This window comes from Bradyrhizobium sp. HKCCYLR20261 (assembly GCF_051168435.1).
GTDB lineage: Bacteria > Pseudomonadota > Alphaproteobacteria > Rhizobiales > Xanthobacteraceae > Bradyrhizobium.
This window is the reverse complement of the sequence record NZ_JBNPUZ010000018.1, coordinates 1-114,160: the sequence shown is the minus strand read 5'-3', so window position 1 is coordinate 114,160 and position 114,160 is coordinate 1. Positions and strand designations below refer to the sequence as shown.

The window sequence follows — 114,160 nt, the reverse complement described above, 5'->3', positions numbered from 1 at the left end:
GACATCGGCGATCTCGCGGGACTGAAGCTCGCGATCGAGAGCGGCACGCTGGCCGACGCGATCCTGATGACGTTCGACAAGGGCCGCCTGATCGACGATATCACGCACTTGATCCCGACGCGGGATGATCTCCTGGGCGCGCTCGAGCAGGGCAAGTTCGAGGCGACACTGCTCGACGGCAGACGCTTCGATGCCTATCGGGCCGCTCATCCGGACAGCAAGCTCGTGGCCTCCGGCTACAGCTATCCGATCGGCGCCAACCGAGGCTATGTCGCTTTGTCCAGCGCGACAGAGCTGCTCGCTTCGGTCAACAAGATCCTCGCGGAGCTCGAGTCGTCCGGCGATCTCGCCAGGTTCGCCGCGACAGCCGGCCTGACCTATCTGCCGCCGCGCGAGCCGATCATCCTCGGCGATGCATTCCAGAAGATCATCCGGAGCGGCGCGCGCTAGCGCCGCTTCCATTTAGTCAGCGCGGGCTGCCGTCTTGTGAACCGACGACGGCACGACGCCGAAATACTTCCGGAACACGCGGCTGAAGTGCGACGAGCTCGAAAAGCCCCACGAGAACGCGACGTCAGTAATCGTCTTGCCGCTCTGAGTCTCCAACTCCTGACGGCAATGCTGCAACCGGGCGCGCCAGATGTAGTCGCTGACGGTCATGCCGCGATCGCTGAACACCATGTGAAGGTAGCGCTTCGTACAACCTAAGGCTGCCGATATCTGATCGATGCAGAGATCAGGGTCGCGCAGATGTTCGCGGATGAAGGCCTGCGCGCGGATATAGACCGCCTCGGGTCCGGCACGATCGAGCATCCTGTCGGCTTCCCGCAAGGGCAACAGCAACAGATCGATCAGCGACTCGGCAACGCTTGCTGCCGAGTTCGCCGACAGCCGCGTCGCCTCGTCGAATGCCGCATGCGTCACATCGTGCGCGATCCGCCCGGTTCCACTCCGTGCCGAGAGCTTGTAGGCCGGCATCTTCTCGGCGCGGAAGCCGCGTTCCTGCAACAATTCCTTCGGCACGATCACCACGTCATGGCGTGTGAGCGCTGGGCTGATGATGGTGTGCGGCGATGACACGTCATAGGCCAGGCAATCCCCCGGGCCGATCTCGATCTGCCGTCCATCCTGCTCGAAATAGGACGTTCCGTAGGTCTGGAACAGGATCTTGATATAGGGATGCGCCACCTTCTGCGCCCGCGCATAGGTGTGGGCGATGCGATGCTGGCTCGCCTCGATCTGGCAGAGCTTCAGGCGAGACACGGTCGTGAAATTGATCCGCCCCTCGAAAGACGCGCCCTCCAGCGGGTCGACATCGAAACGTCCGCAGAGATCAGTCAGTGCATCTGACCAACGTTGGATCTGGCTCTTCGGCGAGAACCCTGACGTACTAAGCGAACGGATCGTATCGGACATCTTCATCCACCGATTCATGATCGAAGCGCAACGGGTCCGCCGCAGGACGGCGGACGAGAGTTCAGCCAAAATGCTCCCATTTTAAGGCCGCCCAGAGTCGTCGCGGCGCACGAGTTCCACATTCGTCCCCGTTTGATCCTCCGCCTTCGCCCCTATCACGTCAAGGGAAACATCAACCTTCGGTGGAACCGGCACGCTGCAAATTGATGCTGCGCAGCAAGAACGCGTCTCATGTTGCGGACCAGCAAAGCAAAATCTCCTCCAAAAACTTCTCATCGCTTCACTCTTGAGCAAGCGCTTTTCTCTTTTGGGCAAGTTTCCCGTTTGGGAAGTGGATAATCAATGATGCCGAAAACGAATACTGGGCCGCGTGCTGCGGAACCTCAGTTGAACCCGGGAGGAAAGACGATGCGAAGAGTTCTGCTCGCAACATGTCTGACGTCAGTCGCGGCACTTGCCGCGGGTGGCGCATTTGCCAGCGAAGAGCTGGTCAAGATGTCGGCCAACCCGAAGGACTGGGTGATGCCGGCCGGCGACTACGCCAACACGCGCTACTCCAAGCTCAACCAGATCAACGCCCAGAACGTCGGCAAACTGCAGGTCGCGTGGACCTTCTCCACCGGCGTGCTGCGCGGCCACGAAGGCGGGCCGCTGATCGTCGGCAACATGATGTATGTGCATACGCCGTTCCCGAACAAGGTGTACGCGATCAATCTGGCCGACGACAACAAGATCGTCTGGAAATACGAACCCAAGCAGGATCCGAACGTCATTCCGGTGATGTGCTGCGACACGGTCAATCGCGGTGTCGCCTATGGCGACGGCAAGATCTTCCTGCACCAGGCCGACGACAAGCTGGTGGCGATCGACGCCAAGTCCGGCCAGCAGGTCTGGACCGCCGTCAACGGCGATCCGAGTAAGGGCCAGACCGGCACCTCCGCTCCGCTGGTCGTGAAGGACAAGGTCCTGGTCGGCACATCGGGCGGCGAGTTCGGCGTCCAGTGCAGCATGACCGCCTACGACATCAAGAGCGGCAAGCAGGTCTGGAAGGCCTATTCGGAAGGGCCGGACGATCAGATCCTGTTCGACGCCAACACCACCGCGCTCGGCAAGCCGGTCGGCAAGGATTCGAGCCTGAAGACCTGGCAAGGCGACCAGTGGAAGACTGGCGGCGGCTGCACCTGGGGCTGGATCTCCTACGATCCGCAACTCGACATGGTCTATTACGGCTCGGGCAACCCCTCGACCTGGAATCCGAAGCAGCGTCCGGGCGACAACAAGTGGTCGATGACGATCTTCGCGCGCGCTGCCGACACCGGCGTCGCGAAGTGGGTCTATCAGATGACGCCTCACGACGAGTGGGACTATGACGGCGTCAACGAGATGATCCTGTCGGACCAGTCGATCAACGGCCAGCCGCGCAAGCTGCTGACGCATTTCGATCGTAACGGCCTCGCCTATACGCTCGATCGCGCTAATGGAGAGCTGCTCGTCGCCGAGAAGTTCGATCCGAAGGTGAATTGGACCACCGGCGTCGACATGGACAAGAACTCGGCGACCTATGGCCGTCCGAAGGTTGTCGACCAGTACTCGACCGACAAGCAGGGCGAGGACGTCAACACCAAGGGCATCTGCCCGGCCGCGCTCGGCACCAAGGACGAACAGCCGGCCGCCTACTCGCCGGACACGCAGCTGTTCTACGTGCCGACCAACCACGTCTGCATGGACTACGAGCCCTTCAAGGTGAGCTACACCGCAGGTCAGCCCTATGTCGGCGCGACGCTGTCGATGTATCCGCCGGCGGGTGAGACCCATATGGGCAACTTCATTGCCTGGGACGGCAAGACCGGCAAGATCGCCTGGTCGAACAAGGAGCCGTTCTCGGTGTGGTCGGGTGCGCTCGCGACCGCTGGTGGCGTGGTGTTCTACGGCACGCTGGAAGGCTACCTGAAGGCTGTCGATGCCAAGACGGGCAAGGAGCTGTACAAGTTCAAGACCCCATCCGGCATCATCGGCAACGTCACGACCTATGAGAACGGCGGCAAGCAGTATGTCGCGGTGCTCTCGGGTGTGGGTGGCTGGGCCGGCATCGGCCTCGCGGCCGGCCTGACCGATCCGACCGCCGGTCTCGGCGCCGTCGGCGGCTATGCGGCGCTGAGCAACTACACCGCGCTCGGCGGCACGCTCACCGTGTTCTCGCTGCCGCAGCAGTGAGCTAGCCTCTCTGCCTCCGGCGCATGGATCTCTCCATGCGCCGGTTCGCCTACCCCAGAAAATTAAGGGAAAACGCCCTTGCGTAAGATCTGCTTTGCGGTGGTCACGGCCGTAGGCCTGGCAGCCGGCGGGATGACTGTTGCCGAAAACGCCTGGGCTGAAGGCCCTGGAGATCCGACGGCCGTCAAGTCCGAAGACGGGAAGTATCTCGATAAGGAAGGCAACCCAACCTACAAGGTGGGCGCCGACGGCACGGTCGACTGGTACACCTATTCCGGCTACCGCCGCTATCACTCCGAATGCCATGTCTGCCATGGCCCGGACGGCATGGGGTCGACCTATGCGCCCGCGTTGAAGGACTCGGTCAAGAACATGAGCTATGGCGACTTCCTCGGCGTCGTCGCCAGCGGCCGCAAGAACATCAGCACGGCGCAGGAGAACGTCATGCCGGCCTTCGGCGACAATCCGAATGTGGCCTGCTACATGGACGATCTGTATATCTATCTCCGCGCCCGCTCGACCGATGCCGTGGGGCGCGTTCGCCCGGCCAAGCATGAGGGTAAACCGCCAGCCTATACGGAAGCGGAGAACTCCTGCATGGGCAAGAAATGACTGACGAAGGCCGCGCCCTGGGCAGGACCGCGGCCTCGAGAGAATGAAACAGGAGTTTGAGACATGAAGACGCGCGCCGCGGTCGCTTTCGAAGCCAAGAAACCGCTGGAGATCGTCGAGGTCGACCTCGAAGGGCCGAAGGCCGGCGAGGTGCTGGTCGAGATCAAGGCCACCGGCATCTGCCACACCGATGCCTATACGCTCGACGGCTTCGACAGCGAAGGCATCTTCCCTTCGATCCTCGGCCATGAGGGCGCCGGCATCGTGCGTGAGGTCGGGCCTGGCGTCACCTCGGTCAAGCCCGGCGACCACGTCATTCCGCTGTACACACCGGAATGCCGCCAGTGCAAGAGCTGCCTCAGCCGCAAGACCAATCTCTGCACCGCGATCAGAGCCACGCAAGGCAAGGGCTTGATGCCCGACGGCACCTCGCGCTTCAGCTACAAGGGCCAGACCATCTACCACTATATGGGCTGCTCGACGTTCTCCAACCACACCGTGTTGCCCGAGATCGCGGTCGCCAAGATCCGCGAGGACGCCCCCTTCGACAAGAGCTGCTACATCGGCTGCGGCGTCACCACCGGCGTCGGCGCCGTTGTCAACACGGCGAAGGTCGAGCCCGGCGCGAATGTCGTCATCTTCGGCCTCGGCGGTATCGGCCTGAACGTCATCCAGGGCGCGAAGATGGCCGGCGCCGACAAGATCATCGGCGTCGATATCAACGACAGCAAGGAGGAATGGGGCCGCCGCTTCGGCATGACCCATTTCGTCAACCCGAAGAAGGTCACCGGCGACATCGTCCAGCACCTCGTCGCGCTCACCGACGGCGGCGCCGACTACACCTTCGACTGCACCGGCAACACCACCGTCATGCGCCAGGCTCTCGAAGCCTGCCATCGCGGCTGGGGCGAATCGATCATCATCGGCGTCGCCGAGGCCGGCAAGGAGATCGCGACCCGTCCGTTCCAGCTCGTCACCGGGCGCGTCTGGAAGGGCACCGCGTTCGGCGGCGCGCGCGGGCGCACCGACGTCCCCAAGATCGTCGACTGGTACATGAACGGGAAGATCGAAATCGACCCGATGATCACCCACACGCTGACGCTCGAAGAGATCAACAAGGGCTTCGACCTGATGCATGAGGGCAAATCGATCCGTTCCGTCGTCGTGTTCTGACCCGAGCCACGCAAAACTGAGGAGGATTGCGCCATGACTGTCCACATTCACCCGTCCGTTGACAACGGCGTCAAACAGGGAAGCGGCCACTTCGCGGGCGGCACCCTGGTCTGCAAGTGCCACGACCGGCCGGTGAAGGTCGGCATTCAGGGCGACGTCGCGCACAACCACGCGTGCGGCTGCACCAAGTGCTGGAAGCCGTCGGGCGCAACCTTCTCGGTCGTGGCGGTGGTGCCGCGGCAGAACGTAACCGTGCTGGAGAATGGCGACAAGCTGAAGATCGTCGATCCCTCGGCGGTCATCCAGCGCTACGCCTGCACCGGCTGCGGCACGCACATGTACGGTCGGATCGAGAATACGGGCCATCCGTTCTACGGCCTCGACTTCATCCATCCCGAGCTGTTCCAGGAACAGGGCTCGGCGGCTCCGGGCTTTGCTGCCTTCGTCTCCTCGGTGATCGAGTCGGGCGTGAAGCCGGAGCAGATGGGCGAGATCAGGGCGCGGCTGAAGGAACTGGGGCTCGAGCCCTATGACTGCCTGTCGCCGGCGCTGATGGATGCGATTGCCACCCACGTGGCGAAAGCAAAGGCGGCCTGACGGCCGCGCAGTACCAAGCGTAACAACTGAAGCGTTCCTTCCTGAAGACTTGGTGCCTCGCCTGCCCCACGCTGGCGAGGCATTCTTTTTTGGCCGCGGCATCCGCCTCGCGACCACGATCATCTGCGCATCGTGCGATGTTCCGCGTTCGCATCGCAGCGGGCTGCGCACGCAGCGCACGCGCGTCCTGACAACACACGCGCCTGTGTAGACCGATGCTGTTCGCGGTCTGCTATCATGAGTCGCTTTCCGACAACTCTCAATCGATCCGGCGCGTGCACCAGGGACATATGGTTCCGCGCGCGTCCACCAACGATCAGAACCAGCGACCATTGGTCCGACAAAGCGAGGGCGAACATGATCAAGGTGAAAATCAACGGGCAGGAGCAGAGCTGGGATGGCGATCCGAGCCTGCCGCTGTTGTGGTATCTGCGCGATGAGCTGGGGCTCACCGGCTCGAAATATGGCTGCGGCCAGGCGCTGTGCGGCGCCTGCACGGTGATGGTCGACAAGGAGGCCGCGCGTTCCTGCATCACGGCGATCTCGGATGTCGCGGGCCGCGAAGTGACGACGATCGAGGGCCTGCATCCGACCGGCGACCATCCGGTGCAGAAGGCGTGGCGGCAGGTCAATGTGCCGCAATGCGGCTTCTGCCAGGCCGGGCAGATCATGCAGGCGGCGGCGCTGCTCAACCAGAATCCGAAGCCCTCGCACGACCAGATCCGGGACGCGATGTCCGGGAACATCTGCCGCTGCGGCTGCTATCAGCGCATCGAGAATGCGGTCCATCTGGCCTCGACGGGGGTGTGATCATGAACATCATCGCAAATCCCAAGACGGCGACCACCTCGCGCCGTGGCTTCGAGCAGCATCTCAAGGTCGAGAACGTCTCGCGGCGCGCCATCCTGCAAACGCTGGGCCTCGCCGGCGGCTTCGTCCTCGCAGCGCCGCTGCTGTCGCGCCCCGCTTTCGCCGCCTATGAAACTGGCGCCGGCAAGATGCCGCATGGCACCGTGGTCGATCCCAAGATCTTCGTGTCGATCGCGCCTGATGGCATCGTTTCCATCCTCGCGCATCGCTCCGAGATGGGCACGGGCGTCCGCACCAGCCTGCCGTTGATCGTGGCAGAGGAGATGGAAGCCGACTGGTCGAAGGTCCGCGTCGTGCAGGCGCCCGGCGACGAAGTGAAGTTCGGCAACCAGGACACCGACGGCTCGCGCAGCACGCGGCACTATCTGCTGCCCATGCGCCAGATCGGCGCCATGGCGCGCGCCATGCTGGAAGCCGCCGCCGCCAAGAAGCTCGGCGTGCCCGCCAGCGAGGTGAAGGTGGTCAACCACGAGGTCGTGCACAGCGCCAGCGGCAAGCGCCTCGGCTTTGGCGAGCTCGCGGCCGACGCCGCCAATCAGCCGGTGCCCGCGGTCGACACCATCAAGCTGAAGTCGCCGAAGGACTTCCGCTATCTCGGCAAGGGCCAGGTCAGCATCGTCGACCTGCACGACATCACCGTTGGCAAGGCGCATTACGGCGCCGATATCCGCCTGCCCGGCATGAAGTACGCGGTGATCGCCCGGCCGCCGGTGACGGGCGGCAAGGTGAAGTCGTTCGATCCCGCTGAGGCGCTGAAGGTGTCCGGCGTCGAGAAGGTGCTCGAGGTCAAGGGCTGGCCGTGGCCGTCGAAGTTCCAGCCGCTCGGCGGCGTCGCCGTGATCGCGCGCAACACGGGTGCCGCGATCAAGGGCCGTGATGCCCTGAAAGTCGAATGGGACGACGGTCCTAACGCCGCCTACGACTCCGTCGCCTATCGCGCCGAGCTCGAAGCCGCCGCGCGGCAGCCCGGTCTCGTCGTGCGCCAGGAGGGTGATGCCGACGCCGCGCTGAAGTCGGCCGACAAGGTGATCACCGGAGAGTACTACCTTCCGCACTTCGCCCATGCCAGCATGGAGCCGCCGGTCGCGGTGGCCGACGTCAAGGGTGACAAGGCGGAGATCTGGGCGCCGGTGCAGAGTCCCGGAGGCACCCGCGAGGATGTCGCCAAAACGCTGCAGATCCCGATCGAGAACGTGACCGTCAACGTCACCCTGCTCGGCGGCGGCTTTGGCCGCAAATCGAAGTGCGACTTCGCGCTCGAAGCCGCCCTGCTCTCCAAGGACCTGGGCGCGCCGGTGAAGGTGCAGTGGACGCGTGACGACGACATCCAGCACGACTTCCTGCACACCGTCTCGGTTGAGCGCATCGAGGCCGGCCTCGACAAGAGCGGCAAGGTGGTCGCCTGGCGTCACCGCAGCGTCGCGCCGACCATCCTCTCCACCTTCGCGGCCGGCGCCGATCATGCGGCGCCGTTCGAGCTCGGCATGGGCCTCGTCGACATGCCGTTCGAGATCGCCAACATCCAGTGCGAGAACCCCGCCGCCAAGGCGATGACGCGCATCGGCTGGTTCCGCTCGGTCTCGAACATTCCGCGCGCCTTCGCCGTGCAGTCGATGGTCGGCGAGATCGCCGCCGCCACCGGCCGCGACCAGAAGGAGATGCTGCTCGAGCTGATCGGCAGTCCGCGCGTCGTCAAGCTCGCCTCGGTGAAGGATCTCTGGAACTACGGCGAGCCCTATGAGAGCTACCCGATCGATACCGGGCGGCTGCGCCGCGTCGTCGAGTTCGTCGCCGAGAAGGGCAATTGGGGCCGCAGCGTTCCCAAGGGCCACGGCCTCGGCATCGCCGCGCATCGTAGCTTCGTCAGCTACATCGCCACCATCGTGGAGGTGTCGGTCGACGACAAGGGCAAGCTGACGGTGCATCAGGTCGACAGCGCGATCGACTGCGGTACGTTCGTCAACCCGGAGCGTATCGCCTCGCAGCTCGAAGGCGCCGCGATCATGGGGTTGAGCCTCGCCAAATATGGCGAGGTCAGCTTCAAGAACGGCCGGGTGCAGCAGCATAACTTCGACGACCATCAGGTGGTCCGGATCGACGAGGCGCCGCTGATCACCAACGTGCACATCGTGCCCGTCGATGCAGACACGCCGCCGAGCGGCGTCGGCGAGCCGGGCGTGCCGCCGTTCGCGCCGGCGCTCGCCAACGCGATCTTTGCCGCCACCGGGAAGCGCCTGCGCGCGTTGCCGATCGGCAATCAGCTCGCGATCTGAGCGCGGCCATCCGACGACGTCATCGGCCGGAGCGATCCGGCCGATGATCGTTTCAGCAGAGTCATGATGAGCTAGCGCCCGTAGCGCACCGAGGCATAGCGGCCGATCACAGCGCCGCGGGCCTGCCCCGGCGCTCCGGCGACGCCATGGGGCGTGCTGCCGCAGTCCTGGCGTAGCGGCGCAGGCGCCGCCTTGGTCGCGGCGGTCACAGGCGGCTGGCCCTCGACGAGCTTGGTCACCAGCGAGCGCAGCCGCTGGTTCTCGATTTCCAGCTCCTTCAGATGACGCAGAGCAGGACTGGTGAGGCCCCCATAGCGCTGGCGCCAGCGATAAAACGTGCGCAGCGACACACCGGCCGTGCTGCAAATTTCGGCAATCGGAACCCCCGACTCCGCCTCGCAAAGCAAAACCAAAATCTCGTGCTCGGTGTGCAGGGAACGTCGCATGATCACAGACCCCTACGCGGCCAACAGGTGTATTCTCGCATGATTTCCATGGGCTTGGTAGTACCCCCGCGCATGGCCCTCGTGACCGCGCGTCGCGTATGCGCGCTGCGGCGTTGCTCGATCGCGACGATGCGGGATCGTCCGGGCTCGCCGGCACCCCGTCGCCGATTGGCAAAATTGACATCAGCGGAGGACGCCGCGCCGATCTGCCGGGACCCTGAGCAAGGCTGACCAGTTTTTGGCATTGCCGCCCGCCGCATCCTGCCTTGTTATCAGTGCCGAGACCCGAGCCCGACGGAGACAGCCCATGTCCAAACGCCACGAGATTCCCGCGACGCATGAGAGCATGGTGTGGGGCTATCTCGACAGCACGACGCCGCCGGTGCTCGAGGTCGCCTCCGGCGACACGGTCACGCTGCACTCGTTTCCGGCCGGCGGCAAGGAGACCTTGCCGGAGGACCGCAGCATCGTTCCGCCCGCCTATCTCACCGCGCTGGACAGCATGGTCCAGGGGCCGGGTCCGCATTTCATCACTGGCCCCGTCTATGTGAAGGGCGCGCAGCCGGGCGATACGCTGCAGGTCGACATCCTCAGCTGCAAGGTCAGCCAGGACTGGGGTTTTGTCTCGATCCTGCCTTTGCTCGGCACCCTGCCCGAGGAGTTCACCGACTACGAGACGATCCACCCGAAGGTCGATCACGAGCGCCAGGTCTGCATCATGCCGTGGGGCACCGAGATCGCGCTCGACCCGTTCTTCGGCATCATCGCGACCGCGCCGCCGCCGGCGTGGGGGCGGTGCGGCTCGCCGGTGCCGCGCAGTTTTGGCGGCAACATGGACAACAAGGAGCTGCGGCCGGGCACCACGCTGTATCTGCCCGTGTTCAACGAGGGCGCGCTGTTCTTCGCCGGCGACGGCCATGGCGTGCAGGGCGACGGCGAGGTCTGCATCACCGCGCTGGAGACCGGCGTCAGCGGCACCTTCCGCCTGACCGTGCGCAAGGACATGGACATCACCTGGCCGTTCGCCGAGAACGCCACGCATCTGATGTCGATCGGCCTCGACGAGGATCTCGACGACGCCGCCAAGCAGGCGACCCGCGAGATGGTCAAACATGTCTGCGCCCGCACCAATTTGTCGCGCAACCAGGCCTACATGCTGTGCTCGCTGGCCGGCAATCTGCGCGTCACCCAGATGGTGGACGGCAACAAGGGCATCCACATGCTGCTGCCGAAGGCGTATCTGTAGTCCCTCCTCTACCGGTTGACGAAACGGTCGTGTGCGCTCAGCACGACCTGGCCGGCGGCATCGATCGCCTCGAAGGTGACGTCGACGTCCTCAGGCTCCGGCATGGTCAGCGTGACGCGCAGCGTCTCCGAGCCGTCCGGCTCGACCTCGATTGCATCCGCCGTGGCATGGCCGACGATCGCGAGCGCCGCATCGGCGCCGCTGATCGCGAGCTTGAACGTCTGCACGGCCGAGGACTTGTTGAGCAGCTTCACCGTATAGGCATTGCGCACCGAGCCATCCGACAGCCGCACCGACATCGGATCGCGATCGTGCTGCACCGACAGCACGGCGGTGGTCTTGGTCACGAATGACACCGCGATCACCCCGGCCAGCGCCACGCAGGCGAGCGCGAGCCCGATCGTCTTCGGCCGCAGCAGCCGCGACACGCGCGGCTCGCCCACACGGCCACGCTCGATGTTCTCCCAGCTCTCGTAGTCGATCAGCCCGCGCGGACGATCGAGCTTGGCCATCACGCCGTCGCAGGCATCGACACAGAGGCCGCAATTGATGCAGGCGAAGTTTGGGCCCTGGCGGATGTCGATGCCGATCGGGCAGACCGCGACGCAGGCGCCGCAATCGACGCAGTCGCCGGCCGGCTGGCCCAGCGCGCGCGCCTCGGCCGCCTTCTTCGCCGACATCCGGATCTCGCCACGATAGTCGCGGTAGTTCACGGTGAAGGCTTGGGGATCCCAGATCGCGCCCTGCAGGCGCGGCCACGGGCACATGAAGGTGCAGACCTGCTCGCGCGCGAAGCCGGCGAGGCCATAGGTCGTGCCGGCAAACACCAGCGTCCAGGTCAATGCGGTCGCCGACATCTCGCCATGGACGAGATCGCGCAGCAGCTCCGGCGCATCGGTGAAGTAGAAGATCAGCGTGCCGCCGGTGAGAAGCGCGATCATCATCCACAGCGCATGCTTGGTCGCGATCTGCGCGACGCGCTTTGCCGTCAACGGCGCGCCGATGTTCTTGAGCCGCTGCCGGCGGTCGCCTTCGACGAGGCGCTCGACCAGCAGGAACAGATCGGTCCACACCGTCTGCGGACAGGCGAAGCCGCACCAGAGACGGCCGGCCAGCGCGTTGACCAGGACGAGGATGAACGTCGCCAGCAGCATCGCCGCGGTGATCAGATAGAGGTCCTGCGGCCAGATCTCGGCCGGGCCGAGATAGAGTTTGCCATGGGCGAAATCGAGCAGCACCGCCTGGTCCGGGGCGTTGGCGCCGCGATTCCAGCGGATGAACGGGGTGACGTAGTAGACCGACAGGGTGAGCATCAGGATCAGCCATTTGAGCCGGCGGATCGGGCCCTTGACGGCTTGGGGAACCACGGGACCGCCGAGGTGGCGCGGCGATCGGGCCGGCTTGCGCGCGGGCGCCTTGGCTCGAGCCGGAGATGGGCTTGGGCCCTGTCCCTGCGCCATGCGGCGCGTCCTGGCGTGATCGATCTCGATGGTGATGGCCACGTCTGCCCTCGTTCGCTTGCCTGTTGCGGGCGACGATAGGCGGCGGCGCGAGCTGGCTCTTTGTCGGCCCACAAACTTGCGAACGGGTGGCAGTGGTTTTTTGCGCGGGAACAACGATGGCGGGCCGTCGGCGGGTGATGACGGGCGCGGCACCGCGAGTGCCATGGCGGCAGGTGCGGCATCCGGAGGGATGATTGCGACTGTCGCCCTTTGGGATAACAGCCCACGCGGCGACGCTCGCTCCCAACCTCTCCCCGCGTGCGGGGAGAGGTCGGATTGCATCGCCAGATGCAATCCGGGTGAGGGGGGCTCTCCGCACGGTCGGTGGGTGTGGCTGCCCCTCACCCCACCCCTCTCAGCGCGAGCGAAGCTCGTTGCGGCCCCGTGAAGGACGGGGAGAGGGAGCGCACTGTCTGCGCGGCGACGACCTTCGTTCTAATCGGTTGGTGAAGACGACCATCGATGGATGAGGTGCAATCCAATCCTTACCTCCCCTCAAACGATCCTGATCGACATGTCCGGCAGGCCCTCCAGCTTGCACAGCAGCACGTCACCCTTGACCACCGGGCCGACATTTTCCGGCGTGCCGGAATAGATGATGTCGCCGGCCTTCAGCTCGAACGCTTCGGAGAGCTTTGCGATCTGCTCCGCCACGCTCCAGATCATCTTGGTGAGATCGGAATTCTGCCGCACCGTGCCGTTGACCGCGAGCGAGATCGCGCCCTTGGTGAAGTGGCCGACCTTGCTCACCGGATGGATCGGGCCGAGCACCGCGGCATGATCGAAACTCTTGCCGATCTCCCATGGTTTCTTTTCGGCAGCCATGCCGTTCTGCAGGTCGCGCCGGGTCATGTCGAGGCCGAGCGCGTAGCCGTAGACGTGATCGAGCGCCTTATCGACCGGGATGTTGGTGCCTCCGGATTTCAGCGCCGCCACCAGTTCGACCTCGTGGTGATAGTTCTTGGTAAGCGACGGATAGGGATGCTCGGCGACTTCGCCGACGGCGACGTTCTGGATCGCGTCGGTCGGCTTCTGGAAGAAGAACGGCGGCTCGCGGTTCGGATCGGAGCCGCGCTCGATCGCATGCGCCGCGTAGTTGCGGCCGATGCAGTAGATGCGGCGCACCGGGAAGACGCCCTGCTCGCCTGCGATCGGAATGGTCGTGGAAGGCACTGAGAAGATCGGCTGCGGACCGGCTTGCGCCGTCGCGGGCCGGGTGTCGGCGATGATCGCGGCCGCCGCGGCGGCGCTGCCGGCGACGAGAAGATCGCGGCGTGAGGTGTCTGCCATGGGTTCCTCCAGGGAGCAGCCGTTACGACCGGCTGATTGTTGGTTCTGACGCGCCGACGCGGCGCTCCCCAACTGATAAGCATATCCATTATGCCAGCGCCACCTCGCGCGCGCGCGCCATCGTTCTCGCGGCGCAACACGCGCCCGAAGCGATGCTCGAGACCCTCGCTCGGCAACGCGAGGGCGCAAGGAGGACCGGACCTCGACTGAGGCCCGTGGCCCGCCTGCGGAAAAAAATGCAGGCGGCAGGTACCACAGGTTCAGCCGGACAGACCCGGCCCTCCCTGCGCGATGGGCTTCACGGCTGCTCCGAGCTCTCCCCGGGGACCGGCTTGTTTGCCCCCGTCACCTCGACGACACGTCCTGTCAGGGTTCATGTCATCCAGGCTTGGCGCCAGCATCGGGGCGCCAGGACCACACGGCTTGACCGTCCGCGAACTTGCCAATCGTCCAGCGCATCAGCGCCTGACAGGCCCGCGGCCACCGCTCCCCGCCTCAACGTATCGTGACGACGCGTACGCCCCTCAGCATGAGGACGGGATGGCAGGAGTAGAGCATGATTTCGGAAATTTAGCAAGAATTTTTTGTCGTACCCAGGGCAGACATGTTCGCTTCGGTCCGATCCCTGTCGTCCTGCCCCCCAAACCCTCACCCTGAGGAGCCCGCCCTGCGGCGGGCGTCTCGAAGGGTGAGGCCTCGGTCGAGCCTCATGGTTCGAGACGCGCCGCGAACGACGACCTTGATTCGCAATTGGCTTGATTGGCGCAGCGCTCCTCACCATGAGGGTCTGGCACCGAGGTCGGCGCTGCACATTGATCATAAACACGTCGACGGGCGTGTTCATGGAGAGGGTACAGTGACCGGTTCTTCTGATCCGCGGGACCTCTCGCCGCGTTCTCTCGTTGATAACAACCGACGGCGCACCCGCATGACCGAGCCGACACCACCGAGGAAACGCCGCATGCTGATCTGGATCGCAGGCGCCACCGCACTCGTTCTCGCCGGCGCAGCCATTGCAGCGGGGCCGATCATGAGCCGAGTCGAACATCCGAGATACGACGTGGTCAAGCGCGACGGCGATGTCGAGATCCGCGCCTATGCGCCGATGATCATCGCGCAGGCCGAGGTGCAGGGCGCGCGCAGGCCCGCGATCGAGGAAGGGTTTCGCATCATCGCCGGCTACATCTTCGGCGCCAACCAGGCCAAGGCCAAGATCGCGATGACCGCGCCGGTACAACAGCAGGCCGCCACAGCGCCCGCGGAGGGCGTCGGCAGCGACCGCTGGAGCGTCAGCTTCGTGATGCCGTCGAACTGGTCGCTGGACACCCTGCCGCCGCCGGCCGATGCGAGGATCAAGCTGACGCCGCTGCCGGCCCAGCGCATGATCGCGCTGACGTTCTCGGGCTCATATTCCGACGGCATTCTGGCCGACAAGACCCGCGAGTTGCGCGACTACGCGCAGCGCCAGGGGATCATCGTCTCAGGGGCGCCGCTGCTCGCCTTCTACAACCCGCCCTGGACCCTGCCGATGCTGCGGCGGAATGAAATCATGCTGGCGTGTAGTTGTTAGGAATACTCTCTTCCCAGCACCAATCCGCTCCCTCTCCCCGTCCTTCGCGGGGAGAGGGCTGGGGTGAGGGGCAGCGGCGCGGGTGGTGTTGCTTTTTCGGTCCAGAAATCTTGCAGCCGTCTTGGAGCGGGCATACCCGTCCGATGGACCTGGAAGGGGCCTCGAACGTGCCATGCCCCTCCCCCGGATGGCTGCGCCATCCGACCTCTCCCCGCGCAGGGCGGGGAGAGGTTGCAGCGTCCGGGCTGAGCCGGGGTCGCTCACCCCTCCACGATCGCAACAGCGCGCGTCCATCCCGCGGACGCCCGCTCGATCTTCACCGGGAAGCACGACACGGTGAAGCCTGTGGACGGCAGCTGCTCCAGATTGTGCAGCTTCTCGATATGGCAATAGCCGATGTGGCGGCCCGCCTTGTGGCCTTCCCAGATCAGGCTGGCATCATGAGTCTCGGCGTATTTCTTTGCCGTGAACACGAACGGCGCGTCCCAGCTCCAGGCATCGGTGCCGGTCAGACGCACGCCGCGCTCGAGCAGATACATGGTGGCCTCGTAGCCCATGCCGCAGCCCGTGTTGACGTAGTCCGCCTGGCCATAGCGGGCGCCGGCCGCGGTATTGACCACGACGATTTCGAGCGGCGACAGCGTGTGGCCGATGCGCTTCAATTCGGCCTCGACATCCGCGGCGGTCGCGACATAGCCGTCCGGGAAATGCCGGAAGTCGAGCTTCACACCTGGCTGCATGCACCACTCCAGCGGCACCTCGTCGATGGTCCAGGCGCGCTCGCCGCGGTTCATCGTCGGGTGGAAGTGCCAGGGCGCGTCGAGATGCGTGCCGTTATGGGTCGAGAGATTGACCTGCTCGACTGCCCAGCCCTGCCCGTCCGGCAGATCCTCGGCCTTCAGCCCGTCGAAGAACTGCAGCATGCGCGGCAGCCCCTGCTGGTGGTCGATATATTGGATCGTCGGGTGCGCTCCCGGCGGATCGGCCGGCACGTCGTTCTGCAGCGGCACGGAGATGTCGATCAGCTTGCGGGCCATGGGCGGGTCCTCTCTCTTGCATCTTTCTTGGTTGTTATCGTCGGCCGCAGAATCAGACGTCCTGCCGCTCGACCTTGTTCTTCAGCACGCCGATCTTCTCGACCTCGAGCTCGATGACGTCGCCATGCTCGAGATACCAGCCGAGCTCGAGTCCGCAACCATTGCCGACAGTGCCGGAGCCGATGAACTCGCCGGGCATCAGGGTCTCGTCCTTGCTGATATAGGCGATCAGCTCCTCGAACGGGAACAGCATGCCCTCGCTGACGCTGCGCGAGCGCACCTCGCCGTTGACGCGCGCCTCCATCTTCAGGCGATAGGGATCGCCGATCTCGTCGGGCGTCACGATCCACGGACCCATGACGTTGCCGCCGTCGAAGCTCTTGCCCTTGGACGGGCCGAGGCGGCCGTCCATCTCGATGCGCTGGGTGTCGCGCGCGGAGAAGTCGTTGAAGATGGTGAAACCGAAGATGTGGTCGCGCGCCTTGGCGGCTGGGATGTCCTTCCCCCGGCCCTTGGTGATGATTCCGAATTCGAGTTCGTAGTCCATCACCTTGCTGTAGCGCGGCCATTTCACGGTTGTCTTGGGGCCGCGCACGCTGAAGCGGTTGGTGATGTAGAAGATCGGGACTTGGCGATACACCTCCGGCAACTCGCCGAGCGGCTCGGCATCGATGCGCGCGAGCTCCTCAGTGTCGCCGCGCTGGCGCGCCGCGAGCTTCCGCTGGCCGCGCGGCGCCTGCAGGATGTGCAGCGGAAACGACATGCCGTCGCGCATCTGGCGCGGCTCGGGCACCGGCGCCAGCAGCTCGGTACCCGCAACATCACGCGAGAGATCCACATCGCTGCCATAGCGCTCGACCAGCGCGCGCGCCGCGTCGAGCGCGGCATCGCCGGCGTCGATCAGCGACAGCATCGAGGCGTAGGCGGGATTGGCTTGACCGGCGCGGTCGGCCGCCGCTGCCAGGTCAAAAATCCTGGAATCCCCGGCGTGGACCACGCCGATCCGCTCCCTGCCCTCGGTTCGAAATGTCGCGAGTTTCACGCCGGCCTCCCCTTGTGTTCTGTCAGAAAATATACAAACATACAAAATATCGATAAACAAGAGGGGTCCAAACGGGCCTCCAGGGGGAGGAGTCACCAATGCGTCATCGGCTCATGGGTGCTGTTACCGGCTGGGTGCTGGCGACGCTCGCACTGGCAACGGCAGCACGCGCCGAGAAGATCCAGATCGGCTGCACCGCGACCTCGGACTGCGCCTCCGCAATGGTCGCTGTCGACGAGGGCCTGTTCAAGAAGCACGGTCTGGACGCCGAGATGGTGCTGATCGGGATCAACTCGAACATCCCCGCCGCCCTCCTCTCCAACTCGGTCCAGATCGGCGGGACGACTTCGACGGTCTTCCTGCAGGCGGCCGATGGCGGGCTCGACCTCGTCGCGGTTGCCGGCGCCTCGATCATGAACAAGACCTCGAACGACGCCGTCGCCGCCGTCGTCCGTAACGGCGTCACCATCACCGGCCCGAACGACTTCAAGGGCAAGAAGGTCGGCGCGCCCGGTATCGGCGCCTTCCTGCAAGTGCTGTTCGTGAAATGGCTGGTCGACAAGGGCGTCGACCCGAAGAGCGTCAATTTCGTCGAGGTCACGTTTCCGACGATGGCCGACACCATCAAGTCGGGCGGCGTCGACGCCGTGCTGACCGCCGAGCCGTTCGTGATGCGCATCACCAATGCCAATCTGGGCACCGTCGGCGCGCGCTACGCGGCCGAGCTCGCGCGCACCGAGCCAATCATCTTCTATGCAGCCTCGCGCGAATGGGCGGAGAAGAATCCGGAGACGGTGAAAAAATTCCGCGCGGCCATCGCCGAGGCGGCGCCGATCGTCAACAACGATCATGAGAAGGCCTCGGCGGCCATCTCCAAGTTCACCAAGCAGCCGCTCGACCTCGTCAGGCTGACCGCGCCGAACTACGCCGAACCGGTGCTGAAGCCCGAGCAGCTCGCATGGTGGATCGACGTGATGTCGGCGCAGAAGATGCTGCAGAGCAAGCTCGACCTCAAGACGCTGACCCTCAACTGATGACGGCCGCGCCCCCGCTTCCGCAAACCGAGCCGGCGAGCGGCGATACGCTCAGCGAACGCGCCGCAGCGCTGATCGAGCGCGACATCGTCGCGGGCGTGCTCGCCCCCGGATCGCGGCTCGGGATCGTCGAGCTCGCCAAGCGTTACGAGATCGGGCCGACGCCGGTGCGCGAGGGGCTGTCGCGGCTGGTGTCGCGCGGGCTGATCGTCAGTATCGGCCAGCGCGGCTTTCGCGTCGCCGAGGTCAGCCGCGATGATCTGATCGACATCACGCGGATGCGCACGGTGGTGGAGAAGGAGGCGCTACTTCTGGCGATGCAGAGCGGCGGCGATTCATGGGAGGCCGGGATCATCGCCGCGCTGCATCAGATGCGCCGCTACATTCAGCGCATGCAAAGCGAGTTCCGCGAGGGCGCGCCGGAGTTCGACCAGTTGCACAAGGCGTTTCACACCGCGCTGCTGGCTGGCTGCGGTTCGCGCCGGCTGCTCGCGGCGCATTCCGATCTCTACGACCAGGCCTATCGCTATCGCCGCGTGATGATGCGCAGCTTCGACGACGGCAGCGGCTTCATCCGGGAGCACGAGGCGCTGGCCGATCTCGTGCTCGCGCGCGATGCCGCCGCCGCGCAGGCGCGGCTGGAAGCGCATCTGCGCTCGACGATCAGCATCGTCTATCCGCAATCGAAGGGAGCCTGAGATGGCAGAGCCCGCCCTCGCTTTGGTGCAATCGTCTCCTTCGCCTGCGCGCACGCAGATCGCGTTCGACAATGTCGCGCTGACCCTCGGCGGCAAGGCGATCATCGACACGATCAGCCTGGAGGTCTCAGCCGGCGAGATCCTGTGCGTGGTCGGCGCCTCCGGCTGCGGCAAGACCACGGCGCTGCGGCTCGCGGCCGGGCTGTATCAGCCGACCGGCGGCAGCGTGCGGTTCGAGGGCGAGCCGATGCGCGCGCCCCGGCGCGAGATCGCGGTCGTGTTCCAGGATTACGGCAAGGCGCTGCTGCCGTGGCGCACCGCGGCCGGCAACATCTCGCTGGCGCTGGAAACGATCGGCATGCCCTCCGCTCAGCGCGAGGCGCGCATCGCCGAGCTGCTGGCCAAGGTCGGACTCGCCGGCCACGCCGCCAAATATCCGACGGAGATGTCGGGCGGCATGCAGCAGCGGCTGCAGATCGCGCGCTGCCTCGCGCAGGATCCGAAGGTGTTGCTGATGGACGAGCCGTTCGGCGCGCTCGACGCGATGACGCGTCAGGGCCTGCAGGACGAGATGCTGGCGCTGGTCGCCTCCACCGGCGCCACCGTCGTGTTCGTCACGCATGATCTCGAGGAGGCGATCTATCTCGGCGACCGCGTGATCGGCCTGCTGCCGCATCCCGGCCGTGTCGGGCTGGAACTGACGGTCGGCCTGCCGCGGCCGCGCGACCAATTGGCGACGCGCGAGCAGCCCGAATTCCTGCGGCTGCGCCGCGCGCTGTTCGACTTCATCAAGGCGAGCGAATGAGCATGCCGGAGCGTCTCAAGCCGCTGCTGCTGCCGCTCGCCTCATTGCTCGCCTTCGAAGCAGGGATGCGGCTTGCGGCCGTGCAGAGCGACTCGCTGGCGCCGCCGAGCGCGATCGCGCTCGCTCTGCTCGGCGCGCTGACCGACGGCTCGCTGCTGATCGCGACGCGTGACACGCTCGCGTCTGCGTTCGCCGGCCTCTTCATCGGCGGTGCCATCGGGCTGTTGCTCGGCATCGCGCTCGGCCTCTCGCAGATCCTCAACCGGCTGATGGAGGTGACGATCGAGGCCATCAGGCCGATCCCGTCGGTGGCGCTGCTGCCGATCGCGCTGATCGCGCTCGGCTTCGGCTACCGCATGGAGATCGCGATCGTCGCCTTCGCCTGCGTCTGGCCGGTGATGATCATGACACGCGCCGCGGTCGGCGGCATCGAGCCGCGGCTGATCGAGGTCGCGCGCGTGCTGCGGCTGACGCAGCTCGACCGCATCAGGAAGATCGTCATTCCCGCCGCCCTGCCCCGCATCTTCCTCGCCTTCCGTCTGGCCGCCGGCATCGCGCTGATCGTGGCCGTCACGGTGGAGATCGCGATCAACCCGCTCGGCCTCGGCGCCGGCATCATGACCGCGCAGCAGGCGCTGCGGCCCGACCTGATGCTGGCCTATCTGGTGTGGATCGGCGTCACCGGCTTCGTGCTCAACACCGCGCTGATGACGGCGCAAAGGACGCTGTTCGGCCGCGCGGCCCTGATCGGAGACGGCGCATGAGATGGTCGGTCCTCGGCTGGCGCCTCGCCAGCTTCGGCGTCGCGGCTTGTGTCATCGCGCTGTGGCAACTCGCGGCCGATCAGCGCTGGGTGTCGCCCGTCTTCCTGCCCGGCCCGAATCGCGCCTGGGCCTCGCTGATGCGCGGCTTCACGAGCGGAGATCTGCTGGCCAAGCTCGTGGGCACGCTGGCGCACATGGCCTATGGCTGGCTGCTCGCCTCGATCGTCGGCATCGCGCTCGGCGCGATGATCGGCTCGTCCAAGGCGATGCGCCTCTACGTTGCGCCAACGCTGGAGCTGCTGCGGCCGCTGCCGGTGTCGGCGATCATTCCGGTCGCGATCGCGGCGCTCGGCCTGTCGCAGGGGATGGCGCTGTTCGTCATCGCGTTCGGATCGCTGTGGCCGCTGCTGCTCGGCACCATCCACGGATTCGGCGCGGTCGAGCCGCGGCTCTACGAGGTGGCGCGGGTGCTGCACATGTCGCGGCTCGCGGTCATCTTCAAGATCGCGCTGCCTTCTGCGGCCCCCGACATTCTCGCCGGCATGCGGCTGAGCCTGACGGTGGCGCTGATCCTCGCCGTGGTCTGCGAGATGCTCGCCGGCCTCGACGGTCTCGGCCAATGGGTGCTGCTGTCGGCACGCGCGTTCCGCTCCGCCGATCTGTTCGCCGGCGTGATGCTGCTCGGCGTGATCGGCTATGTCACCGCGCTCGCAATGGGCGCCGCCGAGAGCCGGCTGCTGCGCTGGCAGGCCGCGCGGCGCTAGCTCAGCGCGCCAGCCCTGCCACGCGGCCGAGCGCGACCGCCGTGAGCAGGCCGTTGCCCGAGAGATAGCCGGAGGCATCGGCCCCTGAAACGCCGCAGGCGGCGCCGCCGGCCGCGAACAGATTGTCGATCGGGGTGCCGTCCTGGCGCAGCACGCGCGCGTGGTCGTCGATGACGAGGCCGCCTTGGGTGTGGAACAGCGCGCCGGTGACCTTCACCGCGCGATAGGGCGGCACGAGCTGCGGCACGCCGGCAAAGCTGCGGCCGAAGCGATCCATGCGCTGCTCCGACTTCGCGCCCGCGACCTCCGCGAAGGTGGCCGCGAGCGTGTCGGCCGGCACGCGCATGCCTACCGCCAGGCTCGCGATGTCCTCAGCTTCGAGCACAGCTCCATGCGCGACGGCGTTGCGGAAATCCTCGAACTGCGCGGCGATGCCGGCGATGCGCGCATCGAAGATGGTCCAGGCGATTCCATCCGGCTGCGCGAGCACGTTGGCCGCCTGTTCGGAATAGCCCGACGCTTCGTTGGAGAAGCGCTCGCCGTTGGCGTTCACCTGGAAGCCGCCCTCGGTGATGGTGGCCCAACTGATGAGAATGCCGGCGGGATGGGCGACGGAGCCGTGGCCCTGATGGCCGCCGAGATGGCTCGTCGCCGCGCCGAGCTGCTCGCCCCAATTCAGCGCATCGCCCTGGTTGCCGACGTGGCCGAAATAGGTGGCGCTCGCCATCTGCGGGATGTGCCGTGCGACCAGCGCCGGATTGCCGCCATAGCCGCTGCAGGCGAGGATCAGGCGGCGGCAGCCGATCTCGTCGCTGCTGCCATCAGGCCGCGTGAAGCGTACGCCGATGATACGCCGGTCATCATCGAGCAGCAGTGTCGTCGCATGCGCGTCGCAGAGGATATCGATGCTCGCCGCCTCTGCGGCTGTGCGCAGCCGGTCGATCAGTTCGCGTCCGGCGCGGCTCGGCAGGCCGTGCATGCGATAGCGCGAATGGCCGGGATAGGTGAAATTGTCGACCAGCGAGAACGGTAGTTGATGCTGGTCAGCGAGCCATTCGAGCGTCGGACCGATCGTCGTCGTGACCAGCTTCACCAGCGCAGCATCCGGCTCATCATGCGCCTTGTGCATGATGTCCGCGGCGAAGCGCGACGGAGTGTCGTCAATGCCGAGCGCCGTCTGCCAGCGCGTGCTTGCCGCTGGAATGAGTCCGGCCGACAGCGCCGTCGAGCCCTGCGGCACGGCATCGCGCTCCAGAACCAGCACGCTCTCACCGTTCTCGATCGCCGACAGCGCCGCGACGAGCCCCGCCGCGCCGGCGCCGATGATCAGGCAATCGACCGCGAACTCGAGCGTGCGGTCGATGATTTCGATCGTGCTCATGCGCGCCCCATACGGCGCTCGTGGCCGTCCTTCGAGACGCGCGCCTCCGGCGCGCTCCTCAGGACGAGGATTTTGGTTGCGGCGGTATTATCACCCCTCATGGTGAGGAGCGCCGTCTTCGGCGCGTCTCGAACCATGAGGCCCCGCAGGTGTCCGTTCAAGGCGACTTGCTTCATGCTGCCGCCAGCTCTGTCATCGCCTCCGCGATCGACGTCACGCGGCACACCGGCTTCAGCGCCGCGATCGCGGTGGCATGCGTCTCCGGGGTGAAGGCGGCGCAGCCGTCTTCCAGCACGACGGTCTCGAAATCACGGATATGCGCGTCGCGCACGGTCGAGGCGACGCCGCCATTGGTGACGATGCCGGCGACATAGAGCTTCTCGATGCCGCATTTGCGCAGCACCCATTCGAGCCGCGTCATGTAGAACGCGGAATACGCGATCTTCTCGATCGTGACATCGGCGGGCTGCAGCGTGTCGACGAGTTGATGGCCCCAGGCGCCCGGCAGGAAATCGCCCTTGGCGAGGAACGGCCGCAGCTGCTTCAGGTGCGGCGAGATCAGGGGCTCACCGCCCTTGCCCGGCACCAAGGTGAACTGCGTCGAGATCACGAAGCCGCCCTTGGAGCGCATCAGGTCCGCGAACGGCTTGAGCCGCGGCGGCAACGCGGCGATGTCAGCCGCGGTCTGGCCGGCCCGGCCATAGGCGCCCTTGGGATCGAGGAAGTCGTTCTGCAGGTCGACGATCAGCAGCGCGCTGTGCGCGGCGGGAATGGTGTGATCGCTCATGTCCGCTCCACGATGACGTTGCCGAACTGGTCCACCCGCGCCTTGAAGCCGGGCGCGATCACCGTCGTCGCATCCGGCTGCTCGAGGATCGCGGGGCCCGCCACCTCGGTGCCGACAGGCAGATCGAGCCGGGCGTAGATCGCCGTGTCCCACCATTGGCCGTCGAACCAGGCGTTGCGGCTGCCGAGCTTCGCCTTGCCGAGATCGGCGTTGCTGTCAGGCGCGAGCGTCGCGAGGTCGAAGCGCGGACGCACGCCGATCGCCGCCGTGCGCAGGTTGACGATCTTGATCGGCACGCCCGGCAGCAGCCGGCTGAAGCTCTTCTGATACGCGGTCTCGAACGCCTTGCGGACGTCCTCGACCGTCAACGCGATGACGCCGTCGCGGATCTCGGCCGGCAGGGTCGCGCGGATGGTGTGGGTCTGGCCGACATAGTGCATGTCGAGCTCGAACAGCGTGTCGATGCGCTCGACCGCGAGCCGCGCGTCCTTGACCACGCCCTGCGCATGCTGGGCCTCGGACTGCATCCAGCGCGTCAGCGCCGCGATGTCGAGGCCGTCGACGAACATGTTGAGCGTCTGCACCTGGTCGTGGCGGATGTCGGCGATGACGCAGCCGAGCGCCGAGGTGACGCCGGGATAGCGCGGCACCAGCGCCGCCTTGAGCCCGACATCCTTGATCAGCGCCGAGACGTGCAGCGCGCCGCCGCCGCCGAACGGCACCGCCGCGAAGCGCGCCGGATCATGGCCGCGCTCGATCGACATCAGCCTGATCGCGCCGGCCATCTTGCTGTCGGCGATGCGCACGATGGCTTCCGCCGCCTCCATCACGCCGAGGCCGAGCGGCTCGCCGACATGCTTGGCGATGGCGCGCTTGGCCGCCTCGACGTCGAGCGCCTTCAGCTTGCCGCCGATCGGCCTCTCCGCATTGATGCGGCCGAGCACGACATTGGCGTCAGTGAGCGTCGGGCGGTCGTTGCCGCCGCCGTAGCAGACTGGACCAGGCCGCGAGCCGGCGCTCTCCGGGCCGACCTGCAGCAGGCCGCCGGCATCGACATGGGCGATCGAGCCGCCGCCGGCGCCGATGGTGGTGATCTCGATCATCGGCGTGCGCACGACGAGGCCGAAATCGATCGTGGTCTGCGCCGCCAGCGACGTCGCGCCATCGACCACAAGCGACACGTCGAACGAGGTGCCGCCGAGATCGCCGGTGATGACATTGGGGAAGCCCGCCGCCTTGGCGATCTCCGCCGCAGCGATCACGCCGGCCGCAGGACCGGACAACGCGGTGCGGATCGGGAAGCGCCGCGCCGCGTCGGTGGACATCACGCCGCCATTGGACTGCACGATGTGGAAGCGGCCGTCAAACGCCTCGCCTTCGAGCGCATTCTGCAGCTTCTGCAAATAGGAGCCGACCACCGGCTGCAGATAGGCGTTGAGCGCCGTCGTCGAGGTCCGCTCGAACTCGCGGATCTCCGGCAGGATCTGGCTGGAGCAGGCGACGTTGTCGTTCGGCCAGATCGCCTGCACGGCTTCGAGCGCGCGGCGCTCGTTGTCCGGATTGGCGAAGGCGTTGACGAACACGATCGCCAGCGCCTGCGCGCCCTTGGCCAAGAGCTCGCGCGCTGTCGCCTCGACCTGCGCGACATCGACGGCGGTCCGGATGGTGCCGTCCGACAGCACGCGCTCATCGACCTCGGCGCGCATGTCGCGCTCGACGACGGGCACGAAGTCGCCCCACAGGCCCCAGGTGTTGCGGCGGTCACGGCGGCGCATCTCCAGCACGTCGCGGAAGCCACGCGTGGTGATCAGGCCGATGCGCGCGCCCTTGCGCTCCAAGAGCGCATTGGTGCCGACCGTCGTGCCGTGCACGATCGAGGTGAGATGCGAGACCGCGCCGAAACCTTGCAGGCCTTCGAGGAAGCCGACCGCTTCGTCGCCGCGGTTCGACGGCACCTTGTTGGTGCGGAAGCTGCGCTTCGCCTCGTCGAAGTAGAACAGGTCCGTGAAGGTGCCGCCAACATCGACGCCGACGATGGTGCCGAGCTTGCTCATGCCGCACCTCCCGCACGGAGCGTACGCGTCGCGGCTTCATCGACCGCGCCGTCTGCCTTCACGGCAACCTTGTAGACGTCACGCGCCTGCGCCGGCGAGACGAAGCCGAGCGCGACGTCGTGGGCAACGTCAGCGACAGGCCGCGCCTCCGGCGGGCCCCAACCGCCGCCTCCAGGCGTTTCAAGCCGGACGCGCTTGCCGGCTTTCAGATGCAGGTCGGTGATCTTTGAGACCATCGGCGGGCTCGCCTCGCCCTGCTCCGTCTGCCAGGCGAAATGATTGAGCGCGGCGCTACCGCCGCCGGCGACGCCGAACGGCGCGGCCTTGCCGCGCTCGCCGAGCAGCGCGACGTCGGCATCGGCCAGCAGCTCGACTTCGTAGACGGCACCGACGCCGCCGCGATGGGTGCCGGCACCGGCGGAATCCGGGCGCAACGCCCATTGCGTGAACATGACGGGATAGGCTGCCTCTAAGATTTCCACGGGCGGAATGGTCGCGGTCGAGATCGGGTTGTTGGCGTGGTTGAGGCCGTCGGTCGCCGGGTTGCCGCCGAGGCCGCCGCCGAAGAACGAGAACATCACGAAGCGGCTGTTGTCCTTGCGATGGCCGGCGATCGACAGCGCATTGATGGTGCCGAACGGCGCGGCGGTGGCGCGCGACGGATCGGCCTTGGCGAGCGCGCCGAGCACGACGCCGATCAGGCGCAGGATGGTCTCGGTATAGCCCGCGACCGGCTTCGGCGGCCCTGCCGCCAGCAGCGAGCCGTCGGTGATCGCGAACGAGATCGGCCGCAGGCAGCCGGCATTGGCCGGCACCTCGGTGAACACATGCTTCAGCGCGACGTAGCAGGCCGCGATCGTGGTCGAGCGCGAGATGTTGATCGGGCCCTTGCAGGCCGCCGACGAACGGGTGAAATCGAGCGTCAGCGTGTCGCCGGCAATGGTGACATCGAGCGCGACGGTCAGCGGCATATCGACGATGCCGTCATTGTCGAGCACGTCCTCGAACGAATAGGTGCCGTCGGGCAGCGAGGCGATCGCCGCGCGCATCAAGGTTTCGGCACGGTCGGAGAACGCCTCGAACGCATCGGAGACGGTCTTGTCGCCGTAATCGTCGAGCAGCGCGCGCAGACGGCCCTCGCCGAGATCGAGCGCGTTGAGCTGGCCGTTAAGGTCGCCCCAGTTCGACATCGGCACGCGCGAATTAGCTTCGATGATGCCGAGGATGTCGTGGTTCATGCGCCCCGCCGCGATCAGCTTCACGGGGGGAATGCGCATCCCTTCCTGGAAGCTCTCGACCGCCTTCGGATTGTAGCCGCCGGCGACGTTGCCGCCGATGTCGAGCCAGTGGCCAACCGAGGCGATCCAGCAGAACACCCTGTTGTCACGGAACACCGGACGCACCAGGCGGAAATCGTTGAGATGGGTGCCACCGTCATAGGGATCGTTGAAGATGAAGGTGTCGCCCTCCTCGAGCCCGCCCTCCTTCTCGACCTTGGCGATGACGGCGCGCACGGCAAAGGCCATGGCGCCGACGAAAATCGGCAGGCCGCCCTGCCCCTGCACCAGCGTATCGCCGGTGGTGGCGTGATAGATGCCGTGGCAGGCGTCGCGCGCCTCGGCGATGGTCGGATTGAAGGCGGAGCGATACAAGGTCGCGTCCATCTCGTCGGCGATCTGCTCCAGCCGCCCCTTCAGCACGGCAAGCGTGATCGGATCCAAGGTGGTCATGCCCGGGTCCCCTCGTCGTCAGCGGCGTAACGGGCGCCGTTCGCCAGGATATCGGCGGTACCGAGCATCGCATTAAGGCCGGCGAAATCGAGCATGCGGTCGGCAAACGGCTTGGTCGAGCCGGCCTGCGCCAGCGACTGATAGTAGGCCCGCGCCGAGAAGGCGAGCGCGCGCACGATGCCGCCGGGGAAGATCACGAGCTTGAAGCCGAGCGCGCCGAGCTCTGACGCCGCATGGATCGGCGTCGAGCCGCCCTCGACCATGTTGGCAAGCAGCGGACGCTTGGAGGCCAGCCGACCGGCGATGGCCGAGAGTTGCTCGCTGCTCTTCGGCGCCTCGACGAACAGCACGTCGGCGCCGGCCTCGGCGTAACGCTCGGCGCGTTCGATCGCGGCCTCCATGCCCTCGATCGCCAGCGCGTCGGTACGCGCGACGATCAGGGTCTCGGCCGATTGCCGCGCATCGAGCGCGGCCTTGATCTTGCCGACCATCTCGCCGGCGCTGATCACGGCCTTGTCGGTGAGATGACCGCAGCGCTTCGGCGTCGTCTGGTCTTCCAGCTGAATGGCGGAGGCGCCCATGCGCTCGAACAGCCGGATCGTCCGCTGCACGTTGAGCGCATTGCCGAAGCCGGTGTCGCCGTCGACTACGAGCGGGGTGTCGACGCGGTCGCGGATCATGGCGATGGTGTCGGCGACCTCCATCATCGACACCAGGCCGATGTCGGGGCGGCCGAGCTTGGTATAGGCAATGCCGGCGCCGGTCAGATACAGCGCCTTGAAGCCGGCCTCGGCGGCGATGCTCGCGGTGAGCGCGTCGTACACGCCGGGCGCGATCGTCGGCTCGGCTGATGCCAGAGTGGATCTCAGGCTCATTGTCGTTTCCTTGTTTGTCTCAAACTATTCGCTGAAGCCGTGGTCACAGACCGAGATAGGCGCGCTTCAGCTCGGCATTGGATTTCAGCTCGGAGGCCTGGCCGGAGAGCGTGATGATGCCGTTCTCCATGATGTAGGCGCGGCCGGCGAGCTCCAGCGACTGCACGACGTTCTGCTCGACCAGCATGATGGCGAGACCGGATGCTGCGAGCCGCGCGATCAGCGCGAACATCTCCTCGACCATCAGCGGCGACAGGCCGAGCGACGGTTCATCGAGGATCAACAGCTTCGGCTCGCCCATCAAGCCGCGGCCGATCGCCAGCATCTGCTGCTCGCCGCCGGACAGCGTGCCGGCATATTGCCGCGCGCGCTGCTTCAGCTTCGGGAAGGTCGCGTAGATCTGCTCGATGCGCTCAGCTCGGCCACGCCGCGGCCGGCAATAGGCGCCGAGCTCGAGGTTCTCGCGCACCGACAGGTTCGGGAAGATCTTGCGGCCCTCGGGCACGTGAATGAGACCGGCGGTGACGATGTCGGGCGCGGCCGCATGCTCCAGCGCCGCACCGTTGAAGCGGATGGTGCCGGCAGTGGCGGGCACCACGCCCGAGAGCACCTTGTTCAAAGTGGTCTTGCCGACGCCGTTCGAGCCGAGCACGGCGACGACCTCGCCAGCGTTGACGTCAAAGCTGACGCCGCGCAACACTTCGGTTCCGCCGTAGCCGGCGCGGAGATCACGGACCTCAAGCATGGGCCTGCTCCGCGCGCAGACGTTCGGCCGCCCCGTGGCCGAGATAGGCCTCGATCACCTGCGGATCCTCGCACACCGCCCTCGGCTCGCCCTCGGCGATCATGCGCCCCTGCGACAGCACATAGACCTTGTCGCAGAGATTCATCACCGCCTGCATGATGTGCTCGATCATCAGAATGGTGACGCCCTGGTCGCGAATGTCGCGCACCAGCGGCAGCACGTCGCGGATCTCCGAGGGGTTGAGACCGGCGAGCACCTCGTCGAGCAGCAGCAGCTTCGGCCTGGTCGCGAGCGCGCGCGCCACTTCGAGACGTTTGCGGCCGGCAACGGTGAGATCGGACGAGCCCTTGGCGAGATCGGCGCCGAGGCCGACGCGCTTGGCGATGTCAGCCGCCTGCTGCATGGCCTCCTTGGCATCGGGCGTATGCAGATAGGCGCCGACAGCGATGTTCTCCTGCACGTTCAGGCCTTCGAACGGCTGCACGATCTGGAAGGTGCGCGCGATGCCCTGGCGCGCGCGGACATGCGGGGCAAGCTGAGTGATGTCGCGGCCGTCATAGCTGACGCTGCCACCATCGGGCTGCAGGAAGCCGGCGACCATCGCGAACAGCGTGGTCTTGCCGGCGCCGTTCGGGCCGATCAGGCCGGTGATCGAGCCCTTGGCGACCGACAGCGAGGCCTGGTCGACCGCGACGAGACCGGAGAAGCGCTTGGTAAGGGAGTTGACCTCGAGCATCACGCCTCCTTCGCCTTCGGCGCGCGCAGGCCGAGGCTCTTCATCAGCATGACCAGGCCGTTCGGCGAGAACGCCACCGAGAGCACCAGGATGACGCCGAACACCAGCAGGTCCATGCCGGGAATGCCGCCGGACACGCTCTTGGTGAGTTCGCCGAGGCCGAGCAGCACGATGGCGCCGACCAGCGGCCCGAGCACGGTGCCGGAGCCGCCGACGATGGCCGCGAACAGCGCCTCGATCGAGATCCAGGAGCCGAACGCGACATTGGCATCGATGAACAGATAGTTCTGCGCATAGAGGCAGCCCGCGGCCGCCGTGAGCGCGCCGGAGATCGCGATCGCCTTCATCTTCACCGCGAACACGTCGACGCCGAGCGCCTGCGCCGCCTGCTCGTTCTCGCGCAGCGCGACGAGATAGGCGCCGAAGCGGGAATGCTCCAGCCACCAGCTCACGAGCAGGCCGATCGCGACGAAGCCGAGCGCAATCAGCAGGAAATAGCGGCGGTCGGCGAATTGCAGGTACGGCAGGCCGGTCTGCAGCTTCAGCAGGATGCCGGCGGCACCACCGGTGAAATTAGTGCTGTTGGCGAGGATGCGCGCGACCTCGGCGAAGGCCAGGGTGATCAGCGCGAAGTAAGAGCCCTTCAGGCCGGAGCGGAAGCTGAGGAAGCCGATGAAGGCGCCGACCAGCGCACCGAGCGCGATGCCGATGACGAGCGCGATCCAGGCGTTCACGCCGAAGCGAGTCTGCAGCACGGCCATCGCGTAGGCACCGGCACCGAAGAAGGCGGCATGGCCGAACGACGACAGGCCGGCATAGCCGCCGAGGATGTTCCAGCCCTGCGCCGCCAGGGCGATGATCATCATGAAGATCATGAGATTTAGTAGCGCGCCGGACAGGCCGAGGAAGGGGACGACGGCGAGGGCAACGACGATGACGGCGAGAGTGGTGAGACGCGGCCTGGTCATGCGCGCGCTCCGAACAGGCCGGTCGGACGCACCAGCAAGGTGACGATGAAGATCAGGAAGATGCCAATCTGGCCGAGACTGTCGCCAAGAAAGAGACTGGACGCGGCTTCGACGACGCCGATCAGAAGGCCGCCGATCAGCGCGCCGGGGATCGAGCCCATCCCGCCGAGCACGACGATGGTGAAGGCGACCAGCACGAAAGCGGTGCCGGTCTTCGGGCTGACGTAGAAGGACGGCATCAGCAGGCCGGCGGCGACCGCGAGACAGGCGCAGCCGATCGCGAAGGTCATGGCGTAGACATGCGGCACGCTGATGCCGACGAGGCTGGCGCCGAGCTTCTCCTTGGCGACGGCGCGAATGGCCTTGCCGATGTCGGTCTGGTGCAGCACCAGCCACAGCAGCAACGTCGTGGCGATGGTGACGCCGAAGCCGATGACGCGCGGGAACGACAGCAGCAGCGGGCCGAGCTCGACGACGCGGAACGAGTAGTCCGTGGTGATGGTGCGGGTGTCGGACTGGAACGCGGCGAGCAGCGCGTTCTCGATGATGATGGAGAGGCCCAGGGTGACGAGGAGGATGCCGTTGTCCTTGCCGTGGCCCGCCGGGCCGATGATGAAGCGCTGCAGGGCGTAGCCGAGCGCGAACATGAAGGGCGCGACGAACAGGATCGCGAGATACGGGTCCATGCCGTAGCGGGCGCAGGCCAGCCACACCATGAACATCGCCACGGTCAGCAGCGCGCCGTGGGCGAAATTCACGATGTGCAGCACGCCGTAGATCAGGGTCAGGCCAAGCGCGATCAAGGCATAGATCGCGCCCAGCATCAGTCCGTTCAACAGCGCCTCCACGACGATCTGGGGCGAGTACATTAGATCCTCTGGTCGTCTAGAAATCTCGAGGCTTTCTAGGAGAAGCCGGATGACGCCCGGCATATTGGGGCCTCATGGTTCGAGACGCGCCGCGAGCGGCGCTCCTCACCATGAGGGTAAGCAGACGAGACCATACACTCCACCCTCATCCTGAGGAGCCCGGCGAAGCCGGGCGTCTCGAAGGATGGCCGCGGCGACCGTCGCAGCGACGCCTGTTCGCCGCGCAGGTGACTCAGCGTTGCCCGATCATCCGTTGATCGGGAAGATCGGCTTCGCGTCGGCGTAGTCCGACGGGTAGATCACCTTGATGTCCTTGCCCTGGACCTGCGTGTTCAGCGGCAGCGCGCTGGTGTTCTGGCCCTTGGCGTCGAACTTGGTCTTGCCGTAGGGCATGACGCCGCTGTCGAACTCGTTCGCCGCCAGGGCCTCGATGATCTTGGCACGATCGGCGCTGCCGGCCTTCTCCACGGCCTGGGCGAACACCTTCACCAGCGAGTAGTTGATCGGCGTGTTGTAGGCGTAGAACTTGCCGGCCGCGGTCACGGTCTCGCGCAGCTTGGCCGTGATCGGGCTCTTGGGATCGCCCCAATGGTTGCAGTCCATCACGCCCTGCGCGGCTTCCGGGAATTCGTTGACGAAGCGGTAGCTCGACGCCGCGCCGCCGAACACGGCGTAGATGCCCTTCGGGCGCACGCGCTGCTGCTGCAGGGTGCGGGCCATCAGCACGAACTCGTTGAAATAATGCGACGGCACGATGAGATCGGGATTGAGCGCGCGCAGCCGCAGCACGACGTTGGTCATGTCGCGCGCCGGGGTCGGATGCGCGATGGTCTCGACGATCTGGAAGCCGAGCGGCGGCAGCTTCTCCTGCATGATCTTGGCGAGGCCCGAGCCGAACAGGCCGTCCTCGTGCACGATCGCCACCGTCTTGATCGGCTTGCCGGCGTCGTCATTGAGCTTGACGAGATTCTTCAGCGCAACCGCGGTCGCCATGCTGAAATTCGGGTTGAAGCGGAAGGTGTTCTTCAGGCCGCGCTCGGTGATCGTATCCGCCACCGCGCAGTCGACGACGAACGGCAGATCGTAGCGCGACGCGGTCTGCGTCGCGGTCAGCGCGATGCCCGAGGCGAAGCCGCCGAGCACGGCGGCGACGCCGGCCGACTGCAGTTCCTCGGTCGCCTGCGCGCCCGCTTCGGCGTTGGAGCGGCTGTCGCCGATCACCAGTTCGAGCTTGGCGCCGCCGAGCGCCTTGATACCGCCGGCGTCGTTGATCTCCTTGATCGCGAACTCCGCACCGATCTTGGCAAGATCGCCGTCGAGCGCGAACGCGCCGGAGATCGGCTGCAGCAGACCGACTTTCACCGGTGCTGGCTCGGCGCGCAGCAGGCCCGGCGCGGCCAGCATCGAGGTGAGCGCGACACCGCTCTTGAGCACGGTGCGGCGTGACAGCGACTTCGAGCTCAACGTCATGACTTCCCCACTTTCCTGACTGGCGGCCGCCGGCGCGGGCGCTCCCTGCGGTACACCTCGGCGGTCGGGCTCCAGTGCCGGTGCCCTTCGTCGCCCGTCCGTTCGAGGTTCATCTGCAATGTGTAGCGGTCGGGACGATAGAGCGCCTGCAGGTGCTCCATCGGCTGGCCGTCCTTGCCGTAGACCGTGCGGCGCAACGCCACGAGCGGCATGCCGACATCGATGTCGAGCGCCTCGGCCACATCGGGGCTCGACAACACGGCGCTGATCTCCTGCCGCGCCGAGGCGCTGGTCAGGCCGGAGCGCTCGATCAGTTCGAGCAGCGGCATGCGCGCGAGATCCTCGCGCGAATAGTTGCGGCCGATGCGCTCGGGCACGTTGGCGATGAGATAGGAGAACGGCACGCCGTCGACGAGGCGGACGCGCACCGAGCGCTGCGAGCGCTCGTCGGGCGCGAGTTGCAAGGCTTCGCGGATCTGCTCGGACGGATTGACGTAGTCAAACGACAGCAAGCGCACGTCGGTCGTGCGGCCCATCTCGATCAGATGCGCGAACACGTTGGACACGTCGGCAAGAACCGTGCGGACCTTGGAGGCCGGCCGATGCACGAAGGTGCCGAGCCCGCTCTTCTTTTGAATGAGATCTTCGCCAGCGAGCAAGTCAAGCGCCTGGCGGATGGTGACACGGGAAACGCTGTGCTCTTCGGCCAGCGCGAACTCGCCCGGCAACCGCTCGCCGTCCGCAAGCTCGCCGGATGCGATCTTGTCCTTCAGCAGCAGGTAAATCCGTCGTGCCTTCAGTGGCTCGGACGCGGTGCGCAAGGCGGATGGCCCCAGGGGTTAGCGAGCTATCTTGCTTTCAATACATGAGGTGTATAGAAAATATGACAGCTTCGGTCAACTGGCTCGCGGGCCTCTTCCCGAGACAGAGGTCGGAGCAAGGATCGAGCCACGAAACGGGCAGCGGGAGGATCACGCGATTTGTCGCAGCATCAGCCATATGCACAGGCGCTGAGTCCGCTCGACGTCGGCCGCTTGCGCTTCCGCAACCGCATCTTCGTCCCCGCGCACACCACGAATTTCGGCGAGCACCACCTGCCGAGCGCGCAGCACCTCGCCTATCACCGCGCCCGCGCGCGCGGCGGCGTCGGCGCCATCATCTTCGAATCCATCCGGATCCACGCCAATTCGCTCGGCCGCCCGCAAGCCGTGTGCGGCTTCGATCCCGCCTGCATCGATCCGTTCCGCCGCATCACCGATGCGGTGAAGGCGGAAGGCGCGGCCATGCTCGGCCAGATCATCCATCTCGGACGGCAGGTCGAAGGCGATTTCGAACGCACGGTATCGTGGGGCGCCTCGCCGATTCCGTGGTCGATCTCGGCGCTGCCGCCGCGGCCGATGGACGAGTTCGACATGGAGCAGGTGATCGAGGGCCACCTCGTCACGGCGCGCAATCTCGTCGCCGCCGGCTTTGACGGCATCGAGCTGCAGATGGCGCATGGTCATCTGCTGCAGCAGTTCATGTCGCCGCTGTCGAACAAGCGCAATGATGAGTATGGCGGCAGCCTGGAGAACCGGCTGCGCTTTCCTGGCCGTGTGCTGGCGGCGCTGCGCGCCGAGCTTGGCGATACATTCTGCCTGGGCATCCGCATCAGCGGGGAGGAATATGCCGACGGCGGCCTCGGCATCGAGGAAGCCGAACGCATCGCACCGATGCTGGCACGGCAGACGCGCATCGACTTCGTCAACGTCTCGCACTCCGCCTATGTCGCGAGCTACTCGCTGGCAACGCAGATGGCCGACATGGCGTTCGATCCGGCGCCGTTCCGATCTCTCCCCGCGCGTATCCGCTGTTCATTGCGCAAGGATGGTTTCGAAACCCCGGTGTTCGCCGTGTGCCGTTTTACGGGACTCGACGAGGCCGACGCGATGATTGCCGCGGGCGATGCCGACGCCGTCGGCATGGCGCGCGCGCATCTCGCGGAGCCGGCGATCGTGCGGAAAACGGTCGAGGGCCGAGTCGATGAGATCCGACGCTGTATCGGCTGCAACCAGGGTTGCGCCGGCATGCTGGAGCGGAACCTGCCGATCCGCTGCCTGATCAATCCGATCGCCGGGCTCGAAGGGCAGTTCGACGAGCCCGAGGCGCTGCCACCAACGGCGCCACGGCGCATTCTCGTGATCGGCGGAGGTCCCGCGGGGCTGGAGGCGGCGCGGGTCGCGGCCGCGCTCGGGCACCAGGTCACCCTGTGGGAACGCGGCGATCAGCTCGGCGGACAGCTGCGCACGGCGTGGCTGATGCCGAAGCGCGCGAACTTCCAGGCGTTCGTGGAGCACCAGGTCGCGGCCTTGACGCGCCTCGGCGTCACCATCGTCTTCAGCAAGGATGCGGACGCCGCCGCGATCGAGGCCTTCGGCGCCGACCGCATCGTGCTGGCGACAGGCTCGAGGACCAGCGCCTTGCCAGTGGCGGGGAACGGCCCCGTGTTCACCCTGCCCGACGCGTTGCGCGCGCCGGACCATCTCGGCGCGTCGGTCGCGGTGTTCGATCGCACCGGTGAATGGGGCACGCTGTCGGCGCTGGAGCATTTCGCCGATCTCGGCAAGGCCGTAACCTTGTTCGTCCCGGCGACGAACTATGCCTGGCGGACCACGATCTATTCGACACTCGCCAACAGCCGCCGCTTGCGCGAGCGCAAGGTCCGGATCGCGACGCTGCGCGCGGTGCGCTCCTATGATGGCCAGATCCTGGAGGTCGAGGATCTCTCGACCGGTGACATCGATCGCCTCACCGGCTTCTCGGCGCTGGTCGCCGTCGATCACAACAGCGCGGATCAATCATTGTATCTGGCCTTGCGGCGCGCGGGCTTGCCCGTGCTTCAGGTCGGCGACAACAATGCACCGCGCACGGCGCTGGAGGCCGTCTACCAGGGTCACATGGCGGCTCGCGCCCCCCTCCCCGCGGCTCCGGCAGCCACGACATGAGGAATGGATGACGCGGAACTTGATCGAGGACGTTGAGGCATGAGTGAAGCAGTGCGGCCGCCGCGGACATTGTTCGACAAGGTCTGGGATGCGCATGTGGTGACGCGCCGCGAGGACGGCGCGGAGCTGCTGTTCATCGATCGCCATCTCGTGCATGAGGGCTCGTTCCACGCCTTCAACAAGTTGAAGGACAAGCGCGCCAAAGTGCGCCGGCCCGATCTCACCATCGGCGTTGCCGACCATTACGTGCCGACGCGAACGCGGGTGCTCGGCGAGATCGCGCCTGATATCGCCGGCATGATCCGCCAGCTCGACGACAATTGCCGCGCCAACGGCATCCGCATTTTCGGCTTCGACGATCCGCGCCAGGGCATCGTTCATGTCGTCGGGCCTGAGCAGGGCCTGACGCTTCCGGGCCTGACCATGGTCTGCGGCGACAGCCACACCTCGACGCATGGCGCGTTCGGCGCACTCGCCTTCGGCATCGGCGCCTCCGAGGTCGCGCATGTGCTGCTGACGCAAACCCTGTGGCAGAAGCGGCCGAAGCGGATGCGCATCACGGTCGACGGCGCGACTGCGCCGGGGATCACGGCCAAGGACATTGCGCTGTCGATCATCGCCCGTATCGGCGCCGATGGGGCCCAGGGGCACGCGATCGAATATGCGGGATCTGCGATCCGCGCGCTGTCGATGGAAGGCCGGCTGACCTTGTGCAATCTCTCGATCGAGAGCGGCGCCCGCTGCGGCATGATCGCGCCGGATGAAACCACCTTCGCCTATGTCGAGGGACGGCCGTTCGCGCCCGCAGGCGACGTGCGCGATCGCGCGATCGTGGCGTGGCGTGAGCTCGCGAGCGACACCGACGCGGTGTTCGACCGCGCGATCCTGCTCGAGGGCGGCGATATCGCGCCGACGGTAACCTGGGGTATCAGCCCCGAGGATGCACTGCCGATCATCGCGTCAGTCCCCGACCCCGCGGCCATGGATGATCCGTCGCGCGCGAGCCATGTGCGCGAGGCCCTCGACTACATGGGCCTCACACCGGGTCAGGCGCTCGACACGATCCGAATCGACCGCGTCTTCATCGGCTCCTGCACCAACAGCCGCATCGAGGATCTGCGCGCAGCGGCGAGCGTTCTCGCCGGCCGCAAGGCGCGGGTGCCGGGGCTGGTGTCGCCCGGCTCGCATCTGGTCAAACAGCAGGCCGAGCAGGAAGGCTTGGATCGCATCTTCACGGACGCCGGTCTGGACTGGGTCGGCTCCGGCTGCTCGATGTGCGTCGGCATGAACGGCGACCTCGTACCATCAGGCGAGCGCTGCGCCTCGACCACCAACCGCAACTTCAAGGGCCGGCAGGGCCCGGGCGCACGCACGCACCTGATGTCGCCGGCGATGGTCGCGGCAGCCGCCGTTGCCGGCCATCTCACCGACGTGCGGCCACTGCTGAGGAGAGGCGCATGACGCCGTTCGATACTCTTACGGCATCAGCCTGCGCGCTGCCGCTCGCCAGCATCGACACCGATCAGCTGATTCCGGCGCGCTTCATGAAGCGCTCGCGCGCCGACGGCTACGGGCAATATCTGCTTCACGACATGCGGTTCGACGCGCATGGGCAGGCCCGGCCCGATTTTCCGCTCAACACGCCGGCTGCGCAGCAGGCCGAGGTATTGGTCACACGGCGCAATTTCGGCGCGGGGTCCTCACGTGAAGCCGCGGTCTATGCGCTTGTCGATTTCGGCTTCCGCTGCGTGATTGCGCCGAGCTTCGGCGACATCTTCGCGTCCAATGCCGTCAACAACGGTCTGCTGCCGGCCAAGGTAAGCGAGGCGGATGCGGAGGAGATTCTGGAGCTGCTGCAAACGGCCACGTCAGCAATGACCGTCGATCTCAACGATTGTTTGATCAGGATCGGGAACCGTTCGTTCAGCTTCGCGATCGATCCGATCTGGCGCACCAAGCTGCTCAACGGCTGGGACGACCTCGACCTTACCCTTGCGCACGATCGTGATATCGCGCGCTTCGAGCAGCACGATCGCGGCGAACGCCCGTGGGTGCAGATGCCCCACCAAGACACCGGCTCCTCCTGAAAGAAAGAAGCCGCCCGCACATTCGGTGCAGGCGGCCCAAGTCCAGGGAGGAAACGCCCCAAGAAGGGCTAAATCCGGTGTACTTGATCGGCTGATTCGTGGGTATCCGGATGATACCGGAGGTTGCCGCCTCCGCGGCGGGCCTCACATACCGCCTGAGGTTTCCTCTTCGTCATGCGCCCCAACTGCGGAGCGGAGATCGTAGTGTCCGGGCGGCCTTGCCGGGCGCAGGGCGCGCACCTCAGCAGACATCCTCAGGGCCACATGGTGGGAATGGCGAGAGGAGGTTCATGGGCAGGACGCTCGCTGGCGTGCGCGCTGCTCTGTGGCGTCCTCAGGGAACTCGGTTCAGGATCGATCGCGGGAGCGTGATCGATCTGGATCACCGAGGCAGCGGCTGAGCCGCCAGCGGCCAAATGGGTTGCAGCCAGAGGAGCGGAACTGAGCGACTCGTTCGCCTGGTCGACAGTCGGGTGATCAACGGGTGGATGATCCACGCACGGACGATCAACAAGTTGCTGGTCAACGGGGTCGTGCATGCGGCAGCTCCGAGCCCTGATGCGACGGTTACTAATTCGGATCAAGATTAGGCGATATCAACTGCGTTAATCCATGCGCGATCTCGCCGCGTCCGGTCGATTCGACTGCAACGCAGCGAACGGCGCGGTGAATGCCACGCCTTCGTGGCTGCTCGATGACGGCTCCTGCGCTGCACTCCAGAACGTGATCACGGTTCCACGAACAGCACGATCACCGCGTGAGGCTCGCGACACGATCCAGCAGCGCCGCGCCGGTCCGTATCCCCTTGTAGAAGCACGCAATCATCATGTTCTCGTTCGGCGCGTGGTTGGCTTCATCGGCATTGGCGTAGGGAACGACGAAAGCGGGGATGCCGAGGATCTTGGTGAAGACGTAGTCCGGAAGGCTCCCGCCGGTGCAGGGAAACTCCAGCGGGGTGACGCCTTGCGCGAGCGCGATGGCGTCACGGATGACGGAGGCATAAGGAGAATCCATCGGCACGCGCGACGGCAGCATGCCGCCGCGCCGGATGACCTCGACCTCCGGCGCGTGCCTCCTGACATGCGCTTCGACCTTGGCCAGGACGTCGTCGGGGGTCATCGCCTCGACCAGACGAATATCGCATTTGACGACGGCCTCGCACGGCAGCACGGTCTTGCTGCCCGGTCCGCCATAGCCGCCGTGAAAGCCGTTGATGGTCAGTGTCGGATGGAACATCAGCCGCTCATAGTAGCCGCGCTCCGCAGGCGCATCGAGGCGGCTGAGGCCCAAGCTCGCTTTTGCCGCGTCGATATCGAGCGGCAGACGCCTGACCGCCGCCAGATCGAGTTCGCTCGGCGGAACGATATGGTCGTGCAGGCCGTCGATCGTGATCTCGCCCGCCGCGTTCTTCATCGTTCCCAGCAGGTGCACGAGCGTCCAGATCGGATTCGGAACGATGCCGCCGAGATTGCCGGAATGCACGTCGCGGCTGGCATGCTTGGCGCGAAGCTCGAACGCGCACATGCCGCGGACGCCATACGTCATGGTCGGGCGACCCGACGGATGCATCGGCCCATCGGCCGTGACGACGACATCGGCCTTCAGCCGATCCTTGTGGGCAGCCACGAAATCGGCGATGCGCGGACTGCCGATCTCTTCCTCGCCTTCGAGCAGGACGATCACGTTGCAAGGCAGTTCGCCATGCACCTTGAGATGGGATTCGATCGCCATCAGCTGCGCGAAGTGCTGACCCTTGTTGTCGCCGATGCCGCGGGCATAGATGCGGCCGTCGCGAATGGTGGGCTCGAACGGCGGGCTCAACCACAGCTCCAGCGGGTCCGGCGGCTGCACGTCGTAATGGCCGTAGAGCAGCACAGTCGGCGCGCCCGGCTTGTTCTGCCAGCGTCCGAGCACCATCGGATGACCGGCCGTCGGCACCGTCTCCGCCTCCAGACCCATCTCCTGCAGCATGTCCACCAGCAGCGCCGCAACCTCGGCGATGCCGACATTGTGCGCACTGATTGACGGGTGACGGACGTAGTCCATCACCCGGGCGAGAAAGCGTTCCTGTTCGATCTGGATATGTTCAAACACGGCCTCGAGCCGGACCGAGGCAGTGGGATGACGATCGGACATGGTCTCGGACTCCTGGACGCGCCGCGATCATCCTGGCGAGCGAGAAGACCGTCCGCAAGGGCCGGAATCAGCATGGGACCTCGGCGCCGACAGCGCGCCAATCGCGCGTCGCCTGGCGCTGCGCACGGCCTTGATTCGCCGATCCAGAGTTGGGCTTTTCTGTTCCCCTGCGAGCCGATCTAAAGGCGGTAGAACCGCGCCGCGTTGTCGTGGAACAGTTTGCGCCGCTCGTCCGCGGAGAACCGGGACGTGATCTCCTTGAAGGCGTCGAACAGCTTGTCGTAACTGCTGAACAGCTTGTCGACCGGGAAGTTGCTGGCGAACATGCAGCGCTCCACGCCGAACACCTCGATGGCAGAGAGCACGTAGGGGCGGAAGGAGTCGACGGTCCAGCTCCAGTCGCCCATGCCGAGGCCCGAGATCTTGCAGGCGACGTTGGGCGCCTGGGCCAGCAGCGTCATGCCGGCCTTCCAGGCCTCGAAATGACCGGGTCCGTCAACCTGCATGCCGGTATGGTTGAGGATGATCTGCGTGTCCGGGAAGTCCCGCGCGAGCTCATAGGCCTCCTGCATCTGCGGATAATAGATCTGCATGTCGAACGAGAGGCCGAGGTCGCGCAGTAGGGCGAAGCCGCGCCGCCACTCGGTTTCGCGGCAGACGCCGGGACGATCGAGATAGGTCTTGGCCGGGTCCGGATGGTAGTTCAGCGACTGGCGGATGCCGCGGAAGTTCGGATAGGCGAGATGGCCGTCGAGCACATCACCCACGTTCGGCTGCGCCAGATTGGCATAGCCGACGATGCCGTGCGGAAAGCCGTGCTTGTCGGCCACGCCCTGCAGCCACTTCGTCTCGCCGACGGGGTCCTTGGGATCGAAGCCGACATCGAGATGCACCGACTTGACGACGTTCTGGTTCTTGCAGTCCGCGAGAAAGTCCTCGATCAGGTAGCTGCGGCAGATCGCGGCGTAGTCACCGAAGGCCGCAGGCTTCACGCCATCGCTCAGCCACGGATAATAGTGGTTCTCGAGATCGTAGAGATGGTGATGCGGGTCGATGATGGGAAAGTCGATCATGATGACATCCTCGATCGGGATCGTACGAACGGAGATGCGGGCGCCCGGCCAAGCAGGCGCCCGCTGTGATGCCTTGCATCGCGATCAGTAGTCGCCGGCCGACGGCGGATAGACCCGCTTCAGCTTGGCCTGCGCTTCTGGCGTGCCGACATTGCCGGAGGTCACGAGCGCGAGCGGCAGCGGCAGGCTCTGGGTCACGGCCGCACCGGTCAGCGCATTGTAGACCTGCTGCACCGCCTCGATGCCCTGCCCGCCGGCCTCCTGCAGGAACAGGCCCTGGACGACGCCTTCACGCAGCAGCTTGACGGTGGTTGGGCTACCGTCGGCGGTGGCGATCCCGACCTTGCCGACCAGGCCGCGGGTCTGCAGCGCCTTGGCGGCACCGGTCGCAGCCTCGTCATACATGCCATAGATCGCCTTGACATCGGGATGTGCCGTCAGCAGGTCGTTGGCCTGGTCGACCGCTTCGCGCACGGTCAGGCCTTTGGTCTGCAGGATCTGCACCAGCTCGCAGCCATCCGCCTGGAACGACTCCTTGGCGCCGGCGAGATATTTCTGCGCGTTCTCGCGATCCTGCGGCAGCGACAGCATGCCGACCTTGTTGCCGCCGCGCTCCTTGGCGAGCGCACAGACGAACTTGCCCTCGGCCTTGCCGCCCTCGAAATTGTTCGCGGTCACCGCCGAGGTGTAGTCGGTCTCGCCCGGCTGCGGGCCGATGCCGGCAAACGCGATCGGGATCTTCTTCTCCTTCAACAGACGCAGCACCGGCGGCGTGCTGGTCGAGCTCACGGGCCCCATCACGATGGCATCCACGCCGCGGGTGATGGCGGTGCGTACGTTCGTCATCTGGTCTGCCGGCGAATTGTGTGAGTCCATCTCGATATAGGTCATGCCGAGCTCGGCCGCCTTGGTCTTGGCGCCATAGCCGACCCACTGCCAGTAGGAGATGTCCAGCGACGGCGCGATATAGGCGACCGTGAACTTCTTGGCGCCTTCTGCGGCCGCCGGCTGCATCGCCGTTGCCATGATGGCCGTGACGGCGAGGGCGAGCAGGCTCTGAGATCGTGCTTTCATGATTTCCTCCAAGTGTTTTATGAACGTTTCGTGGGTGATGCAGCCGCTTCAGCTGCGGACCTTCGTGGCGCGGTCGATCAGGACCGCGACGAGAATGACGGCTCCCGTGACGGTTCCTTGCCAGAAGCTGTTGATGCCGATCAGGTTGACGCCGTTCTGGATCACCGTGATCATGATCGCGCCGAGCATGGCGCCGATCGCCGAGCCGGTGCCGCCGAACAGACTGGCTCCGCCGATCACACAGGCGGCGATCGCCTGCAGCATGAGATTGGCGCCCGCGGTCGATTCCGAATTGCTGATGTAGGACAGGCTCAGCAGACTGGCGAAAGACGCCGCGACGCCGGACGCGACATAGACACCGAAGCGCACGCCGTGCACGGGAATGCCGAGCAGACGGGCGGCCTTGTCGTTGCTGCCGATCGCAAACACCCAGCGGCCGACGACGAGCTTGCGCAGGACAAGCTCGAGAGCGATCACCGCGAGCGCACAGAACAGCACGAAATTGGTGACGCCCGGGATCAGCTCGCCGCCGTTGAGCTTCCAGAAGTTCGGGTCGGCGATCGCGATCGAATGGCCGTCGGTGATGACGAAGGAGAGGCTCGCGCCGATCGCATAGGTGATCAGGGTCACGACGAAGGGCGCGAGACCCACCACCGTGACGAGGCCGCCATTGATGGCGCCGACCGCAATCCCGACGCCCAGGCTGATCACGCAGGCGAGCGGCCACGGCAACGCGGCGGAGAAGCAGAGGCCGGCGACCATGCCGGTGAGCGAGAAGGTCGAGCCGACCGACAGATCGATGCCGCTGGTGGCGATCACCAGGAAGACGCCGAGCGACATCAGGATCAGCGGCGCCGCCGCCTGGGCGATGTTGGCGAGATTGCCCCAGGTCAGCACATAAGGCGACCAGAAGCTGATGCCGACCAGGAGCACGACGATGGCGATCGCGATCGCAATCTCCGTGCGGTAGATCCGCGTCAGCCGAACCGGAAGTGAGGCGCGCTGGCCCGGCTTCGGCCGGTCGGCCGCGCGCTGATCGATCACGACGTCCGTCATGTTACCCTCTTGCTTGCTCATCGGCGGGCCATCACGCCGCCATTCCGGTCGCTCGCGACAGCGACACCTCGTCGAGTTCGTCGCGCCCGAGAACGCCGCTGGCCCGGCCGCCGAGATCGAATGCGATCACCCGGTCGCAGACCGCGATCAGTTCGGTGAACTCGGTGGACCACCACACCACGACGCAGCCGGCCGCGGCGGCATCGCGGATCATCGCGTAGATCTCGCGCTTGGTGCCGATGTCGACGCCGCGCGTCGGCTCCTCCAGCACCAGGATCTTCGGCGGCGGAGCGAGCCAGCGCGCCAGCAGCAGCTTCTGCTGCGTGCCGCCGCTCACCGTCTGTGGCAATGCATCGATCGAGCTCGCCTTGATGGCGAGCGCGTCGAGTGCGGTCTGCGCGGCCGTGGCCTCGCTGGATGCCGCCAGGATCCGGCGGCCCGCGACCCGCGCGGCCGCGACGATGTTGTCGAGAATCGGCAAGGTCGCGAGAATGCCCTTCTCGGCGCGATCGCCGGAGACGTAGCCGACCCCTGCCCTGACCGCTTCGGCGGGATTCGAGAACGTCACATCGACGCCGTCGATCGTGATGCGCCACGCTTGGGACGGCCGCGCCCCGATCAGCCTTTCGATCACGCCGGACGGACCGATCGGCGCGCCCGCCAGCCCGAGCACCTCGCCCGACCCGACGCTCAAGGAGACCCCCGGACCGCGCAGGGCGATCTGCGTGCGGGCAGAGGTGGCGTTCGTGCTGCGCGGCGCAGCCGGCGGCAAGGCGCTGCTTTTCTGCCCCATCGCCTCGACGATCGCCTCGTCGCTGATCTCGGAGAGCGCGGCGCGGTCGAGCACCGAGCGCCCGTCGCGCAACACGGTGCAGACATCGGCCAGCGCGCGGATCTCGCCCATGCGATGCGACACCAGCAAGGTGCTGATGCCCTGCTGCGCCAGCCGGCGCAGGATGCCGAACAGCCGCTCCGTCTCGGAAAAGGTGAGGTTGGCGGTCGGCTCGTCCAGCAGCAGGACGCGCGCCCCGGAGCTCAGCGCCCGGGCAATCTCGACGAACTGGCGTTCGTGCAGATCGAGCTGCGCCACCGGCCAATCCAGCGCCCGCTCCGCCAAGTCCTGATCGACCAGCGCCAGCGCGGCACGCGCCTCCGCGAAGCACTCCGCCTCGCTCAGCCGCGCCAGAGCGCGCTTGCGATGGGGCAGGTAGATATTCTCGGCCACCGACAGATGCGGCAGCAGCGCCAGCTCCTGAAACACCACCGCGATCGCATTGGCGTCGGGATCGGTCCGGCCGTCGATGCTGACCGATCCGCCGTCGTGGCGATACGATCCGGAGATGATCCGGATCAAGGTCGACTTGCCGGCGCCGTTGCCGCCGAGCAGCGCATGGATCTCGCCATGGCGAATCCGCAGATTGGCGCCGCGCAGGACATGCGTGGCACCAAAACTCTTTTGGATGTCCTTGGCCTCGAGCACGAATGCCGACGCATTCGTCTCGTCCTTCGCCTCGCGCCTGACTGACATTTCGGAACTCACGCTCTCACCTGCTTCATCGCCATGCTTCACAGAAATCCGATCGACAGCCAGGGCACGAAGGCCACGAGCAGCAGACCGAGCACGAGCGCGCCGAGATAGGGCCAGATGCGCGTCAGCCCTGCATTGGGATCGATCTGTCCGATCGAGCACGCCGCGTAGTAGCCAAGGCCGAACGGCGGCGCGAACAGGCCGATGCCCATCGCGAGAATGATCACCATCGCGTAGTGCACCTCATGCACGCCGAGCAGCTTGGCGGCCGGGAACAGCAGCGGGCCGAACAGCACCATCGCGGGCAAGCCCTCGAGGATGCTGCCGAGCAGGATGAACACGGCGATCGAGATCAGCAGGAAGCCGTATTTGCCGCCGGGCACCGACACCATCATCGCCGCCAGTGCATGCGAGAAGTTCGATTGCGTCAGCGCCCAGGCCATCGCGGTGGCCGCGCCGATGATGAAGAGGATCGCGCCCGACAGGGCCGCCGTGTGGACCAGCGCCGGGTAGAGCCTGCGCCAGTCGAAACGGCGGTAGACCAAAAGCCCGACGATGATGGCGTAGGCGATGCCGATCGTCGACACTTCGGTCGCCGTCGCCACGCCTTCCGTGACGGCGGTCCGGATCAGCACCGGCAGCAGCAGCGCGGGAATTGCCGTGACGAGCGCCGAGCGGATCGTGGCCCAGGACGGGCGCGAACGTACGATATCCTCCGGCTCGACCATGCGTCGCTTGGCGACGACCGCCAGCGCCGCCGCCAGCACCAGGCCCGGGACGATACCGCCGGTGAACAGCGCCGAGATCGAGACGCCGGCGACCGAGCCGATGATGATCAGCACGATTGAGGGCGGAATGGTCTCGGCCATCGCTCCGGAGGCTGCGAGCAGCGAGACCAGTTCGCCGTCATGAATGCCCCGCCGCTTCATGTCGGGAAACAGCACCGGCGCCACCGCGGCCATGTCGGCAGTCTTGGCACCGGAAATGCCGGACACGAGCAGGATCGCGCCGAGCAGCACATAAGAGAGGCCGCCGCGGACATGGCCGACGAGCGACACCAGAAATCCAACCATCGCCTCGGCCATCCGGGTCATCACGATGAGATGGCCGAGCAGGATGAAGAGCGGGATGGCGAGCAGCACCAGGGAGGAGACGCCTTCGTCGATGCGGCTGGTGACCACCTCGAGCGGCGCGGTCGTGACGGTCAGCAGATAGGCGACGGTGGCGAGGCCGAAACAGAATGCGATCGGCACGCCGGCGAGCACGGCAGCGCCAAGCAGCAGCGCGAAGAAGACGATCAGGTTCCAATTTCCGAGGGCCTTCAGCGCCGGCGCGGCGCCCCACAGCACGAGCGCGACGGTCGCAAGCAGCGCCAGCGTGATGGCGAGATCGCGCGAGGCGTGACGGGTCATGCGCAGCAGCGCGGTCGCGAGCATGAGGCCGATGCCGACTGGCACGGCGCCGGCGCGCAGGCTGTCGGACAGGCCTAGGGCCGGCGTCTCGACGAAGGACTGGCCATGAGCGTAGTCGATGGCGGGGTGCAGCAAGATGCCGAGGAACAGCGCAGGCGCCATCAAGGCGAGGCTCTCCAGCACGGCGCGCATGCGCGGGCTGACGCGATCGACGAGCGCGGTCATCCGCATGTGCTCGCCACGGCTGAGCGCGAGCACCGCTCCGAACATCGCGAGCCAGAGAAAGGTGATCGACGCGAGTTCGTCTGCCCAGGTCAGCGGCCGGTTGAAGACGAAGCGCGACGTCACACCGGTGAACAGGATTCCGACCTCCGCGACCAGGGCGATCACGGCGGGAATCTCGATCAGCTTCGTCAATGCCCGTTCGAGGCTCTCGACCACGCCGTGCCTGCTGGAGGCTGCGAATGACGCGTCGACGCTGTTCATCCGAGCTCTCCCACATTCGACTGCAGGATGGTCCAGGCGTCCTCGCCGAACTTGCCGCGCCAATCCTTGTAGAAGCTGCTCTTGGCGAGCGCGGTCCGGAACGCGCCCTTGTCGACGTCGACGAAGGCGAAGCCCTTGGCGGCGAGATCAGCGCGCAAGCTCTGGCTCAACGACGCAATGTCGGCGCGCTCGTCGTCCGCCGATCTGCCGAACTCGCGCTGGACCAGCGCCTGCAGGTCGGACGGCAACTTGCCGAAGGCGGCGCGATTACCGAGGATCCAATAGGCGTCCCAGACATGACTGGTGAGCGAGCAATATTTCTGCACCTCGTAGAGCTTGGCGGTCGCGATGATCGGAAGCGGATTTTCCTGCCCCTCGACCACCTTGGTCTGCAGCGACGTATAGACCTCGTTGAAGTTGATCGGGGTGGGACCGGCACCGAGCGCCTGGAACAGGCTGGTCAGGATCGGCGCGGCCGGCACGCGGATCTTGAAGCTCTTGAGATCGTCGGGCGTCTTGATCTCGCGGGTCGACGACGTGACCTGCCGAAAGCCGTTGTCCCACGGCTTGGAGAGCGCGATGGCCCCGGTCTTCTCGATGTCCTTGCGGATGTGATCACCGAGGCTGCCGTCCATCGCCTTCCACACCTGATCGTAGGACGCGAACGCGAAGCCCGTGTTGACGATGCCGGCGAGCGGCACGCGGGTGGCGAGCACGGAGCTCGCGATGTTGATCGCATCGACAGCGCCGACACGAACCTGCGAGATCAGGTCCGTATCGGAGCCGAGTTGATTGGCCGGATAGAGATTGATCTCCAGCCGGCCGCCGCTCGCTTCTTTGATGCGGCCGGCGGCCTCTTGCGCCCGCTTGTTGACCGGATGCGACGGATCCTGCCCGGTCGCGAGCTTCATCGTGAACTCGGCCGCGTTCGCATAACGCGAGATCGCGAATGTGAACGGCAGAGCCGCTGCTGCCGTGATCAGTTGCCGACGCGTCGTCCCCTTGCGCATTGCCGTCCCTCCGATGTGATATTGTTTGTTATGGGCCGGCACCGCATCGCGCCGGCAATCGACGAGAGCGCCTCGCTCGCTATGTGAGCCAGCCCTTCACCTGCCTTGCGACCTCCGAGAGCGAGATGCCGTAGCGGTCGTGCAGCGTCGGCAGCGCGCCGGCGTCGAGGAACGCGTCGGGCAGCCCGATCTGCCGGAACGGCACATGCACGCCCGAACGCATCAGCAGCCCGGCGACCGCCTCGCCGAGGCCGCCGATCAACGTATGGTTCTCGGCCACCACCACCAGGCGGCCGGAGCGGCCCGCCTCATGCAGGATGGTCTCGCCATCCAGCGGCTTGATGGTGGGCACGTGCAGCACGGCGACGTCAACGCGATCGTCCGCGAGCGACTTGGCCGCCTCGAGCGCGCGCATCGTCATCAAACCGGACGAGATCATCAGCACGTCGCGACCGTCGCGCAGCAGCTTGGCCTTGCCGAGTTCGAATGTGTAGTCGTACTCGTCGAGCACCAGCGGCACCTGTCCGCGCAGCAGCCGCATGTAGACCGGCCCCTGATGCGCCGCCATTGCCGGCACGACCTGCTCGATCTCATGGGCATCGCAGGGGTCGATGACCGTCATGTTCGGCATCGCCCGCATCAAGGCGAGGTCCTCCGCGGCCTGGTGGCTCGGACCGTAGCCGGAGGTCAGGCCGGGCAGCGCGCAGACGATCTTCACATTGCGGTCTTCCTCCGCGATGGTCTGGTGGATGAAGTCGTAGGCGCGTCGGGAAGCGAATACGGCATAGGTCGTGGCGAACGGCATGAAGCCTTCGGCGGCAAGACCGGAAGCCGCGCCGAACAGCAGCTGCTCGGCCATGCCCATCTGGTAGTAGCGGTCGGGAAATTCCTTGGCAAAGATGTGCAGGTCGGTGTACTTGCCGAGGTCCGCGGTCATGCCGACGATCTCGGGGCGGCTCCGCGCCAGTTCGACCAGGGCATGGCCGAACGGCGCCGGCTTGGTGCGCTGCCCCTCGGAGGCGATCGAGGCGATCATCGCCGAAGTTGTCAGGCGCGGCTTGCTCAGATCCGGTGCTGCTCGCGTCGTCTTCATCATAGCCTCCCGGCGTCGAGCGCGGCCAGCGCGAGCTGCCACTCGTGCTGCTCGACGCGAATGAAATGGTTCTTCTCGCGCTGTTCGAGGAACGGAACGCCCTTGCCCATCAGGGTGTCGGCGACGATCATCCGCGGCTTGGGCGCCTCGTGACTCTTCGCGGCATCGAAGGCCGCCACGACCGCATCGAGATCGTTGCCGTCGACGCGCTGCACGAACCAGCCGAACGCTTCCAGCCGGTCCACCAGCGGCTCGAAGCTCATCACCTGGGTCGATGGCCCGTCGGCCTGTTGATTGTTGACGTCAACGATCGCGATCAGGTTGTCGAGCTGGTAGTGGCTGGCGGACGAGATTGCCTCCCACAGCGAGCCTTCGTCGAGCTCGCCGTCCGAGAACAGCGTGTAGACACGCGAGCTCGATTTCTTGCGCTTCAGGCCGAGGCCCATGCCGACGGCGATGCTCAGGCCGAGACCGAGCGAGCCGCCCGACATCTCCATGCCCGGCGTGTAGGACGCCATGCCCGACATCGGCAGCCGGCTGTCGTCGCTGCCATAGGTTTCGATCTCGGCTTCTGGAACGATCCCCGCCTCGATCAGCGCGGCGTAGAGTGCGATCGCATAGTGGCCGTTCGAAAGCAGGAAGCGGTCGCGCTCCTCCCAATTGGGATCCTCGGGCCGGTAGCGCATCGCGTGGAAATAGGCGGTCGCGAGCACGTCGGAGATGTCGAGAGCCTGGGCAATATAGCCCTGCCCCTGAACCTCGCCCATGCGCAGCGCATTGCGGCGGATGTTGTAGGCGCGTTGTGCCAGCGTCGGCGCGTTGACGAGCCGATGAGTTGCGGTGTCCATCGTCCGAGACCTCGTCAGTGGATCAGCATGCCGCCGTTCACGTCGATGACCGCACCCGTCACATAGGCGGACAGATCAGACGCGAGGAACGTGTAGATGCCGGCGACATCATCCGCCGTGCCGAGGCGGTTGAGCGGAATGCCTTCGAGGATCTTGGCCTTCATCTCGTCGGTCAGCTTGCCGGCGGTGATGTCGGTGCCGATCAGGCCCGGAGTCACGCAGTTGACGCGGATGCCATCGGCTCCGAACTCGCGCGCCATCGCCTTGGCGAGGCCGAGCACGCCGGCCTTGGCGGCGGAATAATGCGGACCGCCGAAGATGCCGCCGCCGCGCTGCGCCGAAACCGACGACATGCAGGCGATCGAGCCCTGCTTGCGCTCGCGCATGTGCGGAATCACCGCTTGCGAGAGAAACAGCACGCCCTTCAGATTGACGTCCTGGATGCGATCCCAGTCATGCGGCGTGATGTCGAGCAGCTTCACCGGCTGGGTGATGCCGGCATTGTTGATGAGGATGTCGATGATGCCGAAGGTCGACATGACCTTCGCGACCGCATCGTTGCAGGACGCCTTGTCGGCGACGTTGCAGCCGAGCCCGAGATGTTGATCGCCGAGCGTGGCGGCCGCGTCCGCCGCCGCCGCGGCGTCGATGTCCAGGATGGCGACGCGGGCGCCTTCCGCCGCGAACCGCCGCGCGGTGGCGAGCCCGATGCCGCGCCGCGAGGCCGCGCCCGAAATGATCGCCGTCTTGCCGCTGAGCAGCATCCCCTGTCCTCCCGATGTCTCGTTGTCGTGGGCGCCACCATGACCGGCCGAGGGGACGGCAACAAACGCGCAGTTGTCATGAATTGATGAATCTGGTTCACTTATCCTATGCTGTCGAACATCCCGATCTCGTCGATCAAAGCCTTTGAGGCCGCAGCGCGCACCGGCTCTTTCCGCGATGCAGCAAATGAGCTTCACCTGACGCCCTCGGCCGTCAGCCACGCGATCCGCAAGCTCGAAGCCGCCCTGCGGACGGTGCTGTTCGAACGGAAGGCGCGCGCCGTTCACCTCACGCCGGCCGGCGAGAACCTGATGCGCCATGCCGGCGCGGCGTTCGATCAGTTGCGCAGGGGACTGGAAGAGGTCGCCGCCCGCGGTCCGCAGCTCGTGCGCGTCCATTCCGCGCCGAGCTTCGCCGCGCAGTGGCTGACGCCGCGCCTCGCGCAATTTCTGTCCGCGCATCAGAAGCTGGAGGTTCGACTGGCGGCCAACACCGACTATGCGCGCTTCAAGAACGACGATTTCGACATCGACATCGTCTATGGACAGCCGCATGCCGAGGGCGTGGACGTCGTGCCGCTGGCGGAGGAGACGGTCACGCCGCTCTGCTCGCCGGCCCTCGCGGCGACCATCAAGCGGCCGGCGGATCTTCTGGAGCGGACGCTGATCCGTTCCGACGTCAAGCAGGTGCAATGGCAGCAATGGTTCGCCGCCAACGGCCTGGAATCTCCAGCCCTTCACGGCATGCGCTTCGACCGCAGCTTCCTTGTTCTCGCCACCGCCGCCGAGGGTCTCGGCATCGCGCTCGAATCCACACTGCTCGCCGAGCGCGAGCTTGCCTCAGGACGGCTGGTCGCACCGCTCGCCGGGCGCGCTACGGACATCCGCTATGTCGGTCACCGGCTGGTGCTTCCCCGCGCGCCGCGCCAGCCAGCTGCCGTGCGCGCCTTTGCCGACTGGATCAAGCTGGAGCTCGGCGTCAGCGTCTGATGCACACTGCGCGGTGGAGCGCTGCGATCGGCGATCGCCACGTGGCTGAGTCTTCTCGTCGTCAGACTTGCGGCTGCGACATCGTTCCTCTGATGATACCGGTATCCTCCGCGCCCATCGGCTTGAAGTCGACGTACATGTCGGCACCGGGGATGGCGGCCGCCCCGGCGCGAGCGACGGCGAGATCCTGCGCGCCCGACCCGGAGCCCGCCGCCACGGCGCCGAGGATGAAGCCATCGACGCAGATCGGCAGCCCGCCGATCAGATTGGTCCAGCGGCTTTCATGCGCCAAGGTGACCTGGATTTCCACGTCCGCATGAGCGCCGCCGGTCGGCGTGCCCGACAGCGCCGAGGTGCGCGCCTTGTTGATCGAGGAGGTCACGCTCAGCCCCTTCGACCCGTCCATGCGCCCGAACGCCAGCAGGTTGCCGCCAGCATCGACCACGGCGATGCACATCGGTTGTCCGATGCGGGTCGCTTCGGCGACGGCTGCGTTCAGCACCTTCAGCCCGCCCGACAGTGTCAGCGTTCGCGTGTCCTTGACGTCGCTCATGCGTGCTCCTCGAACAGGCCAAGGGAGAAATCGCGCGCCAGCGTCCGGGCCGCCGCGAGCAGCGACGCATCACCGCCGCGCCAGCCGATCAAGGACAGCCCGACCGGAATCGGGCCTGATGTCGCGACGGGGAGACTGACCTGCGGAAGCCCCGTCAGTCCGGCGATGCAGGTCAGGTCAACGATGCGGTGCACGGCCGCGCGGATCTCCGACAGACGCGACTCGCGTGCGATCGGCAAAATGGGGGACGACGGCAGACACAGCATGCGGCGTCCATCCAGCAGATCGTCGAGCCGCTTCGAAGCGGTCGCGCGAAACGCTTTGGCGGCCGCGAGCTCCTGCGCGTCGATGCGGCCGTCATCGGCGAAGGCGCCGGCCACCTCCGAGGAGAAGCGCGGGTTCACGCGATCGATCCAGTCGCGAAACGTCGCGTGGAATTCGCTCTTCTGCAGGATGCGCTGATGGCGCCCCCAGTCGAGAAGATCGCCATCGGCCAGAGCCGACATCGTGGTTGGCACAGCAGCGCGCAGCCGTGCGACAACCGGCTGCAAGGCATGCCTGACCGGCTCATCAGCCAGCGCAGAACAGTCATCCGCCATCACGATTTCCACGGGCGAAGCATCGGGAATCAACTCACCGAGCAGCACGCTGCCGACGCGGCCGAAGGTCATCGCGTCCCTGGCGAAAAAGCCGACCGTGTCGAACGACGGCGCCTGTGTCATCAGGCCCGCGACGGAGATGCGGCCGTGCGTGGGGCGCAGGCCGTAGATCCCGCAGAAGCTCGCGGGCGTGCGCACGGAGCCGCCGGAGTCGGTACCCAGGGCGACATCGACCAGGCCGCCCGCGACCGCAGATGCGGAGCCGCTCGACGAGCCGCCGGGAACGCGATCCGGCGCGCGCGGGTTCAGCGGCGTTCCGTCGAACCTGTTGATGCCGAGCAATCCGAGCGAGATCTCATCGGTGATCGTCTTCCCGACCAGCGCGGCACCGGCCTTCAGCAGCGCATCGACCGCCCAGGCGTCCGTCTCCGCTGCGGCATGCGTGGCGGCCCAGTCGGGATTGCCGCAGGCCGTCACCTCACCCGCGACATCGAACAGGTCCTTGACGGCAAAGCTCAGACCCGACAGCGGGCCGGAGCAGTGTGGCGCGCGCCGAAGGATGGCGCCGGGGATGAAGGCTCCGAGAGTGTCCTGCACGGCATGTCTCCGATGAAGAACAGGCGCGCCCGACGAGCGCGCCTGCCGTCCTCTCTCTGTCTCACTCCTTGTAGAGCTTGCGGAAGTCCGGGTGGGTGTGGAACCAGTATTCGAAGCCCTTGACGTTCTTCTGCATCGCGTAGTCGGCGAAGCGCGTGTAGAGCGGGATGCGCGGCAGATCTGTCATGACGATGTCGACCATCTTGTTTAGGCTGGTCTTGTAAACTTCCGGATCTCGGGTGAAGCGGGCCTCGTCGATCACCTTGTCGAGGTCGGGATTGACGTAGTTGGCGGTGTTGAACACCGAATTGTTGCCGCCGTGGAACGTCCAGAAGAAGAAGTAGTCGGGATAATCGAGCCAGCCGTAGAATTCGGCGATCACCATCGGCATCGTCTTGCTGGCCATCTGCGCGAACCAGTTCGAGCCCGGCACCTTCTCGATCGTGAGCTCGACACCGATGTTCTTGAGCGCCTCCTGGATCAGGATCGCGGTTGGCTCACGCACCGTGGACTCGCTGAGGTCGATCGACAGCGTCGTCTTGAAGCCGTTCGGGAAGCCGGCCTCAGTGAGCAGCTGCTTGGCCTTCGCGAGATCCTGGCCATGCTTGATCGGCACCGGCCAGGTCGCGTCGGGATAGGGCTTTGCCGGATCGCCGCCGAACATCGGCTTGGCACGGTTGTAGAGCGCGGAGCTGACGATCTCCTTATAAGGAATCGCGTAGGAGATCGCCTCGCGCACCTTCGGATTGTCGAACGGGGCAATCTTCACGTTCATGTCGACGAAGACGAGGTCGTTCTGCACGGGCACGCCGATGATCGTGACCTTGCCCTGCTCCGCCAGCTCGGCATAGTCCTTCGGCGGCAGGCCGACCGACATGTCGACGTCGCCCTTCTCCAGCAGCGCGCGGCGCGTGCCGGCCGAGGCGATCTGCCGGTAGACCACGCGCTTAAGCTTGGGCAGCGGTCCGGACTTCCAGGCATCGAATCGAGTGAACACGGTCTGCTGGCCCGGCGTCCATGACTCCACTTTGTAGGCGCCGCCGCCGCAATCATTGCGGGACACCCAGTCGAACGCCCACGGGTCCTGCGCTGTCGCGTGCTTCTTGGCGAGCTCGGAGTTGATGATGACCGGCACGGGAACGACGAGGTCCGGCATGGTCAGCTTGTTGAACTGGTCGAACGTGGCCTTGAAGGTGTGATCGTCGACCACCGAGAACTGCTCGGGCTTGACGAGCGAGCCGGCCGCCATCTGCACGGCCGGAAAGCCGCCGGCGGCGATGGCACGGTCGAACGACCATTTGACGTCCTTGGCGGTGACCGGCGTGCCGTCGTGGAACGTCGCGTCCTTGCGCAGATGGAAGATGTAGGTCTTGCCGTCCTCGCTGGCTTCCCAGCTTTCGGCGAGCTCCGGCGTCATGATCTTGGCGTCGTAGGACACCGTGCCGTCCGCCAGCGTCTTCTCGCCATGGCTGACGAGGCGGTCATAGGCCTGCCAGACCACCATGCGGCTGTGATCGTTGGCGGTCGGCACCATCGTGTCGAGGCCGTTCGGGCCCATCTCCGACACGATCACCAAAGTGTCCTTGGCGATCTCCGCATGGGCGATGGCGCCTGGCAGCACAGCGGACGCTGTGAGCAACGCCGCTGCAACGAGACTGCGATAGAGCTTCATATCGTGCGTCCTTTCTGGATTTTTCAGGTGGAGGGTGGAGGCAGTGTCAGAGGCCGAGCTCGCTCAACAGCTTCGGCCATTTGTGCGCCCACGGGCGCGCCTGTTCGAAGGCGCCGGAGGCGGCGAGCACGGTCCGATCCGCCAGATGGCGGCCGATGATCTGCATGCCGACAGGAAGACCCGTGTTGGTGAAGCCCGCGGGGATCGTCGCGGCGGGCTGGCCGGTCAGGTTGCAGATGAAGGTGAAGCAGAGCCAGTCGCCGGTCGTGACCATCTTGTCTTCGATGATCTCTGGCCCCTGCATGTAGAGCGGAAAGGCCGGCACCGCGAGCGTCGGCGTGATCAGGAGATCGTAGTTGGCCATGAACCGCCACATGCGGTTGCAGACCATCTGGCGGATCATCTTGGCATCGGTGAACTCCTCCGCCGTCCACTGCCGCTGCAACAGCGCCACGAGATGCGGCGACATCTCCTTCTCGCGCCCCTTCATCATCCGGCGTAGGCCGGTGAGATCGGTGTCGCCGGCGACGATGGTCCAGAAATGCGGAAACGGATCGTCCCAGCCGGGATTGGCGCGCTCGACCGTGCAGCCGAGATCGGTCTCGAATACGCGCACCGCCTCGGAGACCACGCGCCGGACTTCCGGATCGACCGGCGCATAGCCCCAGTCCTCGCTGTAGGCGATGCGCAGACCCTTGATGCTCTCCTTGGTGGCCTCGACGTAGTCGAAATCGGCTGATGGAATCGAGTAGCGATCGCGCGGATCGGGTCCCGTGATCACCTTGAGCATCAGCGCCGAGTCGGCCACGGTGCGGCTCATCGGGCCGACATGTTCGAGCGACTCCCAGCTCGACACGCCGGGATAGCGCTCGTCCCGGCAGCCCGGATACAGCGGCACGCGACCCATCGAAGCCTTGATACCGTAGAGGCCGCACAGCGCCGAGGGAATGCGAATCGAGCCGCCGCCGTCGGAGCCGATCGCGAACGGCGCGACACCTGACGCGACCGAGGCACCCGAGCCGGCGCTCGATCCGCCCGACGTCATGTCGAGATTCCAAGGATTGCGCGTCGCCGGAAATACGGGATTGTGGCCGACGCCGCTGTAGCCGAACTCCGGCACATTGGTCTTGCCGATGATGACGGCGCCGGCCGCCTTGAGGCGCTCAACGACGATGTCGTCCTCATCCGGCACGAAGTCGCGATAGAGCGGCGAGCCCATCACGGTGAGGATGTCCTTGGTCGCGACCAGATCCTTGATGCCGATCGGAACGCCCGCGAGCAGGCCGGGATCCTCGCCGGCCGCGATCTTGGCGTCGACGGCGGCAGCCGCCGCGCGCGCGACCTCGGGCGTCGGCGTGCAGAAGGCATGGATGTGCGGCTCGAGCTGGTCCATGCGGCGCAGGACCGCCTCGGTGACCTCCGTGGCCGACAGCGTCTTGTCCTTGACCTTCGCCGCCACTGTGACGGCATCCATGCGGCAGATTTCGTTGTCAGCGCTCATCGTTTCCTCCAGCGGGTGAAACAGCGAAGTGGCAGGCGGCGAAATGATCCGGACCTGTCGCGCGGAGCGGCGGCATAAGCTTCGCGCAGATGTCGGCTGCTTTCGGACAGCGTCCGTAGAAGCGGCAGACATTGGGATCGGGATTGATGGGGCTGGCCGGGCTGCCGTCGAGCCGCGGCCGCGCTTCACCGCGCCGCGCGGGATCGGGGATCGCGGCAACCAGCGCCTGCGTGTAGGGATGGCTTGGCGCGGTGAACAGCGCCTCCGCCGGCGCAATCTCGACGATCTTGCCGAGATACATCACGACCACGCGCGAGCACAGCAGCCTGACGACGTTGAGATCATGCGACACGAACAGATAGCTCATCGACAGCCGCGCACGCAGGTCGGCGAGCAGCCGCAGGATCACGGCCTGCACGGACACGTCGAGCGCCGAGGTCGGCTCGTCCAGGATCAGCAGCGACGGCTCGACCGCAACCGCGCGCGCGATGCCGACGCGCGCGCGCTGGCCGCCCGAGAGCTGATGCGGATAACGCTGCAGCAGCTCGTCCGGCAGCCCGACCAGGGCGGCGGTGGCCTGAACGCGGCGCGCGATCTCGGCGCTGTCGGTGATGGCGAGCAGCCGCTTCAGCGGATCGGCGATTGCCTGGAACACGCGGAACGACGGATTGAGGCTCTCGGTCGCGTCCTGGAACACGACCTGGATGCGCCGCCGGCTCGGCGACGCCGCGAATTTCGTCTGCGTGATCGCGGTGAGATCCTCGCCGTCCATCAGGACATGGCCTGCGGTGGGATCGATGAGACGGCCGAGCAGGCGCACAATCGTCGACTTGCCGCAGCCGGATTCACCGACGAGGCCGACGCTTTCTCCGGCTGAGATCGTCAGGCTGACGTCGTCGACGGCGTGGAGCTTCGCCCCCTTCCCCGCCCGCTTGATCGGGTACAGCTTGGATAGCGAGGTGACCTCGAGCAGCGGCGTCATGACAGCGGAAACCGGCAGCGGACGAGATGCTGGGGTGATACATTGGTCCAAGGCAGCTCCGCTTCATCGCAGATCGGCTGCCTCAGTTCGCAGCGTCCGCTGAACCTGCACGGCGGCAGCGCGCCGCGCAGATCGGGCAGATGGCCGGGAATGGCATTGAGGTCGTCGAGGCGCGACTCCGGCACCGGCGTTGCCGCCAGCAGCCGGCGCGTATAGGGATGCGCCGGACGCTCCAGCAGCTCTTCAGTGGGTGCGATCTCGACGATGTGGCCGGCATGCATGACCGCGATCCGGTCGCAATATTCGCCGGCCAGCCCGAGATCATGGGTGATCAGCAAGGTCGACATCTGGGTCGCCCGGCTCATCTCCCGGATCAGGTCCATGATGACAGCCTGGGTCGTCACATCGAGCCCAGTGGTCGGCTCGTCCGCGATCAGCACCGAGGGCGTGCAGGCCAGCGCCATCGCGATCATCACGCGCTGGCACATGCCGCCCGAGAGCTCGAACGGATAAGCCTCCGCGCGGCGTTCGGGATCGGGAATGCGCACGCGCGCGAGTGCGGATATCGCCGCCTTCTTCAGCTCGCGCCGCGGCAGCGCGGCGTGCTCCTGCAGGACGTCCTCGATCTGCTTGCCCACCTTGCGGATCGGATTGAGCGCGGTGCGCGGGCTCTGAAAGATCATCGCCATCTCGCGTCCGCGCAGCTCGCGCATCGCCTCGGGGCGCGCGGCGAGCAGATCGATGCCGCCCATCGTGATCGCGCCATTGGTGATGCGCGCGGCGGCATCGTTGAGACCCATCACAGTGTAGGCGGTGACGGATTTGCCGGAGCCGCTTTCGCCGACCACGCCGACGATCTCGCCACGCGACACCGACAGGCTGACGGCATCGAGCGCCCTCACCACGCCGTGACGGGTACGGAACTCCACCGAGAGATTGTCGATCTCGAGCTGCGCCATCACACGCGCTTTCTCGGATCGAGCAGGTCGCGCAGCCCGTCACCCAGCATGTTGAAGGAGAACACCGCGAGCACGAGCGCCGCGCCCGGGAACATGAACGCCCACCACTCGCCGGAAATGATGTAGCTCGCGCCTTCCGACACCATGATGCCCCACTCCGGCGTCGGCGGCCGGACACCGAGCCCGATGAAGGACAGGCCGGCGGCATTGAGGATCGCCCATCCCATGTTGAGCGAGGCCTGCACCATCATCGGCGGCAGGATGTTCGGGACGATATGGTTGATCAGGACGCGCAGCGGCCCGTTGCCGCCCATGCGCGCCGCCTCGACATAGCCGAGTTCGCGCCGCACGTTCACCTCCGCGCGCGCGAAGCGGCAGTAGAACGGCAGGTTGATGATCATCGTGGCGATGATGATGTTGGCGACGCTGTTGCCGAGCGCCACCACGATGCCCATCGCGAGCACGAACAGCGGGAACGCCATGATGGTGTCCATCGCCCGGCCGATGATGCGATCGGTCCAGCCGCCGAAATAGCCGGCGAGCGCGCCGAGCGCGAGGCCGACCACGAAGGACAGCGCCACCGCCGACACCGCCATGCCGAGATCGAGCCGGGTTGCAACGATGACTCGGCTCAGGATGTCGCGTCCGAGCGCATCGGTGCCGAACGGATGCATGAGGCTCGGGCGCGCGAGCTTGGTCGTCGCCGAGGTGAGCAGAGGATCGTACGGCGCGATGGAGGGACCGAAGATCGCGCACAGCGTCAGCAGTGCCAGGATGATCGCGGCGACCAATGTCAGGCGGTTTTCGCCGAACGCGTAACCGGTGTTGCGGGCGAGCGTGACCAGACTCATCGCTCAGCCCTCGAACCGGACGCGGGGATCGACCAACGTTGCGAACACATCGACCGCCAGATTGAGCAGCACGTAGAGCACGGCCATCATCAGCACGAAGCCCTGCACCGCCGCATAATCGGAGGCGATGACCGCTGCCACCGCATAGGCGCCCACGCCCTGCCAGCCGAACACCTGCTCGATCAGAACGTTGGATCCGATCAGGAAGGAGAACACCATGCCGAGCACGCTCGACACCGGCAGCAGCACGTTGCGGAAGGCGTAGGCCATCAGGATCTTGCGTACCGGGAGGCCGCTGGCCCGCGCGGTGCGGATGAAATCGCTGCTCAGCGCCTCCAGCATCGCGGCCCGCGTGATCCGCGCGATCGGCGCCAGTGCGAACAGGCCGAGCGAAATCGCCGGCAGGATCAGCTGCGCCAACGCCGCGCGTAACACCGGCCAGTCGCCCGCGATGGCGGCGTCGATCGTGTAGGCCCCGGTGACGCGGGGCGGCGGCGAGAAGGCAATCTCGTCGAGCCGGCCGAGCGGCTGCGGCGCCCAGCCGAGCAGGAAGTAGAAGATGTAGACGAACAGCAGACCGACGAAGAAGGTCGGAAACGCGGCGCTGACGGTGACAAGCGCGCGGCAGGCATGGTCGACGCCGCCATTGATGCGGGTCGCCGCCCACACGCCCATCGGGATGGCGATGCCGATCGCGAACAGCAGCGCGAAGGATGACAATTCAAGCGATGCGGGCAGGCGTTCGAGCAGATCGGTCAGCACCGGCTGACCCGTCGTGAGCGAACGGCCGAGATTGCCGTGCGCGAGGTCGGCGATGTAGCTCACGAACTGCACCGGCAACGGACGGTCGAGACCCAGCGTCGCGCGGATGCTCGCGATCGAGGCGGCGTTGGCGGCGGGGCCGGCGAAGAAGGCAGCGGGGTCTCCGGGCAGCGCGCGCGAAATGAAGAACGTGAGAACGACGACGCCCACCAGGCTCGGGATGGTGCCGAGCAGTCGCTTCCAAACGAAAGCCATCAGCGGTTCGCCTGCCATCATTCGCTGCCGCGACGGCTTGCGTCGTGCGCTTCAGCGGGTGAGGCCCCATCGACAGTCGGATGCAGCCCAGGGGCGGCCAGCATGCATCACAGTCATGTTGATACGAAGCAAGCGCTATGCCACGGTCGTCGCAGCCCCCTTGAAATGCAGTAGACGCGGAACCACTCGTGGTTTCGCCTCGATCGTCTCCGAAGTGAGGTTGCGGAACTCCCTGGGTTCCAGGCTCTCTGCATCTGTTCTCGCCACATGCATGAAATTCATGCAGACGCTCAGGCGGGCGTGAGGCACCCCGCATCCGGCGCCCGCCCCGGCAACGAGCCTCTAGTGGACCTGCGGAGTGTTGACCCAGATGATCCGCGCCTCGTCGGGGCCGACGTTGCGATAGCTGTTGGTCAGATACGCCTTAAAGAAAAACGAATCCCCGGCGGTCATCAGATAGGTGGTGTCGTCGATCGTGAGTTCGAGCGTTCCCGACACGAGATAGCCGACGGCCTCTCCCTGATGGGTGATGAGGTCGACCTTCTCGCCGCCGGGCGCGACGACATGAATGTTCGCCTCCAGCAGATTCCCTGCTGCCACCGGCACCAGACGCTCGTAAACGACGCCTTTTCCGCCACGCAGCGCATCGACAGGCACCTTAAGCCGGTCCTCGGGCTTCTGCACCAGCTTGTAATCGTCGACCCTCAGGCCGAAAAACGACGCCATGTCGCGGTCGAGCGCGCGGACCATCTTGTCGAGCATCGGCAGCGACGGCATGACCTTGCCGGCCTCGATCTTCGAGATCATGCTTTCGTCGCAGCCAACAACCTGCGCCAAGTCGCGCATGCGCAGCCCCTTGGACAGCCGGGCGCGCCTGAGCCGCAGACCGATATTCAGTGTGCCGTTGTCTGAACTCACGTGGCTGCTCCTCGCAAATTCCACGCGAAAACATATGCATAACAATCACGTGATTTACCAGCATGTCATGACGGCAGGCCTCAAATGGCGGACAAGAACGGTCGCCAGAGATCGTCCACCGCACGCGAAGGAGAGACGTGCGCCAGCTGCAGAACCGTTGGCGGTCATTGTTCGGATGCGGGATTTCGCGCCATGCGACGTCCAATGCACCGGAGGCGCACTCAGGCAAGTCGCTGTGGCTCGTTCCTGTCGGCAGCCACCAGCTTTGCATTGGCGGCCTGGAGCCCGACGCCGCTCACGCCGGTCTTCAACATCGCAACGACCAGCGCGACGATGCCATCAGCGGCCTCGGTGATCGCAAGGCCCCCGGCTCTGATGTTCGAGATGCAGTTGCGGCGGGAATCCGGCGTCCCGACCTGCGGCCGACACGTCAAATAGGCGCCGAGGCTATCTGCCGCGGACAATCCGGGCCGCTCCCCGATCAGCATGATCGCAACGCGGGCCTGCAGCAATTCGCCGATCGGGTCGGCCAGGGCGACGCGCGCCTGCGCGGCCAGGATCACACCGGCGATGGAGATGGACGCAGCCTCGAGACGCTGCAGCAGTGCTTGCGTCAGCGGAGCTCCATTGGCCGCAACGGCGCTGGCCGACAATCCGTCCCCTAGGACGATCACGACGTCGCGTCCACGCGGCAGCGCTGCAAGATCAGGTACGGATTCGGCAGACAGCTTGCGCCCGAGATCAGGACGCCGGACGAACATTTCGCGCGTGGTCGCCATGCTGCCCGCCTCGGCAATCCCAACGTTCACGTCTCCGAGCTGACGACGCAGGACGACCCGGTCGACCTCCGACCACACCGCCTGCCGTGCCCGCGCGTGATCGAGCTGGAACGATTGCACGGCGCGGGTCGGAAGTCCGGCGCCGAAACGGCCCAACAGCACCCGCGCCTGCGTCATCTGCCGGAGATCGGGCAAGCGGCTGGCCGGCTGGTCGCGGTCGAGGTCACCCATGGGCCACTCCCAGCAACGGAACACTGGCCATGCCGTCGATGAGTGCCGGCGGCGGCGGCAGCAAGCGGCCGGAGCGATCGGTCAGGCCGACGTCAACGAGCCATTGCGCGAATTCCGGTGCAGGCGGCCGGCCCAGCGTTTCGCGGCAGAAGACCGCATCATGATGCGCGAGCGACTGGTAGTTCAGCATCACGTCGTCGGCGCCGGGCACCGTGATGACGAAATTGACGTTGGCGGCGCAGAGCAGCGTCAACAGCGTGTCCATGTCGTCCTGGTCCGCATCGGCATGGTTCGTGTAGCAGACGTCGACTCCCATCGGCAGGCCGAGCAGCTTGCCGCAGAAATGGTCCTCCAGGCCGGCGCGGATGATCTGCTTGCCGTTGAAAAGATATTCGGGCCCGATGAAGCCGACGACGGTATTCACCAGCAATGGCCTGAACTCGCGCGCAACCGCGTAGGCGCGTGCCTCCATGGTCTGCTGATCGACTCCGAAATGCGCGTCCGCCGACAGCGCTGCGCCCTGCCCGGTCTCGAAATACATCAGGTTCGCATCGGGTTGACCGCGCCCCAGCGACCGCGCCGCGTCGTGGGCCTCTTCGAGCAGCGCCAGCGTGATGCCAAATCCCTCGTTCGCTTTCTGCGATCCGGCAATCGACTGGAACACCAGATCGACCGGAGCCCCCGCGGACATCGCAGCGATCGCCGTGGTGACGTGCCCCAGGCAACAGGTCTGGGTCGGGACCGCAAGTCGCGTCCTGAGATCGTCGAGCAACTCCACGATGCGGATGTAGTCGGACAATCCGTCCGTCGCCGGATTGACGCCGATCACCGCGTCACCCGATCCCATCAACAGTCCGTCGATCGCCGAGGCGGCAATGCCACGGGAGTCGTCGGTCGGGTGGTTCGGCTGATTGCGGGTCGAGAGACGGCCGGCGAGACCGATGGTCGAGCGAAACCGCGTCACGACCTGGCGCTTGGCCGCCACGGCGACGAGATCCTGCAGCCGCATGATCTTCGAAACGGCAGCGACCATCTCGGGCGTCAGCCCGAACGTGACGGCCTCGAGCTCGGCCTGTGCCGTTTCCGGCTTGAGCAGCCATTCGCGGAACTCACCCACGGTCTGAGAGCTGACGGCCGCGAATGCCGCGGCGTCATGCTGCTTTGCGATGAGCCGAGACACCTCGTCGTCATCGGAGGGAATGAGCTCCTCGGCCAGGAAAGCTTTCAACGGCAGGTCGGCCAAGGCCATTTGCGCAGCCAGGCGTTCGACCGGACCGTCGGCAGCGATGCCGGCCAATTCGTCGCCGGACCGCTGCGGTGTCGCCTTGGCCATCAGCTCCTTCAAATCCGCGAAGCGATAGACCGTGCGCTCGATCGTCGTCGAATACGCCATCCGCCTGTCACCCTCTGATGATGGCGAGCGCTTCGTCATGCAGCGCCGGGGTCGCCGATGCGAGCACATGGCCACTCGACTCCACCGACAGCGGCTCGCCGTTCCAGTCGGTGATCCGGCCGCCGGCCGCCTCGAGGATCGGCACCAGCGCCATGTAGTCGTAGGGCTGCAGCCCGGTCTCCAGGATCAGATCGCAATGGCCCGAGGCGAGAAGACCGTAGATGTAGCAATCACCGCCGAAGCGCCGCATCTGCGCGGCGTTGGAGAGCCGCTCGAACCGATCCAGATCCGCGTCGACGAACGTGTCGGGAGACGTGGTGTAGAACCGAGCATCCGCCACGCGCCGGCAATCGCGGGTGCGCGCCCGCGCCCCGCCATAGGTGGTGAGACCCGGGCGCCCGATCCATCGCTCTCCCGTCGCGGGAATGTCGATCAGGCCGCAGAACGGCCGGCGATCACAGGTCAGCCCGATCAGCGTGCCGAACAGCGGAAAGCCGGTGATGAAGCTCTTGGTGCCGTCGATGGGATCGATCACCCAGGTAAAGGCGTCTCCCTGCTTCACGCCCATCTCCTCGCCATAGATCCCGTGGGAAGGATAGCGCGCCGATATCCGCTCCCGCAGCCGCGCCTCAATCAGGCGATCGGCAACCGTCACCGGACTGTCATCCGACTTGGCCGTGAACTCGATGGCCGTCCGGAAATACGACAAGGCGATCGGGCGGACCTCATCGGCGAGCTCGGCTGCGAACGAGAGATAGGCGTCGGCCTGCTCAGTCGCGATACTGGACACGAGCATCAGAGCGCCTTGAGAAACAGCGGCCAGCGCGGATCGTGGATGATGGAACGTGCCCGCATGTGCTTCCAAATTCCGTATTTGTAGAAATCGAAATCGAGCGTGGAGATCCGGTTCTGCACCATCGCCCAGGTGCTCCATTTGATGTCGGCCAGGGCCTTGTGAACGATGAAGCGCGCATGCGCGCGCATGTCGTAGCGTCCGAAATACTCCTCGATGATCTCGCGTTCGACCTCCTCAGAGAAGAAATGCTCGCCGGCCCAGATCGCGAGGTCGTAGAGGCGGTCGTTATTGGACGCGTATTCGAAATCGATCAGCATGATCGACTTGTCCGCGCCGAGCAGGAAATTGCCGGGCATCGGATCGTTGAAGCATGGCACGAGGTCGAGCCCGGCCGCCTCGAGCGCCGCCCGCGCCTGCCGATATTGCCAGGTCAGCCAGGCGTGATCTTCCGGCAGAAATCCTCCGAGCTGGCGGACCTGTTCGTCATGCTCATCGATCATGTCGAACACGGTCTTGGTCAGCGGCAAGCGCGGCGCCTCGTGAAACAGGCGATACAGCCGGACGGTCTCGGCGCGGACCGCCGGATCGACGAAATCCGCATGGGTGGACGGCCGCCGGTCGGCCACGAACTCGGCGATCTCGATTCCCTCGTCGTCGAGATAGTCGAACGTCCTCGGACCGACGCCGATCGTCTCCGCCTGCCGGCTCGCGGCGCGGGCAGCCTTCCGGTCGATGAACATCTCCGTGCCCCGGCCGGGGATCTTGACAAAGAAATCGTGCGAGGCGCCCTCGACCGCGATCCGGAAGTTCGTGTTGCTGATGCCGCCGGACACCGGACGATAGCGGATCTGTCCCTTCCAGGCGTCGACCTTGACGATGGCGGCTTCGAGCAAACCCTCCGCCTCGTTCCCGGCCATTCCCAATTGTTTCATGACCACGTCCCCTAGATCGTGCGCAGGAACTCTTCGAAGCCCGGTCTGCCGAGCAACATGCGGCAGCGCAGGAAGCGCCACGCGGCATATTTGAGGAACTCGACGCCTTGCAATGGCGAGCGAGAGGCCAGCAGCAGGCTGCGCAGCGCCCAGTAGAAATCGTCCGCAGCGGCATAGAGCCGGCAGCGACTGAAGGCGCTGTCAGTGAAGCGCCCGTCATGCATTTCGAGCAGCGGCTTCATCTGGCTCTCGAACTGATACAGCTCGTTCATCTGGACACCGAGCTGATAGTAGGGATCGATGTCGCCGGCCATGTCGAAATCGACCAGCACCATCTCGCCATTGGGGCCGAGCATCAGGTTGGAGGAATGCGGATCGCCGTGCGCCGGCTGGCGGTCGACGCCCGCGGCATCGATCGCCTCGGCCATCTTGCTCATCCATCCCCTCATCCAGTCGATGTCTCCCGGCAGGGGGACATCGGCCGCCGGCAGCAACGACCAGATGGCGGAGATGCCGTCGAAAACGGACCAGGGCCTTCCGAATGGCGCGCTCGCCGCGATCGTCTTCTGCATGGCGACGAGACGCGCGGCTTTCTCGGGGGCGATGAGGTCGTCGATCTTCGCTACCTTCCAGCCCGCCCCCAGGCGCGCCAGCAGCAGACTGCCGCTCGCGGCATCGGCCGCGATCACGGCCGGAGCCAGCCCGAGGCTAGCCACGTGCCGGGCTGCGGCCGCAGCGATAGCGCTGTCGACCAGCTCGGCGACCTCGGCTGCACCGAGGCGGAGAAACAGAGTCATCTCCGTCCCGTCGCGCGCGACGTCAAAGCTCGTCGATTCCACGGCCTGGTAGGACGGCGACGCCACCGGAAACACGGCCGCGGCGTAGCCGAGCCGGCCGGCATCCGCAGGCAGCAGAGCGGCAAGAGCGCGTTCGGCGCGAAGCTCATCGGCAGTTTCGGCCTGGCCGATCCGTTTCATGCGTCAGCCTCCGATGCGATGCTCTTCAGGCCGTCACGCGCGATCGCGTAAAGCATGTCCGCGAGAATCTGCGTGCTCACGGCATGATCCTCCGGACTGGTGTATTCGGTGGGATGGTGGATGACGCCGTCCTTCGAGCGGACAGCCATCACGATCGACGGGCAGACCGTGGACATCGCCACAGCGTCATGGCCGCCGATCGTATCGAGATGACGGGCCGTCTCGCCGCGCTGCGCCGCCACGCGCTCGGCGAGCGCGATCAGCCCCGGCGCAAAGCCGCCGGCGCGGCGCCGGTCGATGGAGCGAACCTCGTAGCCGACGGCAGCCCTTTGCGCTGCGACCTCGATCCGGGCCTTCATCTTCTCCTCAGCCTCGGCGAGCACGTCCGGCGAGCCGGAGCGCAGCTCGATGAACAGCACGGCTTCAGCGGGCACGGTGTTCGGCGAGTTCGGATGAACCTCGAGCCGGCCGACCGAGGTGTGAAGGTCGAGGCCGTGATCGTTCGCCAGTTGCCTGAGATCCGCCATCAGATAGGCAGCCGCGAGCAAGGCGTCCTTGCGCTGCGCCATCGGCGTCGGCCCGGTGTGGGCCTGCTCGCCCAGGAAGGCCAAGCGGTACTTGGTCGCGCCCCAGAAGCGCGTGAACACTCCGAACCTTTCGTGGGCGCCGAACAGCTTGTCATCGCCCTCGATATGCAGCTCGATCAGCGCATCCGGACGTTCGACCTTGGCCGTGCCGGCATAGCCGATCTCCGCGAGAGACTGACGGACCGTCATGCCATCGCCGTCCGCCCGGTCGAGCGCCCAGTCGAGTGCGATCGCGCCGGCGAAGACGCTACTGCCAAGCAGGCTCGGCTGGAAGCGAGCCCCCTCCTCGTTGGTCCAATTCACGACCTGAAAGTTGCAGGCGGCGAGCCGGCCCTCCGCCTCCATGCGCTCGGCGACAGCCAGCACGGCTTCGCAGGCCGAGACGACCCCGAGCGCGCCGTCGAATCGTCCGCCGTTCGGCTGGCTGTCGAGATGAGAGCCGACCATGACCGTCGGCGCATTGCCGCCGGCGAGCGGCAACTTTCCGAACTGATTGCCGATCGGATCGATCTGCTGCTCGAACCCGTGATCTTTGAACCACGATGAAAGCCAGTCGCGCGCCTGCCCGTCGATCTTCGACAGTGTGAGCCGTGTCATCGCCCCGTTCGGCTTGCCGCCGAACGTCGAGACCTGCTCCATCATGGCCTTCAGGCGCGACGGATTGATCGGAGCATTGGGAAGATGAGCGTCAGGCATAGATCACGTCCACTTTCAATTGACGGAACTGGTCTGCGAACTCCGCGGCGAGAGGCGCGGCGGTGATGACGGCATCGAGGTCACCAAGTCCGAATGTGTGGATCGACCCGAGCCGTCCGAACTTGGAGCTGTCCGCGACGATGACCGACCGCTTGGCCTGGGCACGCGCGGCACGACGCATGATGGCTTCGTCCTCGCCGTAGTCCATGAAGCCGCGCTGGGCGTGAACGGCACTGATGGCGATGATCGCGAGATCGAAAAAATGTTCCTTGATGGCGGCAACGGCCTCGGGACCGAAGGTCGCCTGGTAGACCGGCTGGAGCCGGCCGCCCAGCACGCGCACGTTCGCCGATCCCTGATAGAAGAAGTGCGACGCGACCGCGAGCGAGTTGGTGACGATGGTGAGGTCCTTGCGCGCCTCGATGGATTTGAGGCAGGCGAGCGCCGTCGTTCCCTCGTCGACGAAGATCTTCATGCCGTCCTTGACCAGGGCGCCGGCCGCCTCGCCGATCCGCATCTTCTCGCGGCCGCCGACGCGCAGACGTTCGGCGAAGGGCTGATCGCTTTCCTGGCTTTCGAGCACGGCCCCGCCATAGACGCGGCGGGCGAAGCCTTGCGTTTCGAGCTCCCGCAGATCGCGGCGGATCGACTCGTGGCTGACCTTGAGCTGATCGACCAGATCCTTGACGTGAACGCGCTGCTTCTGCCGCAGCATGGCCCTGATCAATTCGAGCCGGCTCTCGGTGAAGCTCATGGCGAGGCCCTCTCGGCCGGCGGCATCGGCCGGGCGACGAGATGACAGGCGGCGAAGTCCTGCTCATCGCGCACGGTCAGGAACGGCTGCTCGCCGTGGCAGATCTCCATCGCGCGTGGGCAGCGTGACTTGAAGCTGCAGCCGGCGGGAATCGAGAGCGGGCTCGGCGGCTCGCCCTCCAGCAGGCAGTCCTCGGGCTTGTAGCGCTTGTCTTCGAGCGTCGGCATCGCGCTCAGCAGCGCCATCGTGTAGGGATGGCCCGGATCGAAAAACAGACGCTGATTGTCGGCAAGCTCGAACACCTCCCCGAGATACATCACCGCGACGCGGTTGCAGACCTTCCGGACCATGGCCAGATCGTGGGAGATGAAGATGTAGGTCAGGTTGTATTCCTTCTGCAACGCCTGAAACAGGTCGAGCAGCTTGAACTGCTCCGCCTGATCGAGCGCCGACAGCGTCTCATCCATGATCAGGATGGTGGGCTCGAGCACCAGCGCGCGCGCCACGTTGACGCGCTGGCGCTGGCCGGCGCTGAGGCCGAGCGGCAGTTTGTTGTACAATTCGGCAGCGAGGCCAACCTCCGACATCACCTTCAGCACGCGCGCCCGCAGCTTCTCCTTGTCGCACCAGCCATGCGTGCGCAGCGGCTCCTCCAGCATGCGGCCGATCGAGGTTCGCGGCGGCAGCGATCCGAACGGATCCTGCAGCACGAGCTGAAGCCTGGCGCGGAACGCCAGCAGCTCGCGTCCGCGCAGGGTCGCGATGTCCTTGCCTTCGCACAGGATCTGTCCCGCGCTCGGCAGTTCGAGCCGCGACAGCAGCCGCATCAAGGTCGACTTGCCGCATCCGGACTCGCCGACGATGGCAAAGCTGTCGCCACGCCGGACATCGAAGGTCACGTTGCGGACGGCGCGGACGAGATTGACGCCGCCGAGGCCGCTGCGCTTCTTGACCCGGTAGGTCTGTGACGCATCGCGCAGGCTGAGCACGACTTCGCGTTCAGCCGGAAGCGCCGGCACGACGCCGGTGTCGCGCCAGATCTTCGGCGTCTGCGCCACCAGCTCGCGGGTATAGGGGTGGATCGGGCTTTCGACGAGCGACTCGGTCGCCTGCTCCTCCACGATGCGACCGCGATCGATCACGAGGGTGCGCGAACTCGCCTCGCGCACCATCGGAAGCGAGGACGAGATGAACAGCACCGCGGTGTCGAACTGATCGGTGAGCTCCTTGATCAAGCGGATCACCTGCGCCGCCACGGTGACATCGAGCGGCTGGGTCACGTTGTCCGCGATCAGCACGGCCGGGTTGGTGACGAGGGCGTCGACGATCAGAGCGCGCTGCATCATCCCGCCGGAGAACTGCGAAGGATAATCGTGAAACCTGCTTCGCGCCGAGGGAATGCGGACCGCATCCAACAGCTCGACGACGCGATCCTCAGCCTGCCGGCGCGACACATCAGGCATGACCGCGCGCATCTTCTCGACGATCTGGGCGCCCACGGGCAGCGTCGGATCGAGCGCCCCCATCGGATTGGCCCCGACATAGGACACGCGCTGGCGCAGCGCGCGCATGTCCGTCTCCTTCATCGCGTAGATGTCGCGTCCCTCGAACAGCACCGTGCCGGAACGCCGCATCAGCGGCGATTCGAGCCAGTTGACCGCGGCCCGCGACAGCACCGTCTTGCCGGACGCGCTGGCGCCCACCACGCCCACGATCTCCTTCGGGGCCAACGATAAAGAGACGTCGTCGAGAATGACTTTCGCGGATTCGGACCGGCCGAGCGCAACCGTCATGTTGCGCAGTTCAAGCAGCGCCGCCATCACTCACCTCCGGCGTGAACGGTGTCGCGCGCCCGTTCGAGGGCCGCGCCCATCAGGTTGATGCTGGTCAGGGTCAGACCGAGGAACAGTCCCGGCATGGTCGCGATCCACCAGGCGTTGAGCAGGTACTTGCGACCGTCGGCAATGATGTTGCCGAAGGTCGGCGTCGGCGGCTGGACGCCGAGGCCGAGGAAGCCGAGCGTCGATTCGAAGATCATCATGCGCGCCACGTCCAGCACCGAGGAGAACAGCACCGCCGGCAGCAGCAGCGGCAACAGCAGCGTGACGATGATGCGCAGATCGGTCGATCCTCCGATCTTCGCCGCCCGGACGAACTCGCGCTGGCGTTCGGTCATGACCACGCTGCGCATCATGCGCGCATAGACCGGCCAGTTCGACATGCCGAGCACGAGAACGATGGCGGGAATGGTCGGCCGCGACACGCCGAGCACGGCGATAGCCAGGATGATCATGGGGATCGAGAGCTGAGCATCGGTGAGGCGCATGATGACGGCATCGGTGCGTCCACCGAAATAGCCGGCGACCGTGCCGAGAGCGCAGCCGACGATCAGCATGACGATCACCGAGGCCATGCCGATCAGGAAGGAGTAGCGCAGCCCGACCAGGGACCGGACCAGCATGTCGCGGCCGATCTGGTCGGTGCCGAGCGGGTGAACCCAGCTCCAGTTCGTTCCGGTGAACAGCGGCGGCAGAAGCCGCGCCTTGACGTCCATCTTGGTGGGATCGATGCCGCTCAGTTCGGGATACAGAGCCGTCGCAAGCAACAGTGCCAGGAAGATCGCGGCCCCGACCCGAAACCCGGGCGACGCCACGGCTCTGTCGAACACGCGCCGCGCGAGCGAGCGGGACGCCAGAGGCGTCGACGAATGGGAAGATGTGATGGACATGATCGACATCGGAAGCCTTCGGGCTCAGTAGTCCAGCCGGGGGTCGATCGTCGTCGCGACGAGATCGACAATGATGTTGATCACGACGAAGATGGCGCTCGTCACGATCGCGATGCCCTGGATCAGAGGGAAGTCACGCTGCAGCACGGCGTTGATGGTGAGCAGGCCGAGCCCTGGATAATCGAAGATGTATTCGACGATGATCACGCCGCCGAGCAGGCTTGAGAACTGGATGCCGAGCAGGTTCAGCAGCGGGACCGACGCGTTTCGCATCACGTGGTTGGCGATGATGCGGGTCCGGCCAAGGCCGCGCACGCGCCCGACCGAGACATACGGCTCCGTCATCTGCGACGACACCGCGCCGACCAGCGTGCGGATCAGCACCGGCGACATCTCGACCGCCAGCACGACGGCCGGCAGAATGGTGTAGGCGAAGCCGTTGTAGCCGATGGCCGGCAGCCAGCCGAGCTTCACCGACAGCAGCAGCGTCAGAACGATGCCCAGCCAAAAATTAGGCAGCGAGATGAAGACCGACGAGACGTAGAAGGCGAGCTTGTCGGGCCATCCGCCGGGGTTGAGCCCGCCGGCGATGCCGACGAGCGCGGAGAACAGCAACGCGATCGCCAGCGTCACCGCGGCGAGCTGAAGCGTCATCGGCAGCGCCTCCAGGATCAGCGTGAGCACCTTGGCGCGCTCGCCGCGCGTGCTGTCGTTGAAGTTCGCACCGCCGGTCGCAGCCCCGTTGGCCGGACGCACGAAGGACTGCCCCAGGTCTCCCTGCAACACGGATCCCATGTAGCGGCCGAACTGCACGATGATCGGATCGCGCAGCCCCATGTCCTTGGCGATCTTCTCGATCAGTGCCTCCGGCGCCATGCCTCCGGCCATGAGCCGCACGGGATCGCCGGGAACGACGCGCAGCAGCGTGAAGATCAGCAGCGACACGAGGCCGATGATGACCACGCCCTGCGCGAGGCGACGGATCAGGAAATTCAACGTGAACATTCGCGAACCTCATCGGAGGGAGCGGGAGCCGCACCTCGCATCGAGGTGCGGCTCGGATCGTGTCAGGCGGCGCTCTTCGACGCGTCCATCGAGCCGTCGGGATAGATGAACAGCCCGGCATAGTCCTTCTGCATCGCGTGGATCATCACCGACGTGAACAGCGACAGCGCCGGCATCTTCGAGGCGATGAGCGGCATCGTCTCGGTCTGCAGGATCTTCTTGCGCTCTTCGAGAGTCGGCGCGCTGCGCTCCTTGTCGAGCGAGGCGTCGATCGCGGGATCCTCGATGCCGCAGATGCGATGCGACGTCGAATGGAAGTGCGTGCGCAGAATCAGATCAGGCTCCGGCGAACCGGTCGACCAGCCGCAGTCGACCATGTGGCCGGGGCCGCCGCCGGGACGGTGATACAGCCGCTCGTTCCACGCCGCAGGCTCCAGCACGGTCAGGCTGACATTGAAACCCTGCTCGTTGAGCATCGCAGTGAGGACCTCGCCGTACTCCTTGGTCTTCGGATAGAAGCCGACCGAGGTGATGTATTCGAGCGGTGGCAGCCCCTTGCCCTTGGGAAAGCCGGCCTCCGCGAGCAGCGCTTGGCACTTCGCAGGGTCGAACTTCGGATAGTTCGGCAGGTCGAAATAGCCGAACTTCACCGGCGAAATGAAGTTGGACGAGGCGTGCCCCGCGCTGCCGAGAACCTCGAGGATCATATCGCGATTGATGGCATGGCAGGCGGCCAGCCGGATGCGCGGATCGTTGAACGGCGGCTTCGAGCAGCGGAACCAGAGATACTTGTTCTCGACCGAGACGACGCGATTGATGTGGATGGCGGGATTGGCCTTGACGGTATCGACCTGCTCGGGCTCGAGCCGCTCCACGATGGAGGCCTGGCCGTTCATCAGCGACAGCATGCGGGTCGTGGAATCGCCGACGAAGTTGAAGTTGATTCCGGCGATCGCCGGCTTGCCCTTGAAGTAGCTCTCGTTGGCCACCATCACGGTCGAGTTGCCGCGCTGCTCCACGAACTTGAACGGGCCCGTGCCGTTGAGGCGCTGCGACAGCACGCCGCCGGGGCCGGCAGCGATGTCCTTGGCCGACATCATCGGCAGGAACGCCGCGAGGAACATGAACAGATGAGCGGGATAGCCGCCCTTCGACGTGTCGACGATCACGGTGTAGTCGTCGGGCGTATCGATCTTCAGCGTTTCGGTCGGTCCGGGGTACCATTGCGCCGGACGGTCCGCGCGTGACCCATACTCGAAGGTTGCCTTGACGTCCTCGGCCTTGAAGGGCTTGCTGTCATGGAAGACGACACCCTCGCGCAGCTTGATCTGGAGCTTGTTGGGATCGAGCAGCTTGATGTCGGTCGCGAGTTCGTAGACGACCTCATCGGGCTTATCGAGCTTCATCGGCGTGCGCGTCAGGAAGCCCATGACGAAGCCCTCGATGTTCTTCTGCGAGAGCGTGGTGTGGGCCGTCGGGTCCCAATTGCCGGTGATGTTCTCCGCCGAGAGAAACGTCATCGTCTTTCCGGCCTGAGCGAACGCTTTTGAAATAACGAAATCCGGATTGATCTGCATGTAGCCCGCCGCAGCGGCGGCCGCGGCACCTTGCATGAAGTGACGGCGGCTAAATTCTGAAGGCATCGACATTCCCCTATCTTGCGGAACGAAACTCCAACCGGCCAAAACGGTCATGCAGAGGTCGTGCCAGCGCTGGAGTTGCGCATTTTCAATAAGATAGGATATGCGCTCTATTGTGGGTTTTGACCGATTTGTGGGCGTATGGCGTCCAATCGGGCATGCTCCGCCCCTTTGGCGATCACCAGAGCCTCCGCAGACACGCCGAGGTGGCAGATCGAACGATGGTGCCTCGGACGGAGAGTGATCGCTCTTACCATCGTCGCGATCGTCAGCCTGCAGATGGAGGGTGGCGCCAGCAGGGAGTGGCGCCGGCGCTCATCCCGTCGTGATCATCGGGACGCACGAACGCGCTGCGAGCGCAGCTTGCCACTCAAGACGAGTGTCGCCCTCGGCCCCCCGTTCAGGATTCGTCGATCACGGCACGATGAGGATTGTGGAGCCCCGTTTCGTCTCCTCGCCCCATGCTGGTTGCGCCTGTATGGGTGGCGCGCCTTGCGGCGCGACGTCCATGTCAGCGTGAGGCATGGCCTGACCCGGATCAGCCGCCGGCGCTCAACGCCGACGCCTGCGGCGACATCACCATTCCCTGGGGAACACGCGGGACAGGACGGCCAGCGCGAATGGCCATCGGCGTGGCTCTTGCCGATCAGATGGCGAGCGGGCGAGCGAAGCCGCCCAATGCCTGCTCCACGAGCTGGGCGAACCGCAGCGTGGTGCGATCGCCGAGATACGGTCCGACCACCTGCACACCGGCAGGAACGCTCCCGACCCTGCGGCCCGTCGGAATGGCGGTGGCCGGCAGATTGGCGACCGTGACCAGACCGGGCCAGGCCAGATTGTCCATGTACGGAATCGTGCCGCCGTTCGCGGCGAGGCGCCGTGTGAATTGCGCGGCGAGATCGAGCCGTTCGATGTCATGCGGGAACGCCACCGTGGGCGTGATCGGGCATAGCAGCACGTCGTAGTCGGCAAAGAAGCTGCGCCATGCGCGATAGAGCTGATGCCGCGCTTCCGTGGCGGCGAAATGCTCCGGAAGCGACTGGCGCACCGCGTCGGCGACACGGCGCGCATAGCTGCCGCTCGCGGCCGTGTCACCAGCGGCGAGCAACTGCTCGCGCGCGGGCGGCGGCAACCCGGCGCCGATGATCCCGAACAGGGTTTGGATATAAACATCGTGGCTTGCGGCGGGATCGATCGGAGGCCGCGCCTGCCTGTTCACGTTGACGCCGAGGCGCGTGAGATCATCGACCAGCCCCTCGATCGCGGCCGCATAGGCATCCTCGAGCGGATAGGCGTCAGTCCAGACGGCCACCCGGAACGACCGGAGATCGTCGTGCCGCGCGGCCGGCAATTGCAGCCTGGCGCCGGTACCATCGATATCGGACCGGCCGCGGACCACGTCGAACAGCAATTCGAGATCGAACGCACTTCGTGCCAAGGGGCCCGCGACGCCCAGCTCTACAGAGGCGACGTGGCCGGGCGGCGGCGGAATGTGCCCTTCGGTGCTGACGAGACCGTGGCTCGGCTTGTGGCCATAGACGCCGCAGAAATGGGCGGGCACGCGGATCGAGCCGCCGATATCGCTGCCGAATTCGAGCGAGGTCAAACAGGCCGCGAGCGCCGCGGCGGAGCCGCCGGAGGAGCCGCCGACGGTCCGCTCACCATCGAACGGATTGCGCGTCAGGCCGAACAGCGTGTTGCAGGATTGGTGGTCGGCAGCTCCCGCCGGCAGGTTGGTCTTGCCGAAGATCACCGCACCGGCGGCGCGGATTTTTGCGACCGCGACCGCGTCCTCGCGCGGCCGATAGTCGCGTAGCTCCTCCAGGCCGCAGGTCGCAGCCATGCCCGCGACAGCGAAGGAATCCTTGATGGTCATCGGCAAACCATGCAGCGGATGAGCCTTCTCTCCTCGTGCCAGCCCTTCGTCGGCGGCGCGAGCCTGCCGGCGAGCGCCCTCTTCATCGAGCGCGACCACGGCATTGCAGGACGGGTTGACGCGCTTGATCCGATCAAGATGCAGCTCGAGCAATTCGAGGGCACTGATGCGGCGCGCGAGGAGCAACGCGCGCTGCTCGGTGGCGGTCAGGAAACAAGTCTCGTCAGCAGACATGCCAATCATCCCAATTGTCCGGCGTTTCGGGCCAGTGGCGGAAGGTCAGGTGCGGTCGGCGCCCTCCGCCCGACGCCGAGAAGCTTGAGGCCGAAGCGGTCGCGCAGCGGCGGCCACAGGCCTCGCGGGGACCAGAGCATGACGATCACGCCGACGGTGCCCAAAGCGACCAGATACCAGCCGGCGGAATAGCCGAGCTGGCCGGTGATCAGCTCACGCAGGCCGAAGAAGATCACCGTGCCGATGATCGGGCCTTCGAGCGTGCCGATACCGCCGATCATCACGATGAACATCATGTAGACGACCCAGTTCACGTCGAAGGCCGCGGCCGGCGAGACATAGAGGTTGCCGAGAAACGACACCGCCCCGGCAAGCCCGCAGCCGGCTGCGGACAGCACGAAAACAATGAAGCGGTTACGCTGGACGTCGACGCCGACACTCATGGCGGCCAGATCGTTGTCGCGCACGCTCATAAGACCGAGACCGAAGCCGGACCTCATCAGGAGGAAAAGGCCGCCGATCGTCCCCAGCGCCAGCGCAGCCGCAATCCAGAACAGCCCCGGCTCGAACCAATCGAGGTCGAGCAGGCGGCTCGACTTCAGCGGCAGCCCCGCGGTTCCCCCGAGCCACATGGCTTTCATCACCAGCGCGGCGACAATCTCGGAGAAGACCCACATCGCGATCGAGAAATAGGCTTCACGCAGCCGGAACAGCGGCAGCGCGATGACGGAAGCGACGATGGCGCAGGCAAGCGGCGCGATCGGCAGAACCCAATACGGCGACAGACCGAGCGTGTCGGAGATCAGGAACAGTCCATAGGCCCCGATTCCGACAAACACCTGATGACCGAAGGAGACGAGACCGGCATAGCCCGCGAGCAGATTCCACATCTGCGCCATCGCCAGGATCAGGAGGCACTCGGTCACAAACCGCAGCGCGCCCTCGCCGAGAAGCCACGGCCCGGCCGCGAGCAGCGCGGCTATGACGGCAAAGCTGATCGCAATCGTCTTCATGGGATCAGACTCTGCTCGCCACCAGACCCGCAGGACGGATCAGGAGCATCACGAAGAAAAGCAGATGCGCATAGAGCAGGCCCGCATTCGGATCCCATTTCAGGCCGGCGAGTTGCGCCATCCCAAGCACGATCCCTCCGAGCAACGCGCCCCAGAACGAGCCGATGCCGCCGAGCACCACGACCTCGAAGGCAATCAGCAGACGCTCCACGCCTGAAAACGGCGTGAAGCTCGAGCGCACCGCCAGCAGCACCCCTCCGATCGCGCCAAGCGCCAGCGACAGGCCCATCACGTAGTTGTAGACCAGGTCCGGCTTGACGCCGAACAGGCGCACGATGTCGCGACGGTCGGCGGTCGCCCGGACGATGCGGCCGAAGACCGTGCGCTTGAGCACCCATTGCAGTACCAGGAACAACAACACCGCCGCGATCAGTGTCAGCAGCGGCATGACCCCGACGCTCAATCCGAACACGCTGATGCTGGCACGCGAAAGCGCGCCGAGCTGAAGGCTCCTGACGTCGGCACCGAACACCTCGACCATCAGGTTGCGCAACACGATGGAGACGCCGAAGGTCAGCAGCAGCGGTGCGAGTGGATCCGGCGCCCGAGCCACCCGATTCATGATCGCGGCCTGATAGAGGAAGCCGACGCCGAAGGCCGCCATGATGACCGGGATCAACACCAGCAACGGGTGCACCTGGGGAAACAGGCCGACCAGCATGACGGCGAGATAGGCGGCCAGCACCATGAACTCGCCATGCCCGATGTTGACCAGCCGCATCACGCCAAAGACGAGCGCAAGTCCGATGCCGAGCAGGCCGTAGAGACCGCCCAGCAGGGCTCCGTTCACCAGCGTCTCGATCCACGCCATGTCCCGCTCACATCCCGAAATAGGCTTGCGTCAATTCAGCAACGCTCACATCGCCGGCCCTCGCGGTCAGCGACACGCGTCCCTTCAACAGGCAGTAGATGCGATCGCTGGCGCTGCTCGCGCGCTTGACGTCCTGCTCGACCAGCACCAGCGCCGTTCCTTCCTTGCGGATGTCACCGAAGGCGCCATAGATCTGCTCGACCATCACCGGGGCGAGGCCGAGCGAGATCTCGTCGCAGAGCAGCAGGCGCGGGTTGCACATCAGTGCGCGGCCGATCGCGACCATCTGCTGTTGCCCGCCCGAAAGCTGGCGTGGCAGATGGTTGCGCCGCTGCTCGAGGACCGGAAACAGGTCGAACACGCGCCGCAGCGTCCATGAGCCCGAGCGCCGGCTCACCTGCCCCATCAGGAGATTTTCCTCGACCGTCAAGGTATCAAACAGCATGCGCCCCTCGGGCACCATGCCGAGACCGAGACGCGCGATGTGCTCCGCCGGCATGTCCTGGATATTGCGGCCGTCGAACCGAACCTCGCCCTGCCTGCTGTCGATCAGGCCGACGAGCGCGCGCAGGAACGTGGTCTTGCCGGCGCCGTTGGCGCCGACGAGCGCAACCGCCTCGCGCTCGGCCACGGAAAACGCGAGCCCGAAGATCGCCTGAAGGTCGCCATGAAAGACATCGAGGCCTTCGACTTCAAGCAACGTCATCGGCCGTCAATCCCATGTAGATCTCCTTGACCGTGCGGCTTTCCATCACCTCGCGCGGCGGCCCCTCGAGGACCTTGCGGCCGAAATTCAGGACCAGGATACGATCGGCGACCGCCCGCAGGGCATGTGGAATATGCTCGATCCAGATCATGGCATGATCGGCCTTCACGCCCGCGATGATCTCGATCAGCCGCTCGACCTCGGGCTCGGTCAGACCCGCCGCGATCTCGTCGAGCAGGATCAAGCGCGGCCTCGAGGCGAGCGCCTTGGCGAATTCGAGACGCTTGCGGTCGATCAATGGAAGGGCGCCGGCGATGTGATCCGCCTTGCCGCCGAGCGATGTGCGGCGAAGGACGTCCATCGCCCAGTCGGTTGCCGCCATGCCATGCAGACCGCCGCCGTAAGTCGCCGCCACGAGAACGTTTTCAAAGACCGTCAAGTGCGGGAACGGCTGCGGAATCTGAAAGGCCCTGCCAATACCGAAGCGGACCCGCCGGTGAGCGGGAAGGCCGCTGATCTCCCGACCGTCCAGGCTGATTGAGCCGGCATCGGGCCTGATCAATCCAACAATCAGGTTCAACAGCGAGCTCTTCCCGGCGCCATTCGGTCCGATCACGCCTAGACATTCGCCAAGAGCGAGTTCGACATCGAGGTCATCGGCAACCCGGATGACCCCGAAATTCTTGCAGAGACCTGCAATGCGCAGCACTTCGACCATTGGATTGTCCGTCCGCGCCGATCCGCCGTGGCCGTTCAAACCAGCTTCGACAGCAGGGCGAGATCGGCCTGCTTCGGGATGAACGGAGCGGTGCCGTTGTGCACGATCAGAAGTTCGTAGGGCGACTTGCCACCCTTGCTCTTTCGCCACTGCCCGCCGGACAGCGAGGTCACCGCGACGTTCTTGATCGGGCTGTTCTTGAACTTGACCGGGCCGACCACCGTTTCGAGATCGAGGCCGGCAACGGCATCGCGCAGCGCATTCCTATCCTTCGGATCGCTGTTGCGAAGCGCCGCGAAGCCGACCTCCCACAAGGCGTGGGCATAGCCGATCGGCTGGGTCCATTGCCTTCCGGTCGCCTTCTCCCATTCGGCTGCGAGTTCGGCCGCGGACTGGCCGGTGAGGGAGGACTTGAACGGATAGGCCGGCGTCCACCAGACTTCCGTCGACATGCCGTCGCCGCGATCCCCGAGCGCGTTGACCGCGCTCGGGAACAGGAAGGCGGCCGCGACCGTGCAGATCTGTGGCTTGAAGCCGGCCTGCGCGGCCTGATTCCACAGCGTCACCCAATGATTGCCGTAGGTGAAGCCCGAAACGATCTCCGCGCCTGCATTCTTGAACGTCGAGACCTGATTGGAAAAATCGTCGGTCGCGATCTGGAAGCTTCCCGTCGAGATCTCTTGGAAGCCGGCTTGCTTGATGCCGGCTGGCAGGCCGAGTTGCTGATCCGAGAATGCGGTGCCAGCCGGATTGTCGATGTAGAGCGTTCCCACCTTCTTGTTGGTCTCGACCGACTGCCACATGCCCACGAAATTCTTGACGACGTCATCGGCGCCCCAGAAAAAATGGAACGTATAGGGAAAGCCCTTGTCCGGCGTCGATTTGCGCGGAAACATCCAGCCTTGCCAGGGCAGCATGGTCGAGATCGTCGGCACACCGCGCGCATCGGCCAATTCGCCGATCGGGATCTGCGCATCGCCGTCCTCGACCAGGATGAGGTCGCATTTCTCACGAAGCACGAGCTCGCTTGCGACGACCGCTGAGCGGTTGGGATCGGACTGATTGTCCTTGATCACGAATTCAACGGCGTAGGTCTTGCCACCGATCTTCAGGCCATCCTTGACGAGATTTTTCATCCGCTCGTGGATCCAGGGGTCCGGCTCCGCAAAGGCGGCGCGCACACCCGACAGGCATCCGCACCAGCCTATCTTGATGGTGGTGGAGGCCGCCCCCGCGATATTGACCAGCGGCACGTTGCCCGCCGCAGCGAGGCCCGCCGTTCCCGCAGCCCTCAGTAGGCTCCGCCGGCTGATCTTCCCGCTCCCGACCTTCGCTGTGAACTTGCTGGTCCCGCTCACGACATCCCTCCTGCAAATCATCGGTTGATCGAACACCGGCCCATGGTCACGCGGCCGGCCGCGTCACTTCCCACCCCGGTTGCGAAGAACGCTTGCTTCGCGCGTCGCTTGGTCACGGTCGGGCCGCTCGATTGATGAGCCGTCGCCGGGCGACGTCAGCCCGATCGCCGTTCGACGGCAAAGCCGGCTCCGCCGGGTGTCGTTCTGCAACCGGTCGAGATGATCTGTCCTGCGACACAGCTTGCCTGCTCGGACGCGCAACGCTCGAAGGCTGACGGATGGAGATGCACATCCGTTGCTCATGCATTTGCCGGCTCGCGAACGCCTGGAGATGAGCGGGGCGAAGCATCTCCTTCTGCAATGGACAGTGACGGAGAACGATCCACAGCTTGCTCCAACACGCCTCCGGCTCATCGGCCTCGCCTGAACCAGAGCACGGCGGCCGTCGAGACGCTTGGCCCGCAGCGCCACCTTTTGGACTCAGGCCGCCAATTGTTGCTGTTCGGCCAGCCGCAATCGCGGCGGAAACGCTGGCCGCCAATCCAGCGCCAGCCTTCGTGCGACGACGTGCTTGCTTTCACCGGCATGCCGCAGCGCAGCAGGCGACCTACCCCGCAACGAACGGACCGCGTGTTTCCTGGTTATCGTCGTGCCGCACAATCCAGTGCCCATCGACGTTAGAAAATCGTCATTGCCAGTAAAGGTCCTGGGAAGCCAAACTCCTCGCGGACAGACGAGGAAACTGCCGGCGCCGGCTTATTGGCAAGACCGCCTCGACGTGAAAGCTTTGCCCGTTGGAGAAACTGATGCTTAGACTCGCAAGCACCAGCGCCGTGACGCCAAAGGACGGCTTTGAACACTGGCACCAGGTGACTTGCCGCGACTATTCGCTGACAGAATGTCGCCGCCCGATCTCGGACCGCCACTTCTCGGCGCAGATCTCCACGCGGCAATTCGGCGATTTGGTTCTCAGTGAAACGTCGTCTTCGACGCCCGCGGACAATTTGATCCGTATCACGCGGGGAGCGGACGAAATCCGCAAGGACCCGCGCGATCATTTCACGACACTCCTCATCGTCCGAGGAGAGGCCGCCTTCGTACAAGACGACCGTGAGGCGCGAATGCGCCCCGGTGACCTGATCGTATATGACCAGTCCAAGCCGTTCGCCCTTCAGTTCGGTCAAGATTCGAGTTCGATCGTTCTGACGTGTCCGAGACCATTGCTGACCGCTCGTCTCCCGGAGATGCATCGCTTGACTGCCCGGCGGATCGACGGCCAATCCAGATTCGCGACGCTCGCCGGCTCGGTCGTGTGTCAGTTGCTCGGGCTTGAGAGCGTTGCGCGATACGACGTCATCCGCCGCTTGAGCATGTCGGCTGTGGACATTCTAGCTGCGACGCTCGAGGCCGAGCTGACTGACCTGGAGTCGCTGGATCTCGAGCGCGGCCGACGCCTGGATCAAGTGAAACGCTTCATCGTCGACAACCTTCATGATTGCGAGCTCGATATCGATACCATCGCTGCGAAGCAGAACATGGCCACACGCACCCTCAATCGATTGTTTGCGGCCGAAGGGACAACTCCATCTCGCTGGCTCTGGCAGCAGCGTCTTGCGGCCAGCTACAATGCACTCGCCGAGGGGCGCGTCAGAAGCGTCACCGACGCCGCGATGAGCTTCGGCTTCAGCGACCTGTCCCATTTCAGCCGAGCTTTCAAAAAGGCTTTTGGTCGGTCCCCGCACAGCCTGCTGCGATGCCGGAGGACTCCGCGGTAGCCGCGCATCACGCGCCCCCCAAAACCGGTTTCCGGAAGCGTCGTGAAGGAGATTGTCGCAACGACTCCGGTCGATCCGGCCTGAGTCCTGGAAAGGCTTGGTGGGCGCACTAGGGCTCGAACCTAGGACCCGCTGATTAAGAGTCAGCTGCTCTACCAACTGAGCTATGCGCCCGGAGCTTGCGTCCGGAGAAAGCCTTCGCAAGAGCCGGTCGTTTAGCAAAGCGATTCCGGGATGTCCAGCGATCCCTGACGATTTTTCGGCGTTTTCGATGCAGAAAAACCGCCGGCTGGCGGCGGTTTTCCCCAAGCGAAATTCCAAGCGACATCAGACGGATCGTTAACCGATCGTCAGAGCCGCCCGGAGTCGCGGTCGTCGTCCGACCAGCCCATGCGGCCCGGGCCGAATCGATGCTCGCCGAAGCGCGGACCGTCGCCCTCGCCGCGCTCCATCCAGCGGTGGTGGCGCGGGCCGTCCGGTCCCATCATGCGGCCCATCGGGCGCGTCAGCATCGACAGCCGGCGCTTCTGGCCTTCATCGAGGGTCCTGTAGAGCGGGTCGGCGGCGTCGGCGATCTTCTTCATCGCATCGGCCGTCACAGCCATGGTGTCGGCCCGCTCGCGCAGCCGGGCTACGGGATCGACGTCCCTGTCCTGGGCGTCGTCGGCGGCCTTCATCCGCGCATTGGCGCGGTCGAAGCGCAGCTTGGCGAGATCGCGCACCGCGCTCTCGACCGGCGGCCACAGCTTCTCCTGGTCCGCGTTCAGTTTCAGGCCGGCATGGACCGCAGCGATTCGCGCATCGAGCATCGCAACGCGATCCTCCGGGTTCATGCGCGCGTGGTGCATGTGGTCGTGAAACCAGCCGCGCTGGGCGTAGACCGCGGTCGAACCGGCAATGGCGAGCACGGCGACAGCGGCAATCGTGAACCTTCTCATGCCAACCTCCTTGGAAAGCCGGGCCAGCATGAGCCGGCCGTTCCGGGCATTCAACTTACAGTTTGGACAGAGTGTACGACCTTACGAAGATGTAATTACTTCAAATACCTCCCTGTTTTTGCAATTCGGTTTCAATTGATTGCTGCGCCTCAAAGCATTCCCAGCATCCGCGGCAACCACAGCGAGATTTCCGGCACGTAGGTGACGAGCGCGAGGAAGCCGAGCATCGTCAGCAGCCACGGCATTACGGCGATCGTGAGCTCGGTAATGCCCATCTTGGCGATCCCGGAGGCGACATAGAGGTTCAGCCCGACAGGCGGATGGCACATGCCGACCTCCATGTTGACCACCATCAGGATGCCGAGATGCACCGGATGGATGCCGAGCTTGACCGCCACCGGAAACAGGATCGGCGCCATGATCAGCACGATCGAGGTCGCCTCCATGACGTTACCCGCGAGCAGCAAGAGGATGTTCACGACGAGCAGGAATACGATCCAGTTGACGCCGGCCGCCGCCATCCAGTTGGCGATCTGCTGCGGGATGTTCTCGTTCGCCATCAGGAACGAGAACAGCACGGCGTTGGTGATGATGTAGAGGATCATCGCGCTCATGTTTGCGGAGCCGAGCAGCACCTTCGGCACGTCTTTCAGTGACATGTCGCGATACACGAACACGGCGATGACAAAGGCGTAAACGGCGCTGACGGCGGCGGCTTCGGTCGGCGTGAACTTGCCGGTGTAGATGCCGCCGAGCACGATCACGATCAGCAACAGGCCCCAGATGCATTTGCGGAACGCGGTGAACCGCTCGGCCCAGCTCGCGCGCGGCAACCGCGGATAATCGTTCTTCCAGGCGCGGTAGAAGGTGGTGAAGCCGAGCAGGCTTGCGAGCATCAATCCCGGAATCACGCCGGCGATGAAGAGCTGGCCGACCGAGGCCGACGACACGCGATGACCGGCCGGATCGAGCGCGATGCTGCCGCCGGTCGCCACCGCATATACGACCATGACGATCGATGGCGGGATCAGGATTCCCAGCGCGCCCGACGTGGTGATCACGCCGGCGCCGAAGCGCTTTGGAAAGCCCTGCTTGACCATCGCCGGCAGCATGATCGAGCCGATCGCGATCACGGTCGCCGGCGACGAGCCGGACACCGCGGCGAACAGCGCGCAGGCCATCACACCGGCAAGCCCGAGGCCGCCATACCAGTGCCCGACCATCGAGGTCGCGAAGTTGATCATCCGTCGCGCGACGCCGCCATGGGTCAGGAAGTTGCCGGCGAGAATGAAGAACGGGATCGCCATGATCTCGAAATTGTCGATGCCCGTGAACAGCTTCAGCGCGACGGATTCCGTCGGCACGTTCGTCATGAAGAAGACGAATGAGAGCACGGTGAGGCCGAGCGCGATCGAGATCGGCATGCCCGTCAGCATCAGGAAGATGAGCAGGCTGAAGATCAGGAGGCTGCTCATCGCATGGCCTCCACGCCCGCGGCATCGACGCCCTCGACATAGGCATGGTCATGATGCGGCAGCTCGTCGTGGCGGAGATAGTGCCAGGCGACCTGCAGGAAGCGGAAGCACATCAAATAGGAGCCGAGCGGGATGCAGAGATAGACCAGCCAGCTCGGGATCTCCATGTCCGGCGTCACCTGGTCGGTCATCGACAGGCCATAGACGAACTTGGCGCCCATGGTGCCGATGATCGCGGTGAACAGCGCTCCGCACAACAGGCCGAACAGGATGGTCACCTTGCGCAGCGACGGCCGGAGCATGTTCACCACGACGTCGACGCCCACATGGATGCCGGTGCGCACGCCGTAGGCGGCGCCGAACTTGGCCATCCACACGAACATGTAGATGCAGAGCTCCTGCGCCCAGGACAGGTCGATCGGGAACAGGATCGGATAGAGGAAGGGCACGCCGACGAGATAGCGGTGCAGCACGGCCACGAAGATGATCGAGGTCGCAGCCGCGATCAGGAATGCGATCAGGATTTCCTCGAGCCGATCGAGGATGCGCAACAGGAAGCTCAAGTCCCCTACCCCCACAATCAGGTCATGCGCGGCGCTTGGATACGCCGTCTGTTGTTCTGCATCGCGACGATGCGCGGGCCACCCGCCCGCGCATCAAGCGTCTCATCCGTGTCAGTTGGTCGTGCCGCGGGTCTCCTTCAGAAACTCGTCGATCAGCGGCTGGCCGACGCGGCCTGCGACATCCTTGTAGACCGGCTGCATCGCCTTGCGCATCGCCTCGTCCTGCGCAGGCGTCAGCTTCACCAGCTCGGACTTGCCGGACTTGCGGATCTCCTCCAGCGCGTCGTCATTCTCCTTGGCCGACTGGCTGTTGCCGTAGGCCGTGGCTTCCTTCATCGCCTTGTCGCAGGCGGCGCGGATATCCGGCGGCAGGCCGTCCCAGAACTTCTTGTTCACGACCACGACGTAGCCGATGTAGCCGTGATTGGTGAGCGTGATGTACTTCTGCACCTCGTGCATCTTCTGCGTATAGATGTTCGAGGGCGTATTCTCCTGGCCGTCGACGACCCCGGTCTGCAGCGCCTGGTAGACTTCGGAGAAGGCCATCACCTGCGGGATGGCGCCGAGCGTGCGGAACTGCGCGTCCAGCACCTTCGACGACTGGATGCGGAACTTCAGGCCCTTGTAGTCGGCGGGATCGACCAGCTTCTTGTTGGCGCTCATCTGCTTGAAGCCGTTGTCCCAGTAGGCCAAGCCGATCATTCCCTTCGGCTCCAGCAGCTTCAGGAGCTTGGCGCCGAGCGGGCCGTCGGTGACCTTCCGCAAGGTGGCGAGGTCCGGCAGGATGTAGGGCAGATCGAACACCTCGAATTCCTTGATGCCGATCGGGCCGAACTTCGAGTTCGACGGGGCCAGCATTTGCACGGCGCCGAGCTGCAGCGCCTCGAGCTCTTCCTTGTCCTTGTAAAGCTGCGAGTTCGGGTAGACTTCGACCTTGACCTTGCCGTCGGTGTACTTCTCGGCGAGTTCCTTGAACTTGTCGGCGGCGAGGCCCTTCGGCGTGTTCGAGGCCACGACGTGGCTGAACTTGATCACGATCGGATTGTCGGCGGCCAGCGCCGGGCCGGCCAGCGCGAGCACCGCGAGCGAGGTGGCGGTGGCGATCAGATGGCGGAGTTTGAGCTGCTGCAAAATGTCCTCCCGAGATTCGGGGGGCATTGCAATGACGCCCCCGCTTTGTATGCCAAGCATAGTGTTAGCGGCTGCGGGCCGGGAATGCCATTGACCGTTAGCAGCACGGGCGGGATTCGCGTGCTGCGGCGCAGCAGCGAACGTCCACCTCCGCCGTCATTCCGGGGCGCGAGCAAAGCGAGCGAGCCCGGAATCCATAACCACGATCGGGGGTATGGATTCCGGGCTCGCGCTCCGCGCGCCCCGGAATGACGGAGTGAAACAAGTCCGAGCGGCGTTGCGATGAGAGGCTCGCCGCTTCCTGTTGGTCGTTTCGGGGCAGCCCGCAGGGCTGAACCTCAGATGCGCAATTGCGCATCGGAGAACCTCGATGTTGTCGGAGCTGGTGCAAACCAACTTCGAGATTCCGGGTTCAGCCGCTTTCGCGGCTGCCCCGGAATGACGACTCGTGATTCAGCTCGCAGCGGCCGCCGACGCGCCGTGCCCCTGCGCGACGTCGCGCTGGCGCTTCATCACCAGCTTGTTCAAGGCGCCGAGATAGGCCTTCGCCGACGCCACCAATGTGTCGGGATCAGCCGCACGCGCCGTCATCGAGCGGCCGTCCTGCGACAGCCGGACCGAGACCTCGGCCTGCGCGTCGGTGCCCTCGGTGACCGCGTGGACCTGGTACAGCTCCAGCTTGGCCTCGTGCGGCACCAGCGACTTGATGCAGTTGAAGACCGCGTCGACCGGGCCGTTGCCCTCGCTCTCCTCGATCTTGGTCACGCCGTCGATGTCGAGCTTCATGGTGGCGCGCTGCGGGCCGCGGGTGCCGGCGATGACCGACAACGACAGCAGCTTGATGCGGTCATGGGCGCTCACCATGCCCTCGTCGATCAGCGCCTCGATGTCCTCGTCGTAGATCTGCTTCTTGCGATCGGCCAAGGCCTTGAAGCGGACGAAGGCGTCCTCGACCTGGTTGCTCGACAGCTTGTGGCCCATCTCCTCCAGCTTGTGGATGAAGGCGTGGCGGCCGGAATGCTTGCCCATCACCAGCGAGGTCTGCTTCACGCCGACCGTCTCCGGCAGCATGATCTCGTAGGTCTGCGCGTTCTTCAGCATGCCGTCCTGGTGGATGCCGCTCTCATGCGCGAAGGCGTTCCTGCCGACGATCGCCTTGTTGTACTGCACCGGGAACGAGGTCGCCGCCGACACCACCTTCGAGGCATGGGTCAGCTGCGTGGTGTCGATCTTGTTCCAGAACGGCAGCTTGTCGTTGCGCACGCGCATCGCCATCACGACCTCTTCCAGGGCCGCGTTGCCGGCGCGCTCGCCGATGCCGTTGATGGTGCATTCGATCTGGCGGGCGCCGGCGCGCACGCCGGCCATCGAGTTGGCGACCGCCATGCCCAGATCATTGTGGCAATGGACGGAGAACACCGCCTTGTCGGAATTCGGCACCGTCTCGCGGACGCGCTTGAACAGGTCGTAATACTCTTCCGGCACGGCGTAGCCGACGGTGTCCGGAATGTTGATCGTGGTGGCGCCGGCCTTGATCGCGGCCTCGACACAGCGGCACAGGAAGTCGAACTCGGTGCGGGTGCCGTCCTCCGACGACCATTCGACGTCGTCGGTGTGGTTGCGCGCGCGCGTCACCGAGGAGACCACCAGCTCATAGACCTGCTGCGGGTCCATCTGCAGCTTGTACTTCATGTGCACCGGCGAGGTGGACAGGAAGGTGTGGATGCGGCCGCGCTTAGCGGGGCGGATCGCCTCGGCGCAGCGGTCGATATCCTTGGCGCCGGCGCGCGACAGGCCGCAGATCACCGCGTTCTTCGACCGCTTGGCGATCTCGTTGACGGCCTCGAAATCGCCGTCCGACGCAATCGGAAAACCGGCCTCGATGATGTCGACGCCCATGTCGTCCAGCATCGCCGCGATGTTGAGCTTCTCCTCGAACGTCATGGTGGCGCCGGGGCACTGCTCGCCGTCGCGCAGGGTGGTGTCGAAAATGACGACGCGGTCCTTGTCGGACTGAACGGTATTGGACATTGGCTATTCCTCGAAGTCTGAAGGTGGTGCGCTGTCTGTCAGGATCTCTGAACATCGGGCGCTGAAGGGTGTTTCGGTGTCGAAGCAGCCCCCTGAGTGCCCAGGCGCATCCCGCCCAGCCGGCCCTCAGGGGCAGCTAAGAAGCAGAAGCTCAAGCGCGCCGGTCAGGCCGCGAGGCGGCAGCGAGGCGAGCGCGATCGACCGGGCGTCTGCCCCGGCGATGGCCTCGATCTCTGCGCTGCGAATCAGCATTGCCAAACCCTTTGCGAAGACACGAAAATGGTGCGGCAAAACCATTGATGGAGTGTTGCCGAGGTGCCTTCGACGGTGCTTTTACCGGGAATAAGAGGGCCTCGCAACGCCGAATAAGGGTCAGGAGGGGTGACGTATTGGACCTTGCTGCCTCTGTCCCTTCCTCTCTCGCGCCAGGGCCCGCTTCCCTTGCGCAGGAGCCCGTGCCGCCGCCCGGTCCTCCGCCGTCATACCCCGCGAAAGCGGCGTATACAGTACGCCGCGGCCTCTCGGCTGACTCACGACCGCCTCTGGAATACTGGATCGTCCGCCTCCGCGGACGATGACAGCTGTAGGTGAAACACGCTCCCTCCACGGTCATTGCGAGCGAAGCGAAGCAATCCAGAGTCGCGCGTGTAGCCCTGGATTGCTTCGCTTCGCTCGCAATGACGGCGGTGTTTGGCGCACAAAGCCGCATCCGCACACACCTCTCCGCTCCCGCGACACCATCGTGCCCGGGCTGATCATCAGCATCGCCCCTCGCCAATCGAGGGTGCAGGGAAGGCCGAGTGTCTGCCGACACCCGCGGCCCCCGTGCGACAGAAAATGCACGGGGCAGGAACCACAGGTACGGCCAGAACCTCCCGGCCTTCCCTGCGCAATGGCTTTACGGCTTCCTTCGCGCTCTCCTCGGGGACCGGCTGATTGACCCCGTCACCACAGCCGCGCGTCAGCGCCGCTACGATTTGACCTCGGCACCGGGAGGCCAGGACCACACGACTTCGCCGTCCGCATGACGCCGGTCGTCCACCGGCGCCTCACGGCCATCGCTCCCCGCACTCCACGTATCGTGACGACGCGTACGCCCCTCTCCGATGAGGCGGGATGGCGTAGAGAAGCACGTTTTCTGAAAAAAGGAAAGAGAAAATTTCGCCGAATACGAAGATCGAGGGTGTGGTAGCATGATCTCATGACCAACCGCATCTTCGTCCACGGCGTGCCGGACACGCCTGCGATCTGGGGCTCGCTGATCACAACGCTCGGCGAGACCGTGGCAGTGCCCGGCCTTCCCGGCTTCGACGACGATGTGCCGCCGGGTTTCGCCTGCACCAAGGATGCCTACGCCGACTGGCTGGTCGCGCTGATGGAAGCACAGCATGCGGCGTTCGGGCCGCTCGATCTGGTCGGGCATGATTGGGGCGCGCTGCTGGTGCTGCGCGCGGCATCGCTGCGGCCCGAGCTGGTGCGTTCTTGGGCTGTCGCCGGTGGTGCGCTCGATCCGGACTATCGCGGCCATCGCATCGCGCGGATCTGGAACACGCCCGTGCTCGGCGAGATCTTCATGGCGGTGTCGTCGCAAGCTGCCATGGCACGGATGTTCCGGCAGAGCGGATTGCCATCCGAGCTGGCGGCGCGCGAAGCCGCGGCGTGGCAGGCGCCGATGCGCCGGGCGATCCTCGCGCTGTATCGCTCCGCCGACGGGCTGCGCTTCAAAGGCGACTGGATCGCGCGGCTCGACAAACTGCCGCGGCAGGGACTGGTGATTTCGGGCACGCAGGATTCGTTCGTGCCGCTCGACACGCTCAGCCGGTTCGCGCTAGCGCACGGCGCGCGATTGCATGTCGAGCAGGATGCGGGTCACTGGAGCATCGTCGAGCGGCCGCAGAGCATCGCGACGGCGCTGCGGGCGCATTGGGCGGAGTGAGCACCAGCTCCTTCGAAGACCGCACATAGAGGTGGTTGACGTTCCGCCTTCGTTCACCCACACTCGCCAGGAAACTCGAGGCAGATCCATGACCGCCTTCACTGTCCACGTGTCGGAAGCGACGGCTGCGAAGCTCGATGAGCTGGCGGAAAAGCTCGGCCAGCCACGCTCCGATGTTGCTGCGCGCGCGATCGAGGAATTAGTGGAGCGAGAAGCCTGGCAACTTGCCGAAATCGAAGCAGGGCTGGCCGAAGCTGAGCGCGGAGACTTCGCCAGTGACGCGGAAGTCGCGCATGTGATCGCCAAGTACGTGAAACCTGCCCGTTAGGGATGAGCCGGCGAAAGATTCGTTGGACCAGACGGGCGCTAAGTCGCCTCGATCAGATCGGCGCTTACATTGCCCAGGACAGTCCTGCCGCAGCAGCGCGTGTCGTCGCACTTATCGTTCTCGGCGTCGACTCCCTTGCCGAGCATCCCGCGAAGGGACGGCCAGGGCGGATCGCCGGCACCCGCGAACTCGTGATGACCGATCTTCCGTACATCGTTGCCTACCGCTTGACGCCAAGAAGTGTTGAGATCCTGGCGATCGTGCACGCAGCACAAAGATGGCCGGCCCGGCTCTAAAGCATTCACAGATGTGCCCGGTGTAGCAAAGGGCAAGCCGCTCTTGCGGCGTGCCTCGACCGTCACACAATCTTCGATGGATTGTGGTCTCCTGATACCCTATCATCGATGGCGTTCATCGGGGGATACTCGACATGGTGCGTCCCGGGACTATGCTGTTTGCGGCGCTGTTGACCGCCGGTCTCTTCAACGGCGAGGCCGTGGCCGAGAACATCAGCCTCGCCCGCTTTCCCCAACCCGACTGGGCCAACGCCGTGCCCGAGGACGAAGGGATGGACTCGGCTGCGCTGGAGCGGCTGGTCAAGTCCGGCACGCGCCTGCGGCTCGACAGTCTTGCGTTGGTGCGCCACGGCCGGATCGTCCTCGACGCATACTACACGCCCTATCGCGCGGATCTCCCGCATGCGGTGAACTCGACGACCAAGGCGCTTACCGGCTCGCTGATCGCGATCATGCTCAAGGACGGCGTGCTCGACAGCCTCGATCATCCGGTCGTGGATTTCTTCCGGGATCGCGAGATCGCCAATCTCGATGCGCGCAAACAGGCGATCACCGTCCGTCATCTCCTCAACATGACCTCCGGTCTGGATTGGGACGAAGGTCTCGGCAGCGGGGCGGAACAATCGCTGCAGGAACTGCGACGCGCGCCCGACTGGGTGAAATACATCCTGGACAAGCCGATGGCGCAAGCGCCCGGCGAGAGCTTCTACTATAACAGCGGCAACTCGCATCTGCTGTCAGCGATCATCACCAAGCTGACCGGCAAGACCGCGCAGGACTACGCCCAAGAAAAACTGTTCAGGCCGCTCGGCATCAAGCCGCCGATTTGGACGCGCGATCCGCAAGGACTGTCGACGGGAGGCTTCGGGCTGTTGCTGAAGCCGCGCGACATGGCGAGGTTCGGCTATCTGTATCTGCGCGGCGGCCGGTGGGGCGAGCAGCAGCTGCTGCCGCCCGACTGGATCGAGGCGGTCAATCACGCCGAGGTCGACATGCAGACGAAATTCGAGCCCGGGCTGCGCTATGCGAACCAGTTCTGGTCGCTGCCCGAGCAGCAGGTGTTCATGTCGGTCGGCTATCATTGCCAGATCATCATGATGCTGCCGCGGTCCGACATCGTCGCAGTGATGACGGCTCGGGACTTCTGCCCGATGAAGCAGCTCGCTCTTGACATCGTCGGAGCGGTGAAATCCGACGCGGCCCTGGCGCCGGCGCCGGATTCGTTCGCGCAACTTCAGAAGGCCGTGCGGGATGCGGCCGTTGAGAAGCCCGGCACTGTGGCGGTGGCGCCTGCCCAAGCCGCCGTCGTATCAGCGCGGACCTACAGTTTCGCGGAGAGCCCGCTCAGGTTCAAGACGATCACACTGCATCTCGACGATGCGCCTCCACATGTGAGCTGGGACATCTATGACCAGGCATCGCCGAACGGTGTGCTGCGCCTGGACAACCCGATCGGACTCGATGACCTCTACCGCACCAACGCCCCCAAGACGCTCGTGGTGCCGTTCTCCTATCGGGCCATGAAGGGAGCCTGGACGGACGACCACACCTTCGTGGTCGATCTGCAGTATCTCGCACAAGGCGTGGAGTCGAAGTGGACGCTGTCCTTCGGCGACGACCGGTTGGCGATTACGGCCAAGGCGAGAGACGGCCGCGACATCACGATCACCAGCGGCAAGCGGGATTAGTCCGAAGGCGGCGTCTCTGAGCTGCATGGCTGGCGCCGCCTCCGCCATGCCGCGCGGCTAGATTTGGAAGCATTCTAATAGCGCTCTACGTGCTCCAAGCCGCGGATGCGATCTCACGTCGTTTTCTCAGCCGACCCATCTCGTGTATGTCTGCCCTCCCGCCGCGGCTCACGGCTGGCGGTAGGGAATCGTTTTTCGATTGCGGTGGCATAATGTTGAGATTGCTGGAGCGCCTGGGGCTGCGTTTCGAGGATGCCGTGGAGGAACGGCGCTTCGTGGACCATTTCGTCCATGGCAACATCGCCTGGACCCAGATCGCGATGCTGCTCGGCGCCTTCACCTTTGCCGGCTACACGCTCTGGGACTTCGTGCTCTACCCCGAGATCGTGCCGACGACGCTCAAGATCCGCGGCGGCACCGCGCTGTTGGTGCTGCTGCCGCTGACGGCGCTGCTGTCGACGCCGGCGCGCAAATGGGCCGAGCCCATTCAACTCGTCTTTTGCGTCATTCCCGGCTGCGTGCTGCCGACGATCTACTGGGTGCTGCCCTCCGGCTTCACCTACTCCGCCGCCGGCATGATCATCGTCATCCTGTTCGTCTCGACCATGCTGCCGCTGCGCACCGGGTCCCATGCGATCTTCTGCGCGACGAGCTGGGGTGCGCTGGCGGTGGCCGAAAGCCTCGCGCCGGAGCCGCTGCCGCCGGGCCTGCGCTTCATCGATCATTCGCTGGTCGGCAATGCCTGCCTGCTGTCGCTCTATGCGGTCGGCGCGCGCGAGGTTCAGGCCCGCAAGCAGTTCCGCACCGCCGAGGCGCTGCAGCGCGAGAAGGAACGCTCCGAAGCCTCGCTGCGCGACCTGCATGCGACGCAGGCGCATCTCGTGCAGGCGGAGAAGCTCGCCTCGCTCGGCCAGCTCGTCGCCGGCGTCGGCCACGAGGTCTCGACGCCGCTCGGGCTGGCGCTGACGACGTCGACGGCAATGGAGGACGACGTCGAGGCGATCGCGCGCATGCTCGGCGGCGGCCCGGTGCGCCGCTCGGATTTGACGCGCGGCGTCGAGCGGCTGCAGCACGGCCTGCAATTGACGACGCAGAGCCTGCACCGCGCCTCCGAGATGGTGCACAGCTTCAAGCAGGTCGCCGTCGACCAGGCCAACGAAACGCGGCAAAGCTTCGAACTGCAGAGCTGGCTGAGCGATCACCTCGCCAAGCTGCGCCCGCTGCTGGCGCGTCAGGGCCTCACGGTCGCCCTCTCCTGCCCCGATGGCATCATGCTCACCAGCTATCCCGGCGCGCTTGGTCAGGTCATCAGCATCCTCGCCTTCAATGCGGCCACGCACGCCTATCCCGGCGAGATGAGCGGCGTATTTACGGTCGAGGTCGCGCAGCCGCTGGACCGCTCGGTCTGCATCACATGCGCCGATGAGGGCGTCGGCATGCCCGATCACGTGCGCGGCCGGGTGTTCGATCCGTTCTTCACGACGCGCCGCGAGAAGGGCAATGCCGGCCTCGGCCTGCACATCGCCTTCAACCTCGTCGTCTCCACGCTCGGCGGCCGCATCGAGCTCGACAGCGAGGTGCAGCAGGGCACGCGCATCGCGCTCGAGATTCCGCTCGTCGGCCCGAACAAGCCGGCCGAGCTGGAGCTCGCCACGGCGCAGTAGACGCGCGGCGGCCTTTGCGACGTTCATCGTTCGCAACCCAGATCGGCATGCGATATGGCCGAGCGCTCGGGTGTGACGGCTGCTCGGCCATGACCGAGTAGTTCCAGGACCACAACGACAACAGAGGCAGCGGCTGAGCTGAGTGCTGCGACTAGCCGACACGGTGGCGGCGCATGACGTCGTCTGGAACGGCCGCAACGCCGGCCCGTTAGCTCCAGATACACGCAGAGAAAGGGTTTCATCATGAAGACAACGACCACGCTCGCTCTCGCCGCCGCCTTCGCGCTGACGAGTTCACTCGCCCTCGCTCAGAGCAGCAGCGGCGCCGGCGCCAACACCGGCACCGGAGGATCCGGCACTGCGACCAGCCCCGGCATGGGGCAGCCGCATGACAGCGGCACTACCGGCAGCAATATGGGCCGCGGCGCAACTGGCACCGACACCTCCGCAACAGGCGGTCGCAGCGGCAGCGCGACCGGCATGAGCGACGGGACGGGCAAAGGCACCACCGGCACGATGAGCCCGCATTCGGGCACGATGGCTCCGAAGCGCTGAGATCGCGCGCTTAGTTCCGGAAAATGAAACGCACGGCGCTCCCTCCGCAGAGCGGATGGAGCGCTGTCGTTTGCGCAGAGACCGCGCAGTTTGCACGGTCATGCGGCGCGCGATGATCACGCGGCGTACGATGCCGCAAAGACGCCGCGCGGGGCGCAAGTTCGATTCAATTCCAACAACGAAACACCCGATGACTTAGAAGGATTCAAGCACCCGCGCCGTGTTCTTTGCCGCATCGCATTGCTAGACCTCACGTCAAGCGACCGTCACCTCGACCGCCGCGACGTTGGAAGTGCAGTGAACGATGACAGACGACAATAGCCGGCGCGAGGTTTTCACCCGGACCGGTATGTATGGCGCGATTGCGCTCGTGAGTGCCCTGACCGCAGACCTCGGCTGCTCCTCTCCCGCAAATGCACAGGTCACGCTGCCGCCGGTGACGGTCGACGCGCCGGCAGCGAAGCGCAAGCCTACGGTCGCCGCCGGACCGGCGCAGCGCCAAGCGCGCGTCGCGCAGCAGAGACGCAGCGTGCAGCCGCCGCCGACGCCGACGCGCGCGGAGCGCGCCGCAGCGGAGGCCGTCGTGCTCAATGCTGCCAAGCTCAATTATCGCGCGATGCCAAGCGCGACGACCCTGCGCACCGGCGCCTCGCCGCTCGACACCGCGCAATCCGTCAACGTCGTGCCGTCGCAGGTGCTGAAAGACCAGTTGCCGCGCAACATCGACGATGCGCTCGCCAATATCAGCGGCGTCACCCAGGCCAACACGCTGGCAGGAACGCAGGATGCGGTGATGCGCCGCGGCTTCGGCGACAATCGCGACGGCTCGATCATGCGCAACGGCCTGCCGCTGGTGCAGAGCCGCAGCCTCAATGCTGCGGTGGACAGCGTCGAGGTGCTCAAGGGCCCGGCGTCGCTGCTGTACGGCATCATGGATCCCGGCGGCATCGTCAACACCATCAGCAAGCGCCCGGAGTTGTATCAGCACGGCTCGGTGACGCTGCTCGGCTCGGCCTATGCCAACAACAGGACAGGCGCCGACGGCATGCTCGACGTGACCGGCCCGATCGGAGATGGCGGCCTCGCCTATCGCTTCATCGGCTATGGTGTCAGCGAAGACTATTGGCGCAATTTCGGCCGGCATCGCGAGATGCTGGTGGCGCCGTCGCTGGCCTGGTACGGCGACACGACGACCGTGCAGCTCAACTACGAGCACCGCGAGTTCATCACCCCGTTCGATCGCGGCACCGCCTTCATCAACGGCGCGCCGCTCGCGATCCCCGCGACGCGGCGGCTCGACGAGCCCTATAACAACACGTGGGGGCAGTCCGACCTGGTGCAGGCCTCGGTCGAGCAGAAGCTCAACGAGGATTGGAAGCTCACCGCCGCCTACAGCTACAACACCGAGAGCTCGAGCTCCAACCAGCTGCGCATCACCGCGATCGATGCCAAGGGCAACGAGACCCGCAGCAATGACGGCACCTGGGGCGCGCTGAGCCGGGTCAGCTACGGCACGTCCTATGTTCAAGGCGCGTTCTGGATCGGCGGCCTGCGCAACGAGGTGCTGTTCGGCGGCGATGCGCAATATCGCACGATCTATCGCCAGGACCTGATCCGCCAGACCGTGCCGAAATCGATCTCGTTCAACGTCTACAATCCGGTCTACGGGCTGATCCAGCCGGGCACGACGATCTCCGCCTCGGACAGCGAACAGACCGACAAGCTCGGGCAATATTCGCTGTTCGTGCAGGACACGCTGCACGTCACCGACAAGCTCTCTTTCGTCGGCGGCGTCCGCTACATGGACTACGAGCAGCTCGCCGGCCGCGGCCGGCCGTTCAAGGCCAACACCGACGTCGCCGCCGACACGGTGCTGCCGCTCGGCGGCGCCATCCTCAAGCTGACCGAGCAATTCTCGCTCTACGCCAGCTACACGAAAAGCCTGAAGCCGAATTCGATGATCGCCCCCCTGAGCGGCGGCGTGGTGCTCGGCTCCAACATCGCGCCCGAGCAGGGTACGGCGTGGGAGACCGGCTTCAAGTTCGACCTCGACAAGCGGCTGTCCGGCACCGTCGCATTCTACGACATCGACAAGCAGAACGTGCTGGTGTCGCAGACCAATGCCAGCAACGTCGTCGAATACACCACCGCCGGCAAGGTGCGCTCGCGCGGCGCCGAGGTCGACGTCACCGGCAAGATCGCCGAGCATTGGACCATGATCGGCAGCTACGGCTACACCGATGCCCGGGTCACCGACGACCCGGTCTATCGCGGCAACCGGCTGCAGAACGTCGCGCTCAACACCGCTTCGCTCTATCTCGTCTACGATTTCGGCACCGCCCTGCCCGGCCAGCTCAGACTCGGCGGCGGCGCACGCTATGTCGGCGACCGCGCCGGCGATGCCGCCAACAGTTTCGTGCTGCCGTCCTACGTCGTCGCCGACATGTTCGCGAGCTACGAGACCAGGCACCAGAACCTGCCGGTGATCTACCAGCTCAACGTCAAGAACCTGTTCGACAACGTCTATTACCCGTCGGCGGTGAGCGCGCTGAATGTCGCGGTCGGCGACGCGAGGCGGGTGTCGCTGTCGGCGACGGTGAAGTTCTAGCCGGAGACACAGCGTGACGTCATTCCGCATCAAGCCCGCGCTGCTGCAGATCCACTCCGTCCTCGGCCTCGTCGCGGCGCTGATCCTGTCGCTGATGGGTGTCACCGGCGCGATCATGGGTTTCGAGGACGAGATCCAGGCCGGTCTCAACGCCACGCTGGCCCACGTCACGCCGCGCGCGGAGGCTCCGCTTGCGCCGGCCGAGCTCGTCGCGCGGCTGCAGGCTGATCCCGCGCTCGGCAAGATCTCGGCGATCACACTGTCGCGCGATCCCTCGGTCGCCGCGCGCATCCGCTTCGCGCGAAACGATGCCGGCGGCCGTCCCTCGTCTCTGCTGGCCGATCCCTATGACGGCCGCGTGCTCGGCGAGCCTCGCGGCGAGGCGTTCTTCGAAACCGTGCGCCACCTGCATCGCTGGCTGCTACTGCCGGGCGACGGCAATGGCGCCGGCCGGCAGATCACCGGCGCCGCCGTGCTCGGCCTTCTCGTGCTGCTGATCACGGGCATCGTGCTGCGCTGGCCGAAGCGCGCGAGCAGCGCGAAGCTGTGGCTGAAGCCGCAGCTGGGCTTGCGCGGCCGCGGCCTGCATCGCTCGCTGCACAGCGTGATCGGCACATGGCTGCTGCCGGTGTATCTGGTGATCGCGCTGACCGGACTGTCCTACTCCTACGCCTGGTACAAGGACGGCCTGACCTGGCTGCTGGCGCCATCGCGGGCGCCGATGGCGGCTAAGGCGCCGCGCGAGGGACGCTCGGAGGCGGCCGATGCAAAGACGGTCTCGCTCGATCGCGTGTGGACCACGGTGCGCGAGCAGATCGGCGACCGCTTCGCCGTGATGCAGCTGACCTTGCCCGCCGGCGGAGGCGCCGTGCGCGTGCGCGCCTGGCCGAGCGAGGACCATGACGGCCGCCGCGACGAATTCCGCATCGACGGCGCGACCGGCCGGCTGATCTCGGCGGACCGCTACGCCGACAAGACCACCGGCGAGCGCGTGCTGGCGCGTATCCTCGACATTCACCGCGGCAGCATCCTCGGCTGGCCGGGCCAGCTCGTCTTCATGCTCGCGGCGGCGCTGATGCCATTGTTCGCCGTGACCGGTGTGCTGCTCTATCTGTCCCGCCGGCGCCTACGACGGCCGCAGCCCATGGCTCAGACGATCCAGCTCGTGCCCGGCGAATAGACCGCTCAGGCCACCGCGGCGTGCCGTGCGCGCCGGATGGCATTGGCGGCGATGATGACGTGCAGCAGCAGCGACAGGCCGAAGCCGAGCGCATGCTGCGCCGCTGTCGCGGGAATGGTGAGCACTGTCGCCAGCCCCAGCGGAATGAACACGACGATGCCGGTGACAAGGCCCGGATTGTAGCCGCGGAAGCGCAAGGCCGGGCCGATATGGCCGAGCGAATTGACCAGCATCAGATAGGGCGCGACCAGCGCCCAGCCGGGACCGGCGATCCAGGCGACATAGAGCGCGGCGAGATCGATGCCCCATACCGCGCCGCAATTCACCCACAGCACATCGCCCGTGGTCAGCGCCTCGCGCCCTCCGAACATGACATTGTTGACGAAGCTGCGGAAGCGGTCGCCGGTGTGCTCCTCGACCTGGTGGATCATGTAGCCCGGCGAATGCAGGAAGATCAAAAGCAGCGCCAGCGGCCAGTCGGCCGCCAGCAGCGGCACCAGCGCGAGCAGCGCTGCGGCCATGAACACGGCACCGGCGACCCAATGGCGGGCGAGGAGATCGAGCATCAGGCATTGATGCGCGACTCGGCCGGACTTGCCAAGCCGGGTTCCTGCGGGGACGCACCGGAGCGGAGCCGGCTGCGACCTCATGTCAGGGCCGCAGCCTGCAACCTCTTCTCGTCGGCTGCGACCTACTTCAGCAGCACCAGGCATTCACCAGCGGGGGTCGCGTTGGTGCGCGCGGTGTCGCGATCGAACTTGCCGGCCATCACCAGCGGGCGGACACGCTCGACGATGACGTCCTTGACGACGCTGTCCGGGCCGATCGCCGGCGCGGTGACGTCATAGATCTGCTTCGCCACCGGCGACAGTTTGGCGGCGCAGCTGTCCGCGGCGGCGCGGTTGCCGGCGAACGCGCTTTGCGACACGAGACATTGGGAGACGGCGATGAGGGCCACAAACGGAAATACGACGCGCAGCATGGCAATCAGATCCTTCGTTCAAATGAGGTTCATCCTGGTGCACGCAGGCTCGGCCCGTACTCACCGACCATCACGGGCCGCCCGCATGCGGGCTCCGATCTAACCCGCCCCCGCCAGAACGCCTACTCGATTTCCAGAACTCTCAACCGAGACTCGAGCGATGCAGGAAGCGCCTGAAATGCTTCGTAAAAACCCGGTGCAGAAGCGCACGCGGCAGACGCTGGACGTGCTGTTCGAGGCAACCGCTCAACTTCTGCAGCGCGACGGGGCCAAGGCGGTCAACACCAACGCCATCGCCGAACGCGCCGGCTTCTCGATCGGCACGCTCTACAGCTACTTCAAGGACAAGACCTCGCTGTTGCGCGCGCTGGCGCTGCGCGAGTTCGCCCGCCAGGAGGCGCAGTTCGCCGAGGCCCTGGCGGCGCATCGCGGACTCGGCCGCGAGGCGATCGTGCGCGCGGCGGTGCGCCAGGGATTTGCACCGTTTGCCGGCCGCCACCGCGTGCGGCGGCATCTGCTGGTGCTGTTCGGCCATGACGTCGAGTTGCAGCGCGCGCTGCACGACATGGTCGATCGCATGACCGATCGGCTGATCGAGGCGCTCGACCTCGACAGCGAGGCGCTGCCGCCAGCGCGGCGCTACATCCTTATCAGATCGGCGCTCGGCCCGATCCGAACCGCTGTCATGCGCGAGCACCACCTGATCGAGACCCGCGACCTGGAGGATGAGCTGGTGCAGCTGGTGCTGTTCCTGGCCGAGCCCCGGGCGCGCGGCGCCGCCGCATGCTGACCTGCCCTCAATGAGGTTTGGGCTCGGTCGCGCCGAGCCGCTCCGCCAGCTTCTTCAGGCTCTCCTCGCTGGGCGGCAGACTCTGGAATTCGCGGATCGCCCGCGACAGCTCCTGATCCGACATCGGATGCGCCGGCTGGCGAAGACGGCCCTCCGTCAGCGCCGACGCGATGGTCTCGATATGCGGGCCTGAACCGCCGAACAATCGGCGGAGCCGGTAGAGGAACGCGATGTGGGGCACGGCTGTTCTCCCGATGCGGCGACCGGCAACTCGCTTCCGCATCCTCTGATACCATACCCGACCTTAGTAGGAACCGGCGAGGCCATCGTCTCATTTGATATCCGAGAGGATCAGAGGGCCTGATTTCCGATGGAAGCCGACAGGATCGTCATCAACAAGCTGCGGGAACATTCCCGGCTGACGGGGGACGACATCACCGAAATCAGGAACCTGAATTTTGCGCCGCGCGAATTGCCCGATCAAGAGGACCTCATTCGTCAGGGCGACGAGCCGGACAAATCGGTGGTGGTGTTGTCCGGCTGGGTGGCGCGTTATCACCTGCTATCCGGCGGCGGACGGCAATATCTGTCCTTCCACATGGCCGGCGACTGGCCGGACGCCCAGGCGCTGTTCGTCGATCGCATGGACCACGCGGTCTGCGCGATCGGGCCGGCCCTGGTCGCGGGCATTCAGCACAAGGAGCTGACCCGTGTGATCGCCCGGCGGCCGGGGCTCGGCTTCGCGATCTGGCGCGAGACCTTGATCGATGCCGCGATCTTCCGAGAGGCGATCACCAACAACAGCGCGCGGACCAAGCCGGCGCGCATGGCGCATCTGTTCTGTGAGCTGTTCTACCGCGCCCGCGCGCTCGAGCTCGCGCATGACGATCGGCTCGAGCTGCCGGTCAGCCTGGTCCAGCTCGGCGAGGCGCTCGGCATGGCGATCGCAACCGTCAACCGCACGCTGGTCGAGCTGCGCGCGAGCCGCGCCGTCGATTTCCGCAGCGGCCTGCTGACCGTGTTTGACTGGGGCCGGCTATGCGCGATCGGCGAGTTCGATCCCGGCTACCTGCACCTGAAGAAGCAGCCGCTCTGACCTGCGCAACAGCTCAGATGCAGAGGCCGATGAACTTGATGTTGAGGTGACAGTCTTTCGACGCCGGCGGCTTGGCGCCCCAGCGCGTCGTGGTCTTGGTGTCAGGCCTGGTGTCAGTCTTGGCGCCGCTCTTGTCGGATTTCGGCGCGGTCTGCGCGACGACCGCCTTGCCCTTGCTCTTTGGACTTCCCTTCGGCTTGTCCGTCTCGTAGTCGCCGGCGATCACCATCGCCCAATAGGTGCGCTTGCCGCTGGCCGTCTTAGCGCTGGCGATGCCGACCTTGGTCGCCTTGGGCAGCAGCAGGTTCTTGCGGTGGCCGGCGGAGTTGATCCACTGCCCCAGCGTCTCGTCGAAATTGTCGTAGCCATAGGCGATGTTCTCGGCGGCCCGCCCCGCATTCGACGGCGCGACGCGGCGCGTGAACGGCCCGAGCACCTCGTGGCTGAGATCGTCCTTCTCGGCCATGGCGCGCGCCTGCTCCATCGCGATCCGGTCGAGCGTGGCGTCGCGCGTCACACGGCCCTCGCCATTCTTGAGCCGGAACGCCGAGATCTGATCGGCCGGGGCTGTGTCCTGTGCCGCGGCCATCGGGGCCGCCATCACCATCAACATCGTCATCAGGAGCGCACCGAACCGGCGCGCCTTCCCACCCTGCATCGCCATTCTAGTCCACCACCTCGAGCGGATAGACGTCGATCGCCGGCTCCTCGTAAGGATGGGCGCCCCGGATCGCGCCGAGCACGGCCTTGAGCCTGTCCGCAGCGCACACCGTCTCGATGCGCTCCTCCTCCACCGTCTCGAGCTGGCCGACCGTACCGATCGCGGGATTGGCGCCGGCCAGCGGCCGGAAGCGGCCCATGCCCTTCAGGGTAAACGAACAGTAATCGTAATTGCCGATCCGCCCGGCGCCGGCCGCGCCCATGGCGCTGCGGACGGCCTCGCCATCGGCCTCCGGCACGTAGACCACGATCTTGTAGGTTTTCATCCGCTGACCCGCCTGATCACACGGGCGTTACCATCGGTCGGTCCATGGCGCAATTTTCGGCAGCTCACGCGCGGTCACATTCGCGCCAGCCCGCTCGCCCGGTCCGATGATCAGCCATTCCGAAACACGCCTTGTGCGGCGCAACAACTGCGTTACTTATCGGAGCATCCATCCGCTTGCTGCGCCACCGTCTCCAGGAAGGCCCTCCCCTTGACCGATACCAGCGCCGATCTCGAACTCGTTCGCCACCGGCCGATGGGCTTCACGGAGTTCGTCATCGTGGTCGCGGCGATCATGGCGCTCAACCCGCTGGCCATGGACATGATGCTGCCGGCGCTGCCGAACATCGGCGCCTCCTTCCACATCGATGTCGCCAACCGGGTGCAGACAGTGCTGTCGGCCTTCGTCATCGGCTTCGGTCTCGGCCAGTTCGCGATCGGCCCGCTGTCCGACAGCTACGGCCGCCGCCCGGTCCTGATCGGCGGCATGGTGGTGTATGCGATCGCCAGCCTGCTCGCGATCGCCGCGCCGTCCTTCGAGCTGCTGCTGCTCGCGCGCGTGCTGGAAGGGCTCGGCACCGCGGCGACGCGCGTGATCGCGACCTCGATCGTGCGCGATTGCTACGCCGGCCGCCGCATGGCGAGCGTGGTGTCGCTCGCGATGATGGTGTTCATCGCCATTCCCGTGATCGCACCGGCGTTCGGCCAGGCCGTGATGCTGCTGACGCAATGGCGCGGCATCTTCGTCGTGCTGACGCTTTACGGCATCGTGACGCTGATCTGGGCCGCGCTGCGGCTGCCGGAGACGCTGCCCGAAAACGAGCGCAAGCCGTTCTCGATCGCCGCGATCGGCGCCTCGTTCCGCCACACGCTGACCAGCCGCCAGACGCTCGGCTACGCGCTCGCCGCCAGCGGCATTTTCGGCGCCGTGCTCGGCTACGTGCTGTCGTCGCAGCAGCTGTTCACCGGCGTCTATCATCTCGGCCATTACTTCCCCGTCGCCTTCGCCGCGATCGCCGTGACCATCGCCGTGGCCGGCTTCCTCAATGCCCGGCTGGTCGGCCGGCTCGGCATGCGCATGATCTCGCACAGCGCGCTGGTCGGCAGCGTCGTCATCGCGCTCACCTGCTTCAGCGCGGCGATGCTCGACATGCTGCCGCTGTGGCTGTTCATGCTGCTGTCCGCGGGGATGATGTTCTCGTTCGGCCTGATGTTTGCGAACTTCACCGCGCTCGCGATGGAGCCGCAGCGCGCCAATGCCGGCACCGCGTCCTCGCTCTACGGCTCGATCACCACGCTGCTCGGCATGGGCGCCGGCGCCATCGTCGGCCAGGCCTTCAACGGCACGCCGCTGCCGTTCGCAGCCGGCTTCCTGGCCTGCACCGCCAGCGCACTCGCCATCGTGCTGATCACCGAGAAGGGCCGGCTGTTCCACGGCTCGGGCAAGCCGGTCTGATTGGAGCACTGGAGGGGCCTCGATGACCCCTCCAACATCCTGGCACATTGATCATGTAGCCCCCGCTGTCATCGTCCGCGAAAGCGGACGATCCAGTACGCCGTGACACCTCGGTTCTATGTCTTCTGCCTCGGAGTACTGGATGCCCCGCTTTCGCGGAGCATGACAGCCGTGGTGACGGCGAAAGCTCAACCCGAAACAACTGCCGGCTCCAAGATAGGATCGTCTAGATGCAAGGCCCCTGGCCGCGCTGCGGGCACAGCTTCAGGACGCTCGACAGCGACAGCAGCAGGCGTGCGCCGCGCGTTGAATTGTCGGGCGCGCGGTAGCTGAGCGGGAACGCCACGCCGAGATCGGCGCGCCAGTCGTTCGGGAAGGTGAAGCGCACGCCGCCGCCCGCCGAGGTCAACGCGACGCCGTCGGACGGCCGGAAGCCGTCGTTCCAGGCCAGCCCCGCATCGAAGAAGCTGTAGAGCTGGTAGCTCTTCAGATAGGTCCAGTCCGGCTTCTGCTCGAAGCGGACCTCGAACGTGCCGGCCACGCCATTGTCGCCGCTGATTTCGGCGCTGCCGTAGCCGCGGCCATAGGCGAAACCGCCGAGATAGAATTGCTGCGAATTGTACAGGGGACCCGAGGCGAGCTGGCCGGCGGCGGCGAGCTTCAGCGACCAGGCGTCCGACAAGGTCTGGTAGCGCGTGAACCAGCCGTTGACGACCGAGAAGGTGGGCGACGCGGTATCGCGCGAGGCCAAGGGATCGCCGGCGCGGGTCGCACCGAGCACGTTCAGGCCCTGCTTGTAGGCGAGCGTCAGATAGCTGTCGCCGCCGAGATCATCCTTCCAACGATAGTCGGCGGTGGCCGTCAGGGTGCGGATGTGATCGCGATACCAGACGCCGAACACGTCCCGTTCGGTCACCTCGCTGAAGGCGGCCGCGAGGTTCAGCCGCAGCGAGGCGCGCTGCGACTGGATCGGCGTGATGCCGCCGCGCAGCTCATAGGTTTCGGTGACCGTGTTGTCGTTGAACCGGCGCCTGATGTCGCCCGGCCGCACCTCGCTGTACAGCGCGGAGCCACCGACATAGGCGCCGTCGGTGCCGACGGGCACCTCGTAGGCCAGTCGCCCGAACGCGAGCTGCCTGGGATCGCCAGGGGTCGTCGACAGGTTGGCGGTGAGCGTATCGCCCGGCAACAGATAGGAGTTGAAGGCGGCGGTGGCATAGCTCTGCCACGGACCGACGGTGGAGGAGCCCAGATTGTCGACGCCGGCGAAGCCGTAGACGTGCCAGGTCTGCAGCTCGATCACCAGGCGGAACCGGCCGGTGGTGCCGCCGATCTCCTCCAGCGATGAATCGACCAGGCGCACGCCGCCGCGGCTGTTGATCAGCAGCAGCTGGCGCTCGAGCGTCGTGAGGCGCGACGGGCTCTCGGCGAGGACAGGGTCCAGCATCGGCCGGACGCCGAATTCCTCCGCGCCCGTTCCCTTGAGGCTGACCTCGGTGATGCTGCCTTCGATGACCTGGATCCGGACCCGGCCATTGCTGATGTCCTGCGGCGGAACAATCGCGCGGCTGAGATGATAGCCGGCGGCGCGGTACTGGTCGCTGATCGCCGTCGCGATCGCCGCGAGGTCGGCCTGCGACACTGGCTTGCCGAGATAGGGCTGATAGGCCGAAGCAAGCTGGTCGGCCGGCAGCACCGACGCGCCGGTCAGGGCAACCGCGCGCAGGGTAAACAGAGGCTTGACGTCGCCGCCCCCGCCCTGGGGTGCGAACTGCGGCGCACGCGGCCGCGGCGGAACCGGCTGCGCCGAGCGCCGCTGCTGCTCGTCGAGATACCTCTCCGTCTGCCGGGGATCAAAGCCGGGCTGGTTGACCTGCTGCGCCTCGGCGCCGGCCACGAACAGCAATGCGGAGACCGAAATGCCGAGGACGATCGCGGCCCCGTTCAGGCGTCGCGAACCGTTGCGTGCGGCCGCCTTGCTGGGCCAACCCGCGATCCTCCCAGTTCCCTCGACACAACCCACACGCATCCTTCGTTCTTAGTTTGTTAAGGTCAATGAAGCGTAAATGCGCGAAGGAAAGCGGGCCGCAACTCATAAGGGTCTCTTGAAACATTTCGATTAGTTTCAAAGGCCGCCAACGACGCGAGTTCGAGCCATGTCATCCAAGCATCTCCTGCGAACTGGACTGATTGCCGCGTCGCTTTTCGCCGCGGTGCCCGTCGCGTTCGCCGCCGACGGTGAACCGTGGCTGGTGAGCAAATCCTCGGGCGAAGTCTGGGTCACCTCGAAGGGCGCCAGCCAAGTTTCGCTTGGCCGCGACGAAGAGCTCAAGCCGGGCGATACGATCCGCACCGGACCAGCGGGCCGCGTGCGCCTGACCCGCGGCGAAGAGGTCATCGTGATCGCGCCGAACTCGGAGGTCGGCCTGCCCGCCGCCCCGAAGGACGGCATGGCGACCACCATCCTGCAGCGCGCCGGCTCCATCCTGCTCGATGTCGAGAAGCGCAACGTGCAGCATTTCGAGGTCGAGACCCCGTATCTGGCTGCCGTCGTGAAGGGCACCCAGTTCACCGTGACGGTCAGCGGCCGCAGCACCAAGGTCGAGGTCAGCCGCGGCCAGGTCCAGGTCTCCGATTTCAAGACGGGGCAGATCGCCCAGATCATGCCCGGTCAGGCTGCCGCTACCTTCAACGGGGCCTCCGGTCTCAAACTGTCCGGCGCCGGCACCTTCAGCCCGATCGAGCAGGGCCGCCCGCGCGCGCCGACCATCGATCGCATTCCGGTGCCGCGCGATGGTCTGCAGGCGCCACGCGAAGCCAAGGGCAGCGTCATTCACGCGCTCAACGCCAATTCCACCGTGCCGCGCGCAGCGACCTCGGCCGCCGCGCAGCAGCCGTCGGCGACCACGTCCCATGGTGGCGCCCGGCCCAACGTCGTGCGCATCTCGACGTCGCTCGGCGAGGTCAATCTGAACATCCAGAAGGCGACGCGCGGCCTCGCCCATGGCGCTCATGGTGCGCCGGGAGCCGGCCGCAGCAATTGGAGCGAAGCGCGCGGCGGCAATGGCAATGCGACCAGCAACGCAGCGGCCGCCAGCGGCGCATCGGGAGACTCCTCGGTAGCTGCGGCCATCAGTGCCGCGATCGGCTCGCCTGCGGCATCCGCAGGCAATAACGGCTCGAACGGAGCCGCGGTGGCTGCCGCCGCCAACGGCAATGGCAACGGCAACGGCAACGGCAACGGAGCTGGGAACGGCAACAACGGCGGCAACGGAAACAGCGGTCATGGCAATAGCGGCCATGGCAATAGCGGCCATGGCAATAGCGGAAACAGCGGCAATAGCGGCCGGGGCAACAGCGGTGACGACGACCACGGCGGCGGCCGTGGCCGCGGCCATGCCTACGGTCACAACAAGGACTGATGCGACAGCATTCCGGTCACGGGACGTCGTGGCCTTCTGATCAGACGGAGCTGTCAGGGCGGTTCGACGTCCTGCAGTCGGGGACAGGATGAGATCGGTTATCGCGCGAGCGGGCATCTGGGCCGGCTCCGCGGGCACTCGGGAGGGGGAATGTTCAGGCGGTTCATGCCGCATATTCTGGTGGTCGTTGCGCTGCTGACAGTGGGGCTGTCCGGCTGCTACGACCTCCTCAGTCATGCGCTCATCGACCTGCGCTTTCGGCTGGACAAGCGGCCCGCCAGCGGCGAGATCGCCATCGTCGCCATCGACCCTCGCTCGATCGAAGCCATCGGCGTCTGGCCGTGGCCACGCACCAACCATGCCCTTCTGCTGGACCAGTTGCAGCGCGCAGGTGCGCGCGAGGTCGCTTTCGACATCGATTTCAGCACTCCGTCCAACGCGGCGGCCGACCACGCCTTCCTCGAAGGGCTGCAGAGGGCCAGCGGCACCGTGGTGCTGCCTGCGTTCAAGCAGCTCAGCGCGGCAGGCAAGGATGCGGGCATTCACATCAACCGGCCGTTGCCGCAGTTCGAGACGACGGCATGGTCGGCGCTCGTCAACATCGAGGTCGCCCGCGATGGCCGCGTCAGGAGCTACGCGTTCGGCGAGTATTGCGAAATCGGGCACGGCAAGACATTCGTGCAGTCGATGGGCGCTTTCCTCGCCGGCAGCGACGCGATCAAGGACAGCCCATTCCTCATCGACTACGGCATCGACGCGTCATCCCTGACGAAAGTGTCCTATGTCGACGTGCTCCGGGGCGATGCCGCCGCGCTGGCCGCGCTGAAGGGCAAGCGGGTGATCGTCGGCGCCACCGCGATCGAGCTCAGCGACTATTACAGCGTCCCCAATGGCCGCGTGCTTCCTGGCGTCGTGCTGCAGGTCCTGGCAGCGGAATCGATCATCCAGCATCGCACCCTGCTCACGACCTCGACCGCGGCCATCGTCGGAGCCCTGCTGTTGCTCGTCGTCGTCATGTTGGCGAGCTGGCGACATCTGTCAGCCGCGCGACGCGCCCTGCTGATCGGGTTCATCGGCATCGGCATCGAGACCGTCGCGCTGCTGCTGCACGATCGCTATGCCGTGGTGCTCGACACGTCGCTGCTGCAGATCGCGCTGTTCGCCTATCTCGTGGCGACCGCGCTCGACGAGATCGACTTCCGCGGCCTGCTGCGCCACGTCGCCGAGAGCCGGTTCGAGCGGATCGCGATGTCGATCGGCGACGGGCTGGTGTGCACCGACCAGGACAAGCGGATCACGGTGTGGAATCCCGGAGCGGTGGCGATCTTCGGCTATGGCACTGAGGAGATCATCGGCCAGCCCTTCGCGCGGCTGCGCGCCGACGAGAACGCCGGGGACGATCTGTTCCCGCATCAGGAGGCGGCGCTGCCGGCAACCTTGCTGCCGGGCGGTGCGACGGTCGAGTTCGACGGGCGTCGCCGGGATGGCGAGGTGTTTCCGGTCGAGGCCAGCGTCTCGGCCTGGCAGGGCCCTGACGGGCTGCAATATGGCGTGATCCTGCGCGACATCTCCCTGCGCAAGCGCGAGGCCGAACGCATCCGTTATCTCGCCGAGCACGACACGCTCACCGGGCTGATCAACCGCCACACGCTGCAGGCGGACCTGGCGGCGATGATCGCGACGGCGGACGCGGCCAATGACCGGGTCGCGCTGCTGGTAATCGGCCTGGATGCCTTCCAGCACATCAACGACATGCTCGGCCACAGCTTCGGCGACCACGTCCTGCGCGCGGCGGCGGAGCGGCTCGCCGGCGAGATCGGACGCATGGGGCGCGTGGCGCGGCTGAGCGGCGACGAGTTCGCCGTCGCCATTCCCTGCTCCGCCACCGGCGGCACCGTCACAGAGCTGGCCGCGCATCTCGCGCATCTGTTCGAGACACCGCTGGAGGCCGGCGGCCGGCAGCAGCGCGTCAGGATCAGCCTCGGCGTCGCCGTGCATCCGGAGGGCGGACAGAGCGCGGAGGAACTGCTCAGCAACGCGCACCTCGCGCTGTGCCGCGCCAAGACTGACCACCGTGGCAGCCATGTGATGTTCGAAACCGAGATCCGCGAGGAGCTGGAGCGGCGGCTGACGCTCGAGGCCGAGCTGACGCTCGCCGTCGAACGCCGCGAGTTCGAGCTGTTCTACCAGCCGCAGGTCAACCTCCTCAGCGGCCGCGTGATCGGCGCCGAGGCGCTGATCCGCTGGCGGCATCCGACCCGCGGCCTGGTGCCGCCCGGCGACTTCATCCCCGTCGTCAACACCTCGCCGCTGTCGGAGGCCGTCGCGACCTGGGTGATGGCGACCGCCTGCCGCCAGGCGCGCGAGTGGCAGCTCGCCGGCCACGACATCCGGGTCGGCGTCAACCTGTCGCCGTCGCAGTTCCAGACCGGCGATCTCGCCGCCTTCGTCAGCAAGCTCTTGACCGTCACCGGCCTATCGCCCAGCCTGCTGGAGCTCGAGGTCACCGAGGACATCCTGCTGCACGACGAGCCCGGCGTGCTGCAGACCTTCAACCGGCTGCAGGCGCTCGGCGTCAGCCTGGTGTTCGACGATTTCGGCACCGGCTATGCGAGCCTCAGCTATCTCAAGAAGTTTCCGCTCGACGGGCTGAAGATCGACCGCTCCTTCGTGCGCGACGTGCTGACGGAGTCAGACGACGCCGCCATCGTCGGCTCGACCGTGAGCCTCAGCAGCCAGCTTGGATTGTCGGTGATCGCCGAGGGCATCGAGAACCAGGCCACCGCGGACTTCCTGCTCCGGCTCGGCTGCGCGCAGGGCCAGGGCTATCATTTCGGCAAGCCGATGCCGGCCCAGGATTTCGCGCGGCGGTTCCTGACGGTGGATGAAGGCGCCCGCCAGGCCGGCGCGGCGTGAGGTGAGGCACCAGAAGATTTAAGCGGCCGAGCTCTACCCCTCGCCCCGCGCAGCTCGTCGATGTACGCGCCGCTCCCTCCTCCGTCATTCCGGGGCGCGCGCAGCGCGAGCCCGGAATCCGTAGCCACAGGCGGTGTTGCTTCAGCGACTCGCCGTGGCAGCAGCTCGCCGCTCATAAGCGGTCGGGGTTATGGATTCCGGGCTCGCGCTACGCGCGCCCCGGAATGACGACGGTGGGCGAGGTCAGCACCTTGCACCACTCACTCCCGCTTTTTCTTCCCGCCCTTGCCTTCGTTCTCCAGCGCCTTGCGCACGGCCTTGAACTCCTCGCGCGCCCCGGCATCGACGCGCGGGAAATGCAAATCGAGGCTTTCCAGCGCGGCGACGATGGTCGAGCCGATCACGACGCGCGCGAACCATTTGTGATCGGCCGGCACGACGTACCACGGCGCATGGGCCGTCGAGGTGTGGCGCACGATGTCCTGATAGACCGCCTGGTAGCGGCTCCACTTGGCGCGCTCGGTGACGTCGCCCATCGAGAACTTCCAGTTCTTCGCCGGCTGCTCCAGCCGGTCGAGGAAGCGCTCGCGCTGCTCCTCCTTGGAGATATTGAGGAAGAACTTCAGGATCACGGTGCCGTTGCGCGTGAGGTAGCGCTCGAAGGCGGAGATGTCCTCGAAGCGCTCGCGCCAGATGTTCTTGGTGACGAGCTTCGGCGGCAGCTTCTCGGCCTTCAGGATCTCCGGGTGCACGCGCGTGACCAGGCACTCCTCGTAGTAGGAGCGGTTGAAGATGCCGATGCGGCCGCGCTCGGGCAGCGCCAGCATCGTCCGCCACATGAAGTCGTGGTCGAGCTCCTTGGAGGTCGGCTGCTTGAACGAGGTCACCTCGCAGCCCTGCGGATTGACGCCCTCGAAGATGCTCTTGATGGCGCTGTCCTTGCCCGAGGCATCCATGCCCTGCAGCAGCACCAGCACCGACCAGCGGTCCTGCGCGTACAGCTTCTCCTGGAAGTCGGCGAGCCGCTTGCGGTTCTGCTCGATGATCGCCTCGCCCTGCTCCTTGTCGAGGCCGCCCTTCACCTTGGTCTTGTGCGACTTCAGATGAAACTTGTGGCCGCCGTCGATCCGGAACGGCGAGATGTAGTCGTCGAGCTCGCTGGCGAGCGTGCGCGCTGTCTTGCTCATGGGGACGGCTCTCCGGCGGCAAACTGCGTTTCGAGGAAGGCGGTGACGAAGCGCGGCATCGCGGCCGTCAGGTCGTTCCTCGTTCGAACGAGCCGAATACCTGCGAGTTCCGGCTCGTCCTGCGCGGCGAGATTGGCCTCGATCCGACGCTGCAGGACGTCGCCGGTCTCGGCGGCGTCGAGCACACGCATCAAGGCGATCGAGGCGCCGGTCACGACGCAGTCCCAATGCGCCGACGACACATAGTCGGAGGGTGCGAGTCCGGTCTCCTCCTCGACCTCGCGCGCGACATTGGCGGCGAGATCGATCGTGCCGCCATCGACATCGTCGAGATCAGGCGTGCCCGCGGGAAAATACAGCCGGCCCGCATTGGCCGTGTGCGCGCCCATCTCCCCGAGCACGAAGGCGCCATCGCTCGACCGCAACGCGCCCATGCCGAAGCCGTTGAAGGCCGTGCGGTCGGGACAGCCCCAGTCGCGCCAGGCAAGAAGGCTGGCGAAATCGGTCTCGAAATAGCTGGCCGAGAACTGTCCGTGATCGAAGCGTGCATTGCGCCCGAGCAGGATACGGCCGTTCCACAGGCCGGGCTTCTCGCGCTGCCGCTCGGCAAAATGCGCCGCGATGTCGTCGCGGCGCTCTCGCGCGAACGGCCAGTCCCACGGCTCGACCTTGAGGTCGAGCGTGGTGACGCGATGGATGACGACGTCGGTCATCCCTACTTCGCGGCCTTGGCCTGCTCGACGAACTTGTTGGTGAACGTCTTGCTGACGTCGATATTGGCCTTGGCGACTTCGGGCGAGCCGGTCGAGAACACCGCGAGCACGGCATCCGCACCCTTCGGGTCCATCTTGCCGGTCTGCGAGTACATCGGGATGGTGTTCTTCAGCGCCGCCAGATACAGCGCCTTGTCCTTGCCGACCAGCTCCTCCGGCATCTTCGCCATGATCTCCTCCGGCGTATGCGAATGGATCCAGCCGAGCGTGGCGACGATCGCGTTGGTCAGCGCCTGCGTCTCCTTCTCGTGGCCGGCGATCCAGGCCACCGTCGAATACAGCGCGCCGCCGGGATATTCGCCGCCGAACACCTCCAGCGTGTCGTGCTGGGTGCGGGTGTCGGAGAGGATCTTGAGGTCCGGATAGGCGCCCTGCAGCACCGTCACCGACGGATCGAGCATGACCGCCGCGTCGATCTGGCCCTGCTGCATGGCCGCCACCGCGGTGGCGCCGAGGCCGACGCCGATCACGGCCGTGCCTGCGGGATCGAGGCCGTTCTTCTTCAGCATGTACTTCAGGAAGAAATCGGTCGAGGAGCCCGGCGCGCTGACGCCGACCTTCTTGCCGGCGAGATCCTTGACCGAGTTGATCTCCTTGTTGTGCGACGGGGCGACGACGAGCACGAGACCCGGATAGCGGTCGTAGACGACGAAGGACTGCATCTCCTGCTTCTTGGCGGCGAGATTGACGCAATGATCGAAATAGCCGGAGACGACATCGGCGCTGCCGCCGAGCACGGCCTTCAGCGCGTCCGAGCCGCCCTTGAGGTCGACCAGCTCGACGTCGAGCCCGGCCTTCTCGTACTCGCCGAGCTGCTTGGCGAGCACCGTCGGCAAATAGCACAGACACGCGCCGCCGCCGACCGCGATCGTCACCTTCGTCGCCGCGCTCGCCAGCCCCGTGCTCAGCGTCAGCGCCAGCAGCGCGCCGGTCACCCGGCCGATGATCTTGTTCATTGGTTTCCTCCGTTCATGTCGTTGGTCAGATTAGGCGTGTCGCTGTGAATTTAGAAGTTCGCCCGATCATCGGCCATCCGCCGCGTCGGGGCGCCACACCAGCAGGCGGCGTTCCACCAAGGTGACGCAGATGTCGATCAGGATGACGAAGGCCGACAGCACGAACATGCCGGCGAACACGCCGGCGACATCGAACACGCCCTCGGCCTGCTGGATGAGATAGCCGAGGCCCGCGGCCGAGCCGAGATACTCGCCGACCACGGCGCCGACCACCGCGAAGCCGACCGACGTGTGCAGCGAGGAGAACATCCACGACAGCGCGCTCGGCCAGTAGACATGGCGCATCAGCTGCCGCTCGCTCATGCCCAGCATGCGCGCGTTGTCGCGCACCACGGTCGAGACCTCCTTCACGCCCTGATAGACGTTGAAGAACACGATGAAGAACACGAGCGTCACGCCGAGCGCGACCTTGGACCAGATCCCCAGGCCCAGCCACAGCGTGAAGATCGGCGCCAGCACCACGCGCGGCAGCGCGTTGGCCATCTTGACGTAAGGGTCGAACACGGCGGCGACCAGCGGCTTGCGCGCGAACCAGAACCCGACCAGCACGCCGCCCAGCGAGCCGATCGTGAACGCCAGGATCGACTCCCACAAGGTGATCGCGAGATGCTTCCAGATCGTGCCGGTCGAAAACCATTTGACGACCTGGGCAAACACGTCGACCGGGTTGGAGAAGAAGAACGGCGGCAGCAGGATGCGGCCGAACACCGGCACGGTGGCCAGGAACTGCCACAAGGTGATGGCGACGACGGCGACGAGCAGTTGCAGGGCGAGCAGGGTGACACGCGACATCACGCTGCTCCCGTCTGCACGTGGGACACGAGCACGCAGCGACGCGAACCGCTCTGCTCCCCTCCCCCTTGCGGGGAGGGGTCGGGGGTGGGGGTGCCCCGAGCACCAGTCTTTCCTGGGACCCC

Annotated in this window: 101 protein-coding genes and 1 tRNA gene (1 of these 102 cut by a window edge); 32 read left to right on the top strand and 70 right to left on the bottom strand. The window is 65.7% G+C overall.

Annotated elements, in window-relative coordinates:
• Positions 1-450, top strand: the end of a protein-coding gene (locus tag ACQR1L_RS29600; RefSeq protein ID WP_434861488.1) for a substrate-binding periplasmic protein. Its footprint begins 486 nt before the window's first position; 450 of the gene's 936 nt are visible here — the last part of the coding sequence; its start codon lies beyond the left edge, outside the window; it ends in the stop codon at positions 448-450.
• A 12-nt stretch (positions 451-462) separates the two neighbouring features.
• Here the strand turns inward: ACQR1L_RS29600 and ACQR1L_RS29595 are convergent, their stop codons facing one another.
• Positions 463-1,416, bottom strand: coding sequence for a helix-turn-helix domain-containing protein (locus ACQR1L_RS29595; RefSeq protein WP_434861487.1), 954 nt, complete (start codon positions 1,414-1,416; stop codon positions 463-465).
• Between the two features lie 408 nt (positions 1,417-1,824).
• Here ACQR1L_RS29595 and xoxF5 point away from each other — a divergent pair, with 408 nt between their 5' ends.
• The 6 genes from xoxF5 (at position 1,825) to ACQR1L_RS29565 (ending at position 9,155) form a co-directional block, all read left to right on the top strand.
• Positions 1,825-3,630, top strand: coding sequence for a lanthanide-dependent methanol dehydrogenase XoxF5 (gene xoxF5 / locus ACQR1L_RS29590; RefSeq protein ID WP_434861452.1), 1,806 nt, complete (start codon positions 1,825-1,827; stop codon positions 3,628-3,630).
• Positions 3,631-3,762: 132 nt separating this feature from the next.
• Entirely contained in the window at positions 3,763-4,242 is a 480-nt protein-coding gene (locus ACQR1L_RS29585) for a c-type cytochrome, methanol metabolism-related (protein WP_434861451.1), read from the top strand.
• 63 nt (positions 4,243-4,305) lie between these two features.
• A complete protein-coding gene (locus tag ACQR1L_RS29580; RefSeq protein WP_434861450.1) occupies positions 4,306-5,415 on the top strand; it encodes an S-(hydroxymethyl)glutathione dehydrogenase/class III alcohol dehydrogenase in 1,110 nt (369 codons plus the stop codon).
• Positions 5,416-5,448: 33 nt separating this feature from the next.
• Entirely contained in the window at positions 5,449-6,012 is a 564-nt protein-coding gene (gene gfa, locus ACQR1L_RS29575; protein ID WP_434861449.1) for an S-(hydroxymethyl)glutathione synthase, read from the top strand.
• A gap of 357 nt (positions 6,013-6,369) precedes the next feature.
• Positions 6,370-6,822, top strand: a complete 453-nt coding sequence (locus ACQR1L_RS29570) for a (2Fe-2S)-binding protein (protein WP_257170676.1) — start codon at positions 6,370-6,372, stop codon at positions 6,820-6,822.
• 2 nt (positions 6,823-6,824) lie between these two features.
• The gene (locus ACQR1L_RS29565) at positions 6,825-9,155 is read left to right on the top strand and encodes a molybdopterin cofactor-binding domain-containing protein (RefSeq protein ID WP_434861448.1); all 2,331 of its coding nucleotides are present in this window, start codon (positions 6,825-6,827) and stop codon (positions 9,153-9,155) included.
• Between the two features lie 71 nt (positions 9,156-9,226).
• Here the strand turns inward: ACQR1L_RS29565 and ACQR1L_RS29560 are convergent, their stop codons facing one another.
• The gene (locus ACQR1L_RS29560) at positions 9,227-9,601 is read right to left on the bottom strand and encodes a transposase (RefSeq protein ID WP_434861447.1); all 375 of its coding nucleotides are present in this window, start codon (positions 9,599-9,601) and stop codon (positions 9,227-9,229) included.
• Between the two features lie 307 nt (positions 9,602-9,908).
• Between ACQR1L_RS29560 and ACQR1L_RS29555 the strand changes: the two genes are divergently transcribed.
• Positions 9,909-10,847, top strand: a complete 939-nt coding sequence (locus ACQR1L_RS29555; RefSeq protein ID WP_434861446.1) for an acetamidase/formamidase family protein — start codon at positions 9,909-9,911, stop codon at positions 10,845-10,847.
• Between the two features lie 8 nt (positions 10,848-10,855).
• Here ACQR1L_RS29555 and ccoG read toward each other — a convergent pair whose 3' ends face one another.
• Positions 10,856-12,349 carry a cytochrome c oxidase accessory protein CcoG gene (gene ccoG, locus ACQR1L_RS29550; protein WP_434861445.1) on the bottom strand — a complete coding sequence of 498 codons (1,494 nt, stop codon included), beginning with the start codon at positions 12,347-12,349 and terminating at the stop codon, positions 10,856-10,858.
• A gap of 495 nt (positions 12,350-12,844) precedes the next feature.
• Entirely contained in the window at positions 12,845-13,639 is a 795-nt protein-coding gene (locus ACQR1L_RS29545; RefSeq protein ID WP_434861444.1) for a fumarylacetoacetate hydrolase family protein, read from the bottom strand.
• A 961-nt stretch (positions 13,640-14,600) separates the two neighbouring features.
• On the opposite strand from ACQR1L_RS29545, the gene ACQR1L_RS29540 reads away from it, so the two are divergent.
• A complete protein-coding gene (locus ACQR1L_RS29540; RefSeq protein ID WP_434861443.1) occupies positions 14,601-15,209 on the top strand; it encodes an SOUL family heme-binding protein in 609 nt (202 codons plus the stop codon).
• A 260-nt stretch (positions 15,210-15,469) separates the two neighbouring features.
• On the opposite strand, the gene ACQR1L_RS29535 is transcribed toward ACQR1L_RS29540, so the two are convergent.
• Positions 15,470-16,246, bottom strand: coding sequence for a cyclase family protein (locus ACQR1L_RS29535; RefSeq protein WP_434861442.1), 777 nt, complete (start codon positions 16,244-16,246; stop codon positions 15,470-15,472).
• 52 nt (positions 16,247-16,298) lie between these two features.
• Complete coding sequence (locus ACQR1L_RS29530; protein WP_434861441.1) at positions 16,299-17,288, bottom strand: fumarylacetoacetate hydrolase family protein; 990 nt, start codon at positions 17,286-17,288, stop codon at positions 16,299-16,301.
• A 98-nt stretch (positions 17,289-17,386) separates the two neighbouring features.
• Here ACQR1L_RS29530 and ACQR1L_RS29525 point away from each other — a divergent pair, with 98 nt between their 5' ends.
• The 5 genes from ACQR1L_RS29525 to ACQR1L_RS29505 are packed head-to-tail and all read left to right on the top strand — an operon-like array spanning position 17,387 to position 21,353.
• Positions 17,387-18,322: an ABC transporter substrate-binding protein gene (locus ACQR1L_RS29525; RefSeq protein WP_434861440.1), complete on the top strand. Its 936-nt coding sequence runs from the start codon at positions 17,387-17,389 to the stop codon at positions 18,320-18,322.
• Positions 18,322-19,020, top strand: a complete 699-nt coding sequence (locus ACQR1L_RS29520) for a GntR family transcriptional regulator (RefSeq protein WP_434861439.1) — start codon at positions 18,322-18,324, stop codon at positions 19,018-19,020. The genes ACQR1L_RS29525 and ACQR1L_RS29520 overlap by 1 nt, the downstream gene beginning before the upstream one ends.
• A 1-nt stretch (position 19,021) precedes the next feature.
• The gene (locus tag ACQR1L_RS29515) at positions 19,022-19,825 is read left to right on the top strand and encodes an ABC transporter ATP-binding protein (RefSeq protein ID WP_434861438.1); all 804 of its coding nucleotides are present in this window, start codon (positions 19,022-19,024) and stop codon (positions 19,823-19,825) included.
• Positions 19,822-20,589 carry an ABC transporter permease gene (locus ACQR1L_RS29510; protein WP_434861437.1) on the top strand — a complete coding sequence of 256 codons (768 nt, stop codon included), beginning with the start codon at positions 19,822-19,824 and terminating at the stop codon, positions 20,587-20,589. Before ACQR1L_RS29515 ends, ACQR1L_RS29510 begins: the two co-directional genes overlap by 4 nt.
• The gene (locus ACQR1L_RS29505; RefSeq protein ID WP_434861436.1) at positions 20,586-21,353 is read left to right on the top strand and encodes an ABC transporter permease; all 768 of its coding nucleotides are present in this window, start codon (positions 20,586-20,588) and stop codon (positions 21,351-21,353) included. Before ACQR1L_RS29510 ends, ACQR1L_RS29505 begins: the two co-directional genes overlap by 4 nt.
• 1 nt (position 21,354) lies before the next feature.
• On the opposite strand, the gene ACQR1L_RS29500 is transcribed toward ACQR1L_RS29505, so the two are convergent.
• The 11 genes from ACQR1L_RS29500 to ACQR1L_RS29450 all read right to left on the bottom strand — a co-directional run bounded on the left by ACQR1L_RS29500 (position 21,355) and on the right by ACQR1L_RS29450 (position 33,789).
• Positions 21,355-22,734, bottom strand: a complete 1,380-nt coding sequence (locus ACQR1L_RS29500) for an FAD-dependent oxidoreductase (protein ID WP_434861435.1) — start codon at positions 22,732-22,734, stop codon at positions 21,355-21,357.
• Positions 22,735-22,906: 172 nt separating this feature from the next.
• A complete protein-coding gene (locus ACQR1L_RS29495) occupies positions 22,907-23,521 on the bottom strand; it encodes a cysteine hydrolase (RefSeq protein ID WP_434861434.1) in 615 nt (204 codons plus the stop codon).
• Positions 23,518-25,575 (bottom strand): hydantoinase/oxoprolinase family protein, encoded by a 2,058-nt coding sequence (locus tag ACQR1L_RS29490; RefSeq protein WP_434861433.1) that lies wholly within the window; start codon positions 25,573-25,575, stop codon positions 23,518-23,520. Before ACQR1L_RS29490 ends, ACQR1L_RS29495 begins: the two co-directional genes overlap by 4 nt.
• On the bottom strand, positions 25,572-27,305 hold the full coding sequence (locus ACQR1L_RS29485) for a hydantoinase B/oxoprolinase family protein (RefSeq protein WP_434861432.1): 1,734 nt from the start codon (positions 27,303-27,305) through the stop codon (positions 25,572-25,574). Before ACQR1L_RS29485 ends, ACQR1L_RS29490 begins: the two co-directional genes overlap by 4 nt.
• Positions 27,302-28,180 carry an isocitrate lyase/PEP mutase family protein gene (locus ACQR1L_RS29480; RefSeq protein ID WP_434861431.1) on the bottom strand — a complete coding sequence of 293 codons (879 nt, stop codon included), beginning with the start codon at positions 28,178-28,180 and terminating at the stop codon, positions 27,302-27,304. The genes ACQR1L_RS29485 and ACQR1L_RS29480 overlap by 4 nt, the downstream gene beginning before the upstream one ends.
• A 43-nt stretch (positions 28,181-28,223) precedes the next feature.
• On the bottom strand, positions 28,224-28,925 hold the full coding sequence (locus ACQR1L_RS29475) for an ABC transporter ATP-binding protein (RefSeq protein ID WP_006612310.1): 702 nt from the start codon (positions 28,923-28,925) through the stop codon (positions 28,224-28,226).
• Positions 28,918-29,661: an ABC transporter ATP-binding protein gene (locus tag ACQR1L_RS29470; RefSeq protein WP_434861430.1), complete on the bottom strand. Its 744-nt coding sequence runs from the start codon at positions 29,659-29,661 to the stop codon at positions 28,918-28,920. The genes ACQR1L_RS29475 and ACQR1L_RS29470 overlap by 8 nt, the downstream gene beginning before the upstream one ends.
• Complete coding sequence (locus ACQR1L_RS29465; RefSeq protein ID WP_434861429.1) at positions 29,661-30,629, bottom strand: branched-chain amino acid ABC transporter permease; 969 nt, start codon at positions 30,627-30,629, stop codon at positions 29,661-29,663. The genes ACQR1L_RS29470 and ACQR1L_RS29465 overlap by 1 nt, the downstream gene beginning before the upstream one ends.
• A complete protein-coding gene (locus ACQR1L_RS29460) occupies positions 30,626-31,498 on the bottom strand; it encodes a branched-chain amino acid ABC transporter permease (protein ID WP_434861428.1) in 873 nt (290 codons plus the stop codon). The genes ACQR1L_RS29465 and ACQR1L_RS29460 overlap by 4 nt, the downstream gene beginning before the upstream one ends.
• Before the next feature lie 246 nt (positions 31,499-31,744).
• Positions 31,745-32,968 (bottom strand): ABC transporter substrate-binding protein, encoded by a 1,224-nt coding sequence (locus ACQR1L_RS29455; protein WP_434861427.1) that lies wholly within the window; start codon positions 32,966-32,968, stop codon positions 31,745-31,747.
• Positions 32,965-33,789: a GntR family transcriptional regulator gene (locus ACQR1L_RS29450; protein ID WP_434861426.1), complete on the bottom strand. Its 825-nt coding sequence runs from the start codon at positions 33,787-33,789 to the stop codon at positions 32,965-32,967. The genes ACQR1L_RS29455 and ACQR1L_RS29450 overlap by 4 nt, the downstream gene beginning before the upstream one ends.
• 159 nt (positions 33,790-33,948) lie before the next feature.
• Between ACQR1L_RS29450 and ACQR1L_RS29445 the strand changes: the two genes are divergently transcribed.
• From ACQR1L_RS29445 to leuD, 3 genes are read left to right on the top strand one after another with little or no spacing between them, the layout of a single operon-like run.
• The gene (locus ACQR1L_RS29445; protein WP_434861425.1) at positions 33,949-35,952 is read left to right on the top strand and encodes an FAD-dependent oxidoreductase; all 2,004 of its coding nucleotides are present in this window, start codon (positions 33,949-33,951) and stop codon (positions 35,950-35,952) included.
• A gap of 39 nt (positions 35,953-35,991) precedes the next feature.
• On the top strand, positions 35,992-37,413 hold the full coding sequence (gene leuC / locus ACQR1L_RS29440; protein WP_434861424.1) for a 3-isopropylmalate dehydratase large subunit: 1,422 nt from the start codon (positions 35,992-35,994) through the stop codon (positions 37,411-37,413).
• Positions 37,410-38,039, top strand: coding sequence for a 3-isopropylmalate dehydratase small subunit (leuD, locus tag ACQR1L_RS29435; protein ID WP_434861423.1), 630 nt, complete (start codon positions 37,410-37,412; stop codon positions 38,037-38,039). The genes leuC and leuD overlap by 4 nt, the downstream gene beginning before the upstream one ends.
• Before the next feature lie 750 nt (positions 38,040-38,789).
• On the opposite strand, the gene ACQR1L_RS29430 is transcribed toward leuD, so the two are convergent.
• The 10 genes from ACQR1L_RS29430 to ACQR1L_RS29385 all read right to left on the bottom strand — a co-directional run bounded on the left by ACQR1L_RS29430 (position 38,790) and on the right by ACQR1L_RS29385 (position 50,519).
• Positions 38,790-40,175, bottom strand: a complete 1,386-nt coding sequence (locus tag ACQR1L_RS29430) for a M20/M25/M40 family metallo-hydrolase (RefSeq protein WP_434861422.1) — start codon at positions 40,173-40,175, stop codon at positions 38,790-38,792.
• Positions 40,176-40,354: 179 nt separating this feature from the next.
• Positions 40,355-41,248 (bottom strand): amidohydrolase family protein, encoded by an 894-nt coding sequence (locus ACQR1L_RS29425; protein ID WP_434861421.1) that lies wholly within the window; start codon positions 41,246-41,248, stop codon positions 40,355-40,357.
• 84 nt (positions 41,249-41,332) lie between these two features.
• A complete protein-coding gene (locus tag ACQR1L_RS29420; RefSeq protein ID WP_434861420.1) occupies positions 41,333-42,322 on the bottom strand; it encodes a substrate-binding domain-containing protein in 990 nt (329 codons plus the stop codon).
• 48 nt (positions 42,323-42,370) lie between these two features.
• Positions 42,371-43,378: an ABC transporter permease gene (locus tag ACQR1L_RS29415; RefSeq protein WP_434861419.1), complete on the bottom strand. Its 1,008-nt coding sequence runs from the start codon at positions 43,376-43,378 to the stop codon at positions 42,371-42,373.
• Positions 43,379-43,409: 31 nt separating this feature from the next.
• Positions 43,410-44,906, bottom strand: coding sequence for a sugar ABC transporter ATP-binding protein (locus tag ACQR1L_RS29410; protein WP_434861418.1), 1,497 nt, complete (start codon positions 44,904-44,906; stop codon positions 43,410-43,412).
• Between the two features lie 38 nt (positions 44,907-44,944).
• Positions 44,945-46,804 (bottom strand): TRAP transporter large permease, encoded by a 1,860-nt coding sequence (locus ACQR1L_RS29405; RefSeq protein WP_434861417.1) that lies wholly within the window; start codon positions 46,802-46,804, stop codon positions 44,945-44,947.
• The gene (locus ACQR1L_RS29400; RefSeq protein ID WP_434861416.1) at positions 46,801-47,814 is read right to left on the bottom strand and encodes a TRAP transporter substrate-binding protein; all 1,014 of its coding nucleotides are present in this window, start codon (positions 47,812-47,814) and stop codon (positions 46,801-46,803) included. The genes ACQR1L_RS29405 and ACQR1L_RS29400 overlap by 4 nt, the downstream gene beginning before the upstream one ends.
• Before the next feature lie 79 nt (positions 47,815-47,893).
• On the bottom strand, positions 47,894-48,907 hold the full coding sequence (locus ACQR1L_RS29395; RefSeq protein ID WP_434861415.1) for a transketolase family protein: 1,014 nt from the start codon (positions 48,905-48,907) through the stop codon (positions 47,894-47,896).
• A complete protein-coding gene (locus ACQR1L_RS29390) occupies positions 48,907-49,755 on the bottom strand; it encodes a transketolase (RefSeq protein WP_434861414.1) in 849 nt (282 codons plus the stop codon). Before ACQR1L_RS29390 ends, ACQR1L_RS29395 begins: the two co-directional genes overlap by 1 nt.
• A 14-nt stretch (positions 49,756-49,769) precedes the next feature.
• On the bottom strand, positions 49,770-50,519 hold the full coding sequence (locus ACQR1L_RS29385) for an SDR family NAD(P)-dependent oxidoreductase (protein ID WP_434861413.1): 750 nt from the start codon (positions 50,517-50,519) through the stop codon (positions 49,770-49,772).
• 108 nt (positions 50,520-50,627) lie between these two features.
• On the opposite strand from ACQR1L_RS29385, the gene ACQR1L_RS29380 reads away from it, so the two are divergent.
• On the top strand, positions 50,628-51,509 hold the full coding sequence (locus ACQR1L_RS29380; protein WP_434861412.1) for a LysR substrate-binding domain-containing protein: 882 nt from the start codon (positions 50,628-50,630) through the stop codon (positions 51,507-51,509).
• Positions 51,510-51,570: 61 nt separating this feature from the next.
• Here ACQR1L_RS29380 and ACQR1L_RS29375 read toward each other — a convergent pair whose 3' ends face one another.
• The 26 genes from ACQR1L_RS29375 to ACQR1L_RS29250 form a co-directional block, all read right to left on the bottom strand.
• Positions 51,571-52,062, bottom strand: coding sequence for a GlcG/HbpS family heme-binding protein (locus ACQR1L_RS29375; protein ID WP_434861411.1), 492 nt, complete (start codon positions 52,060-52,062; stop codon positions 51,571-51,573).
• A complete protein-coding gene (locus ACQR1L_RS29370; protein ID WP_434861410.1) occupies positions 52,059-53,258 on the bottom strand; it encodes an amidase in 1,200 nt (399 codons plus the stop codon). The genes ACQR1L_RS29375 and ACQR1L_RS29370 overlap by 4 nt, the downstream gene beginning before the upstream one ends.
• 61 nt (positions 53,259-53,319) lie before the next feature.
• Positions 53,320-54,930, bottom strand: a complete 1,611-nt coding sequence (locus tag ACQR1L_RS29365) for an ABC transporter substrate-binding protein (RefSeq protein WP_172184849.1) — start codon at positions 54,928-54,930, stop codon at positions 53,320-53,322.
• 46 nt (positions 54,931-54,976) lie between these two features.
• Positions 54,977-56,431 (bottom strand): amidase, encoded by a 1,455-nt coding sequence (locus ACQR1L_RS29360; RefSeq protein ID WP_434861409.1) that lies wholly within the window; start codon positions 56,429-56,431, stop codon positions 54,977-54,979.
• Positions 56,421-57,413: an ABC transporter ATP-binding protein gene (locus ACQR1L_RS29355; protein ID WP_434861408.1), complete on the bottom strand. Its 993-nt coding sequence runs from the start codon at positions 57,411-57,413 to the stop codon at positions 56,421-56,423. Before ACQR1L_RS29355 ends, ACQR1L_RS29360 begins: the two co-directional genes overlap by 11 nt.
• Positions 57,410-58,372 (bottom strand): ABC transporter ATP-binding protein, encoded by a 963-nt coding sequence (locus ACQR1L_RS29350; RefSeq protein ID WP_434861407.1) that lies wholly within the window; start codon positions 58,370-58,372, stop codon positions 57,410-57,412. Before ACQR1L_RS29350 ends, ACQR1L_RS29355 begins: the two co-directional genes overlap by 4 nt.
• Positions 58,372-59,223 (bottom strand): ABC transporter permease, encoded by an 852-nt coding sequence (locus ACQR1L_RS29345; RefSeq protein WP_434861406.1) that lies wholly within the window; start codon positions 59,221-59,223, stop codon positions 58,372-58,374. The genes ACQR1L_RS29350 and ACQR1L_RS29345 overlap by 1 nt, the downstream gene beginning before the upstream one ends.
• 3 nt (positions 59,224-59,226) lie before the next feature.
• Positions 59,227-60,243, bottom strand: a complete 1,017-nt coding sequence (locus ACQR1L_RS29340; RefSeq protein WP_434861486.1) for an ABC transporter permease — start codon at positions 60,241-60,243, stop codon at positions 59,227-59,229.
• Positions 60,244-60,582: 339 nt separating this feature from the next.
• Positions 60,583-61,158 carry a cupin domain-containing protein gene (locus ACQR1L_RS29335; RefSeq protein WP_434861405.1) on the bottom strand — a complete coding sequence of 192 codons (576 nt, stop codon included), beginning with the start codon at positions 61,156-61,158 and terminating at the stop codon, positions 60,583-60,585.
• 221 nt (positions 61,159-61,379) lie between these two features.
• The gene (eutC, locus tag ACQR1L_RS29330; RefSeq protein WP_434861404.1) at positions 61,380-62,168 is read right to left on the bottom strand and encodes an ethanolamine ammonia-lyase subunit EutC; all 789 of its coding nucleotides are present in this window, start codon (positions 62,166-62,168) and stop codon (positions 61,380-61,382) included.
• Positions 62,161-63,561, bottom strand: coding sequence for an ethanolamine ammonia-lyase subunit EutB (locus ACQR1L_RS29325; protein WP_434861403.1), 1,401 nt, complete (start codon positions 63,559-63,561; stop codon positions 62,161-62,163). Before ACQR1L_RS29325 ends, eutC begins: the two co-directional genes overlap by 8 nt.
• A gap of 7 nt (positions 63,562-63,568) precedes the next feature.
• On the bottom strand, positions 63,569-64,357 hold the full coding sequence (locus tag ACQR1L_RS29320) for an inositol monophosphatase family protein (protein WP_434861402.1): 789 nt from the start codon (positions 64,355-64,357) through the stop codon (positions 63,569-63,571).
• Positions 64,357-65,289, bottom strand: coding sequence for a phosphotransferase (locus ACQR1L_RS29315; RefSeq protein ID WP_434861401.1), 933 nt, complete (start codon positions 65,287-65,289; stop codon positions 64,357-64,359). The genes ACQR1L_RS29320 and ACQR1L_RS29315 overlap by 1 nt, the downstream gene beginning before the upstream one ends.
• Before the next feature lie 11 nt (positions 65,290-65,300).
• A complete protein-coding gene (locus ACQR1L_RS29310) occupies positions 65,301-66,266 on the bottom strand; it encodes a phosphotransferase family protein (RefSeq protein WP_434861400.1) in 966 nt (321 codons plus the stop codon).
• Entirely contained in the window at positions 66,263-67,549 is a 1,287-nt protein-coding gene (locus ACQR1L_RS29305; RefSeq protein ID WP_434861399.1) for a Zn-dependent hydrolase, read from the bottom strand. The genes ACQR1L_RS29310 and ACQR1L_RS29305 overlap by 4 nt, the downstream gene beginning before the upstream one ends.
• Positions 67,542-68,303: a DeoR/GlpR family DNA-binding transcription regulator gene (locus ACQR1L_RS29300; protein WP_434861398.1), complete on the bottom strand. Its 762-nt coding sequence runs from the start codon at positions 68,301-68,303 to the stop codon at positions 67,542-67,544. The genes ACQR1L_RS29305 and ACQR1L_RS29300 overlap by 8 nt, the downstream gene beginning before the upstream one ends.
• Positions 68,300-70,123 (bottom strand): dipeptide ABC transporter ATP-binding protein, encoded by a 1,824-nt coding sequence (locus ACQR1L_RS29295; protein WP_434861397.1) that lies wholly within the window; start codon positions 70,121-70,123, stop codon positions 68,300-68,302. The genes ACQR1L_RS29300 and ACQR1L_RS29295 overlap by 4 nt, the downstream gene beginning before the upstream one ends.
• Positions 70,123-71,031 (bottom strand): ABC transporter permease, encoded by a 909-nt coding sequence (locus ACQR1L_RS29290; RefSeq protein ID WP_434861396.1) that lies wholly within the window; start codon positions 71,029-71,031, stop codon positions 70,123-70,125. The genes ACQR1L_RS29295 and ACQR1L_RS29290 overlap by 1 nt, the downstream gene beginning before the upstream one ends.
• A gap of 24 nt (positions 71,032-71,055) precedes the next feature.
• Entirely contained in the window at positions 71,056-72,036 is a 981-nt protein-coding gene (locus ACQR1L_RS29285; RefSeq protein ID WP_434861395.1) for an ABC transporter permease, read from the bottom strand.
• 62 nt (positions 72,037-72,098) lie between these two features.
• Positions 72,099-73,679 (bottom strand): ABC transporter substrate-binding protein, encoded by a 1,581-nt coding sequence (locus tag ACQR1L_RS29280; protein ID WP_434861394.1) that lies wholly within the window; start codon positions 73,677-73,679, stop codon positions 72,099-72,101.
• A 643-nt stretch (positions 73,680-74,322) separates the two neighbouring features.
• Positions 74,323-75,786 (bottom strand): amidase, encoded by a 1,464-nt coding sequence (locus tag ACQR1L_RS29275; protein WP_434861393.1) that lies wholly within the window; start codon positions 75,784-75,786, stop codon positions 74,323-74,325.
• Positions 75,787-75,791: 5 nt separating this feature from the next.
• The gene (locus ACQR1L_RS29270) at positions 75,792-76,799 is read right to left on the bottom strand and encodes a branched-chain amino acid ABC transporter permease (protein WP_434861392.1); all 1,008 of its coding nucleotides are present in this window, start codon (positions 76,797-76,799) and stop codon (positions 75,792-75,794) included.
• Between the two features lie 4 nt (positions 76,800-76,803).
• A complete protein-coding gene (locus ACQR1L_RS29265; RefSeq protein ID WP_434861391.1) occupies positions 76,804-77,670 on the bottom strand; it encodes a branched-chain amino acid ABC transporter permease in 867 nt (288 codons plus the stop codon).
• A gap of 7 nt (positions 77,671-77,677) precedes the next feature.
• A complete protein-coding gene (locus ACQR1L_RS29260; RefSeq protein WP_434861390.1) occupies positions 77,678-78,376 on the bottom strand; it encodes an ABC transporter ATP-binding protein in 699 nt (232 codons plus the stop codon).
• A complete protein-coding gene (locus ACQR1L_RS29255; RefSeq protein ID WP_434861389.1) occupies positions 78,363-79,094 on the bottom strand; it encodes an ABC transporter ATP-binding protein in 732 nt (243 codons plus the stop codon). Before ACQR1L_RS29255 ends, ACQR1L_RS29260 begins: the two co-directional genes overlap by 14 nt.
• A gap of 35 nt (positions 79,095-79,129) precedes the next feature.
• Positions 79,130-80,452, bottom strand: a complete 1,323-nt coding sequence (locus tag ACQR1L_RS29250) for an ABC transporter substrate-binding protein (protein ID WP_434861388.1) — start codon at positions 80,450-80,452, stop codon at positions 79,130-79,132.
• 806 nt (positions 80,453-81,258) lie between these two features.
• On the opposite strand from ACQR1L_RS29250, the gene ACQR1L_RS29245 reads away from it, so the two are divergent.
• Positions 81,259-82,227, top strand: a complete 969-nt coding sequence (locus tag ACQR1L_RS29245; protein WP_434861387.1) for a helix-turn-helix domain-containing protein — start codon at positions 81,259-81,261, stop codon at positions 82,225-82,227.
• Between the two features lie 98 nt (positions 82,228-82,325).
• Here ACQR1L_RS29245 and ACQR1L_RS29240 read toward each other — a convergent pair.
• The 7 genes from ACQR1L_RS29240 to ACQR1L_RS29210 form a co-directional block, all read right to left on the bottom strand.
• Positions 82,326-82,401: transfer RNA gene (locus tag ACQR1L_RS29240), tRNA-Lys, on the bottom strand.
• A gap of 176 nt (positions 82,402-82,577) precedes the next feature.
• A complete protein-coding gene (locus ACQR1L_RS29235; protein ID WP_434861386.1) occupies positions 82,578-83,165 on the bottom strand; it encodes a Spy/CpxP family protein refolding chaperone in 588 nt (195 codons plus the stop codon).
• 149 nt (positions 83,166-83,314) lie between these two features.
• A complete protein-coding gene (locus tag ACQR1L_RS29230; RefSeq protein WP_434861385.1) occupies positions 83,315-84,640 on the bottom strand; it encodes a TRAP transporter large permease in 1,326 nt (441 codons plus the stop codon).
• The gene (locus ACQR1L_RS29225) at positions 84,637-85,203 is read right to left on the bottom strand and encodes a TRAP transporter small permease (RefSeq protein ID WP_434861384.1); all 567 of its coding nucleotides are present in this window, start codon (positions 85,201-85,203) and stop codon (positions 84,637-84,639) included. The genes ACQR1L_RS29230 and ACQR1L_RS29225 overlap by 4 nt, the downstream gene beginning before the upstream one ends.
• 111 nt (positions 85,204-85,314) lie before the next feature.
• Entirely contained in the window at positions 85,315-86,334 is a 1,020-nt protein-coding gene (locus ACQR1L_RS29220) for a TRAP transporter substrate-binding protein (protein ID WP_434861383.1), read from the bottom strand.
• Between the two features lie 453 nt (positions 86,335-86,787).
• The gene (locus ACQR1L_RS29215; protein ID WP_434861382.1) at positions 86,788-88,365 is read right to left on the bottom strand and encodes a 2-isopropylmalate synthase; all 1,578 of its coding nucleotides are present in this window, start codon (positions 88,363-88,365) and stop codon (positions 86,788-86,790) included.
• Positions 88,366-88,491: 126 nt separating this feature from the next.
• Complete coding sequence (locus ACQR1L_RS29210; protein ID WP_434861381.1) at positions 88,492-88,617, bottom strand: hypothetical protein; 126 nt, start codon at positions 88,615-88,617, stop codon at positions 88,492-88,494.
• A 949-nt stretch (positions 88,618-89,566) separates the two neighbouring features.
• On the opposite strand from ACQR1L_RS29210, the gene ACQR1L_RS29205 reads away from it, so the two are divergent.
• The 8 genes from ACQR1L_RS29205 (at position 89,567) to ACQR1L_RS29170 (ending at position 98,620) form a co-directional block, all read left to right on the top strand.
• The gene (locus ACQR1L_RS29205; RefSeq protein ID WP_434861380.1) at positions 89,567-90,301 is read left to right on the top strand and encodes an alpha/beta fold hydrolase; all 735 of its coding nucleotides are present in this window, start codon (positions 89,567-89,569) and stop codon (positions 90,299-90,301) included.
• Positions 90,302-90,389: 88 nt separating this feature from the next.
• The gene (locus tag ACQR1L_RS29200; RefSeq protein ID WP_434861379.1) at positions 90,390-90,629 is read left to right on the top strand and encodes a CopG family ribbon-helix-helix protein; all 240 of its coding nucleotides are present in this window, start codon (positions 90,390-90,392) and stop codon (positions 90,627-90,629) included.
• Between the two features lie 2 nt (positions 90,630-90,631).
• Positions 90,632-90,925: a type II toxin-antitoxin system RelE/ParE family toxin gene (locus ACQR1L_RS29195; RefSeq protein WP_434861378.1), complete on the top strand. Its 294-nt coding sequence runs from the start codon at positions 90,632-90,634 to the stop codon at positions 90,923-90,925.
• 134 nt (positions 90,926-91,059) lie between these two features.
• Entirely contained in the window at positions 91,060-92,613 is a 1,554-nt protein-coding gene (locus tag ACQR1L_RS29190) for a serine hydrolase domain-containing protein (RefSeq protein WP_434861377.1), read from the top strand.
• A gap of 212 nt (positions 92,614-92,825) precedes the next feature.
• Positions 92,826-94,277, top strand: a complete 1,452-nt coding sequence (locus ACQR1L_RS29185; protein WP_434861376.1) for a sensor histidine kinase — start codon at positions 92,826-92,828, stop codon at positions 94,275-94,277.
• Between the two features lie 243 nt (positions 94,278-94,520).
• Positions 94,521-94,832 (top strand): hypothetical protein, encoded by a 312-nt coding sequence (locus ACQR1L_RS29180; RefSeq protein WP_434861375.1) that lies wholly within the window; start codon positions 94,521-94,523, stop codon positions 94,830-94,832.
• 304 nt (positions 94,833-95,136) lie between these two features.
• Positions 95,137-97,440 carry a TonB-dependent siderophore receptor gene (locus ACQR1L_RS29175; protein WP_434861374.1) on the top strand — a complete coding sequence of 768 codons (2,304 nt, stop codon included), beginning with the start codon at positions 95,137-95,139 and terminating at the stop codon, positions 97,438-97,440.
• Positions 97,441-97,453: 13 nt separating this feature from the next.
• Positions 97,454-98,620, top strand: coding sequence for a PepSY-associated TM helix domain-containing protein (locus ACQR1L_RS29170; RefSeq protein ID WP_434861373.1), 1,167 nt, complete (start codon positions 97,454-97,456; stop codon positions 98,618-98,620).
• Between the two features lie 5 nt (positions 98,621-98,625).
• Here ACQR1L_RS29170 and ACQR1L_RS29165 read toward each other — a convergent pair whose 3' ends face one another.
• On the bottom strand, positions 98,626-99,186 hold the full coding sequence (locus tag ACQR1L_RS29165) for an HXXEE domain-containing protein (RefSeq protein ID WP_434861372.1): 561 nt from the start codon (positions 99,184-99,186) through the stop codon (positions 98,626-98,628).
• Between the two features lie 125 nt (positions 99,187-99,311).
• Positions 99,312-99,602: a hypothetical protein gene (locus ACQR1L_RS29160; protein WP_434861371.1), complete on the bottom strand. Its 291-nt coding sequence runs from the start codon at positions 99,600-99,602 to the stop codon at positions 99,312-99,314.
• A 178-nt stretch (positions 99,603-99,780) separates the two neighbouring features.
• Between ACQR1L_RS29160 and ACQR1L_RS29155 the strand changes: the two genes are divergently transcribed.
• The gene (locus ACQR1L_RS29155) at positions 99,781-100,392 is read left to right on the top strand and encodes a TetR/AcrR family transcriptional regulator (protein WP_434861370.1); all 612 of its coding nucleotides are present in this window, start codon (positions 99,781-99,783) and stop codon (positions 100,390-100,392) included.
• 7 nt (positions 100,393-100,399) lie between these two features.
• Here ACQR1L_RS29155 and ACQR1L_RS29150 read toward each other — a convergent pair whose 3' ends face one another.
• Complete coding sequence (locus ACQR1L_RS29150) at positions 100,400-100,633, bottom strand: hypothetical protein (protein WP_434861369.1); 234 nt, start codon at positions 100,631-100,633, stop codon at positions 100,400-100,402.
• Positions 100,634-100,762: 129 nt separating this feature from the next.
• Here ACQR1L_RS29150 and ACQR1L_RS29145 point away from each other — a divergent pair, with 129 nt between their 5' ends.
• Positions 100,763-101,488, top strand: a complete 726-nt coding sequence (locus ACQR1L_RS29145) for a Crp/Fnr family transcriptional regulator (RefSeq protein WP_434861368.1) — start codon at positions 100,763-100,765, stop codon at positions 101,486-101,488.
• Positions 101,489-101,501: 13 nt separating this feature from the next.
• Here ACQR1L_RS29145 and ACQR1L_RS29140 read toward each other — a convergent pair whose 3' ends face one another.
• A complete protein-coding gene (locus ACQR1L_RS29140; RefSeq protein WP_434861367.1) occupies positions 101,502-102,152 on the bottom strand; it encodes a CAP domain-containing protein in 651 nt (216 codons plus the stop codon).
• Between the two features lies 1 nt (position 102,153).
• On the bottom strand, positions 102,154-102,474 hold the full coding sequence (locus ACQR1L_RS29135) for a hypothetical protein (RefSeq protein WP_434861366.1): 321 nt from the start codon (positions 102,472-102,474) through the stop codon (positions 102,154-102,156).
• A gap of 210 nt (positions 102,475-102,684) precedes the next feature.
• Between ACQR1L_RS29135 and ACQR1L_RS29130 the strand changes: the two genes are divergently transcribed.
• Complete coding sequence (locus ACQR1L_RS29130; protein ID WP_434861365.1) at positions 102,685-103,929, top strand: multidrug effflux MFS transporter; 1,245 nt, start codon at positions 102,685-102,687, stop codon at positions 103,927-103,929.
• Between the two features lie 226 nt (positions 103,930-104,155).
• Here ACQR1L_RS29130 and ACQR1L_RS29125 read toward each other — a convergent pair whose 3' ends face one another.
• Positions 104,156-105,958 carry a ShlB/FhaC/HecB family hemolysin secretion/activation protein gene (locus ACQR1L_RS29125; protein ID WP_434861364.1) on the bottom strand — a complete coding sequence of 601 codons (1,803 nt, stop codon included), beginning with the start codon at positions 105,956-105,958 and terminating at the stop codon, positions 104,156-104,158.
• A 127-nt stretch (positions 105,959-106,085) separates the two neighbouring features.
• Here ACQR1L_RS29125 and ACQR1L_RS29120 point away from each other — a divergent pair, with 127 nt between their 5' ends.
• The gene (locus ACQR1L_RS29120; protein ID WP_434861363.1) at positions 106,086-107,351 is read left to right on the top strand and encodes a FecR domain-containing protein; all 1,266 of its coding nucleotides are present in this window, start codon (positions 106,086-106,088) and stop codon (positions 107,349-107,351) included.
• 150 nt (positions 107,352-107,501) lie between these two features.
• Positions 107,502-110,267 (top strand): EAL domain-containing protein, encoded by a 2,766-nt coding sequence (locus ACQR1L_RS29115; protein WP_434861362.1) that lies wholly within the window; start codon positions 107,502-107,504, stop codon positions 110,265-110,267.
• Positions 110,268-110,527: 260 nt separating this feature from the next.
• Here ACQR1L_RS29115 and ACQR1L_RS29110 read toward each other — a convergent pair whose 3' ends face one another.
• The 4 genes from ACQR1L_RS29110 to ACQR1L_RS29095 form a co-directional block, all read right to left on the bottom strand.
• Positions 110,528-111,454, bottom strand: a complete 927-nt coding sequence (locus tag ACQR1L_RS29110; protein WP_434861361.1) for a polyphosphate kinase 2 family protein — start codon at positions 111,452-111,454, stop codon at positions 110,528-110,530.
• On the bottom strand, positions 111,451-112,167 hold the full coding sequence (locus ACQR1L_RS29105) for an NUDIX hydrolase (protein WP_434861360.1): 717 nt from the start codon (positions 112,165-112,167) through the stop codon (positions 111,451-111,453). The genes ACQR1L_RS29110 and ACQR1L_RS29105 overlap by 4 nt, the downstream gene beginning before the upstream one ends.
• Before the next feature lie 2 nt (positions 112,168-112,169).
• Positions 112,170-113,183, bottom strand: a complete 1,014-nt coding sequence (locus tag ACQR1L_RS29100) for an ABC transporter substrate-binding protein (protein ID WP_434861359.1) — start codon at positions 113,181-113,183, stop codon at positions 112,170-112,172.
• A 66-nt stretch (positions 113,184-113,249) separates the two neighbouring features.
• Positions 113,250-114,035 carry an ABC transporter permease gene (locus ACQR1L_RS29095; RefSeq protein ID WP_434861358.1) on the bottom strand — a complete coding sequence of 262 codons (786 nt, stop codon included), beginning with the start codon at positions 114,033-114,035 and terminating at the stop codon, positions 113,250-113,252.
• Positions 114,036-114,160 lie beyond the last annotated feature (125 nt).

What these genes read in the sequence shown, in the direction of transcription:
- ACQR1L_RS29120 (WP_434861363.1), top strand. Translation starts at nt 106,086, where the DNA reads ATGTCATCCAAGCATCTCCTGCGAACTGGACTGATTGCCGCGTCGCTT.
- ACQR1L_RS29390 (WP_434861414.1), bottom strand. Translation starts at nt 49,755, where the DNA reads ATGGACACCGCAACTCATCGGCTCGTCAACGCGCCGACGCTGGCACAA.
- ACQR1L_RS29515 (WP_434861438.1), top strand. Translation starts at nt 19,022, where the DNA reads ATGGCAGAGCCCGCCCTCGCTTTGGTGCAATCGTCTCCTTCGCCTGCG.
- ACQR1L_RS29195 (WP_434861378.1), top strand. Translation starts at nt 90,632, where the DNA reads ATGAGCCGGCGAAAGATTCGTTGGACCAGACGGGCGCTAAGTCGCCTC.
- ACQR1L_RS29585 (WP_434861451.1), top strand. Translation starts at nt 3,763, where the DNA reads ATGACTGTTGCCGAAAACGCCTGGGCTGAAGGCCCTGGAGATCCGACG.
- leuD (WP_434861423.1), top strand. Translation starts at nt 37,410, where the DNA reads ATGACGCCGTTCGATACTCTTACGGCATCAGCCTGCGCGCTGCCGCTC.
- ACQR1L_RS29285 (WP_434861395.1), bottom strand. Translation starts at nt 72,036, where the DNA reads ATGTTCACGTTGAATTTCCTGATCCGTCGCCTCGCGCAGGGCGTGGTC.
- ACQR1L_RS29255 (WP_434861389.1), bottom strand. Translation starts at nt 79,094, where the DNA reads ATGGTCGAAGTGCTGCGCATTGCAGGTCTCTGCAAGAATTTCGGGGTC.
- ACQR1L_RS29425 (WP_434861421.1), bottom strand. Translation starts at nt 41,248, where the DNA reads ATGATCGACTTTCCCATCATCGACCCGCATCACCATCTCTACGATCTC.
- ACQR1L_RS29460 (WP_434861428.1), bottom strand. Translation starts at nt 31,498, where the DNA reads ATGTACTCGCCCCAGATCGTCGTGGAGGCGCTGTTGAACGGACTGATG.
- ACQR1L_RS29140 (WP_434861367.1), bottom strand. Translation starts at nt 102,152, where the DNA reads ATGGCGATGCAGGGTGGGAAGGCGCGCCGGTTCGGTGCGCTCCTGATG.
- ACQR1L_RS29110 (WP_434861361.1), bottom strand. Translation starts at nt 111,454, where the DNA reads ATGAGCAAGACAGCGCGCACGCTCGCCAGCGAGCTCGACGACTACATC.
- ACQR1L_RS29305 (WP_434861399.1), bottom strand. Translation starts at nt 67,549, where the DNA reads ATGCCTGACGCTCATCTTCCCAATGCTCCGATCAATCCGTCGCGCCTG.
- ACQR1L_RS29380 (WP_434861412.1), top strand. Translation starts at nt 50,628, where the DNA reads ATGCTGTCGAACATCCCGATCTCGTCGATCAAAGCCTTTGAGGCCGCA.
- ACQR1L_RS29185 (WP_434861376.1), top strand. Translation starts at nt 92,826, where the DNA reads ATGTTGAGATTGCTGGAGCGCCTGGGGCTGCGTTTCGAGGATGCCGTG.
- ACQR1L_RS29180 (WP_434861375.1), top strand. Translation starts at nt 94,521, where the DNA reads ATGAAGACAACGACCACGCTCGCTCTCGCCGCCGCCTTCGCGCTGACG.
- ACQR1L_RS29560 (WP_434861447.1), bottom strand. Translation starts at nt 9,601, where the DNA reads ATGCGACGTTCCCTGCACACCGAGCACGAGATTTTGGTTTTGCTTTGC.
- ACQR1L_RS29465 (WP_434861429.1), bottom strand. Translation starts at nt 30,629, where the DNA reads ATGACCAGGCCGCGTCTCACCACTCTCGCCGTCATCGTCGTTGCCCTC.
- ACQR1L_RS29420 (WP_434861420.1), bottom strand. Translation starts at nt 42,322, where the DNA reads ATGAAAGCACGATCTCAGAGCCTGCTCGCCCTCGCCGTCACGGCCATC.
- ACQR1L_RS29270 (WP_434861392.1), bottom strand. Translation starts at nt 76,799, where the DNA reads ATGAAGACGATTGCGATCAGCTTTGCCGTCATAGCCGCGCTGCTCGCG.
- eutC (WP_434861404.1), bottom strand. Translation starts at nt 62,168, where the DNA reads ATGGGTGACCTCGACCGCGACCAGCCGGCCAGCCGCTTGCCCGATCTC.
- ACQR1L_RS29290 (WP_434861396.1), bottom strand. Translation starts at nt 71,031, where the DNA reads ATGTCCATCACATCTTCCCATTCGTCGACGCCTCTGGCGTCCCGCTCG.
- ACQR1L_RS29475 (WP_006612310.1), bottom strand. Translation starts at nt 28,925, where the DNA reads ATGCTTGAGGTCCGTGATCTCCGCGCCGGCTACGGCGGAACCGAAGTG.
- ACQR1L_RS29375 (WP_434861411.1), bottom strand. Translation starts at nt 52,062, where the DNA reads ATGAGCGACGTCAAGGACACGCGAACGCTGACACTGTCGGGCGGGCTG.
- ACQR1L_RS29490 (WP_434861433.1), bottom strand. Translation starts at nt 25,575, where the DNA reads ATGAGCAAGCTCGGCACCATCGTCGGCGTCGATGTTGGCGGCACCTTC.
- ACQR1L_RS29455 (WP_434861427.1), bottom strand. Translation starts at nt 32,968, where the DNA reads ATGACGTTGAGCTCGAAGTCGCTGTCACGCCGCACCGTGCTCAAGAGC.
- ACQR1L_RS29385 (WP_434861413.1), bottom strand. Translation starts at nt 50,519, where the DNA reads ATGCTGCTCAGCGGCAAGACGGCGATCATTTCGGGCGCGGCCTCGCGG.
- ACQR1L_RS29355 (WP_434861408.1), bottom strand. Translation starts at nt 57,413, where the DNA reads ATGACGCCGCTGCTCGAGGTCACCTCGCTATCCAAGCTGTACCCGATC.
- ACQR1L_RS29320 (WP_434861402.1), bottom strand. Translation starts at nt 64,357, where the DNA reads ATGCTCGTGTCCAGTATCGCGACTGAGCAGGCCGACGCCTATCTCTCG.
- ACQR1L_RS29410 (WP_434861418.1), bottom strand. Translation starts at nt 44,906, where the DNA reads ATGTCAGTCAGGCGCGAGGCGAAGGACGAGACGAATGCGTCGGCATTC.
- ACQR1L_RS29205 (WP_434861380.1), top strand. Translation starts at nt 89,567, where the DNA reads ATGACCAACCGCATCTTCGTCCACGGCGTGCCGGACACGCCTGCGATC.
- ACQR1L_RS29345 (WP_434861406.1), bottom strand. Translation starts at nt 59,223, where the DNA reads ATGAGTCTGGTCACGCTCGCCCGCAACACCGGTTACGCGTTCGGCGAA.
- ACQR1L_RS29535 (WP_434861442.1), bottom strand. Translation starts at nt 16,246, where the DNA reads ATGGCCCGCAAGCTGATCGACATCTCCGTGCCGCTGCAGAACGACGTG.
- ACQR1L_RS29235 (WP_434861386.1), bottom strand. Translation starts at nt 83,165, where the DNA reads ATGAGAAGGTTCACGATTGCCGCTGTCGCCGTGCTCGCCATTGCCGGT.
- ACQR1L_RS29125 (WP_434861364.1), bottom strand. Translation starts at nt 105,958, where the DNA reads ATGCGTGTGGGTTGTGTCGAGGGAACTGGGAGGATCGCGGGTTGGCCC.
- ACQR1L_RS29105 (WP_434861360.1), bottom strand. Translation starts at nt 112,167, where the DNA reads ATGACCGACGTCGTCATCCATCGCGTCACCACGCTCGACCTCAAGGTC.
- ACQR1L_RS29155 (WP_434861370.1), top strand. Translation starts at nt 99,781, where the DNA reads ATGCTTCGTAAAAACCCGGTGCAGAAGCGCACGCGGCAGACGCTGGAC.
- ACQR1L_RS29160 (WP_434861371.1), bottom strand. Translation starts at nt 99,602, where the DNA reads ATGCTGCGCGTCGTATTTCCGTTTGTGGCCCTCATCGCCGTCTCCCAA.
- ACQR1L_RS29500 (WP_434861435.1), bottom strand. Translation starts at nt 22,734, where the DNA reads ATGAGCACGATCGAAATCATCGACCGCACGCTCGAGTTCGCGGTCGAT.
- ACQR1L_RS29480 (WP_434861431.1), bottom strand. Translation starts at nt 28,180, where the DNA reads ATGAGCCTGAGATCCACTCTGGCATCAGCCGAGCCGACGATCGCGCCC.
- ACQR1L_RS29260 (WP_434861390.1), bottom strand. Translation starts at nt 78,376, where the DNA reads ATGACGTTGCTTGAAGTCGAAGGCCTCGATGTCTTTCATGGCGACCTT.
- ACQR1L_RS29175 (WP_434861374.1), top strand. Translation starts at nt 95,137, where the DNA reads ATGACAGACGACAATAGCCGGCGCGAGGTTTTCACCCGGACCGGTATG.
- ACQR1L_RS29595 (WP_434861487.1), bottom strand. Translation starts at nt 1,416, where the DNA reads ATGTCCGATACGATCCGTTCGCTTAGTACGTCAGGGTTCTCGCCGAAG.
- ACQR1L_RS29395 (WP_434861415.1), bottom strand. Translation starts at nt 48,907, where the DNA reads ATGAAGACGACGCGAGCAGCACCGGATCTGAGCAAGCCGCGCCTGACA.
- ACQR1L_RS29215 (WP_434861382.1), bottom strand. Translation starts at nt 88,365, where the DNA reads ATGTCCAATACCGTTCAGTCCGACAAGGACCGCGTCGTCATTTTCGAC.
- ACQR1L_RS29145 (WP_434861368.1), top strand. Translation starts at nt 100,763, where the DNA reads ATGGAAGCCGACAGGATCGTCATCAACAAGCTGCGGGAACATTCCCGG.
- ACQR1L_RS29350 (WP_434861407.1), bottom strand. Translation starts at nt 58,372, where the DNA reads ATGGCGCAGCTCGAGATCGACAATCTCTCGGTGGAGTTCCGTACCCGT.
- ACQR1L_RS29565 (WP_434861448.1), top strand. Translation starts at nt 6,825, where the DNA reads ATGAACATCATCGCAAATCCCAAGACGGCGACCACCTCGCGCCGTGGC.
- ACQR1L_RS29265 (WP_434861391.1), bottom strand. Translation starts at nt 77,670, where the DNA reads ATGGCGTGGATCGAGACGCTGGTGAACGGAGCCCTGCTGGGCGGTCTC.
- ACQR1L_RS29095 (WP_434861358.1), bottom strand. Translation starts at nt 114,035, where the DNA reads ATGTCGCGTGTCACCCTGCTCGCCCTGCAACTGCTCGTCGCCGTCGTC.
- ACQR1L_RS29555 (WP_434861446.1), top strand. Translation starts at nt 9,909, where the DNA reads ATGTCCAAACGCCACGAGATTCCCGCGACGCATGAGAGCATGGTGTGG.
- ACQR1L_RS29310 (WP_434861400.1), bottom strand. Translation starts at nt 66,266, where the DNA reads ATGAAACGGATCGGCCAGGCCGAAACTGCCGATGAGCTTCGCGCCGAA.
- ACQR1L_RS29505 (WP_434861436.1), top strand. Translation starts at nt 20,586, where the DNA reads ATGAGATGGTCGGTCCTCGGCTGGCGCCTCGCCAGCTTCGGCGTCGCG.
- ACQR1L_RS29485 (WP_434861432.1), bottom strand. Translation starts at nt 27,305, where the DNA reads ATGACCACCTTGGATCCGATCACGCTTGCCGTGCTGAAGGGGCGGCTG.
- ACQR1L_RS29580 (WP_434861450.1), top strand. Translation starts at nt 4,306, where the DNA reads ATGAAGACGCGCGCCGCGGTCGCTTTCGAAGCCAAGAAACCGCTGGAG.
- ACQR1L_RS29315 (WP_434861401.1), bottom strand. Translation starts at nt 65,289, where the DNA reads ATGAAACAATTGGGAATGGCCGGGAACGAGGCGGAGGGTTTGCTCGAA.
- ACQR1L_RS29495 (WP_434861434.1), bottom strand. Translation starts at nt 23,521, where the DNA reads ATGAGCGATCACACCATTCCCGCCGCGCACAGCGCGCTGCTGATCGTC.
- ACQR1L_RS29275 (WP_434861393.1), bottom strand. Translation starts at nt 75,786, where the DNA reads ATGTCTGCTGACGAGACTTGTTTCCTGACCGCCACCGAGCAGCGCGCG.
- ACQR1L_RS29430 (WP_434861422.1), bottom strand. Translation starts at nt 40,175, where the DNA reads ATGTCCGATCGTCATCCCACTGCCTCGGTCCGGCTCGAGGCCGTGTTT.
- ACQR1L_RS29295 (WP_434861397.1), bottom strand. Translation starts at nt 70,123, where the DNA reads ATGGCGGCGCTGCTTGAACTGCGCAACATGACGGTTGCGCTCGGCCGG.
- gfa (WP_434861449.1), top strand. Translation starts at nt 5,449, where the DNA reads ATGACTGTCCACATTCACCCGTCCGTTGACAACGGCGTCAAACAGGGA.
- ACQR1L_RS29540 (WP_434861443.1), top strand. Translation starts at nt 14,601, where the DNA reads ATGCTGATCTGGATCGCAGGCGCCACCGCACTCGTTCTCGCCGGCGCA.
- ACQR1L_RS29100 (WP_434861359.1), bottom strand. Translation starts at nt 113,183, where the DNA reads ATGAACAAGATCATCGGCCGGGTGACCGGCGCGCTGCTGGCGCTGACG.
- ACQR1L_RS29510 (WP_434861437.1), top strand. Translation starts at nt 19,822, where the DNA reads ATGAGCATGCCGGAGCGTCTCAAGCCGCTGCTGCTGCCGCTCGCCTCA.
- ACQR1L_RS29190 (WP_434861377.1), top strand. Translation starts at nt 91,060, where the DNA reads ATGGTGCGTCCCGGGACTATGCTGTTTGCGGCGCTGTTGACCGCCGGT.
- ACQR1L_RS29280 (WP_434861394.1), bottom strand. Translation starts at nt 73,679, where the DNA reads ATGCCTTCAGAATTTAGCCGCCGTCACTTCATGCAAGGTGCCGCGGCC.
- leuC (WP_434861424.1), top strand. Translation starts at nt 35,992, where the DNA reads ATGAGTGAAGCAGTGCGGCCGCCGCGGACATTGTTCGACAAGGTCTGG.
- ACQR1L_RS29400 (WP_434861416.1), bottom strand. Translation starts at nt 47,814, where the DNA reads ATGCGCAAGGGGACGACGCGTCGGCAACTGATCACGGCAGCAGCGGCT.
- ACQR1L_RS29405 (WP_434861417.1), bottom strand. Translation starts at nt 46,804, where the DNA reads ATGAACAGCGTCGACGCGTCATTCGCAGCCTCCAGCAGGCACGGCGTG.
- ACQR1L_RS29300 (WP_434861398.1), bottom strand. Translation starts at nt 68,303, where the DNA reads ATGAGCTTCACCGAGAGCCGGCTCGAATTGATCAGGGCCATGCTGCGG.
- ACQR1L_RS29210 (WP_434861381.1), bottom strand. Translation starts at nt 88,617, where the DNA reads ATGCTGATTCGCAGCGCAGAGATCGAGGCCATCGCCGGGGCAGACGCC.
- ACQR1L_RS29165 (WP_434861372.1), bottom strand. Translation starts at nt 99,186, where the DNA reads ATGCTCGATCTCCTCGCCCGCCATTGGGTCGCCGGTGCCGTGTTCATG.
- ACQR1L_RS29545 (WP_434861444.1), bottom strand. Translation starts at nt 13,639, where the DNA reads ATGGCAGACACCTCACGCCGCGATCTTCTCGTCGCCGGCAGCGCCGCC.
- xoxF5 (WP_434861452.1), top strand. Translation starts at nt 1,825, where the DNA reads ATGCGAAGAGTTCTGCTCGCAACATGTCTGACGTCAGTCGCGGCACTT.
- ACQR1L_RS29325 (WP_434861403.1), bottom strand. Translation starts at nt 63,561, where the DNA reads ATGGCGTATTCGACGACGATCGAGCGCACGGTCTATCGCTTCGCGGAT.
- ACQR1L_RS29360 (WP_434861409.1), bottom strand. Translation starts at nt 56,431, where the DNA reads ATGAGCGCTGACAACGAAATCTGCCGCATGGATGCCGTCACAGTGGCG.
- ACQR1L_RS29525 (WP_434861440.1), top strand. Translation starts at nt 17,387, where the DNA reads ATGCGTCATCGGCTCATGGGTGCTGTTACCGGCTGGGTGCTGGCGACG.
- ACQR1L_RS29245 (WP_434861387.1), top strand. Translation starts at nt 81,259, where the DNA reads ATGCTTAGACTCGCAAGCACCAGCGCCGTGACGCCAAAGGACGGCTTT.
- ACQR1L_RS29115 (WP_434861362.1), top strand. Translation starts at nt 107,502, where the DNA reads ATGTTCAGGCGGTTCATGCCGCATATTCTGGTGGTCGTTGCGCTGCTG.
- ACQR1L_RS29470 (WP_434861430.1), bottom strand. Translation starts at nt 29,661, where the DNA reads ATGCTCGAGGTCAACTCCCTTACCAAGCGCTTCTCCGGTCTCGTCGCG.
- ACQR1L_RS29570 (WP_257170676.1), top strand. Translation starts at nt 6,370, where the DNA reads ATGATCAAGGTGAAAATCAACGGGCAGGAGCAGAGCTGGGATGGCGAT.
- ACQR1L_RS29365 (WP_172184849.1), bottom strand. Translation starts at nt 54,930, where the DNA reads ATGAAGCTCTATCGCAGTCTCGTTGCAGCGGCGTTGCTCACAGCGTCC.
- ACQR1L_RS29230 (WP_434861385.1), bottom strand. Translation starts at nt 84,640, where the DNA reads ATGAGCAGCCTCCTGATCTTCAGCCTGCTCATCTTCCTGATGCTGACG.
- ACQR1L_RS29520 (WP_434861439.1), top strand. Translation starts at nt 18,322, where the DNA reads ATGACGGCCGCGCCCCCGCTTCCGCAAACCGAGCCGGCGAGCGGCGAT.
- ACQR1L_RS29200 (WP_434861379.1), top strand. Translation starts at nt 90,390, where the DNA reads ATGACCGCCTTCACTGTCCACGTGTCGGAAGCGACGGCTGCGAAGCTC.
- ACQR1L_RS29415 (WP_434861419.1), bottom strand. Translation starts at nt 43,378, where the DNA reads ATGACGGACGTCGTGATCGATCAGCGCGCGGCCGACCGGCCGAAGCCG.
- ACQR1L_RS29135 (WP_434861366.1), bottom strand. Translation starts at nt 102,474, where the DNA reads ATGAAAACCTACAAGATCGTGGTCTACGTGCCGGAGGCCGATGGCGAG.